The sequence below is a fragment of the Aeromicrobium sp. IC_218 genome (assembly GCF_004336805.1).
Taxonomy (GTDB): Bacteria; Actinomycetota; Actinomycetes; order Propionibacteriales; family Nocardioidaceae; genus Aeromicrobium.
The window spans coordinates 1-111512 of record NZ_SJXM01000008.1 but is presented as its reverse complement, the minus strand read 5'-3'; the positions used below and the strand labels follow the sequence as shown (position 1 = coordinate 111512).

114 protein-coding genes (1 of these 114 running past the window's edge) are annotated in these 111512 nt (G+C 73.0%); 42 read left to right on the top strand and 72 right to left on the bottom strand.

Translation table 11 applies throughout. The features are described from left to right. From E0W78_RS10980 to E0W78_RS10960, 5 genes are all read right to left on the bottom strand, one after another. Window positions 1–461, bottom strand: the start of a protein-coding gene (locus E0W78_RS10980; RefSeq protein ID WP_242686315.1) for an MFS transporter. It extends 847 nt beyond the left edge of the window; only the first 461 of its 1308 coding nucleotides appear in the window; it begins with the start codon at window positions 459–461; its stop codon lies beyond the left edge, outside the window. After that, on the bottom strand, window positions 458–871 hold the full coding sequence (locus E0W78_RS10975; protein ID WP_131403996.1) for a MarR family transcriptional regulator: 414 nt from the start codon (window positions 869–871) through the stop codon (window positions 458–460). Before E0W78_RS10975 ends, E0W78_RS10980 begins: the two co-directional genes overlap by 4 nt. 131 nt (window positions 872–1002) lie before the next feature. Then, window positions 1003–1749, bottom strand: coding sequence for a succinate dehydrogenase/fumarate reductase iron-sulfur subunit (locus E0W78_RS10970; protein WP_019143512.1), 747 nt, complete (start codon window positions 1747–1749; stop codon window positions 1003–1005). Then, the gene (locus tag E0W78_RS10965) at window positions 1746–3701 is read right to left on the bottom strand and encodes a fumarate reductase/succinate dehydrogenase flavoprotein subunit (RefSeq protein ID WP_131403995.1); all 1956 of its coding nucleotides are present in this window, start codon (window positions 3699–3701) and stop codon (window positions 1746–1748) included. Before E0W78_RS10965 ends, E0W78_RS10970 begins: the two co-directional genes overlap by 4 nt. 3 nt (window positions 3702–3704) lie before the next feature. Then, the gene (locus tag E0W78_RS10960; RefSeq protein ID WP_019143514.1) at window positions 3705–4421 is read right to left on the bottom strand and encodes a succinate dehydrogenase cytochrome b subunit; all 717 of its coding nucleotides are present in this window, start codon (window positions 4419–4421) and stop codon (window positions 3705–3707) included. 82 nt (window positions 4422–4503) lie between these two features. Between E0W78_RS10960 and E0W78_RS10955 the strand changes: the two genes are divergently transcribed. Next, complete coding sequence (locus tag E0W78_RS10955) at window positions 4504–5397, top strand: LysR substrate-binding domain-containing protein (protein ID WP_131403993.1); 894 nt, start codon at window positions 4504–4506, stop codon at window positions 5395–5397. Here E0W78_RS10955 and E0W78_RS10950 read toward each other — a convergent pair. Both E0W78_RS10950 and trpS read right to left on the bottom strand, forming a co-directional pair. Further along, the gene (locus E0W78_RS10950) at window positions 5394–5912 is read right to left on the bottom strand and encodes a 2'-5' RNA ligase family protein (RefSeq protein ID WP_131403992.1); all 519 of its coding nucleotides are present in this window, start codon (window positions 5910–5912) and stop codon (window positions 5394–5396) included. The genes E0W78_RS10955 and E0W78_RS10950 overlap by 4 nt on opposite strands. A 4-nt stretch (window positions 5913–5916) precedes the next feature. Next, window positions 5917–6939 carry a tryptophan--tRNA ligase gene (gene trpS / locus E0W78_RS10945; protein ID WP_131403991.1) on the bottom strand — a complete coding sequence of 341 codons (1023 nt, stop codon included), beginning with the start codon at window positions 6937–6939 and terminating at the stop codon, window positions 5917–5919. Between the two features lie 51 nt (window positions 6940–6990). Here trpS and galK point away from each other — a divergent pair, with 51 nt between their 5' ends. Then, complete coding sequence (galK, locus tag E0W78_RS10940) at window positions 6991–8088, top strand: galactokinase (RefSeq protein WP_165570479.1); 1098 nt, start codon at window positions 6991–6993, stop codon at window positions 8086–8088. Between the two features lie 7 nt (window positions 8089–8095). Here the strand turns inward: galK and E0W78_RS10935 are convergent, their stop codons facing one another. Next, window positions 8096–10234, bottom strand: a complete 2139-nt coding sequence (locus E0W78_RS10935; protein WP_131403989.1) for a glycosyltransferase — start codon at window positions 10232–10234, stop codon at window positions 8096–8098. A gap of 98 nt (window positions 10235–10332) precedes the next feature. On the opposite strand from E0W78_RS10935, the gene E0W78_RS10930 reads away from it, so the two are divergent. After that, complete coding sequence (locus E0W78_RS10930; RefSeq protein WP_131403988.1) at window positions 10333–11346, top strand: hypothetical protein; 1014 nt, start codon at window positions 10333–10335, stop codon at window positions 11344–11346. On the opposite strand, the gene E0W78_RS10925 is transcribed toward E0W78_RS10930, so the two are convergent. Next, window positions 11343–13172, bottom strand: coding sequence for a glycosyltransferase 61 family protein (locus E0W78_RS10925; RefSeq protein ID WP_165570478.1), 1830 nt, complete (start codon window positions 13170–13172; stop codon window positions 11343–11345). The two genes, E0W78_RS10930 and E0W78_RS10925, sit on opposite strands and share 4 nt — an antisense overlap. Before the next feature lie 123 nt (window positions 13173–13295). On the opposite strand from E0W78_RS10925, the gene E0W78_RS10920 reads away from it, so the two are divergent. The 8 genes from E0W78_RS10920 to E0W78_RS10885 all read left to right on the top strand — a co-directional run bounded on the left by E0W78_RS10920 (window position 13296) and on the right by E0W78_RS10885 (window position 21428). After that, the gene (locus E0W78_RS10920) at window positions 13296–14138 is read left to right on the top strand and encodes a prephenate dehydratase (RefSeq protein WP_131403986.1); all 843 of its coding nucleotides are present in this window, start codon (window positions 13296–13298) and stop codon (window positions 14136–14138) included. Then, complete coding sequence (locus E0W78_RS10915) at window positions 14135–15259, top strand: GNAT family N-acetyltransferase (protein WP_131403985.1); 1125 nt, start codon at window positions 14135–14137, stop codon at window positions 15257–15259. Before E0W78_RS10920 ends, E0W78_RS10915 begins: the two co-directional genes overlap by 4 nt. Window positions 15260–15288: 29 nt before the next feature. Further along, a complete protein-coding gene (locus E0W78_RS10910; protein ID WP_131403984.1) occupies window positions 15289–16791 on the top strand; it encodes an MDR family MFS transporter in 1503 nt (500 codons plus the stop codon). A gap of 9 nt (window positions 16792–16800) precedes the next feature. Then, complete coding sequence (gene purU, locus E0W78_RS10905; RefSeq protein WP_131403983.1) at window positions 16801–17652, top strand: formyltetrahydrofolate deformylase; 852 nt, start codon at window positions 16801–16803, stop codon at window positions 17650–17652. A 127-nt stretch (window positions 17653–17779) separates the two neighbouring features. Beyond that, window positions 17780–18802 (top strand): sulfate ABC transporter substrate-binding protein, encoded by a 1023-nt coding sequence (locus tag E0W78_RS10900; RefSeq protein ID WP_131403982.1) that lies wholly within the window; start codon window positions 17780–17782, stop codon window positions 18800–18802. Further along, window positions 18799–19644, top strand: coding sequence for a sulfate ABC transporter permease subunit CysT (gene cysT / locus E0W78_RS10895; protein WP_131403981.1), 846 nt, complete (start codon window positions 18799–18801; stop codon window positions 19642–19644). Before E0W78_RS10900 ends, cysT begins: the two co-directional genes overlap by 4 nt. Beyond that, entirely contained in the window at window positions 19637–20467 is an 831-nt protein-coding gene (locus E0W78_RS10890; RefSeq protein WP_131403980.1) for a sulfate ABC transporter permease subunit, read from the top strand. The genes cysT and E0W78_RS10890 overlap by 8 nt, the downstream gene beginning before the upstream one ends. After that, on the top strand, window positions 20457–21428 hold the full coding sequence (locus E0W78_RS10885; RefSeq protein WP_131403979.1) for a TOBE-like domain-containing protein: 972 nt from the start codon (window positions 20457–20459) through the stop codon (window positions 21426–21428). The genes E0W78_RS10890 and E0W78_RS10885 overlap by 11 nt, the downstream gene beginning before the upstream one ends. Before the next feature lie 97 nt (window positions 21429–21525). Here E0W78_RS10885 and E0W78_RS10880 read toward each other — a convergent pair whose 3' ends face one another. After that, window positions 21526–22170, bottom strand: a complete 645-nt coding sequence (locus tag E0W78_RS10880) for a class I SAM-dependent methyltransferase (protein WP_131403978.1) — start codon at window positions 22168–22170, stop codon at window positions 21526–21528. A 65-nt stretch (window positions 22171–22235) separates the two neighbouring features. On the opposite strand from E0W78_RS10880, the gene E0W78_RS10875 reads away from it, so the two are divergent. Further along, window positions 22236–22808, top strand: coding sequence for an XRE family transcriptional regulator (locus E0W78_RS10875; RefSeq protein ID WP_131403977.1), 573 nt, complete (start codon window positions 22236–22238; stop codon window positions 22806–22808). Between the two features lie 7 nt (window positions 22809–22815). Here E0W78_RS10875 and E0W78_RS10870 read toward each other — a convergent pair whose 3' ends face one another. Together E0W78_RS10870 and E0W78_RS10865 are read right to left on the bottom strand one after the other, a co-directional pair. Continuing rightward, complete coding sequence (locus tag E0W78_RS10870) at window positions 22816–23202, bottom strand: hypothetical protein (protein ID WP_131403976.1); 387 nt, start codon at window positions 23200–23202, stop codon at window positions 22816–22818. Window positions 23203–23276: 74 nt separating this feature from the next. Then, window positions 23277–24491 (bottom strand): MFS transporter, encoded by a 1215-nt coding sequence (locus E0W78_RS10865; protein WP_242686314.1) that lies wholly within the window; start codon window positions 24489–24491, stop codon window positions 23277–23279. Window positions 24492–24621: 130 nt separating this feature from the next. Here E0W78_RS10865 and E0W78_RS10860 point away from each other — a divergent pair, with 130 nt between their 5' ends. The 3 genes from E0W78_RS10860 (at window position 24622) to E0W78_RS10850 (ending at window position 27719) form a co-directional block, all read left to right on the top strand. Continuing rightward, the gene (locus E0W78_RS10860; protein WP_131403975.1) at window positions 24622–25098 is read left to right on the top strand and encodes a Fur family transcriptional regulator; all 477 of its coding nucleotides are present in this window, start codon (window positions 24622–24624) and stop codon (window positions 25096–25098) included. Window positions 25099–25100: 2 nt separating this feature from the next. Then, window positions 25101–26624, top strand: coding sequence for a catalase (locus tag E0W78_RS10855; protein WP_131403974.1), 1524 nt, complete (start codon window positions 25101–25103; stop codon window positions 26622–26624). A gap of 111 nt (window positions 26625–26735) precedes the next feature. Beyond that, complete coding sequence (locus E0W78_RS10850) at window positions 26736–27719, top strand: malate dehydrogenase (RefSeq protein ID WP_131403973.1); 984 nt, start codon at window positions 26736–26738, stop codon at window positions 27717–27719. Window position 27720: 1 nt separating this feature from the next. Here E0W78_RS10850 and E0W78_RS10845 read toward each other — a convergent pair whose 3' ends face one another. From E0W78_RS10845 to E0W78_RS10820, 6 genes are all read right to left on the bottom strand, one after another. Beyond that, entirely contained in the window at window positions 27721–28008 is a 288-nt protein-coding gene (locus E0W78_RS10845) for a DUF3017 domain-containing protein (RefSeq protein WP_165570477.1), read from the bottom strand. Then, entirely contained in the window at window positions 28005–28856 is an 852-nt protein-coding gene (locus E0W78_RS10840; protein WP_131403971.1) for a bifunctional methylenetetrahydrofolate dehydrogenase/methenyltetrahydrofolate cyclohydrolase, read from the bottom strand. The genes E0W78_RS10845 and E0W78_RS10840 overlap by 4 nt, the downstream gene beginning before the upstream one ends. A gap of 24 nt (window positions 28857–28880) precedes the next feature. After that, entirely contained in the window at window positions 28881–29639 is a 759-nt protein-coding gene (locus tag E0W78_RS10835) for a M14 family zinc carboxypeptidase (protein WP_131403970.1), read from the bottom strand. Window positions 29640–29672: 33 nt separating this feature from the next. Further along, entirely contained in the window at window positions 29673–31238 is a 1566-nt protein-coding gene (gene purH, locus E0W78_RS10830; protein WP_131403969.1) for a bifunctional phosphoribosylaminoimidazolecarboxamide formyltransferase/IMP cyclohydrolase, read from the bottom strand. A 149-nt stretch (window positions 31239–31387) separates the two neighbouring features. Then, the gene (purN, locus tag E0W78_RS10825; RefSeq protein WP_131403968.1) at window positions 31388–32014 is read right to left on the bottom strand and encodes a phosphoribosylglycinamide formyltransferase; all 627 of its coding nucleotides are present in this window, start codon (window positions 32012–32014) and stop codon (window positions 31388–31390) included. Beyond that, a complete protein-coding gene (locus tag E0W78_RS10820; RefSeq protein ID WP_131403967.1) occupies window positions 31920–33128 on the bottom strand; it encodes a DUF6350 family protein in 1209 nt (402 codons plus the stop codon). The genes purN and E0W78_RS10820 overlap by 95 nt, the downstream gene beginning before the upstream one ends. 67 nt (window positions 33129–33195) lie before the next feature. On the opposite strand from E0W78_RS10820, the gene E0W78_RS10815 reads away from it, so the two are divergent. Continuing rightward, window positions 33196–35013, top strand: a complete 1818-nt coding sequence (locus E0W78_RS10815) for a hypothetical protein (protein WP_131403966.1) — start codon at window positions 33196–33198, stop codon at window positions 35011–35013. Window positions 35014–35101: 88 nt separating this feature from the next. On the opposite strand, the gene sucD is transcribed toward E0W78_RS10815, so the two are convergent. Together sucD and sucC are read right to left on the bottom strand one after the other, a co-directional pair. After that, complete coding sequence (gene sucD, locus E0W78_RS10810) at window positions 35102–35998, bottom strand: succinate--CoA ligase subunit alpha (protein ID WP_131403965.1); 897 nt, start codon at window positions 35996–35998, stop codon at window positions 35102–35104. A gap of 10 nt (window positions 35999–36008) precedes the next feature. Next, complete coding sequence (gene sucC / locus E0W78_RS10805; RefSeq protein WP_131403964.1) at window positions 36009–37175, bottom strand: ADP-forming succinate--CoA ligase subunit beta; 1167 nt, start codon at window positions 37173–37175, stop codon at window positions 36009–36011. Between the two features lie 151 nt (window positions 37176–37326). On the opposite strand from sucC, the gene E0W78_RS10800 reads away from it, so the two are divergent. From E0W78_RS10800 to E0W78_RS10790, 3 genes are all read left to right on the top strand, one after another. After that, window positions 37327–38184 carry an alpha/beta fold hydrolase gene (locus E0W78_RS10800; RefSeq protein ID WP_131403963.1) on the top strand — a complete coding sequence of 286 codons (858 nt, stop codon included), beginning with the start codon at window positions 37327–37329 and terminating at the stop codon, window positions 38182–38184. Between the two features lie 154 nt (window positions 38185–38338). Further along, window positions 38339–39118, top strand: a complete 780-nt coding sequence (locus E0W78_RS10795; protein ID WP_131403962.1) for a M23 family metallopeptidase — start codon at window positions 38339–38341, stop codon at window positions 39116–39118. Between the two features lie 196 nt (window positions 39119–39314). Further along, entirely contained in the window at window positions 39315–40244 is a 930-nt protein-coding gene (locus E0W78_RS10790; protein WP_131403961.1) for a hypothetical protein, read from the top strand. Window positions 40245–40324: 80 nt separating this feature from the next. Here the strand turns inward: E0W78_RS10790 and pcrA are convergent, their stop codons facing one another. Further along, window positions 40325–42661 carry a DNA helicase PcrA gene (gene pcrA, locus E0W78_RS10785; protein ID WP_131403960.1) on the bottom strand — a complete coding sequence of 779 codons (2337 nt, stop codon included), beginning with the start codon at window positions 42659–42661 and terminating at the stop codon, window positions 40325–40327. Window positions 42662–42735: 74 nt separating this feature from the next. On the opposite strand from pcrA, the gene E0W78_RS10780 reads away from it, so the two are divergent. Continuing rightward, complete coding sequence (locus E0W78_RS10780; protein ID WP_131403959.1) at window positions 42736–43086, top strand: GntR family transcriptional regulator; 351 nt, start codon at window positions 42736–42738, stop codon at window positions 43084–43086. Then, entirely contained in the window at window positions 43083–43517 is a 435-nt protein-coding gene (locus tag E0W78_RS10775) for a GNAT family N-acetyltransferase (protein ID WP_131403958.1), read from the top strand. Before E0W78_RS10780 ends, E0W78_RS10775 begins: the two co-directional genes overlap by 4 nt. A 7-nt stretch (window positions 43518–43524) precedes the next feature. Here E0W78_RS10775 and zwf read toward each other — a convergent pair whose 3' ends face one another. After that, entirely contained in the window at window positions 43525–44961 is a 1437-nt protein-coding gene (gene zwf, locus E0W78_RS10770; protein WP_131403957.1) for a glucose-6-phosphate dehydrogenase, read from the bottom strand. A 37-nt stretch (window positions 44962–44998) separates the two neighbouring features. Further along, the gene (locus E0W78_RS10765) at window positions 44999–45610 is read right to left on the bottom strand and encodes a TetR/AcrR family transcriptional regulator (RefSeq protein WP_131403956.1); all 612 of its coding nucleotides are present in this window, start codon (window positions 45608–45610) and stop codon (window positions 44999–45001) included. 53 nt (window positions 45611–45663) lie between these two features. Here E0W78_RS10765 and E0W78_RS10760 point away from each other — a divergent pair, with 53 nt between their 5' ends. Together E0W78_RS10760 and E0W78_RS10755 are read left to right on the top strand one after the other, a co-directional pair. Next, window positions 45664–46668 carry a DUF3533 domain-containing protein gene (locus E0W78_RS10760; RefSeq protein WP_131403955.1) on the top strand — a complete coding sequence of 335 codons (1005 nt, stop codon included), beginning with the start codon at window positions 45664–45666 and terminating at the stop codon, window positions 46666–46668. Next, window positions 46655–47842 carry a DUF4185 domain-containing protein gene (locus E0W78_RS10755; protein WP_131403954.1) on the top strand — a complete coding sequence of 396 codons (1188 nt, stop codon included), beginning with the start codon at window positions 46655–46657 and terminating at the stop codon, window positions 47840–47842. Before E0W78_RS10760 ends, E0W78_RS10755 begins: the two co-directional genes overlap by 14 nt. 81 nt (window positions 47843–47923) lie before the next feature. On the opposite strand, the gene E0W78_RS10750 is transcribed toward E0W78_RS10755, so the two are convergent. Beyond that, the gene (locus tag E0W78_RS10750) at window positions 47924–48562 is read right to left on the bottom strand and encodes a response regulator transcription factor (protein ID WP_131403953.1); all 639 of its coding nucleotides are present in this window, start codon (window positions 48560–48562) and stop codon (window positions 47924–47926) included. Further along, the gene (locus tag E0W78_RS10745; RefSeq protein WP_242686313.1) at window positions 48559–49806 is read right to left on the bottom strand and encodes a PspC domain-containing protein; all 1248 of its coding nucleotides are present in this window, start codon (window positions 49804–49806) and stop codon (window positions 48559–48561) included. Before E0W78_RS10745 ends, E0W78_RS10750 begins: the two co-directional genes overlap by 4 nt. A gap of 130 nt (window positions 49807–49936) precedes the next feature. Here E0W78_RS10745 and E0W78_RS10740 point away from each other — a divergent pair, with 130 nt between their 5' ends. From E0W78_RS10740 to E0W78_RS10730, 3 genes are read left to right on the top strand one after another with little or no spacing between them, the layout of a single operon-like run. Then, window positions 49937–51211 (top strand): PspC domain-containing protein, encoded by a 1275-nt coding sequence (locus E0W78_RS10740; protein WP_165570476.1) that lies wholly within the window; start codon window positions 49937–49939, stop codon window positions 51209–51211. Beyond that, window positions 51208–51576 (top strand): hypothetical protein, encoded by a 369-nt coding sequence (locus E0W78_RS10735; RefSeq protein ID WP_131403950.1) that lies wholly within the window; start codon window positions 51208–51210, stop codon window positions 51574–51576. The genes E0W78_RS10740 and E0W78_RS10735 overlap by 4 nt, the downstream gene beginning before the upstream one ends. Continuing rightward, window positions 51548–51772, top strand: a complete 225-nt coding sequence (locus E0W78_RS10730; protein ID WP_131403949.1) for a PspC domain-containing protein — start codon at window positions 51548–51550, stop codon at window positions 51770–51772. Before E0W78_RS10735 ends, E0W78_RS10730 begins: the two co-directional genes overlap by 29 nt. Here E0W78_RS10730 and E0W78_RS10725 read toward each other — a convergent pair. Genes E0W78_RS10725 through E0W78_RS10715 form a run of 3 tightly spaced genes read right to left on the bottom strand, consistent with a single transcriptional unit; the run spans window position 51717 to window position 54696 of the window. Then, the gene (locus E0W78_RS10725; RefSeq protein ID WP_242686312.1) at window positions 51717–52793 is read right to left on the bottom strand and encodes a glycerophosphodiester phosphodiesterase; all 1077 of its coding nucleotides are present in this window, start codon (window positions 52791–52793) and stop codon (window positions 51717–51719) included. The two genes, E0W78_RS10730 and E0W78_RS10725, sit on opposite strands and share 56 nt — an antisense overlap. 4 nt (window positions 52794–52797) lie before the next feature. Further along, a complete protein-coding gene (locus E0W78_RS10720) occupies window positions 52798–54279 on the bottom strand; it encodes a gamma-glutamyltransferase (protein ID WP_131403948.1) in 1482 nt (493 codons plus the stop codon). A gap of 33 nt (window positions 54280–54312) precedes the next feature. Beyond that, window positions 54313–54696, bottom strand: a complete 384-nt coding sequence (locus E0W78_RS10715) for a YchJ family protein (protein ID WP_131403947.1) — start codon at window positions 54694–54696, stop codon at window positions 54313–54315. 94 nt (window positions 54697–54790) lie between these two features. Here E0W78_RS10715 and nhaA point away from each other — a divergent pair, with 94 nt between their 5' ends. Further along, window positions 54791–56065 (top strand): Na+/H+ antiporter NhaA, encoded by a 1275-nt coding sequence (gene nhaA / locus E0W78_RS10710; RefSeq protein WP_207392720.1) that lies wholly within the window; start codon window positions 54791–54793, stop codon window positions 56063–56065. Between the two features lie 20 nt (window positions 56066–56085). Beyond that, window positions 56086–56655, top strand: a complete 570-nt coding sequence (locus E0W78_RS10705) for a hypothetical protein (RefSeq protein ID WP_131403945.1) — start codon at window positions 56086–56088, stop codon at window positions 56653–56655. A gap of 7 nt (window positions 56656–56662) precedes the next feature. Here E0W78_RS10705 and guaA read toward each other — a convergent pair whose 3' ends face one another. After that, complete coding sequence (gene guaA, locus E0W78_RS10700; RefSeq protein WP_131403944.1) at window positions 56663–58228, bottom strand: glutamine-hydrolyzing GMP synthase; 1566 nt, start codon at window positions 58226–58228, stop codon at window positions 56663–56665. A gap of 369 nt (window positions 58229–58597) precedes the next feature. On the opposite strand from guaA, the gene E0W78_RS10695 reads away from it, so the two are divergent. Beyond that, entirely contained in the window at window positions 58598–59563 is a 966-nt protein-coding gene (locus tag E0W78_RS10695) for a type IV toxin-antitoxin system AbiEi family antitoxin domain-containing protein (RefSeq protein WP_131403943.1), read from the top strand. A gap of 88 nt (window positions 59564–59651) precedes the next feature. Here E0W78_RS10695 and E0W78_RS10690 read toward each other — a convergent pair whose 3' ends face one another. Beyond that, entirely contained in the window at window positions 59652–61352 is a 1701-nt protein-coding gene (locus E0W78_RS10690; RefSeq protein ID WP_131403942.1) for a GMC family oxidoreductase, read from the bottom strand. Window positions 61353–61470: 118 nt separating this feature from the next. Here E0W78_RS10690 and E0W78_RS10685 point away from each other — a divergent pair, with 118 nt between their 5' ends. Continuing rightward, entirely contained in the window at window positions 61471–63510 is a 2040-nt protein-coding gene (locus tag E0W78_RS10685) for a SpoIIE family protein phosphatase (RefSeq protein ID WP_165570475.1), read from the top strand. Window positions 63511–63513: 3 nt separating this feature from the next. On the opposite strand, the gene E0W78_RS10680 is transcribed toward E0W78_RS10685, so the two are convergent. Genes E0W78_RS10680 through E0W78_RS10670 form a run of 3 tightly spaced genes read right to left on the bottom strand, consistent with a single transcriptional unit; the run spans window position 63514 to window position 67087 of the window. Then, on the bottom strand, window positions 63514–65595 hold the full coding sequence (locus tag E0W78_RS10680) for a xanthine dehydrogenase family protein molybdopterin-binding subunit (protein ID WP_131403940.1): 2082 nt from the start codon (window positions 65593–65595) through the stop codon (window positions 63514–63516). Beyond that, window positions 65592–66575, bottom strand: a complete 984-nt coding sequence (locus tag E0W78_RS10675; RefSeq protein ID WP_131403939.1) for a xanthine dehydrogenase family protein subunit M — start codon at window positions 66573–66575, stop codon at window positions 65592–65594. Before E0W78_RS10675 ends, E0W78_RS10680 begins: the two co-directional genes overlap by 4 nt. After that, window positions 66572–67087 carry a 2Fe-2S iron-sulfur cluster-binding protein gene (locus tag E0W78_RS10670; protein ID WP_207392719.1) on the bottom strand — a complete coding sequence of 172 codons (516 nt, stop codon included), beginning with the start codon at window positions 67085–67087 and terminating at the stop codon, window positions 66572–66574. The genes E0W78_RS10675 and E0W78_RS10670 overlap by 4 nt, the downstream gene beginning before the upstream one ends. A gap of 91 nt (window positions 67088–67178) precedes the next feature. On the opposite strand from E0W78_RS10670, the gene E0W78_RS10665 reads away from it, so the two are divergent. Together E0W78_RS10665 and E0W78_RS10660 are read left to right on the top strand one after the other, a co-directional pair. Next, window positions 67179–67505, top strand: a complete 327-nt coding sequence (locus E0W78_RS10665; protein WP_131403937.1) for a hypothetical protein — start codon at window positions 67179–67181, stop codon at window positions 67503–67505. Continuing rightward, window positions 67502–67942 carry a GNAT family N-acetyltransferase gene (locus E0W78_RS10660; RefSeq protein WP_131403936.1) on the top strand — a complete coding sequence of 147 codons (441 nt, stop codon included), beginning with the start codon at window positions 67502–67504 and terminating at the stop codon, window positions 67940–67942. The genes E0W78_RS10665 and E0W78_RS10660 overlap by 4 nt, the downstream gene beginning before the upstream one ends. 122 nt (window positions 67943–68064) lie before the next feature. Here the strand turns inward: E0W78_RS10660 and E0W78_RS10655 are convergent, their stop codons facing one another. The 13 genes from E0W78_RS10655 to groES form a co-directional block, all read right to left on the bottom strand. Continuing rightward, window positions 68065–68838: a carbon-nitrogen hydrolase family protein gene (locus tag E0W78_RS10655; RefSeq protein ID WP_207392718.1), complete on the bottom strand. Its 774-nt coding sequence runs from the start codon at window positions 68836–68838 to the stop codon at window positions 68065–68067. Beyond that, a complete protein-coding gene (locus E0W78_RS10650) occupies window positions 68835–69314 on the bottom strand; it encodes a GNAT family N-acetyltransferase (RefSeq protein ID WP_131403934.1) in 480 nt (159 codons plus the stop codon). Before E0W78_RS10650 ends, E0W78_RS10655 begins: the two co-directional genes overlap by 4 nt. Before the next feature lie 10 nt (window positions 69315–69324). Then, the gene (locus tag E0W78_RS10645; RefSeq protein WP_131403933.1) at window positions 69325–70431 is read right to left on the bottom strand and encodes a GuaB3 family IMP dehydrogenase-related protein; all 1107 of its coding nucleotides are present in this window, start codon (window positions 70429–70431) and stop codon (window positions 69325–69327) included. 9 nt (window positions 70432–70440) lie between these two features. Next, window positions 70441–71949, bottom strand: coding sequence for an IMP dehydrogenase (guaB, locus tag E0W78_RS10640; RefSeq protein ID WP_131403932.1), 1509 nt, complete (start codon window positions 71947–71949; stop codon window positions 70441–70443). Between the two features lie 87 nt (window positions 71950–72036). Beyond that, complete coding sequence (locus E0W78_RS10635) at window positions 72037–73215, bottom strand: hypothetical protein (protein ID WP_131403931.1); 1179 nt, start codon at window positions 73213–73215, stop codon at window positions 72037–72039. A 30-nt stretch (window positions 73216–73245) separates the two neighbouring features. Beyond that, window positions 73246–74442 carry an MFS transporter gene (locus E0W78_RS10630; RefSeq protein ID WP_131403930.1) on the bottom strand — a complete coding sequence of 399 codons (1197 nt, stop codon included), beginning with the start codon at window positions 74440–74442 and terminating at the stop codon, window positions 73246–73248. Between the two features lie 91 nt (window positions 74443–74533). Beyond that, window positions 74534–75523 carry an ABC transporter substrate-binding protein gene (locus E0W78_RS10625; RefSeq protein ID WP_165570474.1) on the bottom strand — a complete coding sequence of 330 codons (990 nt, stop codon included), beginning with the start codon at window positions 75521–75523 and terminating at the stop codon, window positions 74534–74536. 59 nt (window positions 75524–75582) lie between these two features. After that, entirely contained in the window at window positions 75583–76224 is a 642-nt protein-coding gene (locus tag E0W78_RS10620) for a hypothetical protein (protein ID WP_131403928.1), read from the bottom strand. An 8-nt stretch (window positions 76225–76232) separates the two neighbouring features. Beyond that, window positions 76233–76733 (bottom strand): SigE family RNA polymerase sigma factor, encoded by a 501-nt coding sequence (locus tag E0W78_RS10615; protein WP_131404015.1) that lies wholly within the window; start codon window positions 76731–76733, stop codon window positions 76233–76235. Between the two features lie 131 nt (window positions 76734–76864). Further along, on the bottom strand, window positions 76865–78397 hold the full coding sequence (locus tag E0W78_RS10610; RefSeq protein WP_131403927.1) for a 4Fe-4S binding protein: 1533 nt from the start codon (window positions 78395–78397) through the stop codon (window positions 76865–76867). Between the two features lies 1 nt (window position 78398). After that, window positions 78399–79313 carry a diiron oxygenase gene (locus E0W78_RS10605; RefSeq protein ID WP_131403926.1) on the bottom strand — a complete coding sequence of 305 codons (915 nt, stop codon included), beginning with the start codon at window positions 79311–79313 and terminating at the stop codon, window positions 78399–78401. Between the two features lie 137 nt (window positions 79314–79450). Then, complete coding sequence (gene groL / locus E0W78_RS10600; protein ID WP_131403925.1) at window positions 79451–81049, bottom strand: chaperonin GroEL; 1599 nt, start codon at window positions 81047–81049, stop codon at window positions 79451–79453. Window positions 81050–81138: 89 nt separating this feature from the next. Beyond that, window positions 81139–81432 carry a co-chaperone GroES gene (gene groES, locus E0W78_RS10595; RefSeq protein WP_019143581.1) on the bottom strand — a complete coding sequence of 98 codons (294 nt, stop codon included), beginning with the start codon at window positions 81430–81432 and terminating at the stop codon, window positions 81139–81141. Between the two features lie 177 nt (window positions 81433–81609). On the opposite strand from groES, the gene E0W78_RS10590 reads away from it, so the two are divergent. Next, on the top strand, window positions 81610–82764 hold the full coding sequence (locus E0W78_RS10590; protein ID WP_131403924.1) for a class I SAM-dependent methyltransferase: 1155 nt from the start codon (window positions 81610–81612) through the stop codon (window positions 82762–82764). A 121-nt stretch (window positions 82765–82885) separates the two neighbouring features. Here the strand turns inward: E0W78_RS10590 and tsaD are convergent, their stop codons facing one another. From tsaD to glmS, 12 genes are all read right to left on the bottom strand, one after another. Continuing rightward, entirely contained in the window at window positions 82886–83935 is a 1050-nt protein-coding gene (tsaD, locus tag E0W78_RS10585; protein ID WP_131403923.1) for a tRNA (adenosine(37)-N6)-threonylcarbamoyltransferase complex transferase subunit TsaD, read from the bottom strand. A 113-nt stretch (window positions 83936–84048) separates the two neighbouring features. After that, entirely contained in the window at window positions 84049–84801 is a 753-nt protein-coding gene (locus E0W78_RS10580) for a lysophospholipid acyltransferase family protein (protein WP_131403922.1), read from the bottom strand. 38 nt (window positions 84802–84839) lie between these two features. After that, window positions 84840–85292, bottom strand: a complete 453-nt coding sequence (locus E0W78_RS10575) for a DUF5709 domain-containing protein (RefSeq protein ID WP_131403921.1) — start codon at window positions 85290–85292, stop codon at window positions 84840–84842. Between the two features lie 37 nt (window positions 85293–85329). Then, window positions 85330–85785: a VTT domain-containing protein gene (locus tag E0W78_RS10570; RefSeq protein ID WP_131403920.1), complete on the bottom strand. Its 456-nt coding sequence runs from the start codon at window positions 85783–85785 to the stop codon at window positions 85330–85332. A gap of 8 nt (window positions 85786–85793) precedes the next feature. Continuing rightward, a complete protein-coding gene (gene rimI, locus E0W78_RS10565) occupies window positions 85794–86240 on the bottom strand; it encodes a ribosomal protein S18-alanine N-acetyltransferase (protein WP_131403919.1) in 447 nt (148 codons plus the stop codon). 10 nt (window positions 86241–86250) lie between these two features. Next, window positions 86251–86880, bottom strand: a complete 630-nt coding sequence (gene tsaB / locus E0W78_RS10560) for a tRNA (adenosine(37)-N6)-threonylcarbamoyltransferase complex dimerization subunit type 1 TsaB (RefSeq protein ID WP_131403918.1) — start codon at window positions 86878–86880, stop codon at window positions 86251–86253. A 114-nt stretch (window positions 86881–86994) separates the two neighbouring features. Beyond that, the gene (gene tsaE / locus E0W78_RS10555) at window positions 86995–87960 is read right to left on the bottom strand and encodes a tRNA (adenosine(37)-N6)-threonylcarbamoyltransferase complex ATPase subunit type 1 TsaE (protein ID WP_131403917.1); all 966 of its coding nucleotides are present in this window, start codon (window positions 87958–87960) and stop codon (window positions 86995–86997) included. Further along, window positions 87957–88961: an alpha/beta hydrolase gene (locus E0W78_RS10550; RefSeq protein ID WP_131403916.1), complete on the bottom strand. Its 1005-nt coding sequence runs from the start codon at window positions 88959–88961 to the stop codon at window positions 87957–87959. The genes tsaE and E0W78_RS10550 overlap by 4 nt, the downstream gene beginning before the upstream one ends. Then, entirely contained in the window at window positions 88958–90100 is a 1143-nt protein-coding gene (gene alr, locus E0W78_RS10545) for an alanine racemase (protein ID WP_131403915.1), read from the bottom strand. The genes E0W78_RS10550 and alr overlap by 4 nt, the downstream gene beginning before the upstream one ends. Then, window positions 90094–91512: an NAD(P)H-hydrate epimerase gene (locus tag E0W78_RS10540; protein WP_131403914.1), complete on the bottom strand. Its 1419-nt coding sequence runs from the start codon at window positions 91510–91512 to the stop codon at window positions 90094–90096. Before E0W78_RS10540 ends, alr begins: the two co-directional genes overlap by 7 nt. Next, window positions 91506–91865, bottom strand: coding sequence for a holo-ACP synthase (locus tag E0W78_RS10535; RefSeq protein WP_131403913.1), 360 nt, complete (start codon window positions 91863–91865; stop codon window positions 91506–91508). The genes E0W78_RS10540 and E0W78_RS10535 overlap by 7 nt, the downstream gene beginning before the upstream one ends. Beyond that, the gene (gene glmS, locus E0W78_RS10530) at window positions 91862–93706 is read right to left on the bottom strand and encodes a glutamine--fructose-6-phosphate transaminase (isomerizing) (RefSeq protein ID WP_131403912.1); all 1845 of its coding nucleotides are present in this window, start codon (window positions 93704–93706) and stop codon (window positions 91862–91864) included. The genes E0W78_RS10535 and glmS overlap by 4 nt, the downstream gene beginning before the upstream one ends. A gap of 47 nt (window positions 93707–93753) precedes the next feature. On the opposite strand from glmS, the gene coaA reads away from it, so the two are divergent. After that, on the top strand, window positions 93754–94704 hold the full coding sequence (coaA, locus tag E0W78_RS10525) for a type I pantothenate kinase (protein ID WP_131403911.1): 951 nt from the start codon (window positions 93754–93756) through the stop codon (window positions 94702–94704). Between the two features lie 33 nt (window positions 94705–94737). Next, window positions 94738–95181: a hypothetical protein gene (locus E0W78_RS10520; protein WP_131403910.1), complete on the top strand. Its 444-nt coding sequence runs from the start codon at window positions 94738–94740 to the stop codon at window positions 95179–95181. Here E0W78_RS10520 and E0W78_RS10515 read toward each other — a convergent pair. The 4 genes from E0W78_RS10515 to rplM are packed head-to-tail and all read right to left on the bottom strand — an operon-like array spanning window position 95178 to window position 98496. Then, window positions 95178–96143: a GNAT family N-acetyltransferase gene (locus E0W78_RS10515; RefSeq protein WP_131403909.1), complete on the bottom strand. Its 966-nt coding sequence runs from the start codon at window positions 96141–96143 to the stop codon at window positions 95178–95180. The two genes, E0W78_RS10520 and E0W78_RS10515, sit on opposite strands and share 4 nt — an antisense overlap. Before the next feature lie 46 nt (window positions 96144–96189). Further along, on the bottom strand, window positions 96190–97536 hold the full coding sequence (gene glmM / locus E0W78_RS10510) for a phosphoglucosamine mutase (RefSeq protein ID WP_131403908.1): 1347 nt from the start codon (window positions 97534–97536) through the stop codon (window positions 96190–96192). Between the two features lie 7 nt (window positions 97537–97543). Next, window positions 97544–98032: a 30S ribosomal protein S9 gene (gene rpsI / locus E0W78_RS10505; protein ID WP_278249431.1), complete on the bottom strand. Its 489-nt coding sequence runs from the start codon at window positions 98030–98032 to the stop codon at window positions 97544–97546. Between the two features lie 20 nt (window positions 98033–98052). Beyond that, window positions 98053–98496 (bottom strand): 50S ribosomal protein L13, encoded by a 444-nt coding sequence (rplM, locus tag E0W78_RS10500; protein WP_019143602.1) that lies wholly within the window; start codon window positions 98494–98496, stop codon window positions 98053–98055. A 252-nt stretch (window positions 98497–98748) separates the two neighbouring features. On the opposite strand from rplM, the gene E0W78_RS10495 reads away from it, so the two are divergent. From E0W78_RS10495 to E0W78_RS10465, 6 genes are all read left to right on the top strand, one after another. Beyond that, a complete protein-coding gene (locus E0W78_RS10495) occupies window positions 98749–100044 on the top strand; it encodes a citrate synthase (protein ID WP_131403907.1) in 1296 nt (431 codons plus the stop codon). 86 nt (window positions 100045–100130) lie between these two features. After that, the gene (truA, locus tag E0W78_RS10490; protein ID WP_131403906.1) at window positions 100131–100928 is read left to right on the top strand and encodes a tRNA pseudouridine(38-40) synthase TruA; all 798 of its coding nucleotides are present in this window, start codon (window positions 100131–100133) and stop codon (window positions 100926–100928) included. After that, window positions 100921–101418: a GNAT family N-acetyltransferase gene (locus E0W78_RS10485; protein ID WP_131403905.1), complete on the top strand. Its 498-nt coding sequence runs from the start codon at window positions 100921–100923 to the stop codon at window positions 101416–101418. Before truA ends, E0W78_RS10485 begins: the two co-directional genes overlap by 8 nt. 1 nt (window position 101419) lies before the next feature. After that, on the top strand, window positions 101420–101884 hold the full coding sequence (locus E0W78_RS10480; RefSeq protein WP_131403904.1) for an NUDIX domain-containing protein: 465 nt from the start codon (window positions 101420–101422) through the stop codon (window positions 101882–101884). 280 nt (window positions 101885–102164) lie between these two features. After that, the gene (locus E0W78_RS10470) at window positions 102165–102920 is read left to right on the top strand and encodes an endo alpha-1,4 polygalactosaminidase (protein WP_131403903.1); all 756 of its coding nucleotides are present in this window, start codon (window positions 102165–102167) and stop codon (window positions 102918–102920) included. A gap of 31 nt (window positions 102921–102951) precedes the next feature. Then, window positions 102952–103554, top strand: coding sequence for a methyltransferase (locus E0W78_RS10465; protein ID WP_131403902.1), 603 nt, complete (start codon window positions 102952–102954; stop codon window positions 103552–103554). Between the two features lie 114 nt (window positions 103555–103668). Here the strand turns inward: E0W78_RS10465 and rplQ are convergent, their stop codons facing one another. The 10 genes from rplQ to E0W78_RS10415 all read right to left on the bottom strand — a co-directional run bounded on the left by rplQ (window position 103669) and on the right by E0W78_RS10415 (window position 110820). After that, window positions 103669–104223 carry a 50S ribosomal protein L17 gene (gene rplQ / locus E0W78_RS10460; protein ID WP_131403901.1) on the bottom strand — a complete coding sequence of 185 codons (555 nt, stop codon included), beginning with the start codon at window positions 104221–104223 and terminating at the stop codon, window positions 103669–103671. A gap of 39 nt (window positions 104224–104262) precedes the next feature. Continuing rightward, complete coding sequence (locus E0W78_RS10455) at window positions 104263–105270, bottom strand: DNA-directed RNA polymerase subunit alpha (protein ID WP_131403900.1); 1008 nt, start codon at window positions 105268–105270, stop codon at window positions 104263–104265. 55 nt (window positions 105271–105325) lie between these two features. Continuing rightward, complete coding sequence (rpsD, locus tag E0W78_RS10450) at window positions 105326–105934, bottom strand: 30S ribosomal protein S4 (protein WP_019143612.1); 609 nt, start codon at window positions 105932–105934, stop codon at window positions 105326–105328. A 20-nt stretch (window positions 105935–105954) separates the two neighbouring features. Continuing rightward, on the bottom strand, window positions 105955–106353 hold the full coding sequence (rpsK, locus tag E0W78_RS10445) for a 30S ribosomal protein S11 (protein WP_019143613.1): 399 nt from the start codon (window positions 106351–106353) through the stop codon (window positions 105955–105957). A gap of 5 nt (window positions 106354–106358) precedes the next feature. Continuing rightward, the gene (gene rpsM, locus E0W78_RS10440) at window positions 106359–106727 is read right to left on the bottom strand and encodes a 30S ribosomal protein S13 (RefSeq protein WP_131403899.1); all 369 of its coding nucleotides are present in this window, start codon (window positions 106725–106727) and stop codon (window positions 106359–106361) included. 165 nt (window positions 106728–106892) lie between these two features. Further along, a complete protein-coding gene (rpmJ, locus tag E0W78_RS10435; RefSeq protein ID WP_009199219.1) occupies window positions 106893–107006 on the bottom strand; it encodes a 50S ribosomal protein L36 in 114 nt (37 codons plus the stop codon). 33 nt (window positions 107007–107039) lie between these two features. After that, on the bottom strand, window positions 107040–107261 hold the full coding sequence (infA, locus tag E0W78_RS10430; protein WP_007078610.1) for a translation initiation factor IF-1: 222 nt from the start codon (window positions 107259–107261) through the stop codon (window positions 107040–107042). A gap of 225 nt (window positions 107262–107486) precedes the next feature. After that, the gene (locus tag E0W78_RS10425) at window positions 107487–108164 is read right to left on the bottom strand and encodes a fasciclin domain-containing protein (protein ID WP_131403898.1); all 678 of its coding nucleotides are present in this window, start codon (window positions 108162–108164) and stop codon (window positions 107487–107489) included. 50 nt (window positions 108165–108214) lie between these two features. Further along, a complete protein-coding gene (locus E0W78_RS10420; protein ID WP_131403897.1) occupies window positions 108215–109780 on the bottom strand; it encodes a molybdopterin-dependent oxidoreductase in 1566 nt (521 codons plus the stop codon). Between the two features lie 77 nt (window positions 109781–109857). Then, complete coding sequence (locus E0W78_RS10415) at window positions 109858–110820, bottom strand: WYL domain-containing protein (protein WP_131403896.1); 963 nt, start codon at window positions 110818–110820, stop codon at window positions 109858–109860. A 99-nt stretch (window positions 110821–110919) separates the two neighbouring features. Between E0W78_RS10415 and E0W78_RS10410 the strand changes: the two genes are divergently transcribed. Then, window positions 110920–111333, top strand: a complete 414-nt coding sequence (locus E0W78_RS10410; RefSeq protein ID WP_131403895.1) for a VOC family protein — start codon at window positions 110920–110922, stop codon at window positions 111331–111333. Window positions 111334–111512 lie beyond the last annotated feature (179 nt).

Genomic DNA, 111512 nt, shown 5'->3' with positions numbered 1-111512 from the left:
GCGTTGAACGAGGCCGAGTTGAGGCCGACCGCGTTGGGCAGGTCGTCGCGCGACACCATCTCGCCGACGAACGACTGACGGGCGGGCGCGTCGAAGGCGGTCGCGACGCCGAACAGGAACGCGATGACGTAGACGTGCCAGGTCTGCACGACGCCGGTGACGGCCAGGACGCCGAGGACGATGGCCGGGGCGGCCATCGCGACCTGCGTCCACATGAGCACGCGGCGCTTGGGGAACCGGTCGGCGACGACGCCGGCCAGCGGGGAGAAGAGCAGGGCGGGGAGGAGCTGGAGCCCGGTCACCAGGCCGAGGGCCGTGCCGCTGCCGGTGAGGACCAGCACCAGCCAGTCCTGGGCGACGCGCTGCATCCACGTGCCGACGTTGGAGACGATCGCCCCGGCGGCGTAGGTGCGGTAGTTGGGGACGGCCAGGGCCTTGAAGGTGGGACTCGTACGGATCACTCGCTCTCGGAAAGACGGTCGAACAGGACGGACGCCTTGCGCAGCAGGGCTCGCTCGTCGGCGGACAGGTCGCGCATGCGCCGGTCCAGCCAGGCGTCGCGCCGGGCCCGCTCCTCGGCGAGGACGTCCTCGCCCTTGTCCGAGAGCCGGACCAGGACCTGGCGGCCGTCGTCGGGGTGCGGCTCCCGCAGGATCAGCCCGTCGTCGACGAGGCAGCCGATCGTCCGCGTGACCGAGGGCGGGCTGACCCGCTCCCGGTGGGCGACCTGCGACGGGGTGCAGGGACCCATGAGGCGCACCGTCCCCAGCACCGACAACTGCGTGGCGGTCATCGCCGAGTGGCGCTCCTGCCGCAGTCGACGGTTCAGCCGGGCGACGGACGTCGCGAGCTTCTGCGCATCGGTAGGCACTTAGTTAGCATAGTTCATTACCTGTGCTAACTAAAGTCGCGGGCCGGTGCCCTTGCTCACCCGTCCGCGCACGCGACGAGGCCCCCGTCCGCCGCAGCGGTCGGGGGCCTCGTCGTGGGTGGTGCGAGCCGTCAGGCCTCGCCGCGCGAGAGCGCGCCGAGCAGGTCGCGGTTGAGCCGCGCGATGGTCGACAGCGGGATGCCCTTGGGGCAGGACGCCGTGCACTCACCGATGTTGGTGCAGCCGCCGAAGCCCTCGGCGTCGTGCTGCGCCACCATGTTGATGACGCGCGAGTCGCGCTCGGGCTGGCCCTGCGGCAGCAGGCCCAGGTGCGTCACCTTGGCGGCGGTGAACAGCATCGCCGAGCCGTTCGGGCAGGCCGCGACGCAGGCGCCGCAGGCGATGCACGTGGCGGCCGAGAACGCGTCGTCCGCGTCGTGCTTGGCGACGGGGGCCGCGTTGGCCTCCGGGGCCGAGCCGGTCGGCGCGGAGATGTAGCCGCCGGCCTGGATGATGCGGTCGAACGCGCCGCGGTCGACGACCAGGTCCTTGATGACCGGGAACGCCTTGGCGCGCCACGGCTCGATGTCGATGTGGTCGCCGTCCTTGAAGCTGCGCATGTGCAGCTGGCAGGTCGTGGTGACCTCGGGACCGTGCGCCAGGCCGTTGATCACGATGCCGCACATGCCGCAGATGCCCTCGCGGCAGTCCGAGTCGAACGCGATCGGGTCCTCGCCCTCGAACGTGAGCTGCTCGTTGAGCACGTCGAGCATCTCCAGGAAGGACATGTGCTCGCTGACGCCGTCGAGGGCGTACGTGACCATCTTGCCCTCGGCCTCGGCGTTCTTCTGGCGCCAGGCGCGAATGAAGATCCTCACTTGTAGCTCCTCGCCTTCATCTCGATGTACTCGTACGTGAGCGGCTCCTTGTGGAGGACCGGCTTGTCACCGGCGAACTCCCAGGCCGCGGCGTACGCGTACTCGTCGTCGTGTCGGAGGGCCTCGCCCTCCTCGGTCTGGCTCTCGGCGCGGAAGTGGCCGCCGCAGGACTCGGCGCGGTTGAGCGCGTCGATGCACATGAGCTCGCCGAGCTCGATGAAGTCCGCGACGCGACCCGCGCGCTCGAGGGCCTGGTTGAGCTCCTCGTTGACGCCCGTGACCTTCACGTTCGTCCAGAACTCGTTCTTCAGCTCACGGATGAGCCCGATGGCCTTGAGCAGACCCTCCTCGGTGCGCTCCATGCCGCAGTACTCCCACATGATGTGGCCGAGCTCCTTGTGGATGGAGTCGACCGAGCGCGTGCCGTTGATGCTGAGCATCGTCTGGACGCGATCCTCGACCTCGCGCAGCGCCTCGACGACGGCCGGGTGGTCGTCGCCGATGGGCTCGAACGGGCCGGCGGCCAGGTAGTCCGGCAGCGTCGACGGCAGGACGAAGTAGCCGTCCGCGAGGCCCTGCATGAGCGCCGAGGCGCCCAGGCGGTTGGCGCCCTGGTCGGAGAAGTTCGCCTCACCGGCGCAGTACAGGCCCGGGATCGTGGTCTGCAGGTCGTAGTCGACCCACAGGCCGCCCATGACGTAGTGCACGGCCGGGTAGACGCGCATGCCCGTCTCGTACGGGTCCTCGCCCGTGATGCGGGCGTACATGTCGAAGAGGTTGCCGTACTTGGCCTCGACCGTCTTGCGGCCCATGCGCTCGATCGCGTCGGCGAAGTCCAGGTACACGCCCAGGCCGCCGGGACCGACGCCGAAGCCCTCGTCGCACGCCGTCTTGGCCGCCCGCGAGGCGATGTCGCGGGGCACGAGGTTGCCGAACGCGGGGTAACGACGCTCCAGGAAGTAGTCGCGGTCCGCCTCGGGGATCTCGCGCGGGTCCTTCTCCAGGTCGGCCTTGTTCTTGGGCACCCAGATGCGTCCGTCGTTGCGCAGCGACTCCGACATCAGGGTCAGCTTCGACTGGTAGTCGCCGGAGACCGGGATGCAGGTCGGGTGGATCTGCGTGAAGCACGGGTTGCCGAAGTAGGCGCCCTTGCGGTGCGCGCGCCAGGTGGCCGTGACGTTCGAGCCCATCGCGTTGGTCGACAGGAAGAACACGTTGCCGTAGCCGCCGGTGCACAGGACGACGACGTCGGCGGTGTGCGCCTCGATCGCGCCGGTGACCATGTCGCGCGTGACGATGCCCCGGGCCTTGCCGTCGACCAGGATCACGTCGAGCATCTCGTGGCGGTCGTAGTTCTTCACCGTGCCGGCCGCGACCTGGCGCTCGAGCGCCTGGTAGGCACCGAGCAGCAGCTGCTGGCCGGTCTGTCCACGGGCGTAGAAGGTGCGCGAGACCTGGACGCCGCCGAACGAGCGGTTGTCGAGCAGGCCGCCGTACTCGCGGGCGAACGGGACGCCCTGGGCGACGCACTGGTCGATGATGTTCGCCGACACCTGCGCGAGGCGGTAGGTGTTCGACTCGCGGGCGCGGAAGTCGCCACCCTTGACCGTGTCGTAGAACAGCCGGTAGATCGAGTCGCCGTCGTTGCGGTAGTTCTTCGCGGCGTTGATGCCGCCCTGGGCGGCGATCGAGTGGGCCCGGCGCGGGCTGTCCTGGTAGCAGAACGTCTGGACGTTGTAGCCCTGCTCGCCCAGCGACGCGGCCGCCGCGGCGCCGGCCAGGCCGGTGCCCACGATGATCACGTTGAGCTTGCGGCGGTTGGCCGGGTTGACCAGCCTCGCGTTGAACTTGCGGGTGTCCCAGCGCTGCTCGATCGGGCCGCCCGGCGCCTTGGTGTCGTGGATGTCCGTCCCGAGGTCGAACAGGTCGGGGAAGGCGGAGGTGTCAGTCATGCGTCAGCTCCCGAGTCCGAAGAAGAAGATGGCGGTGGGCGGCAGCAGGAAGCCGACCACGATGACCAGGGTCAGCACCCAGGCCAGCGCGGTGAGGCGGCTGCCGCGACGGGTGTCGGCGCGGTTCTGGCCCAGGGACGTGAACGCGCTCCAGATGCCGTGCCACAGGTGGAAGCCGACGGCGAGCATCGCCACGACGTACGAGAGGTAGACCCACCAGATCTCGAAGCCGTTGACCACGCGCTCGTAGGGGCTGTCGCTGGCGCCGCCGGGGTGGATCTGGTTCCCGGTCAGGTGCAGCAGGTGGTAGACGATGAACAGCGCGATGACCAGGCCGCCCCAGCGCAGCGTGAACGTCGCGTACGAGCGCTGCACGCCGCGGCGGTTCTGCTTGGAGTGGTAGCGGGTGCCGTTCTTGTACCCGGCCGCCTTGCGGTCGCGGACCGCCAGGCGCACCGCGGAGTAGACGTGCAGGACGACCGCGGCGAGCAGCACCACTCGGACGATCCACAGCAGGCCCTCGTGCGGGAGCATCGGCTCGCCGAAGGTGCGCAGGTGGTGCGCGTACTCGTCGAACCCGTCCTGGCCGGCGAAGACCTTGAGGTTGCCGTACATGTGCAGCAACAGGTAGCCGACCATGATGAGACCGCTGACGGCCATCGTGTACTTGAGGACCACCGTCGAGCGGCGGGCGCGCTTCAGTGCAGGCAGAGTGACCACCGGCTCACGGTACGCCAGGCCCTTCGATACGCGCCAAGTTCGACTGAGGCTCACTTTCATAGCCGTTGGCTATGATGCGACGGTGCACCTGCAGCAGCTGGCCTACTTCGTCGCGGTCGCCGAGACCCGGCACTTCACCCAGGCGGCCGACCAGAGCGGCGTCTCCCAGCCCAGCCTGTCCAAGCAGATCCGCGTGCTGGAGAACTCGCTGGGCACGCCGCTGTTCGTCCGCGACCGCGGCGGGGTCGAGCTGACCAGCGCCGGCGAGGCCCTGCTCCCCCACGCCCGTCGCATCCTCATCGACGTCGAGGCGGCCCAGCGCGCCGTGCACGAGGTCGCCGGCCTGCGCCGCGGGCTCGTGCGCGTCGGCGCCACGCCGAGCCTCTGCGACGCCGCGCTCGCCGAGGGCGTCGCGCGCTTCCACCAGCGTCACCCGGGCATCGACCTCGTGGTCGAGGAGGGCGGCTCCCGGCTGCTCACCCAGGCCCTGGTGCGCGGACGCCTGGACGTGGCGCTGCTCATCGCGCCGCTGGCCGACTCCCACGACGACATCGTCACGACGTCCGTCCTGCGCGAGCGGCTGGTGCTGGCCAGCCCGGTCGACGCCGACGTGCCCGAGACGATGGACGTCGCCGACCTGCGCGACGTGCCGCTCGTGATGTTCCGCGAGGGCTACGACCTGCGCGACGTCACCCTCATGGCCTGCCGCCGGGCCGGGTTCAGCCCCCGCATCGCGCTCGAGGGCGGCGAGATGAGCGCCGTGCTGCGCTTCGTCGAGACCGGCCTGGGCCACGCGGTGGTGCCGTCGATGGTGCTGGCCAACCGCCCGCAGCTGCAGGCCACGCCGCTGACCAACCCGGTGCTGGAGCGGACCGTGGCCATCGCGCACCGCGACGTGGGCTCGATGCCGCTGGCCGCGCGGGCGTTCACCGAGGAGCTCGCCGAGCACCTCGCCGAGCTCGAGCAGCCGGTCTAGGAGTCGCCGCGCAGCGCGTACGTGCGGCGCGGCACCCAGCCGGCCGGGCCCTCGTCCAGGTAGAGCGCGAACTCGGTGACGGTGAAGTCGGCGCTGAAGTCGGCCAGGTCGGCGTAGGCCCGGTCGAGCGCCTCGTCGTCGAGGTTCTGCGCCACCGTCACGTGCGGGTGGAACGGGAACGACGGCTCGGGCGCCTCGATCTTGGCGCGGATGCGCTGGGCGAGCATCTCGGTGTAGGAGATGCCCTGGCTGACGGCGACGAACACCACCGGCGAGACCGGCCGGAACGTGCCGGTGCCCCGCAGGCGCATCGTGAACCGCGGCAGCGCGGCGGCGGCGTCCTCGAGCGCGGAGTCCAGGCAGGCGAGCCGGTCGTCGTCCACCTCGGTCGGCGGCACGAGCGTGACGTGGCTGGGGACCGTGCGGGCCATCGGGTCGCCGAACTCGGCCCGCTTGTCGCGCAGCAGCGACCCGTGGGGCTCGGGGACGGCGATCGAGACGCCGATGGTCGCCACGACGTCAGCCCCGCTTCACGAAGCCGGAGCGCTCGTAGACCAGGTCCAGCGTCGTGGACGCCACCGCGCGGGCCTTCTCCGCGCCGGCGGCCAGGATGCGGTCCAGCTCGCCGCGGTCGCCGAGCAGCTCGCGCGTCCGGTCGCCGAAGTCGCCCACGAAGTCGGCGACCAGGTCGGCGAGCGCCACCTTGAGGTGGCCGTACTGCTGGCCGGCGTACTCCTCGACGATGCTGTCGACCGGGCGGTCGGTGAGCGCGGAGTAGATGGTCAGCAGGTTCGAGACGCCCGGCTTGGCCTCCCGGTCGAAGGTGATCTCGGTGCCGGAGTCGGTGACCGCCGAGCGGATCTTCTTCGTGACCTGCTTGCGCGAGTCGTTCAGGTCGACGACGCCGGCGTGCGAGACGTTCGAGCCGCTCATCTTGGCCGTCGGGTCCTGGAGGTCGTAGATCTTCGCCGTCGCCTTGACGATGTGCGCCTCGGGGACGGTGAACGTCTCGCCGAAGCGGTGGTTGAAGCGCTGGGCCAGGTTGCGGGTCAGCTCCACGTGCTGGCGCTGGTCCTCGCCCACCGGCACCTTGTCGGCCTGGTAGACGAGGATGTCGGCCGCCATGAGGATCGGGTAGGTGAACAGCCCGACGCTGGCGGCCTCGGTGCCCTTCTTGGCGGTCTTGTCCTTGAACTGCGTCATGCGGCCGGCCTCGCCGAAGCCGGTGATGCCGTTCAGCACCCAGGCGAGCTGGGCGTGCTCGGGCACGTGGCTCTGCACGAACAGCGTGCTGCGCTCGGGGTCGACGCCGGCGGCCAGCAGCTGCGCGGCCGCCACGTACGTCCGCTCGCGCAGCAGCGCCGGGTCGTACTCCACGGTGATCGCGTGCAGGTCGGGGATGAAGTAGAAGGCGTCGAAGTCCTCCTGCAGCGCCACCCACTGCTTGAAGGCGCCGAAGTAGTTGCCCAGGTGGTAGGAGTCGGCCGTGGGCTGGGCGCCGGAGAGCGCGCGCGGACGAGCCGGGGTGGGGACCGAGGACATGTGTGCATTCTGCCAGTCGCCGCCGGGGCGCCCACCGCTAGGCTCGGCCGGGTGAACGGGGCGGAGCAGGTGCAGCAGTGGTCGGTGCCCGGGCGGGTCAACCTCGTCGGCGAGCACCTCGACTACAACGGCGGGGCCTCGCTGCCCATCGCCATCGACAAGGGCTTCACCGTCAAGGTGCGTCCCCGCCCCGACGAGACGGTCAACGTCTGGAGCGCCGGCCAGAAGGCCTCCTTCCCCGTGAGCGTGCAGCCCGGCGACGTCCAGGGCTGGGCCGCGTACGTCGCCGGCACCGTCTGGGCCGCGCGCGAGGCCGGCCACCGCGTGGGCGGCGTCGACCTCGTCCTCGACAGCGACCTGCCCTCCGGCGCCGGCCTGTCGTCGTCCGCCGCGCTGACCTGCGGCGTGGCCGTGTCGCTCGACTCGCTGGGCGACTGGCAGCAGGGCCCGACCGACCTCGCCGTCCTGGCCCGCCGCGCCGAGAACGACTACGTCGGCGCCCCGACCGGCCTCATGGACCAGCTCGCCGTCATGCACGGACGCCGGGGCCACGCCGTGCGCGTCGACACCGCGACCGAGCCGCCGTCCGTCGAGGTCGTCCCGATCGACTGGGAGTCCGCCGGCCTGGTCCTCGCGGTCATCGCCACCGGCGTCAACCACTCGCACGCCGACGGCGGCTACGCCGACCGGCACGCCGAGTCCCGCCGCGCGGCCGAGGCGCTCGGCGTCGAGCACCTGGCCCAGGTCGGTCTCGACGCGCTGGTCACCCTCGACGACGAGACCCTCAAGGCCCGCACCCGGCACGTGCTCACCGAGAACGCGCGGGTCAAGGCGTTCGTCCGGGCCTCCGCCGACGGGTCGTGGGCCCAGGCCGGCACGATCCTCACCGCCTCGCACGCCTCGCTGCGCGACGACTACCAGGTCAGCGCCGCCGAGCTCGACGTCGCGGTCGACACCGCGCTCGAGGCCGGCGCCCTCGGCGCCCGCATGACCGGTGGCGGCTTCGGCGGCAGCGCGATCGCCCTGGTCGAGCGCGACAAGGCGGCCGCCATGGCCTCGGCGGTCGAGGCGGCGTTCGAGCACATGAGCTGGAAGAAGCCCCAGGTCTTCCCGGTCTCCCCGGCCGACGGCGCCCGCCGCACCGCCTGACCCCGCGTCAGAGCGCGGCCGGCGCGAGCGCGTGGTCGCGCACGATGCTGCGCAGCACCCGCACGGCGCCGTCGACGTCACCCAGCTCCGAGCGGTAGGCCACCTCCTGCGTGCTCAGCACGCTGCCGGGCTCGACGATCGCCCAGACGTCCGACCCGCTGCCGCGGTAGTCCGACCACTTCGACGGCAGGTACGGGTTGACGTCGTAGATGCCCCGGGTCCGGGCGTCGTTGACCAGGAGGACGTCCATCTGGGTCGTGAGGTTCAGGAACTCCAGGTAGGGCACGTACGGTCGCGCGAACACCACGTCGGAGAGCCCGCGCTCGGCCATCTCGGCCTCGACCCCGGCCGGGTCGGACGTGAACACCCGCACGGCGACGTGCGACCGCTCCTCCGGCGTGAGGGCCTCCAGCGCCGCCACGACCTCGCCGAGCCCACGGGTCGCGTAGAAGACGCCGAAGTAGGCCAGGTTGACCCGGCCCGGGATGCGACCGAGGGCCGTCGGCACCCGCTCGTAGAACTCCTGCGGCAGGGTCGGGTGGGGGTGGACCTCGGCCTTCGCGGCGACGCGATCGGCGAGCGCCCGGTCCGGCAGGTAGCCGAGCATCAGCTCCTGCTGACGCGGGTTGGTGAAGTGCACCTCGTCGGCCAGCTCGTAGCCCAGCAGCTCCACGATCTCCGGGACGGTCAGGACGTCGACCTCGTCGGGCACCTGCACGCCGCGCTCGCGCAGCGCCTGGATCAGCGTCCGCGAGATGCGGCCGGGTCGCACGAGGTTGGTCCGGCACGCGCCGTTGGAGTCCCAGACCATGGGGTCGGAGAACTCGGCCACCCACCGGGTCTCCGGCCACTGCAGCTTGACCAGGGCGGCCAGCACGTGGGACCCAGGCAGCATGGCGCGGCTGTAGACCGTCCGATACGGGCCCTTCTCGGCGACCCAGCGCTCCACCACCTCCATGCCCCGCAGGCAGAACGCGTCGAGGTAGGGCCAGTGGAAGGCCGTCACGGGCGAGTGCACCTCGGCGTGACGGCCCACGACGTCGTCGACCACCATCCACGCCGTCGTGTCGACCGCCCGGATGCCCTCCAGGGCGTTGGACACGACGTCGACCATGACCCCGTGACCGAGCAGGCGCCGGCCGGCCACCGACGCGCTGGTGTCCGAGTAGGGCGCGAACGCGTAGAGGATCGCCAGGTCCTGCGCGACGTCGGCCTGGAGCAGGCGGCGGTCCACGACGTCGCCCAGTCCGCGCCGGCGCAGGTCGTGCCCGACCCGTGGGACGTCCTGCGGGTTCTGCGTCAGGTAGCGGCGGGCGTGACCGGACTGGGCCGAGACCAGCCCGGCCCGGAGCCGCTCGGCCCGGGGATCGACGGGGCGGGCCGCCGCGAGACGCTCGATGACGTCCAGTCGCTCCGTGACGGCGAAGTCGTAGGTGAGCTCGCGCCGCGACACCGAGTCCGGGCGCAGGGCCCGGAAGTACGTGGCCCCGGACTCGACCGAGCACACCGCGAGCCGGAACGGCGCGTGGGCGTAGAGCTCGTTCCAGTAGACGAGGTCCTCGCCACTGCGCAGGTCCTCGTCGAAGCGGGCCGCCCGGGCCAGCTCGACCGGCGCGAGCTTCGCGGCGACGAAGCCCACGGGCGTGGTCCGCCCCTCGAGCTCGACGACCCGGCCCTCGTGGGCCACCAGGTAGTCCTCGATGTAGTTGCGGTAGCTCGGCGCTCCGAGCCTCCCGTCCGCCGTCACCGGCACGTCGGCGACGTGCGCGATCGGCACCACCCCGGGGGCGGCGAGGCTCAGCAGCGTCTCCAGGGTGGACGGGGCCAGCCAGTCGTCGTCGTCCACGAAGGTGACGTGCTCGCCCGTGGCGGCGGCCAGCCCGAGGTTGCGAGCCCGCGAGGCTCCGGCCCGTCCGTTCTGCAGCACCCGGACGCGCAGTGCGGGCGCCTCCTCCCGCACGGCGTCGATCTCCCGTCGGGACCCGTCCAGCGGCCCGTTGAGGACGACGACGACCTCGATCTCGGCGTCGGGCAGGGTCTGCGCGGCGAGCGATCGCAGGCACCGACCCACCACCGCCTCCCCCCGGTACGAGGGCACGATCACCGAAACCCGCGGTCGCCCTGCGGTGGCCGGTCCGGTCTCCATGTCGACCCCTTCGCGGTGCTCTACGATGACTCGGGCATCGAGCCGAACGCAGTCTAGGTGAACGTGGCTGCGGCCTTCCGACCACGAGGAGAACCTCCGTGTCTCGCGCCATCCACGTGACCCTCCTGGCCGCTGATCCCGCCGCCACCGTCGGACGCCTCGGCGACGCCGCCGACGAGGTCTCGGTGGTGACCGACCCCGAGGCGCTGGTGGCCTCGCCGGAGTCCGTCCTGGTGGTGTCGGGCGCCGTCGAGGCCGGGCTCGTGCGTGCCGCGGCGGCCCTGCCCTGGCGGTCCGTCGTGCTCGACCTGGGCGCCGCGACGGACGCCGAGACCCTCGCCTCGCTGGGCCCCGCCCGTCCACTCCAGTCCCGCTGGATCGGGCACCTGCCGGTGGTCTCGCTCGAGCTGGGCGGCACCACCGACCTGGACCCCGTGGCCCTCACCGCGGTCAGCACGCTGCTGCGCGACCGTCGTTCCGAGCACGAGACGCTGCGCCGCCAGTACTTCCTGCTCGAGGCCGACCGGCGCGAGCACGTCGCCGCCGTCGACCGGCTGGAGGCCGACCGCGAGCACTGGACGTCCGAGGTGGAGCGACTCACCGAGCGGGCCCGCCGGGCTGAGCGGGGCCGCCGCAAGGCGCGTACGGAGCTGGACCGACTGCGGCGCAGCCGCGCCGTCCGCATGACCGCCCTGCTGCGCGGCCTGCGTCGTCGCGTGCCCGGCGGCACCGCCGGACTGGCCGTCGTCCTGGCCGGAGCGGCGGTCGTCGCCCTGGCCGCGGCGGCGCTGGTGACCTGGCTGGTCGCCGAGACGGGTCACGCCGGGCTCGCGGCTCTCGGCGTCCTGACGCTGGCCGGGCTCGTCGTCACGACCGCCGTCCTCGCCCGGCTCCTGTCGGCGCAGGGACGGCGCGCGCGGACGGCCGCCGAGACCGAGGCCGAGCGCGCGCGGCTCGCGTTCACCGAGCTGCGCCGCGGTCAGCGGTCGGTCCGCAAGCGGGTCATGACGCTCGACGCCACCCAGGAGGACGTCGTCCAGCGTCTGGCCCGGCTCGAGCTGGCGCTGACGAACCTCGACGTCCGGTCCGACCGCGCGGACGACCCCGCCTAGCCCTCCGGGTGGAGCCAGGCCAGGCACTCCTCGAGGCTGTCCAGGTCGACCACGAAGTCCGAGCCGATGTCGGGCGCCTGCCCGGTGCTGCGGTCGGCGGTGCCCTGCAGGCCGCGGTAGCGGCCCTGCTTGTGGCACACGAGGTCGTAGAAGTAGTCGTGCTTCATCGTCTCGGTCGCCAGTGCCAACACGGAGACCTGCTGCGGCGAGAACACCAGGTTGGTGAAGGCCGCGCCCATGTTGCCGACGATGCTGTCGGCGCCCGAGAACGCGGCGATCTGCTCCCGCAGCGTCAGCTTCTCCGGCTCGACCATCTCGTACCCGAAGTCCGCGAGTCGCGCGAGCACGGCCTCCTCGTTGAGCAGCCGCCGGCGCGAGTACCCGTTGCGCGACACGTAGAGCCGGCGGTCGGTGCCCGGCTCGACGGTGGAGGCCAGGTCCTCCAGGAAGCGGATGGCGAAGGGCGACTTGCGCACCGGGTGACGCGCGATCGTGCCGGGCACGATGATCCGCTCGAACGACAGGGCGCCCACCTCGGTGAACATCACCTGGTCCTCGCCGATCCCGGCGAGGGCGAGGGAGTCCAGGACGACCTGGCGCATCGCGTCGCTCGTCTGGACGTTGACCACGTACGTGCACGCCGCGCGGTCGACGAAGCCGTCCAGCAGACCGACCTTCGGCAGCGCGTCGACCAGCCAGTGCCCGTAGTTGCGGTCCCAGGTCTGCTTCAGCAGCACCAGGTGCCTGCCCTCCTCGGGGGCCGGGACACGGCGCCGCGGGACGTCCCGCTCGACGACCCACCGGTCCTCGCCGAAGGGCCGGTAGAGGTTGGACGACCGACGGATGTTCTGGGCGCAGTTCAGCGTCTCGGCCAGGATCTTGCGGTCCTTGGTGGCCGCCGGCCCGAACCCGTGCACGAGCACGTCGGTGAACTCCGCGGAAGCGGCCGGCTCGAACGCGACCGGGCCGGATCCGGTCAGCGAGCGGAACGCGGCGTCCACCGCCGGCGAGGCGTCCACGAGCTCGGCCGGGATGCGCTCGTACGGAGCGCCCACGTCGGTGATCCAGGGGTCGCTCGTGACGTCCGCGACGCTCGCCCGCCGGTACCAGGGCTGGCGGTGCGAGCGCTTGCGCAGGACCACCGACCGGCCGAGCATCACGGCCGAGTCGACGGTGTTCCGGAAGTAGGCCTCGAAGTCGTCCGCCGGCGGGTCGGCCCGGTCGGCGGCCACCAGCGACCGCACGAGCCCGGCGACGAAGTCGTAGGCCGTCTCGCCGTCCGGGGTGCCGTAGGTGCGTGCGTAGTCCTCGCCGAAGCTGGTGTGGATGTCCTCCACGATGAACATGCCGCCGGGTCGCACGGCCGGCCACAGGTCGCGCAGGGTGTCGATCTGGTGCTGCCAGCGGTGCGAGCCGTCGTCGACCACGACCGTCGGGCGGTACTTGGTGCCCAGCTTCTGGATGAACGCCCGGTCGCCCTGGTTGCCGACCCGCACGGTGACGCGCTCGTTCTCGAAGCGCTTGCACGCGGGGTCGAGGTCGACGCCGACGATGCGGCCCCGGGAGAAGTACTCCTCCCACATCCGCAGGGACGAGCCCTGGTGGACGCCGATCTCGATCATCGTGATCTCGCGGTCGCGCAGGTGGCCCAGCTCGCGGTCGTAGACCCGCAGGAAGTCGTGCAGCGTCGAGGACTTGTCGGTGCCCGTGCGCAGCCCGATCTCGTCCAGGGTCGGACGCTGCGGGGGCGCGTCCGGCTCACGACGGGAGCGGACGCGCGAGAGCCTCGCGCGCCAAGGACTCTGCTTCGACGGTGTCGTGGTCACCTGGCGATCCTTTCGACCCGGGTCGGTTGGTCGGAGCATAGGACACCACCGCGCCCGCGCGGGGGACGCGGGCGTCGCGCGGGGCGGGGCCGGACCCCCGCCCGTCAGTGCCACACTGAGCGGGTGAGCACCACCCGCATCGCGTACCAGGGCGAGCCCGGCGCGAACTCCCACATGGTCATCGACGAGCACTACCCCGACGCGGAGCCCGTGCCCTGCGCGTCCTTCGAGGACGTCTTCGCGGCCGTCACCGCCGGCGACGCCGACCTCGCGATGATCCCGATCGACAACTCGATCGCCGGCCGGGTGGCCGACATCCACCACTTCCTGCCGACGTCGGGCCTGCACATCGTGGCCGAGCACTTCCTGCGCATCCGGTTCGCCGTCATGGGCACGCCGGGCACGACCCTGGACTCGGTCAAGACCGTGCACAGCCACGTCCACGCGCTGGGCCAGTGCCGCAAGATCATCCGCGCGCACGGATGGACGCCGCTCATCAGCGGCGACACCGCCGGCGCCGCCCGCGAGATCGCCGAGGCCCACGACCCCAGCCGCGCGTCCATCTCGCCGCCGCTCGCCGCGCAGATCTACGGCCTGGAGGTGCTGGCCGAGGACGTCGAGGACGAGGACCACAACACGACCCGGTTCGTCGTGCTGTCGCGCGAGCCCCGCCGTGCGCCGGCCGGCGAGGGTCCCGTCGTGACCACGTTCGTGTTCAACGTCCGCAACCTGCCGGCCGCGCTCTACAAGGCGCTCGGCGGGTTCGCCACGAACGGCGTCAACATGACCAAGCTGGAGAGCTACATGGTCGACGGCCACTTCACCGCCACCCAGTTCCTCTGCGAGGTCGACGGGCACCCGGACGAGCCCGGACTGGCCCGCGCCCTCGAGGAGCTCGCGTTCTTCACGACCGACGTCGACGTGCTCGGCGTCTACCCGGCCAGCCCGTTCCGGGCCGCGCCGTGACCGAGCAGCTGCCCTGGCCGCTCTGCGTCCCCGTCCTCACCGACGGCGAGGTGACGCTGCGCGCCCACACGCCGGACGACGTGGACGACCTGCACGCGATGTCGACCGACCCCGAGACGCAGCGCTGGACGTCCGTCCCCGCCGACCAGCCGCGGGAGGGCAGCGCGGACTTCGCGCTGCGCCAGATCCCCGCGTGGTGGGCCGACGGCTCGAGCGCCGGCTTCGCCATCGAGGCGCCGGACGACGACGGACGTCCGCGGTTCGCCGGCAACGTCGACCTGCGCGGCGGGCCGGTCGCGAGCATCGGCTACGCGCTCGCGCCGTGGGCCCGCGGCCGTGGCGTCATGCGCCGGGCGGTCGACCTGGCCGTGCAGTGGGGCTTCGCCGAGCGCGGCGTGGAGGCCGTCCACTGGAGCGCCCACGTCGGCAACGAGGCGTCGCTGCGGGTCGCCCACGCGTGCGGCTTCGAGCTGGTCGGCACCTCCCCCGCCTCGCTGCACGAGCGTGGCCGAGTGTTGGACGCCTGGACGGCCGTCATCCGCTTCGGCGACGCGCCCGTCCCCCGCACGCGCTGGGCCGAGCCGATCGTGCTCGAGGGCGAGCGCGTCCGCCTGCGCCCGCTGCGCGAGGGCGACCTGTTGCGGGTCGTGCAGGCGTGCACCGATCCGCTGACCCGGCAGTGGGTCGACGGGCTGCCGGACCCGTACACCCTCGCGAACGCCGCGGACTTCCTGGCCGAGTCGGTCTGGCACGCGGCCACCGGCGAGAAGGCGACGTGGGCGATCGCCGACGCCGCCGACGACGAGCTGGCCGGGCTCGTCTCCGTGATGGGCCTGCGCGGCCTGGACCCGACGTCCGGCGAGATCGGCTACTGGGCCCACCCGGAGGGTCGCGGGCGTGGACTGCTCACCGAGGCCGTGGCGCTCGCTGTCCGGCACGCGCTCGACCCGGACGGTCTGGACCGGCGCCGGCTCACCCTGCACGCCGCGGCCGGCAACGGCCCGAGCAACGCGATCGCCGTCCGGAACGGGTTCGAGCGGGTCGGCACCGAGCGCGCGGCCGAGCGGCTCGGCGACGGCACGTACGACGACCTGCACGCGTACGACCTGCTCCGCGCATAGTCGTCGGTGGGCGCAACTACCCTGGCCCCATGACGCAGACGCGCGACAACGCCGGCACCGACCTCGCCGACGGGCACAGCCCCTGGCCGGCCCTGTGGGCCATGGTCATCGGCTTCTTCATGATCCTGGTCGACAACACCATCGTCTCGGTCGCGACGCCCGCGATCGGACGTGACCTCGACGCCGACGTCAACGCCGTCATCTGGGTGACCAGCGCCTACCTGCTGGCCTACGCGGTGCCGCTGCTCGTCACCGGACGCCTCGGCGACCGGCTCGGGCCCAAGAACGTCTACCTGACCGGCCTGGCGATCTTCACCCTCGCGTCGCTCTGGTGCGCGCTCACCGGCTCCATCGAGGGGCTCGTCGTCGCGCGCGTCGTCCAGGGCCTGGGCGCCTCGCTCATGACGCCCCAGACCATGGCCGTCATCACCCGCACGTTCCCGCCGCAGCGCCGCGGCAGCGCCATGGCGCTGTGGGGCGCGACCGCCGGCGTCGCGACCCTCGTCGGGCCGGTGCTCGGCGGCGTGCTCGTCGACGCCGCCGGCTGGGAGTGGATCTTCCTGGTGAACGTCCCGGTCGGCATCGTCGGCTTCGTGCTGGCCTGGCGGCTCGTGCCGACCCTGCCGACGCACAGCCACTCCTTCGACTGGACCGGCGTCGCGCTCAGCGCCCTGGGCATGTTCCTGCTGGTGTTCGGCATCCAGGAGGGCGAGAAGTACGACTGGGGCACGATCACCGGCGTCATCTCCGTGCCGCTGCTGATCGGCGCCGGCCTGGTCGTCCTGGCCGTCTTCGTGTGGTGGCAGTCGCGCGTCCGCACCGAGCCGCTCGTGCCGCTGGGCCTGTTCCGCGACCGCAACTTCTCGCTCTCGAACGTCGGCATCGCCGCCGTCTCGGGCGCCATCACCGCCATGTCGCTGCCGTTCATGTTCTACGCCCAGCTCGTCCGCGGGTACAGCCCCACCGAGTCGGGCCTGCTGCTCGTCCCCATGGCCGTCATGACCGCGGCCCTGGCCCCGATGGTCGGACGCCTCGTCGACCGCGTGCACCCGCGCTGGCTGGTCGCCACCGGCTTCGCCTCGTCGTCGGCCGCGATCTGGTGGCTGCTCGCCACCATCACCCCCGACCGCGCGGTCTGGCAGCTGCTGCTGCCCATGGCCCTGTTCGGCGTCGGCAACGCCTTCCTGTGGGCGCCGCTGAGCACCACGGCCACGCGCAACCTGCCGCTGAGCGCCGCGGGCGCGGGGGCCGGCGTCTACAACACCGTCCGCCAGGTCGCCGCCGCCCTGGGCAGCGCGGCGATCGCCGCCATGATCCAGGCCCGGCTCGCCGCGCACCTGGGCGACCAGGCCGGCAGCAGCGACGCGCTGCAGTCATCGGGGGCCGCGCTGCCCGCGCAGGTCGCCGGGGAGTTCGCCGACGCGATGTCCGAGGCGCTGGTGCTGCCGGCGGTCGTCCTGCTCGCCGGCCTGGTCGTCGCGATGTTCCTGGCCCGCCCCACCCACGAGGGCTACGGGCGCCGGGCCGACTAGTCTGCACCCGTGACCGCCTCGTACGTCCTGACGCTCTCCTGCCCCGACCGCCCCGGCCTCGTGCACGCGGTCTCCCGCTGGGTCGCCGAGGCGGGCGGCAACATCCTGGACAGCCAGCAGTTCACCGACACCGCGAGCGGGCAGTTCTTCCTGCGCCTGCACTTCGACTTCCCCGACGCGCGGGTCACCGACGAGCTGCGCACCTCGTTCGGCCCGGTCGCCGACGAGCACGCGATGGACTTCAGCCTGGTCGTCGCCGAGGCGCCGCTGCGCACGATCGTCATGGTCTCCAAGGACCTGCACTGCCTCAACGACCTGCTGTTCCGCCAGAGCACCGGCGGGCTCAACATCGAGATCCCGGCGATCGTGTCGAACCACCCGGACGCCGAGCGGCTGGCGCGCTCGTACGACGTCCCGTTCCACCACGTGCCGGTCACCGCCGACACGAAGGCCGCGGCCGAGGCCCGTCTGCTCGAGCTCGTGGCCGAGCTGGACGTCGACCTGGTCGTCCTGGCCCGCTACATGCAGATCCTCTCCGACGACCTGTGCCGGGCGCTCGAGGGACGCGCGATCAACATCCACCACTCGTTCCTGCCCAGCTTCAAGGGCGCGCGGCCGTACCACCAGGCCCACCAGCGCGGCGTGAAGCTGATCGGCGCCACCGCGCACTACGTCACCGCGGCGCTCGACGAGGGGCCGATCATCGACCAGGGCGTGCTGCGGGTCGACCACCGGATGGCGCCCGCCGACCTCGCCCGGGTGGGCCGCGACGTGGAGTCGCAGACCCTCTCGCGGGCCGTGCGCCTGCACAGCGAGTCGCGCGTCCTCATGGACGGGCCGCGCACCGTCGTCTTCGACTGACGTACCACGCATCCCGGTCCGTGGACGCTCGGACCAGCATGTGAGCAGGTCTCCACGGCTCGTCGGCCGCGCCTAGCGTGCTGGGGACGGCACGCGCCCGGCGTGCCCCGAGCCGAAGGCCCTGCTGATGTCCCGACACCGTCTCGCCGCTCTCGCGACCGCCCTCGTCTCCACCGTGGCGCTCGCCGCGTGCGGTGGCGGCGCCTCCGGCGGATCCGGCACCACCCTGTCGTTGGTCGGCTTCGCCGTGCCGAAGGCGGGCAACAACGCCGCCCAGGCCGCCTTCGCCCAGACCGACGAGGGCAAGGGCACCACCTGGAAGGAGTCCTACGGCGCCTCCGGCGACCAGAGCCGCGCCGTGGCCAACGGCCTGGACGCCGACTACGTCCACTTCTCGCTGACGCCCGACGTCGACCGCCTGGTCGAGGCCGGTCTCGTCGCCGACGACTGGGACTCCGGCGCGAACAAGGGCATCGTCACCGACTCGGTGGTCGTCCTGGTCGTCCGCAAGGGCAACCCCAAGAACATCCAGGGCTGGGACGACCTGGTGAAGCCCGGCGTCGGCATCGTCACCCCGAACCCCGGCTCGTCCGGATCGGCCCGCTGGAACATCCTCGGCGCCTGGCAGCACGTCATCGCGAACGGCGGCAGCGAGGCCGACGCTCAGGCGTTCCTCACCAAGCTGGTCGGCAACGTGAAGGCGCTGCCGGGCAGCGGCCGCGACGCCACCACCGCGTTCCAGGGCGGCACCGGCGACGTGCTCATCTCCTACGAGAACGAGGCCATCCTGGCGCGCCAGAACGGCGAGGAGATCGACTACGTCGTCCCGTCCGACACGCTCAAGATCGAGAACCCCGCCGCCGTCACCGAGGACGCCGACCCGAAGGCCGAGGCGTTCCTGGACTTCGTGCTGAGCCCCGAGGGCCAGGCCGAGTACGTGAAGAAGGGCTTCCGCCCGCTCGAGTCGGTCGAGGGCGTGGACGTCGGCGAGGTCGAGGGCGCCAACGACCCCAGCGACCCGTTCCCGACCCCCGAGAAGCTCTGGACGATCGACGGCGACTTCGGCGGCTGGGCGGCCGTGAACACGAAGTTCTTCGACGAGGACGCCGGCATCGTCACCACGATCCTGCAGGAGTCCGGCAACTCGTGACCACCCTCGCCCCGACGGACCCGGGAACGGCGCGCCAGCGCCGCTCCCGGGCGTCGTCGTCCCTGACCCGCGGCTCGGCGATCGGCCTGGGCCTGACGCTGACCTGGTTCAGCCTGCTCGTCCTCATCCCGCTCGCGCTGGTCGTGGTGTCCGCCGCCGAGGGCGGCTGGCAGACGTTCGCCGACACGCTGCGCAACCCGCAGACCGCCGCCGCGCTCCGCCTCACCGTCACCCAGTCGCTGATCGTCACCCTGGTGAACGTCGTCATGGGCACGCTCATCGCGTGGGTGCTGGTGCGCGACTCGTTCCCCGGCAAGGCGCTGCTCGAGGTCGTCATCGACATCCCGTTCGCGCTGCCGACGATCGTCGCCGGCCTGGTGCTGCTGAGCCTGTACGGCCCGCAGAGCCCGATCGGCGTCGACGTGGCCAACACCGAGGCGTCGGTCTTCCTGGCCCTGCTGTTCGTCACCCTGCCGTTCGTGGTGCGCACGGTGCAGCCGGTGCTCATCGAGCTCGACCGCGACGTCGAGGAGGCCGCCGCGTCGCTGGGCGCGAGCCGCTTCACGACCTTCCGCCGCGTGCTCCTGCCCGCGCTCACCCCGGCCATCACCGCCGGCGCCGCGCTGTCGTTCGCGCGCGGCATCAGCGAGTACGGCTCGCTCGTGCTGCTCTCGGGCAACCTGCCGCTGCAGACCGAGGTGGCCTCGGTGCGCATCCTGACCTACATCGAGAACGGCAACGAGGCGGCCGCCGCCGCGGTCGCGACGATCCTGCTCGTCGTGGCGCTGCTGGCCATCACCGTGCTCCAGCTGGTCTCGCGGGCGGTGGCGCGCCGTGGCTAGCCGCACCCGCGCCCCGCGCACCGCCGGCGCGTACGTCCGCCGGACGCTCGTGGCCGTCTACCTGTTCATGCTCGTCGTGTGGCCCGCGGCCCTCGTCGTCCGGCACACGTTCGACGGCGGGCTCGAGAACCTGACGACCGCGCTCAGCGACCCGGTGGTCACCGCCGCGCTGCGGCTGACCGTGGTCGTCGCGGTGTGGGCCGTCGTCATCAACACCGTCTTCGGCGTCGGCATCTCGATGCTGCTGGTGCGCCACGAGTTCCGCGGACGACGGGTCCTGTCGGCGCTCGTCGACCTGCCGCTGTCGGTGTCCCCCGTCGTGGTCGGCCTGGCCCTGCTGCTGGCCTACGGCGGCACCAACGGGGTCTTCGGTCCGACCCTCGAGGGGCTCGGCCTGCAGATCGCGTTCGCCACGCCTGGCATCGTCATGGCCACCGCGTTCGTCGCCCTGCCGCTGGTCATCCGCGAGGTCGTCCCCGTGCTCGAGGAGGTCGGCACCGAGCAGGAGCAGGCCGCCCGCAGCCTCGGCGCCGGCGGCTGGCAGACGTTCCGGCGGATCACGCTGCCGTCGATCAAGTGGGCGCTCGTGTACGGCGTCGTGCTGAGCCTGGCCCGCAGCCTGGGCGAGTTCGGCGCGGTCAAGATCATCTCGGGCAACCTCATCGGCCAGACCCAGACCGCCACGCTCGTCGTGGAGCAGAAGTACCAGGACTTCGAGCAGGGCAGCGCGTACGCGACCAGCTTCCTGCTCGCCCTCATCGCGGTGGCCGCGCTCGTCGTCGTCACCGTCCTGCGACCCAAGGAGGACCCCGATGGGGATTGAGATCACCGGCGTCTCGAAGCGGTTCGGCGACTTCGTGGCGCTGGACGACGTCTCGCTGTCGATCCCGAGCGGCCAGCTCACGGCGCTGCTCGGCCCCAGCGGCGGCGGCAAGTCGACGCTGCTGCGGATCGTCGCCGGGCTGGAGTCCAGCGACGAGGGCCAGGTCGTCATCGAGGGCCGCGACACCACGGGCGTCCCGGCGCAGAAGCGCAACGTCGGGTTCGTCTTCCAGCACTACGCGGCGTTCAAGCACATGACGGTGGCCAAGAACGTCGCCTTCGGCCTGGAGATCCGCAAGCGGCCCAAGGCCGAGGTGAAGGCCAAGGTCGACGAGCTGCTCGAGCTCGTCCACCTGACGCAGTTCGCCCACCGGCTGCCCTCGCAGCTCTCCGGCGGCCAGCGCCAGCGGATGGCCCTGGCCCGTGCGCTGGCCATCGAGCCCAGCGTCCTGCTGCTCGACGAGCCGTTCGGCGCCCTGGACGCCAAGGTGCGCAAGGAGCTGCGCGACTGGCTGCGCCGGCTGCACGACGAGGTGCACGTGACCACCGTCTTCGTGACCCACGACCAGGAGGAGGCGCTCGAGGTCGCCGACTCCCTCGTGGTCATCAACGACGGCCGCATCGAGCAGGTCGGCACCCCGGACGACCTCTACGACAAGCCGGCCAGCGACTTCGTGCTGTCGTTCCTCGGTCCGGTCACGACGCTCGGCGACCGGCTCATCCGGCCGCACGACATCGAGATCTCCCGCTACGAGCAGGCCGCCGTCGTCGACGGGCCGATCACCCGTTGGACGCGCGTGGGCTTCGAGGTGCGCCTGGAGGTCACGCCCACCGACCCGCGCCACCCCGACCCGGTGCAGGTCGTGCTGACCCGCTCGGACGCCACCGCGCTGGGGCTGCACCCCGGCGACCACGTGTGGCTGCGCCCGCAGCCCGGCGCCGACGCCGTCGTCCACGCCTGACCCCGGCCGACCGCCTCGCGCTCGCGCTGGGCGTGACGCTCTGCCCGCGACACGCCGGTGCGGAAGTACAGAACGTCACGCCCAGCGACGAGGCGGACTAGGCGCGGCGGCGGGCGAGCAGCGTGGCGTCCTCGACGTCCATCGTCCGGCCCTCACGCTCCACGGTGCGCGGGCGGTCCTCGCACACCAGCACCTCGAAGTCGTCCGGCAGCGCGGGCCGCAGGTCCTCGGCGTGCCACATCGCGCGCGCCTTCGCCGCGTCGAGGTGGGCGAACACCTCGGACGGCGCGTGGCCGACGACGAGCAGGTGGCCTCCGGGGGCGACGACGCCGGCCAGGCGACGGGTCACGTCGACCATGCCGGCCTCCGGCGGGTGCAGGAAGTGCGTCGTGACCAGGTCGAACTCGCGCCCGTCCGGCTCGAACGTGCGCGCGTCGACCTGCCACCAGTCGGTGCGGTCGGCGACGCCGGCCTGCTCGGCGTGGCGGGCGGCCCGGGCCAGCCCGTTCGCGGAGAAGTCGGCCCCCGTCACCGTCCAGCCCTGCCGGGCCAGCCAGACGACGTCGCCGCCCTCGCCGCAGCCCACGTCCAGCGCCGTGCCGGGGGCCAGGTGCTGGGCCTCGGCGACCAGCTGCGGGTTCGGCCGGCCGCTCCAGATCTCGCCGTCGCCGGCGTAGCGCTCCTCCCAGCCGGGCGCCTCGAAGTAGTCGGGCTGGGACTCCTGCTCGTGGTCGTGGCTCATGCCTCCAGCCTGCTGGCACCCTCCGCCGCTGACAAGTTTTCTTGCCGGTCCGGCAAGATGGGGGCATGGCCGACCTCGACGACGTCCTCAACGGCGTGGGCCCCCGACTGCGCGCCCTGCGGGTGGAGCGCGGCGCGACGCTCGCCGACCTGTCCGCGCGCACCGGCATCTCGGTGAGCACGCTCTCGCGCCTGGAGGCCGGCCAGCGGCGGCCGACCCTGGAGCTGCTGCTGCCGCTGGCCCAGGCGCACCGCGTGGCGCTCGACGAGCTGGTGGACGCGCCGGAGACCGGCGACCCGCGTGTCCGGGCCCGGCCGATCGTCCGGCACGGCCGCACGTTCGTCCCGCTCACCCGGCGCCCGGGCGGCGTGCAGGCGTTCAAGATCGTCGTGCCGCCGCACGACCCGGCCGAGCCGTTCGAGCCGCGGGTCCACGAGGGGTACGAGTGGATCTACGTGCTGTCGGGCCGGCTGCACCTCGTGCTGGGCGGACGCACGCTCGACCTCGTGCCCGGCGAGGTGGTCGAGTTCGACACGCGCACGCCGCACGTCATCGCCAACCGCACGGACGAGCCGCTCGAGCTGCTGGGCCTGTTCGGCCCCCAGGGCGAGCGGATGCACGTCCGCTCCGGGCGCTAGGTCCGCGTCACCGCTCGGCGCGGTACAGGGTGAGGGTGCCGTCGCGCTCGTCCATCCGCAGCGACCACGCCCGGTCCCCCGTCTCCTTCGAGCGGTACCCGCCGTGCTGCTTGACGATCGACCGGGCCCGGGCCACCTCGGCGCGCGGGACGTCGAGCCCCTCGGCGCGCAGCGCCGCCTGCAGCCCGTCGACGTCGTGGCGCTCGTCCATGCGCCCGACCAGCGACGACGACGCGACGACGAGCACACCGGCCAGGCCGAACGCGAGCCAGCGCCGCGTGAGCGGACTCGCGACGCGCGCGCCGACGGCGCAGACGACCAGAGCCAGGCCGAGCGTCACCGTCGCCAGCTCGAGCAGGGAGCCGCGGACGAGCCCGGCGTCGAGTTCGATCATCCGTCGATGATGGCGCCCCTCCCCGACCGCGTCCGGGGAACCGACGAGCGCCCCGGGGCGGTCGGAGCGCCGGCTCAGGCCGGCTGCGGGACGCCGTCGGCCTCGCGGGCCAGCGCCGTGCGCTCGACCCGGACGCCGACCAGGAAGATCGCGATGCCGCCCGCGGCCAGGGCCGCACCCACCAGCGTGGGCGCCCGGTAGCCCCATCCGGCCGCGATGACGATCGAGCCGAGCCAGGCCCCGAGGCCGTTGGCCACGTTGAGCGCGGAGTGGTTCAGCGCGGCGCCGAGCATCTCGGCGTCGCCCGCGGCGTGCATGAGCCGCACCTGCAGGCTGATCGCCACCAGCGAGCCGAACGCCGCCACCAGGAAGACGAGCAGGAAGGTCGGGACCGCCCAGGTCATGACCGGCCACAGGGCCAGCAGCAGCACGGCCATGCCGCCCATGCCCAGCAGCACGGTGCCGTTGACGCTGCGGTCGGTGAGCGGACCGGCCACCCACGTGCCGACGAGCGATCCCAGGCCGAAGGCCAGCAGGAACCACGGGATGGCGCCCTTGGACAGGTCGGTGACGTCGGTGACGATCGGGCTGATGTAGCTGTACATCGCGAACATGCCGGCGAAGCCGACCGAGCCGGCCGCGGCGGCCAGGTGCACCTGCGGACGTCGCAGGGCGCGCAGCTCGCGGCCGAGGGACGCGCTCGTGTCGGCGGGCTGGTGCGGCACGAAGACCGCGATCGACAGCGCCGCGGCGACGGCGACGCCCAGCACGAGCACGTAGGCCGACCGCCAGCCGAGCGCCTGGCCGAGCCAGGTCGAGGCGGGCACGCCGACGACCGTGGCGACCGACAGGCCCATCATCACCATGCTGATCGCGCGGGCGCGTCGTTCCGGGGCGACGAGCGAGGACGCGACGAGGGCCGCGACGCCGAAGTAGGCGCCGTGCGGCAGGCCGGCCAGGAAGCGCACGACCATCACCGGCAGGTAGCCGTCGACCACGGCAGTGAGGCCGTTGAAGACGCCGATGGCGAGGGCCAGGCCGACGACGAGCGCCTTGCGCGGCAGCCGCGCCGCGAGCGAGACGATCAGCGGGGCACCGACCACGACGCCGAAGGCGTACGCGGTGATGATGTGGCCGGCGGTCGGGATCGAGACGTCGATGCCGTCCGCGATCTCCTTCAGCAGGCCCATGGTCACGAACTCGGTGGTGCCGATGGCGAAGCCGCCCAGGGACAGCGCGAGCAGGGCGAGGCCGACGTGTCGGGTCGGAGTGGGGGCATTCGTCGTCACGACATGATCGAACCACCCGCGCGGCACCGCTGTTCCCCAGCGTGCTGGGAGTCACGTCGGCGCGGTGACGTCACCGACACGCCATCCACCGTTCTTTTAATTCCTCAAAAGAAGCGATAGCGTCTCCCCCGTGACCAGGACACCCCACACCGTCGACGAGGCGGAGCTGCGCGACGCGCTCCACCACGTCGGCCTGCGTGTCACGGCGCCCCGCCTGGCCGTGCTGACGTCGCTGGCGGGCCACCCGCACGCCGACGCCGACGCGGTCTTCCAGGACGTCCGCACCGACCTGCCCGGCACGTCCGTGCAGGCCGTGTACAACGTGCTCGGCGACCTCAGCGCCGCCGGGCTCCTGCGCCGCATCGAGCCGGCCGGCTCCCCGGCCCGCTACGAGCGGCGCGTGGACGACAACCACCACCACCTCGTGTGCCGCGGCTGCGGCGCCATCGAGGACGTCGACTGCACGGTCGGCGCGGCTCCGTGCCTCGCCCCGTCGTCGACGCACGGATTCACCATCGACGAGGCCGAGGTGACGTTCTGGGGCCTGTGCCCCACGTGCGCGTCGGCCGCCCCGACTTCCGCAACCACCCCCAAGGAGAGTGAGTGAGCATGTCCACGCCCCCCAACGCCCCCGAGGCCACCGGCAGCACCACCGCCGCCGGCGCCCCGGCCGAGAGCGACCGCAACAGCCTGAGCGTCGGCGCCAACGGCCCGCTGCTGCTGCACGACGTCCACCTGGTCGAGACCCTCGCGCACTTCAACCGTGAGCGTGTCCCGGAGCGCAACCCGCACGCCAAGGGCGCGGGCGCGTTCGGCGTCCTGGAGGTCACCGAGGACGTCTCGGCGTACACCAAGGCGGCGCTGTTCCAGCCCGGCACGACCACCGAGTCGCTGCTGCGCTTCTCGACCGTCGCCGGCGAGCAGGGCAGCCCCGACACGTGGCGAGACGTCCGCGGCTTCGCGCTGAAGTTCTACACCGAGCAGGGCAACTACGACATCGTCGGCAACAACACGCCGGTGTTCTTCCTGCGCGACCCCATGAAGTTCCCCAACTTCATCCGCAGCCAGAAGCGCCTCGCCGCCTCGGGCCTGCGCGACGCCAACATGCAGTGGGACTTCTGGACGCTCAACCCCGAGTCGGCGCACCAGGTCACCTACCTCATGGGCGAGCGCGGCCTGCCGGCCACGTGGCGCCACATGAACGGCTACGGCTCGCACACCTACCAGTGGATCAACGCCGCCGGTGAGAAGTTCTGGGTGAAGTACCACTTCCACACCAACCAGGGCATGGAGTTCATGAGCAACGAGGAGGCGGCGAAGGTGGCCGGCGACAACGCCGACTTCCACCGCCAGGACCTCTTCGACGCCATCGAGCGCGGCGAGTTCCCGAGCTGGAAGCTGTCGGTCCAGGTCATGCCGTACGCGGACGCCGCCGAGTACCGCTTCAACCCGTTCGACCTGACCAAGGTCTGGCCGCACGCGGACTACCCGCTGATCCCGGTCGGCACGCTGACGCTCAACCGCAACCCGGTGAACTTCTTCGCCGAGATCGAGCAGGCGGCGTTCTCCCCCGGCAACACGGTGCCCGGCATCGGCCTGTCGCCCGACAAGATGCTGCTGGGCCGCGCGTTCGCCTACAACGACGCGCAGCGCTACCGCATCGGCGCCAACTTCCACCAGCTGCCGGTCAACCGTCCGAAGGCCTCGGTGGAGTCGAACTCCTACCTGTTCGACGCGCAGATGACCTTCGACCACGCGGGCTCGGCCCCGGTGTACGCCCCGAACTCGTTCGGTCGCGGCTTCGCCGACGAGCAGGGCGTGGCCGAGGACGGCTGGGAGACCGACACCGAGATCGTCCGCAGCGCCTACCGCCTGCACAGCGAGGACGACGACTTCGGCCAGGCCAGCACGCTGGTGCGCGAGGTCTTCACCGACGCGCAGCGTGACCAGCTGGTCGAGACCGTCGCCGGCGCCCTGAGCGGCGTCACGGTGGACGTCGTCCGCGAGCGCGCGTTCTGGTACTGGACGAGCGTCGATCCCGAGATCGGTGCCCGCATCCAGACCGCCGTCACCCTCGGCAAGGGCGACGCCGTCGCCGCCGGCGAGGTCGACGGCATGGGCGTCCGCGTCTGACGCACCCCGCCTGACGAGGGCCCCCGACCGGCCGGTCGGGGGCCCTCGTGCGTCCGGCGGGCGGCACCGGCCGGTGCTACGTTCGAGTCCGGATCGACGATTGGAGCGAACGTGAGCCCGTCCCCTCTCAAGGTCGCGGTCACCGGTGCCGCCGGCCAGATCGGCTACAGCCTGCTGTTCCGCCTCGGATCCGGAGCGCTGCTCGGCGACCGCCCGGTCCAGCTGCGGCTGCTCGAGATCACCCCGGCCCTCAAGGCGCTCGAGGGCGTCGTCATGGAGCTGGACGACTGCGCGTTCCCGCTGCTGGACTCGGTCGAGATCGGCGACGACCCCGAGCAGGTCTTCGACGGCGTCAACCTCGCGCTGCTGGTCGGCGCCCGGCCCCGCACCAAGGGCATGGAGCGCGGTGACCTGCTGGAGGCCAACGGCGCCATCTTCACCGAGCAGGGACGCGCCCTGAACAAGGTGGCCGCCGACGACGTCCGCATCGGCGTCACCGGCAACCCGGCCAACACCAACGCGCTCATCGCCATGAGCAACGCCCCGGACATCCCGAAGGAGCGCTTCAGCGCGCTCACGCGGCTCGACCACAACCGCGCCATCGCGCAGCTGGCCCGCCGCACCGAGTCGCAGGCGGCCGACGTCACGCGCATGACGGTGTGGGGCAACCACTCCGCGACCCAGTACCCCGACCTGCACCACGCCCGCGTCGGCGACCGTCCGGCGACCGAGCTGGTCGACGACGCCTGGATCCGCGACGACTTCATCCCGACCGTCGCCCGCCGCGGCACGGCGATCATCGAGGCACGTGGGGCGTCGTCGGCGGCGTCCGCGGCGTCGGCCACGGTCGACGCGGCCCGTGACTGGCTGCTGGGCAGCCCGGAGGGCGACTGGGTCTCCATGGCCGTGGCGTCCGACGGGTCGTACGGCGTGCCGGAGGGGCTCGTCTACTCGTTCCCGGTCACCACGTCCGGCGGCGACTGGCAGATCGTCCCCGACCTGGAGATCGACGACTTCTCGCGGCAGAAGATGGACGCGACGGCCGCCGAGCTCGTCGAGGAGCGCGACGCGGTGAAGGCGCTCGGCCTGATCTGAGCTAGCCGGGCTGGCCGGGGATGTTGAAGGCCAGGAAGACCAGCGCGGCGCCCAGCACCGCCGTCCAGGTCACGTCGAACACGCGGCCGCGCACCCGCAGCATGCCGTCGTGCGACTGCGGCACCACGGCGCGCAGCAGCGACGCGAGCAGGAACGACCCGCCGATGGTCGCCACGCCCGCGCGCCAGAACCCCAGCACGGTCAGCAGCAGCCCGATCGTCACCACGACCAGCTGGCCGAGGTAGATCTGCGAGCCGCGGCTGCGCGGCAACGGGGGGAGCCGGCTCACGCGTCCTGCTGCTCCGCGGAGTCGACGACGTTCGCCAGCAGCAGCGCGCGGGTCATGGGACCGACGCCGCCCGGGTTCGGCGAGACCCAGCCCGCGACGTCCCACGCCTCAGGAGCGACGTCGCCGGCGATCTTGCCGTCGACGCGGCTGACGCCGACGTCCAGCAGGGCCGCGCCGGGCTTGACCATGTCGGCCGTGATGATGCCGGGCACGCCGGCGGCCGCGACGACGATGTCGGCGCGGCTGACCTCGGCGGCCAGGTCGACGGTGCCGGTGTGGCACAGCGTGACGGTGGCGTTCTCGCTGCGGCGGGTGAGCAGCAGGCCCATCGGACGTCCGACGGTGATGCCGCGGCCCACCACGACCACGTGCTGGCCGGCGATCGGCACGTCGTGGCGGCGCAGCAGCTCGATGATGCCGCGCGGGGTGCACGGGAGCGGGGCGGGCTTGCCGAGCACGAGCCAGCCGAGGTTGGTCGGATGCAGGCCGTCGGCGTCCTTGGCCGGGTCGATGCGCCCGATGACCGCGTTCTCGTCCAGGCCGCGCGGCAGCGGCAGCTGGACGATGTAGCCGGTGCACGCCGGGTCGGCGTTGAGCTGGTCGACCGCGGCTTCGACCTCGGCCTGGGTGGCCGTGGCCGGCAGGTCGATGCGGATGGACTCGATGCCGACCTCGGCGCAGTCCTTGTGCTTGCCGTTGACGTACCAGCGGCTGCCCGGGTCGTCACCGACCAGGATCGTGCCGAGCCCGGGCACGACGCCGCGGGCGCGCAGCGCGTCCACGCGCGCGCGCAGCTCGTCCTTGATCGCCGCCGCTGCGGCCTTGCCGTCGAGGATCTTCGCCGTCACGCGGGCCAGTCTCTCACCCGCGGCTCAGCGGACGCGGGCCGCCGTCATGATCGCGCGGCTGGCCTTCTTGCCGGCCCAGGCCGTGGACGGCTTGGAGCGGTACTCGATCGTCGTGGCCGTGCCGTGCTTGCCGTAGTAGTGGTTGTACCAGCCGGTGAGCGTGGGCGAGACCTTGTTCGACGGCCCGACCGGGAGCGCCTTGAGCTTGAGCCCGAGCTCCGTGGCCAGCCGCCGGTGCCAGGCGCGGTCCTTGGAGCTCTTGCCGATCACGCCGTAGGGCTGGTGGATCGAGGCGATGTAGTCGGGCTTGACCCGCTTGAGGAAGCGCATCATCACCTTGGTCTCGCGCTCGCTGCCGCGGGCCTTGCCGCCCCACGTGCGCGTGCCCTTGCCCTTGCGCGTCCAGCCGTTCGTCGGCCAGTTGCGGTTGAGGTCGACGCCGCGCGCGTTCGTGCGCGTGCCCTTGCGGGCGCCGTCGGGGTTCATGGTCGGCACGATCCACATGGCCGTGCCGGCCTTCGGCTTGCGGTGCTTGACCAGGTAGCGGGCCGTCGTGCGTCCGGCCGTCTCGTTGCCGTGCATCTGGCCCAGCACCAGCAGCACGTGCGTGGCGTCCGGGTCGCCCCGGAAGTACGCCTTGATCGCCCGTCCCTGGGAGGACGTGCCGATGACCTCCGAGCGCGCCACGTAGCGGGGCTCGTCGGCGGCCGACGCCGGGGCGGCGACGAGGGACGAGGCGACGGTGGCGGCCATGGCGACGAGCGCCGACCCGAGAATGCGCATGCGCGCACCCTAACCCGGGTCGGCGCCGTCGTCTCAGTGGAAGAAGTGCCGCGTGCCGGTGAGGTACATGGTGACGCCGGCGGCGTTCGCGGCCGCGATCGTCTCCTCGTCACGCACCGAGCCGCCGGGCTGGACGATCGCCCGCACGCCGGCCTCGAGCAGCACCTGCGGCCCGTCGGCGAAGGGGAAGAACGCGTCGGACGCCGCGACCGAGCCGCGGGCGCGCTCGACGCCGGCCCGATCGACGGCCAGGTGGCACGAGTCGACCCGGTTGACCTGGCCCATGCCGATGCCCACCGAGGCCCCGTCCTTGGCCAGCAGGATCGCGTTCGACTTCACCGAGCGCACCGCGGTCCAGGCGAAGGCCAGGTCGGCGAGCAGCGCCTCGTCGGCCGGCTCGCCGGCGGCCAGCGTCCACGTGGACGGGTCGTCGCCGGGGGCGTCCACGCGGTCGCGCACCTGCACGAGCAGGCCGCCGCTGACCTGGCGGAACTCGGTCGTCACCTGGGCGTCCTCGTCGGGGCAGACCAGGATGCGGATGTTCTTCTTGCCCTGCAGCACCTCCACGGCGCCGTCCTCGTAGCCCGGGGCGACGATGACCTCGGTGAAGACCTCGGCGACCTGCTCGGCCATCTCGACGCTGACCGGGCGGTTGACCGCGATGACGCCGCCGAACGCCGAGACCGGGTCGCAGGCGTGGGCGCGGCGGTGGGCCTCGGCGACGTCCGCGCCGACGGCGATGCCGCACGGGTTGGCGTGCTTGATGATGGCCGCGGCCGGCTCGTCGAAGTCGTACGCGGCCCGGCGGGCGGCGTCGGTGTCGACGTAGTTGTTGTAGCTCATCTCCTTGCCGTGCAGCTGCTCGGCGGAGGCCAGGCCGCCGCTGCCGTCGGTGTAGAGCGCGGCCTGCTGGTGCGGGTTCTCGCCGTAGCGCAGCACCGCGGACTTGTCCCAGGTGTCGGCGGCGAACTCCGGCCAGCCGTCCTCGGGGGCGTCGTAGACGCTGGCGAACCACGACGACACGGCCGCGTCGTAGGCGGCGGTGTGGGCGAAGGCCTGGCCGGCGAGGCGGCGGCGCTGCTCAAAGCTGAAGCCGCCGGCGTCCAACGCCTCGGCGACCTGACCGTAGGCCGACGGCGAGACGACGACCGCGACGCTGGGGTGGTTCTTCGCGGCGGCGCGCACCATCGAGGGGCCGCCGATGTCGATCTGCTCGACGACGGCGTCCGGCTCGGCGCCCGACGCGACGGTCTCGCGGAACGGGTAGAGGTTGACGACGACGAGGTCGAACGGCTCGACGCCGAGGTCGGCCAGCTGCTGCTGGTGCGACTCGAGGCGGAGGTCGGCCAGGATGCCGGCGTGGACGCGCGGGTGCAGCGTCTTGACCCGGCCGTCGAGGCACTCGGGGAAGCCGGTGAGCTCCTCGACCGGGGTCACCGGCACGCCGGCGTCCTCGATCGTGCGGGCGGTGGAGCCGGTCGAGACGATCTGGACGCCCGCGGCGTGCAGCGCCTGGGCCAACTCGGGCAGGCCGGTCTTGTCGTAGACCGAGACGAGGGCCCGGCGGATCGGGCGGAGGGACGTGGGGGTGGCGTTCATGCGGTCTCCTGGTACGCGACGACGGATCGAGCTCGTACCCCGGCACCCAGGCGGACCATGCCGTTGATGGGGTGGCGGCCGCTCCCTGGTGGTTCAACCCACCTGCGCCAGTCGCGACCTGGGCCGAGCATACCGACCGGCCCGGGAGGTCAGCCGAGCCGCACCCGGCGTCCGTCGACGGTGAAGCCGTGCCGGGCCAGCAGGCCCACGTGCTCGACCAGCATCGCGCGCTCGGCGACCTTGATCCGCTCGTGCAGGGAGGCCTCGTCGTCCTCGTCGAGCACCGGGACGGCCGTCTGCGCGACGATCACGCCGGTGTCGACGCCTGCGTCGACGACGAACAGCGTCGCGCCGGTGACCTTGACGCCGTACTCGAGCGCGTCGCGCGGTCCGTGGGTGCCGGGGAACGACGGCGAGAGCGCCGGGTGCGTGTTGAGCGTCCGGCCGCCGAAGCGCTCGAGGAACGCGGGGCCGACCAGCTTCATGAAGCCGGCCAGGACGACGAGGTCGGGCTCGTACGCGGCGACCTGCTCGGCCAGCGTGGCGTCCCAGGTGGCGCGGTCGGGCTGGTCCTTGAGCGGCAGCACGAAGGTCGGCACCCCGTGGCGATCGGCGCGGCGGAGCCCCTCGACGTCGGGCCGGTCGGACCCGACGGCCACGACCTGCGCGCCGTAGGCGGGGTCAGCGGTCGCGTCGAGCAGGGCCTGCAGGTTCGTCCCGGACCCGGAGACGAGGACGACGAGACGGGCGGTCCTCGGGGGCGTCGTGTCCGGCACGGACGCCACGATAGTGCGTCAGAGCCTGTCCCAGGGCGCCGCCCAGCGCCAGCACCGGCACGGCCACGAGGAGCGGCGTCCAGGTCGGCGGCCCGACCTCGGCCAGGCGCTGCGCCCCGGCGCCGCCGCCACTGATCGCCACGAGCACGCCGGCGGACGCTCCGGCCAGCGCGCCCGCCGCGGCACCCAGGCCGACCCGCTCGGGCAGACCCAGGCCGTCGGGCACCTCCAGGCGCCAGCCCGCCCAGGCCCCGGCGAGCAGCGGCACGAGGCCGAGCAGCACCGTCCAGCCGGGCAGCTCCCCGGGCGACGGCAGCGCGGCGAGCGTGGGCAGGGCCGGGACGGCGCCGAGGTGGACGCCGGTCAGGTCGACGGAGGTCTCGGTGCCGAGCGCGAAGCCCGGGCCGACCATCGCCGACAGCGTCCAGAGCACGAGGTTGGGGACGGCCGCGACGCTCACCGCGGCGAGGCCGACGGCGCCGGTGCCGGTGGGGGCCAGGCCGGCCCACAGGTCGGCGGCGCGAGGCAGGTGCACGGCCAGCAGGACGACGTAGAGGACGGCGGCGGCGAGCAGCAGGGACGCCAGCCCGGCCGTGGCCGCCCGGACGACCGCCCGCACCGCCGCGTTCTCGGTGGGCCACCAGCGGACGCGGTGGCGGGGGTGGACGCTGATGCCCGCCCAAGCGCCGATCGCGGCGACGACGAAGGCGGCGAACGTGCCGCGGACCAGCCCGATGCTCACGTCGTCCCCGCCGGTGCCGGCGAGGGCCGCGGCCAGAGCGGCGACGACGCCGTAGGCGCCTGCCGTGCCGGCGAGCAGCACGCCCGGCTCCGGCACGTCGCGGCGCGTGGCGACGGCGGTCGGGACGGCCACCAGGGCCACCGCCGCGAGCATCCCGCCGAGGGGCAGCACGGTGATCGCGACGCCGTCCACGGTGATGCCGGAGCCGTGGGCGACGAGCCAGGCCCGGGTCGCGACCCGCAGCGCGTCCAGGTCGGGGCTCGCGCCGGCCAGCACCACGGCGGCCAGGCAGAGCAGCACGCCTGCGAGGGCGGTGGCGACGCCGGTGAGGATCGCGGACCGCAGGGTCACGGGTGCCGTCGTCGCGCTCATCCCTCCCAGCCTGCCTGTAAAGTGGCCCCGCTCCTCGCAGAAACGCCGATCCCCCGGAGGCTGATCCATGACTCGCGTCGACGAGTTCAACAGCTTCTACGCGGCGACCGCGGAACAGACGCTGCGCGTCATGTACGCCTCCACCGGCGATCGGCAGGTCGCGCTGGAGAGCACCGTGAGCGCCTACCGCCACGCGTGGCGCGACTGGTCCAAGGTCCGTGGAAGCGACCCGCTCGGCTACGTGCGCGGCGAGGCCTGGCGGTCCGTCGGCCTCAGCCGAGGCACGCACCCGCTGCGCAAGCGGCACGAGGACGACAGCGACACCGCCCTGCTGGACGCGCTGCTCGACCTGCCCGTCGACGAGCGCCGCCTCGTCGTGCTCATGACGCTCGGCGACATCGACCTCGACGACGCCGCCCGCGAGGTCGGCGTCACCGCCGAGGAGGGCATCGAGGGCGCCACGAACGCGCTCGCCGCGCTCGAGCAGGCCCTCGGCCAGGGCATCGAGCAGCTCGAGACCCGCCTGCAGGCGCTGGGCAGCGTCACGTCCGGCCTCGAGCTGCCCGAGGCGCGCACCCTGCGCACGCGCGCGCGGCGCAGCGAGCGGCGCAACGCCGTCGCGCTCGTCGCGGTGGCCGTCCTCGCGGTCGTCCTCGGCGGCTTCGTGGCCACCGACGGCGACGCGATGGCCCGCAACGACGCCGTCCCGCAGCGCGAGAAGCTCAGCGCCGAGTCCCCGATGGAGACGCTGGACGCCCGCGAGGTCGACGAGGACGACCTGCTGACGTCCGAGCAGGTCTCGCGGCTCAACCCGGCGGCCACGTGGTCCATCACCGGCACCGACACGAACCCGGACAACCGCGAGCCGTACTCGACCTGCCCGATCGACCGGTTCGCCAACCCCGACCCCGAGCGGGTCTTCGTGCGCACCTACACGACCGGCGGCGAGTCCGGCGAGCGCGTCGCCGAGGCCATCGAGGTCTCGCGCAGCCGCAAGGCCGCGACCGCCGCGTACCGCACCCTCGTGTCCTGGTACGCCGACTGCACCCACCCGCGCGTGCAGCTGCTCGACTCGTACACCGTCGACCGTCCGTTCGGCGACTTCACCATCCTGCGCCTGCGCAGCTACCGCGACCCCGAGAAGACGTTCACCGTCGGCCTGAGCAGCTCGGGCACCGTGACCAGCGTCGTCGTGCACGAGGTGCTAGGCGCGAAGGCCCCGGCGATCGAGACGTTCGCCCAGACGCTCAACGACGCCGTGCTGCGCGTCTGTATCGACAGCGGCGGCACCTGCACCACCGACCTGCAGGTCCAGCGCACCGTGCCCCCGGCGACGTCCACCGCCCCGGCGTTCCTCGGCATCGTCGACCTGCCGCCGGTCGGCACGGTCGACAAGGTGTGGGCCGGCACGCCCCCGACCGTCTCCAAGGACGACCCGGCCGCGACCCCGTGCGAGCTCCGCAAGAGCTCGCGCAAGTCCGGCAAGGTCGTCGGGTCCCGCGTCTTCCTCATCCCCGAGGCCAAGGACCAGCTCCCGGCCCAGTTCGCGGTGTCGCAGACCCTGGTGCGCCTGCCCGACGAGAAGTCGGCCCGTCGTCTGGTCGACGACTCCGAGGACCTCATGAACGAGTGCGCGAGCGACAACCTGGCCGCGACGATCTCGCAGGCCGGCAAGGCCCGCGCCGGTGACCAGCGCCAGCGCACCTGGCGCATGGTCTTCGAGGTCAGCAAGAAGCAGACGGTGCAGTACCGCACCGGCCTGGTGCAGCGCGGCCGGTACGTCTCGCAGGTGACGCTCACGTCCTCGCGCGACGTCGACATCCCGCGTCCGGTGTTCGAGGCGCTCATCGAGCGCGCCGGGCAGCGGCTCGTCCACGCCGACTGAGCCGGACGTCCCCCCGCAACGCGTCCGCCCCTCCGGGGACGACGAAGGGCCCCACCGCCGAGGCGGTGGGGCCCTTCGCATCAGTGCGTCAGAGCGACTGCAGGATCTCGCGCATCAGGGCGGCGGTCTCGGACGGCGTCTTGCCGACCTTCACGCCGGCGGCCTCGAGGGCCTCCTTCTTGCCCTGGGCCGTGCCCGCACCGTCGGACACGATGGCGCCGGCGTGGCCCATCGTCTTGCCCTCGGGAGCGGTGAAGCCCGCGACGTAGCCGACGACCGGCTTGGTGACGTGCGCCTGGATGTAGGCCGCGGCCTTCTCCTCCGCGTCGCCACCGATCTCGCCGATCATGACGATCGCCTTGGTCTCGGGGTCGTTCTCGAACGCCTCGAGCGCGTCGATGTGCGTCGTGCCGATGATCGGGTCGCCGCCGATGCCGATGGCGGTCGAGAAGCCGAACTCACGCAGCTCGAACATCATCTGGTAGGTCAGCGTGCCCGACTTCGACACCAGGCCGATCGGGCCCTTGCCGGCGATGTTGGCCGGGGTGATGCCGGCCAGCGCCTCGCCCGGCGTGATGATGCCGGGGCAGTTCGGACCGATGATGCGGGTCTTCTTGCCCTGCGCGTAGGCCCAGAACTCCGCGGAGTCCTGCACCGGCACGCCCTCGGTGATGATGACCAGCAGACCGATCTCGGCGTCGATCGCCTCGATGACGGCGTCCTTGGTGAACGCCGGCGGGACGAAGGCGACCGACACGTCGGCGCCGGTCTTCTCGATGGCCTCGGAGACCGAGCCGAAGACGGGCAGCTCGACCTCGTTGCCCGAGGCGTCGGTGTGGGTGACGGTCGTGCCGGCCTTGCGGGCGTTGACGCCGCCCACGATGTTCGTGCCGGCCGCGAGCATGCGGGCGGTGTGCTTGGAGCCCTCGCCGCCGGTGATGCCCTGGACGATGACCTTGGAGTCCTTGGTCAGGAAGATCGACATGTCAGCCCCTTCAGCCGTTCGCCAGCTCGGCGGCCTTGTCGGCCGCACCGTCCATGGTGTCCACCTGCGTCACGAGCGGGTGGTTCAGCTCGTTGAGGATCGCGCGACCCTCGTCGACGTTGTTGCCGTCCAGACGGACGACCAGCGGCTTGGACGCCTCGTCACCGAGCAGCTCGAGGGCGCCCTTGATGCCGTTGGCGACCGCGTCGCAGGAGGTGATGCCACCGAAGACGTTGACGAAGACGCTCTTCACCTGGGGGTCGCCCAGGATGACGTCCAGGCCGTTGGCCATGACCTCGGCCGACGCGCCGCCGCCGATGTCCAGGAAGTTGGCCGGCTTGACGTTGCCGTGCTTCTCGCCGGCGTACGCCACGACGTCCAGGGTGCTCATGACCAGGCCGGCGCCGTTGCCGATGATGCCGACTTCGCCGTCCAGCTTGACGTAGTTGAGCCCCTTCGCCTTGGCCTTGGCCTCGAGCGGGTCCGCCTCCTCGTGGATGACGAAGTCCTCGTGCTCGTGGTGACGCACCTCGGACGCGTTGTCGTCCAGCGACACCTTGCCGTCCAGCGCCTCCAGCTTGTCGCCCTCCAGGCGCGCGAGCGGGTTCACCTCGACGAGCGTGGCGTCCTCCTCGACGAAGACCTTCCACAGCGCCTGGATCATCGTGACGGCCTGGTCGGCCAGCTCGGCCGGGAACTTCGCGTCGGCGACGATCTCGCGCGCCTTGGCCTCGTCGACGCCGGTGCCGGCGTCGATCGGGATCTGGCGGACGGCCTCGGGGTTGGTCTTCGCGACCTCCTCGATCTCGACACCGCCCTCGACGCTCGCGATGCACAGGTAGCTGCGGTTCGAACGGTCCAGCAGGAAGGAGAAGTAGTACTCCTCGACCGGCGGCGTGGCCGGCGTGACCAGGACACGGTTGACCGTGAGGCCCTTGATCTCCATGCCCAGGATGTTCGACGCGTGCTCGTAGGCCTCGTCGGCGGTCTTGGCGAGCTTGACGCCGCCCGCCTTGCCGCGGCCTCCGGCCTTGACCTGCGCCTTGATGACGGTGACGCCACCCAGCTGCTCGGCGGCAGCCTTGGCCTCGTCCGCCGACGTCACGACGACGCCGAGGGTCGTGGCCACGCCATGCTTCGCGAAGAGCTCCTTCGCCTGGTACTCCATCAAATCCACGGTGATGTCCGTCCTTTGGTCGAAACGCCCAGGTGGCTGACCCGACGGCCAGAAATGGGCCTCCGCGACTGTAACGCCTGGATGTCGGGGGACGCGCGTCAGGTGGGTCACAGACGGGCGGACGCCCCGCGGCCGTGCCAGGGTGGAGCGCATGGCTGACGGCTCGAGCCGGGTGCGTTCCGGCGACGTGGTGCTGGACGTGCGGGTGCGTGGCGCCGGTCCGGCGGTGGTGCTGGTGCACGGATTCCCCGACACCCAGGACGTGTGGTCGGCGGTGGCCGAGCGCCTCGTCGCGGACTTCACCGTCGTCACCTACGACGTCCGCGGGGCGGGCCGCTCGACCGCTCCCCCGCGTCACGACGGGTACCGCCGCGAGCGGCTGGTCGACGACCTCGTCGCCGTGCTCGACGCGACCGTGCCGGACGAGCCGGTGCACCTGGTCGGGCACGACTGGGGCTCGGTGCAGCTGTGGGAGGCGGTGCTCTCCGAGGCCGACGACCCGCGCCTGCGCGGCCGGCTGGCCTCGTTCACCTCGATCAGCGGGCCGCCGCTGGACCTGCTCGGGCACTACCTCCGGCACAACCTGCGCCGCCGCCGGCTCGGTCGCGTCCTGGACCAGGCCCGCCGCTCCTGGTACGTCGGCGCCTTCCAGGTGCCGCTGGTGCCCGAGCTCGTCCTGTCGGCCGGGCCCGGGCTCGCCCGCACCGCGATCGAGCGGCTCGAGGACGTCCGTTTCGGGCCGACGTTCGTCACCGACGTGCGGCACGGCATCAACCTGTACCGGCAGAACGTGGGGCTGCCCTCGCGCGGGCTGCGGCGCACGTCCGTCCCGGTGCGGCTCGTCGTGCCGCTGCGCGACCGCTACCTGTCCCCCGCGCTGTACGAGGACCTGCCGGCCATGGTCGAGCGACTGTCCCGCGTGGACGTCGACGCGAGCCACTGGGTGGTCCGGCACGAGGCCGACACCGTCGCCCGCACGGTCGCCGAGCACGTCCGCGCGCACACCTGAGCCTTTTCGGTCGGTTGTGAGTCTTTCCACACGCAGACCGGGATTCCCGCGGGCGGCGCGGCCCGTCGGCATCCGATGGTTGAAAGTGGTTTCGGTTTGACCGCTCCGTCGGCTAAGGTCGGTCCGGTCCTGCTGGCCCCCGAAAGGTTCCTGAGTGAGCTCCCCTGCCCCGAAGCGCCGCCTCGACGTCCGTGAGAACGACCGTCGCAGCACCGGCCCCGGCAAGCGTGCCGCGCGACCCCAGCGCAGCACCTGGCAGAAGTTCCTCCCGTCCCCCGCGATGGCCGGCGCGCTCGCGCTGATCACCGCCGGCGTCGGCTCGGTGGCCTACTCCTCGCAGACCGACTCCCCGTTCCCGCAGAACGACTACGCGGCCATCTCGGCGACGTACGCGAACGACACCGACTCCAGCGTCGACGTCAGCCGCAGCGCCGACCGCCGGGTCTCGGCCGAGCAGGCCGCCGCCCAGGTCGCGCAGCAGCAGAGCCAGATCCGTGAGGCCGTCCAGGCCCGCGCCGACGACCTCGCGCTCAACCGCTGGGTCCTGCCGGTCACCGGCTACCGCATCACCGCCCGCTTCGGCCAGTCCAGCGGCCTGTGGTCCAGCGGCCGTCACACCGGCCTGGACTTCGCCGGCCCGTCGGGCTCGACGATCGTCTCGGTCGCCGCGGGCACCGTGAAGTCGTCCGGCTACGCCGGCGCGTACGGCAACAAGACCGAGATCGTGCTCGAGGACGGCACCGAGATCTGGTACTGCCACCAGAGCCGCGTCGTCGTCAGCCCCGGCGACCAGGTCGCGGCCGGTGACGTGATCGGCTACACCGGCTCCACCGGCAACGTGACCGGCCCCCACCTGCACCTCGAGGTGCACCCCGGTGGCGGCGGCGCCGTCGACCCGTTCGCCGCGCTCCAGGAGCACGACGTCAACCCGTAGGTCACCGACTTCTTCCCGAGGCCCCGAGCATCTGCTCGGGGCCTCGTCGTCTCCCCGGGCACGCCGCGAAATGTGACCTTCTCGACGTCGGACGACGTCCGCTCCGCGCCGAACCGACACACATCGCGCCAGCACGTCCACAGGGCGGGCCGAACGGTCTGTCGCCGAGCCGGCCGGACGACCGACAGTGGCGCCCATGACCGTCCTGGACCCCCGCTCGCAGCCCGCCCTCCGAGGAGTCTTCACCGCCGAGGTCGCGCTCCGTGCCGGGGTGACCCGACGCATGCTGGACGGGCGACGGTTCGCCCGCGTGGCTCGTGGCGTCTGGCGGCTGTCGTCGACGCCGGTCACGCCCGAGCTCACCGTCGCCGCCGTCCTCCTGGCGACGTCGGCGGACGCCGCGCTGAGCCACACCACCGCGCTGTCCTGGCTGCTCGACGAACGTCCGTCCACGCCGGTCCACCTGTCGGTGCACGAACGCGCACAGACCCGGCTCGACGACGTCGTCCTGCACCGCCGTCGGCACCCGACCGCGCCGCTCGCCGTGCGCGGCGTCCCCTGCCTGGGACCGGAGCGCACGTTCGTCGACTGCGCGACGGTGCTGGGGCTCCGCCGGCTGGTCCGGGCTGGCGACGCGCTCGTCCGGGCCGGGCTGACCAGTCCGGCCCGGCTGGTCGACTACGCGGACGCGCACCACCTGGACGGGGTGGTGCGCGCGCGGGAGGCCGCTCGCCTCGTCCGCCCTCGGGTCGACTCCGTGCGCGAGACGGACGTCCGTCTGCTGCTCGTCACCGCGGGCCTGCCTGAGCCCGAGACCAACGTGGACGTGGAGGACGAGCACGGACGGTGGGTGGCGCGTGGCGACCTGGTGCTGGCGGCCTGGCGCGTCGTCGTCGAGCACGACGGGTGGGTCCACGAGCGCGACGCGGCGCAGCGACAGAAGGACCATCTGCGCCGCGAACGCATCCAGGCAGCGGGTTGGACGCTGGTCGTGGTCACCGTGGAGGACTTCGAACGTCCGGCCACGATCGTCTGGCGGGTGCACACGGCCCTCGTGGCTCGCGGCTACCGAGGCCCGTGGCCGTCGTTCGGCTCGCTCTGGTCACGCGTCCGCCGAGGTGTGTGACGTTCTCGACGTCCGATCGCGACCGACCCCGTCCGATTCGACACACTTCGCGGCGGAGCGGGGCTGGGGTGCGGGGCAGGCTAGAGCTTCTGGACGGGGGCGTAGCGGAGCAGCAGGCGCTTGACGCCCTGGGAGCCGAAGTCGACGGTGGCGACGGTCTTCTCGGCCGCGCCCTCGACCGCGACGACGCTGCCCATGCCGAAGCTGTCGTGCGTGACCCGGTCGCCCGGCGACAGCGACACGATCGGGCCGGCCGCCTTCTTCTTCTGCCGGGCCGCGACCGTGGACGTGCGGAAGGACGCCGCGGGCTGCGACGGGGTCCACTGCGTCGGCGCCGAGCCGGTGCGCCGCCAGTCGACCAGGTTCTCGGGCACCTCGTCGAGGAAGCGCGAGGCCGGGTTGTACGACGGCGCGCCCCAGGCCGAGCGGACCGTCGCGCGGGTCAGGTAGAGCCGCTGCCGGGCGCGGGTGATGCCCACGTACGCCAGGCGGCGCTCCTCCTCGAGCTCGGTGTTGTCGCCCAGCGAGCGCATGTGCGGGAAGACGCCGTCCTCCATGCCGGTGAGGAAGACGACCGGGAACTCCAGCCCCTTGGCCGTGTGCAGCGTCATGAGCGTGACGACGCCCTCGCCGGACTCGGGCAGCTGGTCGGCGTCGGCCACGAGCGCCACCTGCTCCAGGAACGCCGGCAGCGAGCCGGGCGTCAGGTCGGCCTCGCGGTCGGCGGCGGCCACCCCCTCCGCGTCGTCGTCGGACGTGTCGTCGCCTAGCGTCGCGGCGCCCACGACGAACTCGCGCGCGACGGCCACGAGCTCGGCCAGGTTCTCGACCCGGGTCTCGTCCTGCGGATCGGTGCTGCTCTCGAGCGTCGACAGGTAGCCCGAGCGGGTGAGCGCGGCCTCGAGCACCTCGTCGGCCGGGGTGCCGTCGGCGGCCATGACCCGCAGCCCCTCGAGCACCTCGGCGAACTGGCGGATGGCGTTGACCGAGCGGGTGGCCAGGTCGGGCACCTCGTCGACGCGCTGCATGGCGTCCCAGAAGCTGGTGCCCTCGCGCGCGGCGAACCGCTCGAGCGCCGCCTCGGCCCGGTCGCCGATGCCGCGCTTCGGCTCGTTCAGCACGCGACGCAGCGAGACGGTGTCGCGCGGGTTCACCAGGACGCGGACGTACGCCAGCGCGTCCTTGACCTCCTTGCGCTCGTAGAAGCGCACGCCGCCGACGACGCGGTAGGGCAGGCCGACGCGGATGAACACCTCCTCGAACACGCGCGACTGGGCGTTGGTGCGGTAGAACACCGCGACGTCCTGCGGACCGGCCAGCTTCTCGTCGGTGAGCCGGTCGATCTCATCGGCGACGAACTGGGCCTCGTCGCGCTCGTCGTCGCCGACGTAGCCGACGATCCTCTCGCCATCGCCCTCGGCCGACCACAGCTTCTTGTCCTTGCGGCCGTCGTTGCGGCTGATGACCGCGTTGGCCGCCGACAGGATGGTCTGGGTCGAGCGGTAGTTCTGCTCCAGCAGCACGGTGTCGGCGTTCGGGAAGTCCTGCTCGAACTCCATGATGTTGCGGATGTCGGCCCCGCGGAACGCGTAGATCGACTGGTCGGAGTCGCCGACGACCATGAGGTCGGACTGCTCGTCGCACAGCTCGCGGATGAGCTGGTACTGCGCGTGGTTGGTGTCCTGATACTCGTCGACCAGCACGTGCCGGAAGCGCCGGCGGTACGACTCGCGGACGTCGGGCCAGGCCTGGAACAGGTGGACCGTGTTCATGATCAGGTCGTCGAAGTCCATGGCGTTGGCCGCCTGGAGCCGCTGCTGGTACAGCGCGTACGCCTCGGCGTACGTCTCCTCGGTCGGCGTGGTGGCCCGGCTGCGCGCGCTCTCGTGGTCGACCAGCTCGTTCTTGAGGTTCGAGACGTGGTTGAGCACCGCGCGCGGGTTGACCTTCTTGGGGTCGAGCTCCATGTCGCGGCACACCAGGGTCATGAGCCGGCGGGCGTCGGCGGCGTCGTAGATGGTGAACGAGGACGTGTAGCCGAACTTCGTGGCCTCGCGGCGCAGGATGCGCACGCACGCGGAGTGGAAGGTCGAGACCCACATCATCCGGGCCTTGCCGCCGACCAGGTCGGCGACGCGCTCGCGCATCTCGGCGGCCGCCTTGTTGGTGAACGTGATGGCCAGGATCGAGCCCGGGTGTGCGCCGCGGGCGGCGATGAGCCACGCGATGCGCCGGGTCAGCACCCGGGTCTTGCCCGACCCGGCGCCGGCCACCACGAGCAGCGGCCCGCCCACGTGGCCGACGGCCGCCGCCTGGGCGTCGTTCAGACCGTCGAGCAGGGTCTCGGAACGGGCGCGACGCGGCTCGGCGGCGTCGGCGCGAGGGGTCTGCTGGGGCACGGGGAACGGCAGGGTCATGGCGTCCCCAGCCTACGGGCCCGTGCCGACAGCCCGCGTCCGGTGCGCTCCCCCGCACCTGCGACGATCGGTCGATGATCCAGGTCGACGTCCACGACTCCGAGCCGCCGTTCGAGCAGGTGCGCCGCCAGGTGGCCGCGCAGGCCGCGGACGGCACGCTGGCCGCCGGTCACCGGCTGCCGACCGTCCGGGCCCTCGCGGAGGAGCTGGGCCTGGCCGCCAACACCGTCGCCAAGGCGTACAAGGCGCTGGAGGCCGACGGCGTCATCGAGACGCACGGCCGCAAGGGGACGTTCGTCGCCGCCCCCGGCCTGGGCGACGCGGACGCCACCGCCGCCGCCCGCGAGTACGCGGCCGGCCAGCGCCGGCGCGGGCTCTCGCGCGAGGAGGCGCTCCGCCTGGTCGAGCAGGAGTGGTCGCGATGACGTCCGTGCGCCCGGCCGGCGAGGCCGACTTCGACGCGCTCACCGACGTCTGGCAGCGCGCGGTCACCACGACCCACACGTTCCTCACCGCCGACGACGTCGCCGCGATGCGTCCGCACGTGCGCGACGGCCTGCTGCCCTCGATGGACGTGTGGGCGGTCGCGGACGACGACGGCACCCCGGTGGCCTTCGTCGGCGCCCACGACGACCACGTCCGGCTGCTCTACGTCGACCCGTCCTGGCACGGACGGGGCCTGGGCACGCGCCTGCTCGACGTCGCCCAGGGCGACCGCGGCTCGCTGCGCGTCACGGTCTACGCCCGCAACGCCGCCGGCCTGGCGTTCTACCGCTCGCGCGGCTTCGTCGAGACCGGACGCGGGTCCGACGACCTGGGCGCCGGTCCGCTCGAGACGGTCGACCTGCAGCGCTGACGCCCGCCTAGGACGCGTGGTCGTCCGGAGCCCGCCACGTGCGCTCGAACGGCAGCCGCCACGCGCGAGGGGCGATGAGCTGGTGGATGGAGTTCGGTCCCCACGAGCCCTGCTGGTAGGGCCGCACCGGGGGCATGTCGTCGAGCAGCGGCTGCGAGACCTCCCACAGCCGCTCGATCCCGTCGGCGGTCGTGAACAGCGTCCGCTCGCCGCGCATCGCGTCGTGGATGAGCCGCTCGTACGCCTCGAGCACGGCTCCAGCCCGGTCGGTCTCCTGGATCGCGAACTGCATCGAGAGCTTGTCCAGCTTCATGCCCGGCCCGGGACGCTTGCCGTAGAACGACAGCGACAGCCTGGACGCGTCGGCCAGGTCGAAGGTCAGGTGGTCGGGGCCCTGCAGGCCGACCCCCGAGCCCGCCGGGAACATCGACTTCGGCGGCTCGCGGAAGGCGATCGAGATGATCCGCGCGCCCTCGGCCAGCTTCTTGCCGGTGCGCAGGTAGAACGGCACGCCGGCCCAGCGCCAGTTGTCGATCTCGGCCTTGAGCGCCACGAAGGTCTCGGTGTCGGAGTCGGGGTCGACGCCCGGCTCGTCGCGGTAGCCCTGGTACTGGCCGCGGACGACCTGGTCGGGCCGCAGCGGCAGCATCGAGCGGAAGACCTTGTTCTTCTCCTCGCTGATCGCCTCGGAGTCGAGCGCGGTGGGCGGCTCCATGGCCATGAACGCCAGGATCTGGAACAGGTGCGTCACCACCATGTCGCGGAAGGCGCCGGTGCCCTCGTAGAACCCCGAGCGTCCCTCGAGCCCGAGCGTCTCGGGCACGTCGATCTGGACGTGCTCGATGAAGGTGCGGTTCCAGATCGGCTCGAACAGGCCGTTCGCGAACCGGAAGGCCAGGATGTTGAGCGCCGCCTCCTTGCCCAGGAAGTGGTCGATGCGGAAGATCTGCTCCTCGTCGAAGACCTGGTGCAGCTCGGCGTTGAGCCGCTTCGCGCTCTCCAGGTCGGTGCCGAAGGGCTTCTCCATGATCACGCGCGAGCGCTCCACGAGCCCGGCGGCGTCGAGGGTGTGGACGACGTCGAGCGCGGCCTTGGGCGGGACGCTGAGGTAGTGCAGCCGGCGCGGCGAGCCGCCCAGCTCGGCCTCGAGCTCGGCGGCCACGGCGGCCAGGCGGTCGGGTCCGTCGGCGGTGTTGACGTAGCGCAGCCGGCGCACGAAGTCGGCCCACGAGTCGTCGGTGACGTCGCGGCTGCTGTGCTCGCGACACGCCTTCTGGGCGAGGGCGCGGAAGCCCTCGTCGTCCAGGTCGTCCAGCGAGGCGCCGATGATGCGGACGTCCCCGACCAGGCCGGACCGGACGAGGTGCAGCATGCCCGGCAGCAGCTTGCGCCGGGCCAGGTCGCCGGTGGCTCCGAAGAGCACGATGAGGTGGGGCTCGTTCACCCGTCCAGGCTAGGGCCGCGAGGGCGCCGGGGCCGGTTCAGCCACGCGGGCGGGTGCTCGCCGCGACCACCCGGGTCATGAGCCGGACGGTGGGGGCGTCGTCGTGGTGCAGCAGGCGGTCGTCGGCCGTGCCGAGGTAGGCCGCGACGAGGTCGCGCGTGAGCACGTCCACCCCGTCGGGGGCGGTCAGCCCGGCCGCCTCGAGCGCCTGGGTGACGGCCGGGACGAGCGCGTCGACCAGCGCGGCCCGCTCGGCCCGCTGGACGTCGGCCAGGGCGGGGTCGCGCAGCGCGGCGAGCGACAGCTCCGCGCTGAGGACGTGCCAGGCCCGGTCGACCGGCAGCCGCTCGAGCACCACCGCGATGACGTCGGCCGGGGACGGGGTGCGGTCGCCGGCGGTCATCGTGCCCACCGCGTCGCGCACGGTCTCGATGGCCAGGGTGGCCCGGCGGTCGTGCACGGCGACCAGGAGCTCGTCCAGCGACGCGAAGTTGGAGTAGAACGCCCCGCGGGTGAACCCCGCGCGCTCGCAGACCTGCTCGATCGAGGTGCCGTGCATGCCGCGGGCGACGAACAGCTCCTCGGCCGCCTCGACCAGGCGGGCCCGGGTCTGTGAGCGGCGCCTCGTCGCTGGGGGTGTGCTGTCCACGTCGTTGAGGATACACTCTGTATCGAATACGAATCGTATCGAAAGAGGAAGCCGTGTCCCAGCCGTCCACGCTCGCGTCCCTGCGCCGTCCCGCCCTGCTGCTGGTCGGGGTGCTGCTGGTGCAGCTCGCGTTCATCGCCAGCTACGTCGGCGCCTTCCACTCCCCCGACCCGCAGGACGTGCCGGTCGCCGTCGTCGCGCCGGCCGGCGCCTCGTCGGGCACCGCGCGCGACACCGCCCGCAGCCTGGACGCCCTGGAGGGCCACCCGCTCGACGCCAGTGTCGTCGCCGACGAGGCCACCGCGCGCGACCGGCTGCACGACCGCGAGGTCGCCGGCGTCCTGCTGCTCGGCCGGGACGGCGACGAGCTGCTCGTGGCCAGCGCCGACGGCGCCGCCCAGTCGCAGGCGGTCGAGACCGTCGTCGGCCAGGTGTCCGAGGCCCGCCAGCGCGAGCTCACCACGACCGACGTCATCCCGGCCGGCGACGGGGACGCCCGCGGGCTCAGCGCCTTCTACCTGGCGGTCGGCTGGGTCGTCGGCGGCTACCTCGCGGCGTCCGTGCTCGGCATCACCGCCGGCACGCGCCTGCCGAGCCTGCGCCGCGCCGGGGTCCGCATCGCCGGCATGGTCGGGTACTCGCTGCTGTCCGGCATCGGCGGCGCGTGGGTGGCGGGCCCGTGGCTGGGCGCGCTCGACCACGGGTTCTGGTCGCTGGCCGCCTTCGGCTCGCTGCTCGTGCTCGCCGTCGGCGTGGCGACCCTCGCCCTGGAGACCTGGCTCGGGCTGGTCGGCATCGCCGCCGCGATCGTCCTGTTCGTCGTGCTCGGCAACCCGAGCGCCGGCGGCGCGTATCCCGCGTCGCTGCTGCCGCCCTTCTTCGGCATGATCGGGCCGTGGCTGCCACCGGGAGCAGGGACCAGCGCGATCCGCGGCATCGTCTACTTCGACGGTGCCGGGGTGGGGCACTCGGTGCTCGTCCTCGGCCTGTGGTTGGTGGCCGGGCTGGCGCTCGTGCTCGCCGGCACGTGGGCCGGACGCGCCCGTGACGACGCCTGACGTCAGCGCCCACCCGCTCGTCCGCCGCCACCCCTGGTGGACGGCGGGCGTCCTCGGTCTCGTCGTCGTGCTGGTCCTCGTGCTCGTCTGGCGGCCGTGGCAGGGCGACGACCGGCCCCGGCTCAACACCACGACCTGCCAGCCGTTCGAGCAGCCGACGACGCTCGCGGGCCTCAACGACGTCACCGAGGGATACCGCTCGCAGCAGGGCTTCCGCGGCGGCGACGTCGGCGCGAGCGTCCCGCTCCAGGACGGCCGCGCCCTGTACGTCTTCGGCGACACGTTGCGCGGCCCCGACTACCCGGGCGAGCGCTTCGTCCGCAACTCCATGCTCGTGTTCGGCCCCAGGTGCGCGGGCCTCGTCGAGCACCCCGACCGCGGTGCGCTGATCCCCGACCGCGACGACGGCGTCGGCTACTGGCCGATGTCGGTCGCCGCGGTGCCGCGCGAGGGCTACGACCTGGTCGGCGTGATGGCCCAGCGCGTCCGGTCCACCGGGGGCGCGCAGAGCCAGGACTTCGAGAACCTGGGCCCCGCCGTCGCCGTCTTCCGGGTCGACCGCGGCGGCACCCCGCAGCTGCAGGCGGTCACCGACCTCGGCCCCGACCGGGCCGACCGCACGCGTCCGACCTGGGGCGCCGCGGCGGCCGTCGTCGGCGACCGGGTCTACCTGTACGGGACGGCCAACCCCGAGGACCCGCTGGTCTTCGGCTGGTCGCTGTCGGTCGCGCGCACCCGGCTGGCCGACATCGCCGACCCCGACCGCTGGGAGTACTGGGACGGGCAGGAGTGGGGCGACGACCCCGACGCGGCGGCCGCGCTCATCGATCCCGTCGGTGGCGTCTCGCAGACGCTGTCGGTCTTCCGCTCCGGCGACACGTGGTACGCGTTGAGCAAGCAGGACGAGTTCCTGGGCGACAAGCTCATGGTCTGGACGGCGCCGTCGCCGCGCGGACCGTTCACCGCGCAGCCGGCGCTGGCCTCCATCCCGTCGAAGGCGGACGGCTCGCTGCTGCAGTACATGCCGCTCGCGCACCCCGACCTGCTGCCGCAGCCGGGGACGATGGTGGTCTCGGTCAGCCGCAACACCACGAAGGTGGGCCTGGTCGACCAGGACCCGACGCTGTACCGGCCGCGCTTCCTCCGCGTCCGGCTCCCCGACCCCGCGCGCTGAGCCGGCCCGCAGCCCGAGCCCGTCGAAGGGGGCTTCGACGGGCTCAGCCAGCGGGACGGGCTCAGCCAGCGGGGCCCACGCTCAGATCAGGCGGCGCTCGTTCGCCCAGCGGGTGAGCTCGTGGCGGCTCGAGAGCTGCAGCTTGCGCAGCACGCTCGAGACGTGGGTCTCGACCGTCTTCACCGAGATGAACAGCTCCTTGGCCACCTCCTTGTAGGCGTAGCCGCGGGCGATCAGGCGCATCACCTCGCGCTCGCGCTCGGTGAGCCGGTCCAGGTCCTCGTCGACCTGGGCGACCTCGATGGTGCCGGCGAAGGCGTCCAGCACGAAGCCGGCCAGGCGGGGGCTGAACACGGCGTCGCCGGACGCCACGCGCCGGATGGCGTCGACCAGCTCGGGCCCGGAGATGTTCTTGGTGACGTAGCCCCGGGCGCCGGCCCGGATGATGCCGATGACGTCCTCGGCCGCGTCGCTCACCGACAGCGCGAGGAACTTGACCTCGAGGTGGCGCGGGTGGACGCGGCGGATGACCTCGAGCCCCCCACCTCCGGGCATGTGGACGTCCAGCAGCACCACGTCGGGCAGGGTGCGGATGATCGCCTCGACGGCGGAGTCGACGTCCTCGGCCTCGGCGACCACCTCGACGTCGTGGTCCACCTCCGCCCGCACGCCGGTGCGGAACATCGCGTGGTCGTCGACGATCGCGACGCGCAGGCTCATGACGGGTCCCCTTCCTCGGACCGGTGCAGCGGCAGGCACAGCCGCACCTCGGTGCCCTCGCCGGGGGCGGAGCGGACGTCCGCCGTGCCCCCATGACGTTCCATCCTGCCGCGGATCGAGCCGCGCAGACCCATCCGGTCGGCGGCGACGGCCTCGGGGTCGAACCCGACGCCGCGGTCGCGCACGAAGACCTCGGCCGCCTTGCCCGTCACCTCGAGGTAGACGTCGACCCGGTCGACCTGCGCGTGCTTGGCCGCGTTGACCATGGCCTCGCGCGCGGCCCGCACCAGCGCGGCCACGTCGGCGTCGGCCGGGGCGTCGCCGACGGTGATGACGTCGACCCGCACGTGGTGGGCGGTCTCGACCTCGGCCGCGGCCGCGCGGACGCCGGCGGCGAGCGAGACGCCGTGCTCGGCCTGCTCGCCGTAGAGCCACGAGCGCAGCTCGCGCTCCTGCTGGCGGGCCAGGGTCGCGACGGCGGCCGGGTCGGACGCGTTCTTCTGCAGCAGCGCGAGGGTCTGCAGCACCGAGTCGTGCAGGTGGGCGGCGACGTCGGCCCGCTCCTGGGTGCGGACGCGCTCGCGTCGCTCGCTGGCCAGGTCCGACGACAGCCGGGCGATCCACGGGCCGAGCACCAGGCCCAGGCCGGCCAGCGCGATGAGCGTGGCCGCGGCGACGTCGAGCAGCGACCCGAGGCCGCCCTCGTTGAGCAGGAAGACGCCGGCGACGACCACGAGCAGCAGGCCGACGGCCGTGCGCAGGATGGCGGCGGGGCCGCGGTCGCGCCACAGCGTCCGGTCCTGGGAGGACTCGTCGAGCTGGCGCCAGACCACGACGACGCCCGCGCCGGCGAGCAGGATCGGCGCCAGGTAGCGGGGCTCCACGCCGCCGCGGGCATGCGCCAGGATGATGAGGACGCCCAGGCCCACCGCGCACAGGGCCAGGGTCTGCACGACCTCGCGCACCGGGCGTCCGCGGGTCCCGGCGGAGCGGTCGCCACGGCGGGTCGCCGCCGCGAGACCCGGTGGCAGGTCCTTCTCGCGCACGGGCAGGAACCACCACAGCAGCAGGTAGGCCAGGACGCCGGCACCGTGGAACCAGGTGGCCACGACGAAGCCCGCGCGCACCCACACGACCGGCACGCCGAGATGCTCGGCCAGCCCGGCCGCGACGCCGCCGAGCAGGCGTCCGTCGGCCGGCCGGAAGGCCCTCCGGTACGCGGGTGGGGCGTCGTGGATCGTCACGCCCCGAGCATCACACGCAGGCGCGGGCGGACGCCACGGGGTGGGCCCCCGACGACCCCGGAGCACCCCCGGGACGGTTCCAGGGTCGTGCCCGATGTCCGGACGCCCGCGCCCGGCCAGGATGGGGACCATGACCGACACGACTCCCCCGCCGCAGCAGCCGGCGCCCGACGCGGGCTTCGACCCCGGGCGCCTGCGCACGATCGCCGACATGCGGCGCAGCAGCGACGACCGCATGATCGCCGGCGCCTGCGCCGGCGTGGCCCGCCACCTGGGCATCGACCCCGTCGTCGTCCGCGTCGCCGTGGCGGTGCTGACGATCCTCGGCGGCGCGGGACTCATCCTCTACGTCGCGGCATGGGTGTTCGTCCCCTCCGACGACGCCGAGCGCAGCGTCGCGGCCGACTGGTTCAACCTGGACCGCAACGAGCCCCAGGTGCGCGCGATCGCGCTGACCGTGGCCGCCGTCGTGGCCGCGCTGTCGGCGCTCGGCGACGTCGCCTGGGACGGCTGGGTCAACAACGGCGGCTGGCCGGTCCTGCCCGTCCTGGTCGTCGTGCTCGTGCTGCTGGCCGTCCGGTCGCGACGCCAGGACCGTCGCGCCGCCGCCGGCTGGACGCCTCCTCCGGGCACTCCCGGCGCCCCCGTCCCTCCGCCGGGCACGCCCGGCACCGCGTACGGCCCCGGCCCGGCCGCGTTCGCCGAGGGCACCGCGTACGGCCCCGGCGCCCCGGTGCCGCCTCCCGGTGCGCCCACCGCGACCTACCCGCCCGTGCCGCCGCGTCCACCGGCGCCGCCGCGCGAGCGCCGCTCCAAGGCCCTGCCCGTCCTCGCACTGTCGATGAGCGCCATCGCGCTGGCCGTCACCTACCTCGCCGGCGCGGACGACTGGACGACCTACGTCGCCGTCGCGCTCGCCGTCGTCACCGTCGCCCTGCTCGTCGGCACGGTCGCCGGCCACGCGGGACCGCTCGTCCCGCTCGGCGTGCTCCTCGCGCTGCTGCTGGTGGCCGGGACGGTCGCCCCCGACGGACGCTGGGGCATGCAGGAGAGCCGCCCCGTCCTCGCCGCCGGCGTCGACGCCGAGTACGAGCACGGCATGGGGGCGTTCGAGCTCGACCTCAGCCAGGTCCGCGACCCGCAGGCCCTGCTCGGCCGCACCGTCAGCGTCGACACCGGTTTCGGCGAGACCCGCGTCGTCGTGCCGGCCGGGCTGCCCGTCCGGGTCGAGGCCTCGATCCGGGCCGGACAGCTGGACGTCCTGCAGCGCTCCGCCGACGGCACCGACGTCGACCTCGTGGTCGACACCCGCCAGGAGGCGGTGCCCGTCGGCACCCCCGGCGGACCCGTCCTCACCCTCGACGTCGAGCACGACCTCGGCCGCATCCTCGTGGAGACCCGATGACCCCGCACCCGCCCCGCTGGGGCACCTTCACCGTCGCGCTCGTCCTGGCGCTGGTCCTGCTGGGCTGGGCCCGGTGGGAGCACGACGTGCTCGACTCCCAGGACGCCGGCCTCGCCGTCGCGATCGTCCTGATCGCCCTGGGCTGCCTCGGCATCGTCGCGACCGCCTGGCGCTCGTGGCCGGGCCGCGGCGAGGCCCCGGTCGCCCCGCAGCCCGACGAGGACGTCCCGGTCACCACTGCTGCCCAGGTCGTCCCCGTGGAGCCCACCGGGGTGGGCGGCCGGGACGACCACGAGCCCACCCGCACGTTCCCCACGCCCCCCGAAGGAGGCACCGATGAGCAAGAAGCTCACCCGAAGCCGTGACGACAAGTGGCTGGCCGGCGTCTGCGGCGGCCTGGCCGAGTACACCGGCCTGGACGCCAACCTGGTCCGCCTGGTCGTGGCCGTGACCACGGTGCTCGGCGCCGGGTCCGTCGCGATCGCCTACCTGGTGGCCTGGGTGATCATGCCCAAGCCGGCGCCGCCCACGCCGGGCTACGGCTACCCTCCCGCTCGGTAGCGCGCCAGACCTGCCGGGCGCGCACCGCCGTGGGCGTGAAGTCCGAGAAGACCCCGTCGACCCCGGCGTCGAAGAACCGCAGGTACTCGGCCACCGCGTCGCCGTGGGCCGCCTTGTCGCGGCCCAGGCGGTGGTCGCGCGGCAGGAAGTTGTTCTCGTCGCGCATCGTCCACACGTGCACGAGCAGGCCGGCCGCGTGGGCCCGGGCCACCAGCCCGGTCTCCTGCGTGAGCCGCTGCTTGGCGTCGCGGGCGATCACCTGGGACTTGTTCGGGCCGATGCCGTCGGCGTACTCGCCGATGCGGGCCAGCTGGTCGGCGGACTCCAGGTCCGCGTAGCTGCGCGGGTCGCCGGCGGCCACGAGGTCGTACGGAGCGCCCTGACGGTCCATCAGCTGCACCAGCGGCACCGGGGTGCGTCCGCGCAGGGAGCGCAGGTTGGCCGTCTCCATCGACTGCACCACGACGTGGCAGCCGGGCACGTTCACGCCGCGCCGCTCCAGCACCTCGATCAGCAGGTCGTCCAGGTCCAGGCCCAGCCGCGCGAAGTAGGTGGGGTGCTTGGTCTCGACGTAGACGCCGATCGGACGTCCGAGCGAGACGGTGGCCTGCTCGGCGACGTCCAGCACCTCGTCGAAGGTCAGGATCTGCTGCTGGCCGGCCAGCGACACGTTCTGCGGGCGCAGGTGCGGCAGCCGCTCGCGGACGGTCAGCGTCCTGAGCTCGGCGAGCGTGAAGTCCTCGGTGAACCAGCCCGACATCGGCACGCCGTCCACCCACTTCGTGGTGCGCCGGGCGGCGAACTCGGGGTGGGCCGCCACGTCGGTGGAGATGCTGATCTCGTTCTCGTGCCGCACGACCAGGTGGCCGTCGCGGGTGGCGACGACGTCGGGCTCGATGAAGTCGCAGCCCTCGGCGATCGCCAGCTCGTAGGACGGGCGGGTGTGCTCGAGCCGGAAGCCGGGGATGCCGCGGTGCGCGATGACGACGGGGGCCGCTCCCAGGGAGTCGCGGGTGCTCACCCCTCTAGTAGACACGCTCCACCACGCGCACGGCACCTTCTCGGCGCGGGTCGGCGGCGGCGTTCATCGACCCGTCACCGGCTCGTTGGGCGGCGATCACCCCGCCGAAGTACATCGACGCGAAGCCCTCGTGCTTGACGTCCTCCTCCGGACGACCGGCCCGGTGGACGTGCACGCGCGGGTGGCCGATGGCGGCGGGCAGGTCGAGACCGCCGTTGGCGAACCCGGCCAGCACCTGGACGATCGCGGTGGTGATGCGGTCGGCACCGGGCGAGCCGATGGCCAGCACGCCGCCGTCGGAGTGCCGCCCCACGGTGGGCGCCATGTTCGACAGCAGCCGGGTGCCGGGCTCCAGGCCGTGCAGACCACGGGGGTTGAGCTCCTGCTCGCCCAGGCAGTTGTTCAGCCAGATGCCGGTGCCGCGGGCCATCATCCCCGAGCCGTAGCCGGACGAGACGGTCAGCGAGCAGGCGCCGCCCTCGTCGTCCACCGCCGAGAACTGGGCGGTGGAGCCGGACTCGAGCAGCGCCGTGCCCTCGGCGTCCACCTGGGCCAGGTACGCGCGGGCGGCCTCGGCGAGGTCGGGCGCGTGCTCCAGGACGTCCAGGCGGTGGCCGAGCACCGCGCGCTGCACGCGGACGATGTGCTCGACGTCGTCCGGCGTCCAGGCGGCGTGCGGACGTCCGTCGAGCAGCGCCAGCATCGCCGCGACGCAGACGCCGCCGACCGACGGCGGCGGGTTGGTCGCCAGCACCCAGTCGCCCACCCGCGTGCGCAGCGCCTCGCGGACGACCGGGCGGTACGCGGCGAGGTCGTCGACGGTGAGCAGGCCGCCGCGCTCCAGCACGTCCGCGCTGATCGCGCGGCCGGTGTCGCCGGTGGTGAGCTCGTCCGGACCGTTCGCCGCGACCCGCTCGAGCACGGCGGCGAGGTCGGGCAGCCGGACGTCGTCGGCCACGAGCCCGCCGCCCGTGCCGGCCAGCAGCGCGGCACTCGTCTCGTCCCAGCCGTAGACGTCGTGCTGGACGTGCTCGAGGTAGAAGCGGGACGCGGCGCCGAGCCGGAACCCGCGCCGGGCGACGTCCACGGCGGGGGCGACGAGCTCGGCCCACGGCACGCGGCCCCAGCGGGCGTGCGCCTCGCCGAACGCGGCCAGCGCGCCGTGCGTGGCCACCGAGCCGGCGCCCACGGTGATGGTGACCCCACCGCCGTAGTCGGTCGTGACGTCCCAGGTGCCGGTGCCGCGCCGGTCGGTGCCCCGGCCGGGCATGTCCATCCAGCCGTCCACGGTGACCGCGGGCGAGCCGTCGGGCGGCTGGACGGTCAGGAACGCGCCGGCGCTCGGGGAGACCAGGCCGACCTCGTTGACCATGGCGACGAGGGCGGCGGCGATGGCGGCGTCGACGGACGAGCCGCCGGCGCGGGCGACCTGCTCGCCGGCGTCGGCCGCGGCCGCGTTGGGGGCGCCGAGCGCGAGGACGGGCATGGGCTCATTCGACCACGCGCGGCGCCTCGCGGCTCAGGACACCTCGCCGTCCAGGTAGAACCAGCGCCCGCCACGCCGCTCGAACCGGCTGACCTCGTGCATCGCGCCGGGGCCGTCCGGCGAGACGTAGGACGCGGTGAACTCGACGGTGCCGGTGGTGTCGTCCGGGGCGCCCGCAGCCGCCTGGACGACCAGGCCGGTCCAGCGCAGGGCCGGGTCCGGCGCGACGTCGGCCGGACGCGTCCGCGGGTGCCAGGTCGCGAGCAGGTGGTCCTCCAGGCCCAGCGCGAACGCCGAGTAGCGCGAGCGCATCAGCTCCTCGGGCGTCGCGGCCAGGCGGGTGCGAGCGTGCACCGGCCCGCAGCAGGACGCGTACGAGCGGCCGGACCCGCACGGGCAGAGGTCGTCGGGATCCACCCGCGCAGGCTATCGGCGACTCGGTAGGCTGGACCCAGGTGAGCCGGGAAGTCTGGTCGGCATCGTGTCGTCGACCCCCGAAGAAGGAGCCCTCGTGGCCCGCACCCGTCTGTTCCCCCGCGGCAGCTGGACCGAGGCGTCCCGCCTCGCCGACGTCCTGCGCACCGAGACCGTCGGTGGGTTCCTGCTCATCGGCGCCGGCCTGCTCGGCCTGGTCTGCGCGAACGTCCTCGGCGGCGCCTACACCGAGCTGCGCGACACCGTCGTCGGCCCGCACGCCCTGCACCTGGACCTGAGCCTGGGCACCTGGGCCGCCGACGGGCTGCTCGCCGTGTTCTTCTTCGTGGCCGGCCTGGAGCTCAAGCGCGAGTTCGTCGCCGGCGACCTGCGCGACCCGGGCCGCGCGGTGCTCCCCGTCGTCGCGGCCATGGGCGGCATGGTCGTGCCGGCGCTCGTGTTCGTGGCGCTCAACTGGGGCGGGGCCACGGAGGGCTGGGCGATCCCGACGGCGACCGACATCGCCTTCGCGCTCGCGATCCTGGCCGTCGTCGGCAGCCACCTCCCCACCGCCCTGCGCACGTTCCTGCTGACGCTCGCCGTCGTGGACGACCTGCTCGCCATCTGCGTCATCGCGGTGTTCTACACGTCCGAGCTGCACCTGCAGTGGCTGGCGCTGGCGCTCGTCCCGCTCGCGGCCTACGGCGTCCTCGTGCAGAAGCGCGTCCGGAACCTGTGGCTGCTGCTGCCGCTCGGTGCGCTGACCTGGGCGCTCGTCCACGCGTCCGGCGTCCACGCGACCGTCGCCGGCGTGCTGCTGGCCTTCACCGTGCCGGTGCTGCGCCGCGACGGCGGCGACGGGCCGGGCATGGCCGAGCACCTGGAGCACCTCGCGCGTCCATTCTCGTCCGGGTTCGCGGTGCCGGTGTTCGCCTTCTTCGCCGCCGGCGTGGCCGTCGGGTCGCCCTCGGACGCCGCGGACGCGCTCACCTCGCCGGTCGCGCTCGGCGTGATGCTCGGCCTGCTGGTGGGAAAGACCGTCGGCATCACCCTGACCACCTGGCTGCTGGCGACGTTCACCCGGGCCAAGCTCGGCGACGGCCTGGCCTGGATCGACGTCGTGGGGCTGGCCATGCTCGGCGGCATCGGCTTCACGGTCTCGCTGCTCATCGGCGAGCTGGCCTACGGGCAGGGCACGCTCCTCGGCGAGGAGGCGAAGCTCGGCGTCCTGGCCGGCACCCTGCTGTCGGTGATCGGTGCGACGCTCGTGCTGCGGGTCCGTGACAAGCACTACGCGCGCATCATGGCCGAGGAGTCCCGCGACGACGACGCCGACGGCATCCCGGACGTCTACCAGCGCGGCGAGGACTGACCGCTGCCAGACTGGCGCGCATGAAGAAGACGCGTCGCCGGGTCCTGGACCGCCTCGAACGTGCCCAGCGGCGCGGACGTCCCGTCCGCCTCGAGCGCGACCGCGTCCACGACGGGAACGTCGACGGCATCGTCCTGGCCGTCACCCGCCGGTGGGTCGCCGTCGAGTGCCTCGACGACGGGCTGTTCCCGGACGGCATCGTGTTCGTCCGGCCGAAGCACGTGACACGGGTGCGCAAGGACGGACGCTGGCGATACGTCCAGCGTGTCCTCGCCGGCGTCGGCCACCAGCCGCGGCACGTTGCCCTGCCTCAGGACGCGCGGACGCGCGACGTCCTGGAGATCGCGAGCGCGACCAGCCCGATGATCGCGTTCCACCTCGAGCACGAGAAGGACGCTCCGATGATGGTCGGGCACGTCTTCGCACTCGGCGAGGACGAACTCGAGCTCCGGTTCATCGATTCCGAGGGCGCGTGGGAGCACCCCGAGGTGCGCGTGTTCGGCTACGGGGAGGTCACGCGGATCGACGTCGGGAGCCGCTACGTCGAGGCCCTCGCGACCTACGGCGACCCGGCGCCCGAGGACGCCTAGGCCGCGCTCACTCCCACTCGATGGTTCCCGGCGGCTTGCTGGTCACGTCGAGCACGACGCGGTTGACCTCGTCGACCTCGTTGGTGATGCGCGTGGAGATCGCCTCCAGCACCTCGTAGGGCAGGCGGCTCCAGTCGGCCGTCATCGCGTCCTCGCTGGAGACCGGGCGCAGCACGACCGGGTGGCCGTAGGTGCGGCCGTCACCCTGGACGCCGACCGAGCGGACGTCCGCGAGCAGCACGACCGGGAACTGCCAGATCTCGCCGTCGAGGCCGGCCTTCGTCGTCTCCTCGCGGACGATCGCGTCGGCCTCGCGCAGGATGCGCAGGCGCTCGGCGTCGACCGCGCCGACGATGCGGATGGCCAGTCCGGGACCGGGGAACGGGTGGCGGCCGACGATCGCCTCGGGGATGCCGAGCTGACGGCCGACCTCGCGCACCTCGTCCTTGAACAGCGTGCGCAGCGGCTCGATGAGGCTGAACTGCAGGTCGTCCGGCAGGCCGCCGACGTTGTGGTGGCTCTTGATGTTGGCCGCGCCCTCGCCCCCGCCGGACTCCACGACGTCCGGGTAGAGCGTTCCCTGGACGAGGAACTTCACCGGGGCGCCGGGCGTGGCGAGCACCTCGCGCTCGGCCTGCTCGAAGACGCGGATGAACTCGCGGCCGATGATCTTGCGCTTCTGCTCGGGGTCGCTGACGCCGTCGAGGAAGCCGAGGAACTGGTCGGCGGCGTCGACGACCTTGAGGTCGACGCCGGTAGCGGCGACGTAGTCCTTCTCGACCTGCTCGGCCTCACCCTTGCGCAGCAGGCCGTGGTCGACGAAGACGGCGGTGAGCTGGTCGCCGATCGCCCGCTGCACGAGCGCGGTGGAGACGGCCGAGTCGACGCCGCCGGACAGCGCCGAGATGACCCGCGCGTCGCCGACCTGCTCGCGGATGAGCGCGACCTGCTCCTCGACGATGTTGGCGCTCGTCCAGGTCTGGCGGCAGCCGGCGATGTCGACCAGGAAGTGCTCGAGGATCTTCTGGCCGTGCTCGGAGTGCATGACCTCGGGGTGCCACTGGACGCCGGCGATCTTGCGGCCCAGGTGCTCGAACGCGGCGACCGTGGCGCGCGGCGAGCGGGCGTTGACGGTGAAGCCCTCGGGCGCGGCGACGACCTCGTCACCGTGCGACATCCACGACGTCAGCGCGGTGGGCACGGCGCCGAGCAGGACGCCGGGCTCGATGACCTCGACCGGCGTGCGTCCGAACTCGCGCTGGCCGCTGTGCGCGACGGTGCCGCCGAGCGCCTGAGCCATCGCCTGGAAGCCGTAGCAGATGCCGAACGCCGGGACGCTGCCGTCGACCAGGCGCGCGTCCAGCTGCGGGGCGCCGGGCTCGTAGACCGACGACGGTCCGCCGGACAGGATGATCGCCGCGGGCTTCTTGGCGAGCATGTCGTCGGCGGACATGGTGTGCGGGACGATCTCGGAATACACGTTCGCCTCGCGCACGCGGCGCGCGATGAGCTGGGCGTACTGGGCACCGAAGTCGACGACGAGGACGAGGTCGTGGTCTGTCTGCGCGGTCACCGGGGCAGTCTATCGGGGCCGAACTTCTCGGTCGGCGGCCGTAACCGCGCCGCGAGGCCGGTCGTTGGACGGGGTGATCTGACAACCTCTCCCTCCCGTTGGATCAGGCACCCGGCTCAGCCCGGATGCCCTGCAGAGCCCGGTCCGAGACCTCCCTCCCGGCCGGGCTCTGCTGCGTGGTGAGGGGTGGGTTGAGGTGGTCGGTTTACCTGGTTGACCAGGTAAACCGACAGAAGCCCGGCAAACGTTCCTGGTTCCTGACGGCTTTGCTGGCGGACGTCCATCCCCAGCCGAGTCGTTTCTACCTCCCGCCCACAGGACGCCGCACGCTCCGCCGTTGCCCTCGGGCGAGATGCCACCGTGCAGCGCATGGAGGACCTTCTCGCACTCGCTGCGCGCCAGGGTGGCTACGTCCTGAGGCGACAAGCGCTCGCTCTCGGCTGGCTCGACTCGTCGCTGCGCGCTGGCATCCGTCATGGCCTGCTTGTGCGTCCCCGTCACGGCACGTATGTACCCGCCCAGGTGTGGCGATCGGCGTCAGCCACCGGGCGGCTCCTGATCGTGTCGCGCGCGACGTTGCACCGGCTGGGAGAAGGGTTCGTGCTGTCCCATTCCTCAGCCGCAGCCGTCCACGGGCTCGACCTGCACGGCGTGGACCTCGGACGCGTCCACGTGACGTCCCGGGGACGACGTTCCGGTCGCATCGAGGCTGGCGTGGTCCAGCACGCGGGACCGCTCGACGACGGTGAGGTCGTGCTGGTCGGTGGTGTCCCTGTCGTGCCGGTGTCCCGGGCTGTGGTCGAGACGGCCTGTCTCGCCGGCGTCGAGGGAGCCATGGTCGTCGCGTCGAGCGCGTTGCACCACGGGTCGACGACCGATGACGACCTCGCTGCTCGCGCTCGGCGGCACGGCCAGCTCCGCGGCATTCGCGGCGCGCGCCTCGGTCTGAGCCTGTCGGACGCCGGGTGTCACAGCGCGGGTGAGGCGCGCAGCCTGTTCCTCTGCTGGGAGCAAGGACTGCCTCGACCCGTCTGTCAGGTCCCGATCCACGACGCCGACGGGCTGGCCGGCATCGTGGACGCGGGCTGGCTCGAATGGCGCCACGTCGGAGAGTTCGACGGCCTCGTGAAGTACGGCCGCCAGAACCCGTGGTCTTCCGACCCGGTCGCGATGCTCGTGGCCGAGAAGGCCCGCGAGGACCGGATCAGGGAGACCGGGCTGGGCATGACGCGATGGACCTGGCACGACCTCGATCCGGACGTCCGTGCTCGGACGGCGGCACGCATCCGGCACGGGCTGGAGCGCTCGCGACGCTGGTACTCCACTCCGGCGTAGAAGCCAGGTAAGCCGACAGGTACCAGGCAAGTTTTCCTGGCGTTCGTCGGTTTACCTGGTCTACCAGGTAAACCGACGACCCAACCCCCTACGACACGTCGACGATGGGGAGCCTCAGGGCGGCGGGCGCGTCCACGGGGACGACGGGGTTCTTCGGGGTCACGGGCGCCACGCGGCGGTACGGCTCCCCGAGCGGGGGGCGGGTGTCGGGCTCGCCGCGGTTGGGCCACAGGGCCAGGGCCCGCTCGGCCTGGGCGGTGATGGTCAGCGACGGGTTCACCCCCAGGTTCGCGGTGACCGTCGAGCCGTCCACGACGTGCAGGCCGGGGTGGCCGTAGAGCCGCTGGTACGGGTCGACGACACCGGTCTCGGGCGAGTCGCCGATCGTGCAGCCACCCATGAAGTGCGCGGTCATCGGGACGTCGAACGGCTCGCCGATCGTGCCGCCCGCGGTGCCGCCCATGTGGTGCGCCATCCGCTGCACGGCCTCGTGCCCCTCGGCGATGAACGACGGGTTCGGCGCGCCGTGGCCCTGCTTGGACGTCAGCCGCCGCCGGCCCAGGAGCCCCCGCTTCGTGTACGTGGTGATCGAGTTGTCGTGCGTCTGCATGACCAGCGCGATGATCGTGCGCTCGCTCCAGTGCTTGAAGTCGTACAGCCGCCGGATGTTGCGCCGCTGGCTCCACAGCTCGCGCAGCCACACCCGCCACCGCGCGACCGGGCCGCTGCCGTCGGTCAGGACGGTCTGCAGCAGCGACATCGCGTTCGAGCCGCGGCCGTACCGCACCGGCTCGACGTGCGTGTGCGCGTCGGGGTGGATGGACGACGTGATCGCGACGCCCTCGGTGTAGTCGACGTCGGCCTCGTGGGCGATCGCCCCGAGCAGCGCCTCGGAGTTGGTGCGGGTCAGCATGCCCAGGCGCGGCGACACGTGCGGCAGCCGGCCGTCGTCCTTCATCCGGTGCAGCAGGCGCTGGGTGCCGAGGCTGGACGCGGCCAGGACGACCTGCTCGGCGGTGATCCGCCGCTCCCCCGCCCACGGACGTCCGGTGCGCTTGGTGACGATCTCGTAGCCGCCGCCGGCCAGCGGGGTCACCGACGTCACCGTGGTCATGGCGTGCACCTGGGCGCCGGCCTGCTCGGCCAGGAACAGGTAGTTCTTCACCAGCGTGTTCTTGGCGTTGTGCCGGCAGCCGGTCATGCACTCGCCGCAGTGCAGGCAGGCGTTGCGCTGCGGCCCGACGCCACCGAAGTAGGGGTCGTCCACGGACGTGCCGGGGTCGCCGAACGTCACGCCGACCGGCGCGAAGTGGAAGCTGTCGGCCACGCCCATGTCCTGCGCGACCTTCTGCATCACGACGTCGGCCGGGGACGTGCGCGGGTAGACCGAGACGCCGAGCATCCGCTTGGCCTGGTCGTAGTACGGGGCCAGCTCCTCGCGCCAATCGGTGATGTGGCCCCAGGCCGGGTCGCGGTAGAAGGCGTCCAGCGGCTCGTAGAGCGTGTTCGCGTAGACCAGCGAGCCGCCGCCCACCCCGGCGCCGGACAGGATGAGGACGTCGCGGAGCCGGTCGATGCGCTGGATGCCGAAGCAGCCGACGGCCGGCGCCCACAGGAAGTCGCGCAGGCTCCACGAGCTCTTCGCGAAGTCCTCGTCGCGGAACCGGCGGCCGGCCTCCAGGACCGCCACCGAGTACCCCTTCTCGACCAGGCGCAGCGCCGCGACGCTGCCGCCGAATCCCGAACCGATGACGACCACGTCGTGGTCGAAGCTGTGCGTGCCGCTCATGCGTCCATCATGACATCGACGGTGTCACATGGCCTGGGTGACCGTCAGGCGGACGGTAGGACACAATGAGCGCGCACGGGCCGTTGCCCGTCCTCATCCCCTGGGAAGCAGGTGGCAGGTGGTCGACGACAGTGCGGTGGTGGGCTCCCCCGCCGACGTCCGCCGCCGGGTCGACCGGATGGCGGTGGAGTCGGCCGGCATCGGCACCTTCGACTGGGAGCTGGCCACCGGCCGCCTCACCTGGGACGACACGCTGCGCGAGATCTTCCGCTTCGGCGACGTCGCGGAGGCGACCATCGAGGCGTTCTACGCCCTCGTCCACCCCGAGGACCGCGACCACCTGGCCCGCGCGGTCGAGGTGGCGGTCGAGACGCTCGCCCCGTTCGAGGCCGAGTACCGCGTCGACGTGCCCGGGCGGGGCGTCCGCTGGATCTCCGCCCGCGGGCAGGTCGCGCTCAGCCCGGACGGCAGCCCGGCGCACTTCCTCGGCGCGGCGCTGGACTTCACCGAGCGCCAGCAGGAGCGCGCCCAGCTCAGCCGGATGCTCGAGACGCTGCCGACCGCGTTCTTCTCGCTGGACGACGAGTGGCGCTTCACCTACGTCAACCTCGAGGCCGAACGGGTGCTGGGCCGCCGCCGCGAGGAGCTGCTGGGCGGGGTCGTCTGGGACCTGTTCCCCGCCGCCGTCGACTCGCCGTTCGAGCAGCACTACCGCCGAGCGGTCGAGACCGGCGAGCCGGTCAGCTTCGACGCGTACTACCCCGCACCGCTGGACGCCTGGTACGACGTCCGCGCCAGCCCCTCGCCCGGCACGCTCGCCGTCTACTTCCTGGACGTGACCACGCGCCGCCGGGCCGAGGCGGACGTGCTGGAGGCAGCCCGCCGCGCCGAGCTCCTGGCCGACGTCACCGCCGCGCTCAACGGCACCCTGGACGGCGAGGAGGCCGTGGCGCTGCTGGCCCGGCTGACCGTCCCGGTGCTCGCCGACTGGTCGATCGTCACCGTCGTGGACGACGTGCCGTCCGACCACCGCGGGTGGCGGCGCCACCTGCGTGACGTCGGCACCTGGCACCACGACCCGCAGGTGCGCGAGCGGCTGCAGCGCTACGCCGCGCTGCGCATCCCGGCCCTGGACGAGCGTTCGCCGCTGGCCCGCGCCTACCTGCTCGAGCAGAGCCAGCTCATCCCGGCCGACGCGACCGAGCACGTGCAGCGCCACCTCGCTCCCGGCGAGGCGCACGACCTGCTCGACACGCTCGGCGCGGACTCGATGGCCTTCCTGCCGCTCGTGGCCCGCGACCGCGTCGTCGGCATGCTCACCCTTGCCAACGGCCCCGGACGCGAGCCGCTGCAGGGGTCGGCGCTGCAGATCGCCGAGGAGATCGCGGCCCACGCCGCGGTCGCGCTGGAGAACTCGCGCCTCTACCGCGAGCAGCGCGGCCTGGCCGAGGAGCTGCAGCGCTCGCTGCTCACGGCCCCGCCCCGGGCCGACGCGCTCGACGTCGCGGTGCGGTACGTGCCGGCCGCGCGCGTCGCGCAGGTCGGCGGCGACTGGTACGACGGCTTCCGCCAGGACGACGACACGCTGACGCTGGTCATCGGCGACGTGGTCGGCCACGACATCCAGGCCGCCGCGGCGATGGGCAAGGTGCGCACCCTCGTGCGCGCCATGGGCGCCGACGGCGTCGACGGTCCGGCCGACGTCCTGCGCCGCACCGACCGGGTCATGCAGAAGCTCGGCCTCACCACGACGGCGACGGTGGTCGTGGCCCGGCTCGAGGACGCCGAGGACGGCGACCTGCTGCTGCGCTGGTCGAACGCCGGGCACCCGCCACCGCTCGTGGTCACGTCCGACGGCCAGGTGGACGTGCTCGGGGAGGCCCATCCGGACGTCCTGCTGGGCATCGACGCCGACACCCGCCGCACCGAGCACACGACGCCGGTCGCGCCGGGCAGCACGCTGGTCATGTACACCGACGGGCTCGTCGAGCGCCGCGGCCAGGACATCGACGAGGGCATCGCCCTGCTGGCCCAGGTGCTGGGCGAGCACCAGCACCTGTCGGTCGACGCCCTGGCGAACCTGCTGCTGACCGAGCTGATACCCAGCGCCAACGACGACGACGTCGCGCTCATGGTCGTCCGCCACACGGGCGTCTGAGGCTCAGCCCGGCAGCCGGTCCAGCAGCTTGTCGGGCTGGATCGGCAGGCTGCGCACCCGCACGCCGGTGGCGTGCCACACCGCGTTGGCCACCGCGGCGGCGGCACCGACGATGCCGATCTCGCCGATGCCCTTGGAGCGCAGCGGGCCGAGCTCGCCGTCGTCCTCGGGCAGCCACTCGATCGTGAGGTCGCCGACGTCGGCGTTGGCCGCCACGTGGTAGGTCGCGAGGTCGTGGTTGGCCCAGCCGCCGAAGCGCTCGTCGAGCAGCCCCTCCTCGTGCAGCGCCATCGACAGGCCCATCGTCATGCCGCCCAGGAGCTGCGAGCGGGCGGTGCGCGGGTTGAGGATGCGGCCGGCGGCGAACACCCCGACCCAGCGGGGCACGACGACCTCGCCGGTGCGGACGTCGACCCGCGCCTCGACCATCTGCGCGCCGTACGCGAACCGGGCCAGCGACGCGCGGCCCTTCAGGTCCTCGGCGGTGTCGACGACGACCTCGAGCCCCTCGTCGGGGACGCGCTCGGTCGCCATCCGCGAGCGCAGCGCGCGGCACGCCTTGGCCACGGCCCAGCCCCAGGACGCCGAGCCGGACGAGCCGCCGGCCACCGCGCCGTGCGGCAGGTCGCTGTCGGCGATGTGCAGGTCGACCTGCTCGGGCTCCACCTTCAGCTCCTCGGCAGCGGCCTGCAGCATGACGGTGCGGGCGCCGGTGCCGATGTCGGTGGCGTTGACGCCGACCCGGAAGGTGCCGTCGGGCAGCGCCGTCGCGCGGGCCCCGGAGGGGGCGGCCATCGCCGGGTACGAGCTGGACGCCACGCCGGTGCCGACCAGCCAGTGGCCGTCGCGGCGCACGCCGGGTCGCGGGTCGCGGCCGGCCCAGCCGAACAGCTCGGCGGCCCGGTCGTGGCACGCCATCAGCTGGCGGCTCGAGTACGGCGCGCCGGTCTCGGGGTCGACCTCGGGCTCGTTGCGCCGGCGCAGCTCGACCGGGTCGATCCCGGCGGTGTGCGCGAGCTCGTCCAGGGCCGACTCGATCGCGTACGCACCCGGGCACTCCCCCGGGGCGCGCATCCAGCTCGGCGTGTGCACGTCCAGCTGCGTGACCCGGTGGGTCGTCAGCGCCGTGCGCGAGTCGTACATGTGCCGGACGTACTCGGCGGTCTGCTCGGTGAACTCCTCCAGCCGGGACGTCTGGGAGAACGCCTCGTGCGAGATCGCCTGCAGCCGGCCGTCGGCGTCGGCTCCGAGGCGGACCCGCGAGATCGTCGGGGTGCGGTAGCCGGCCAGGCCGAACATCATCTGCCGGGTCCAGGCCAGTGCCACCGGCCGGCCGGTGACCTTCGCCGCCATCGCGGCCAGCACCGGGTTGGCCTTCGGCGTGCCCTTGGAGCCGAACCCGCCGCCCACGTGCTCCGCGGTGACACGGACCTGCGGCTCGTCCAGGCCGAACAGCGTCGCCATGGTCTGGGCGGTGGGCGTCGTGCCCTGCGTGGAGTCGACCATGCGCAGCGCGCCGTCCTCCCACCACGCGACGGTGGCGTGCGGCTCCATCGGGTTGTTGAACAGCGCCGGGGTCTCGTACACCGCCTCCACGACGTGCGAGGACGAGGCGAGCCCCTCCTCGACGTCGCCCCGGGCGCTGTCGGTGTCGGCGCCGGCGTTGGCCTGCTCCGGCGCGTACAGCCCGGGGTGGTCGATCGCGAGGGCGACGTCGTGCGGCTCGGTCTCGTACCGGACGTCGAGGGTCGAGGCGACCTCGCGCGCCACCTCCAGCGTCTCGGCCACGACCAGCGCGACGACCTGGCCGCGGTAGGCGACGTGGTCGTCCTGCAGCACCTGCAGCTCGTCGTCGTCGGCGTCCTCGAGGCGGGGCGCGTTGCGCCAGGTCAGCACCTCCACGACGCCCGGGGTCGCGAGCGCGGCCTCGGTGTCGATCCCGGTGACGCGTCCGCGGGCCACCGTGGCCCGGACGGCCCAGGCGTGCAGCGCGTCGTCGGGACGCTTCTCGACGCCGTAGCGGGCGACGCCGGTGACCTTGTCCCGTCCGTCGACCCGCACGTGGTCGTGGCCCAGCACCATCATGCCCGTCCTCCCGCCAGCTCGTGGAGCGTGGCGACCGACAGCCGCCGGGCGAGCTCCACCTTGAACGCGTTCTGGTCCGTCGGCCGCGCGGCGGCGAGCTCGGCCCGCACCGCGTCGTCGAACACCGAGCCGGACGCCGCTCGGCCGCGGATCGCGTCCTCGGCCACCGTCGCCCGCCAGGGCTTGTGCGCCACCGAGCCCAGCACCAGGCGGACGTCGGCGACCACCCCGTCCTCCACGGTCAGGGCGGCGGCCACGGTCACCAGGCCGAACGCGAACGAGCGGCGGTCGCGGGCCTTGCGGTAGGTCGAGCGTCCGGCGAGCGGGGTCAGCGGCACCTCGACCGCGGTGACCAGCGCGCCGGCGGGGAGGTTCGTGTCGCGGTGCGGCTCGTCGCCGGGCAGCCGGTGGAAGTCGACGGCCGGGATGCTCAGGTCGCCCTCCGCGGTGCGGACGTGCACGACCGCCTCCAGCGCGACGAGCGCGACCGACATGTCGCCCGGGTGGGTGGCGATGCAGTGCTCGGAGTGGCCCAGCACCGCGAGGTCGCGCGAGAGCCCGTCGACGGCGGGGCAGCCGGTGCCGGGCTCGCGCTTGTTGCACGGCTTGGTGGGGTCCATGAAGTACACGCAGCGGGTGCGCTGGAGCAGGTTGCCGCCGGTGCTGGCCCGGTTGCGCAGCTGTCCGGACGCCGCGGCGAGCAGGGCCCGCGACAGGGCAGGCAGCCGCTCGCGCACGACCGGGTGCGCGGCCAGGTCGCTGTTGCGGACCCCGGCGCCGATCCACAGCGACCCGTCGCGCTCGACGACCTCGGTGGAGCCGAGCCGGTCGACGTCCACGACCCGCTCGGGCCGGGCGACGCCGAGCCGCATGAGGTCGACCAGGTTGGTGCCGCCGGCGAGCGCGGACGTGCCGGGCTCGGCCAGCAGGGCGAGCGCCTCGTCCTCGGTGTCCGGGCGGACGTAGTCGAAGGCCCTCATCGCGCCGCCTCCTGCACCGCGGTGACGATGTGCGCGTATGCCCCGCACCGGCACAGGTTGCCGCTCATGCGCTCGCGCACCTCCTCGGCCGACGGCTCCACCTCGCCGGTCAGGTCGTCGGTGACGTGGCTCGGCCAGCCCTGCGCGAGCTCGTCCAGCGCCCCGACGGCCGAGCAGATCTGGCCGGGCGTGCAGTAGCCGCACTGGAACGCGTCGTGGTCGAGGAAGGCCTGCTGCACCGGGTGCAGGTCGTCGCCGTCGGCGAGCCCCTCCACCGTGGTGACCTCGCGTCCGTCGAGGGTGACGGCCAGGGTCAGGCAGGCGTTGGTGCGACGGCCGTCGACGAGCACGGTGCAGGCACCGCACTGGCCGTGGTCGCAGCCCTTCTTCGTCCCGGTCAGCCGCAGCCGCTCGCGCAGCAGGTCGAGCAGGGACGTGCGGTTGTCGACCGTCAGCGCGTGACGGGTGCCGTTCACGGTGAGGTCGAACGCGGAGGCGGGAGGCTGGGTCACCCTCGCGACGCTACGGGCGGGTCCGGCGCCCCGCACGACGAGCGGAGCGGCGCCGCGCTAGGGTCCGGGCAACCGAGAGCAGGGGGAAAGCATGGGATCGTCCGCCACCACCACGATCGACCTGGCCGTCACGCCGGACCGGGCCGTCGCCGCCGTGCAGCGCGTCGTCGCCGACAACCGGTTCACGCCGGGCGAGCCGAGCCCGGACGGACACGTGGTCGCCTTCCGCACCCGCAAGACCATGCTGAGCTGGGAGCTCGACGCCGTCGCGACGGTGACCGAGGCCGGCGCCGGCTCGCGGGTCGAGCTCACCGTCGACACCGCGCCGGGGCGGCCCAAGGCGCTGCTGGACGGGAAGAAGAACCGGAAGTCGGTCGAGAAGCTCGCCGCCCAGGTCGAGGCGGCCGCGACCGCGTGAGCAGCGTGCAGGTCCGGGCCGCACGGCCGGACGACCAGGATCAGTGGGGCGCGCTCTACACCGCGTACGGCGCGTTCTACGAGCAGGACACCGTCGACCTGGCCCTCGTCTGGGGCTGGATCCTGGACCCCGGCCACGAGGTCGAGGCGCTCGTCGCCGAGCGCGACGGCGAGCTGGTCGGCCTGGCCCACGTGCGTCCCTTCGCGCGTCCGCTCGCCGGCTCGGTCGGCGGCTGGCTGGACGACCTGTTCGTCGACCCGGCCGCCCGGGGCACCGGCGTGGCCGACGCCCTGCTCGACGGCGTCCGGACCCGCGCCGGCGAGCGCGGCTGGTCGGTCGTCCGCTGGATCACCGCCGACGACAACCACCGCGCACAGGCCGTCTACGACCGCGTGGCGGCTCGGACGGCGTGGGTCACCTACGACCTGACCCCCTGACGGCTGCCTCCGCTCCCCGAGCCGAGCTTCCGCTCCCCGAGCCGTCCCCGTTCCCCGAGCCTGTCGAGGGGACTCCTCTCGGCCGGCTCGAGGAACGGCTACGGCTCGAGGAACGGTTCCGGTCAGGCGGACCGGTGCACGACGCCGCCGAGGTCGCGGACGTCGGCCAGCATCGGGTGCGCCGCCCGTGTCGACTCGACGACTCGGCGGTCGAGCTCGGCCACGACCACGGCCTCCTCGCCCGCCGGGCCGGAGACGATCGTGCGGCCCTCGGGGTCGTGCACCGCGGCGCCGCCGTTGAACTCCGCGTCGCCGCAGCGTCCGACGAGCCCTGCGGTGAGCACGTACATGCCGTTGTCGAGCGCCCGCGAGCGGTAGTACAGGTCGCGGCGGTGCTCGCTGCCGGCGAAGAACGCCATGGCGTTGACGTAGAGCGCCGCGCCGGCCTGCGCGGCGGCGCGGGCGTGCTCGGGGAACGACCCGTCGTAGCAGACGCTGAGCCCCACCGGCCAGCCGTCGACGTCCAGCACCACGCCGTGGTCGCCGGGCACGAAGTGGGGCACCTCGCCCTCGACCAGGTGCTGCTTGTCGTAGACGCGGCGCACGCCCCTGCCGAAGGACAGCAGGCTCAGCCGCACGCCCTCGGCGGTCGGCACCGCCGCGCCGGCGAGCACGAGCACGCCGGCCGCGGTGGCCGCGTGGTCGAGGGGCGCGAGCACCGGGTCGTCCACCTCGACGACGGGCGGCGGCATGACGTAGCCGGTCAGGAAGAGCTCCGGCAGGACGAGCAGACGGGCGTCCTGCGCCGCGGCCTGCTCGACGGCCCGCACGGCGGACGCCACGTTGGCGGCCACGTCACCCGCGACCGAGACGAGCTGGGCCGCGGCGACCCTCACAGCGGCTTCTCGAAGCAGAGCGAGTAGGACACGTCCTGGTAGGGCCAGTAGACGTCGATCGGGGTGTAGCCGTGGCGCTCGTAGAAGTGCAGCGCGGCCACCTGCCGGTCGCCGGTGTGGATGACGACGCGCGGCGCACCCGTCTCCCGGGCGGCCTGCTCGACGTCGGCCAGCAGCGCGTCGGCGATGCCGGCCCCTCGGTGGCCCTCACGGACGAACATCCGCTTGAGCTCCAGCTCGCCGTCCATCGGCCCGTCCATGCGGCGCAGGCAGACGTGGCCGACCGGCTCGTCGCCCAGGTACGCCACGACGGTGTGCAGGATGCTCGCCGGGTCCATGCCCTCGGACCCGGACCGGTTCGCCGACGCCGGGTGGTCGGCGTACAGCGCGTTGCCGAACGCGTACTGCTCCGCGCGGAGCAGCACCGCGTCCGGGTGCTCGTAGTCGACGTGCTCGACCCGGACGTGCTCGCTCATGGCCGGCACCTCAGGCGACGACGACCTCGACCCGCTGGAACTCCTTGAGCTCCGTGTAGCCGGTCGTGGCCATGGCGCGACGCAGCGCGCCCATGAGGTTCATGGTGCCGTCGGGGACGGACGAGGGGCCGAAGAGCACCGACTCCAGCGGGCCGACGGTGCCGATCTCGACCCGCTCGCCGCGCGGCAGGTCCGAGTGCCAGGCCTCGGCGCCCCAGTGGAAGCCACGGCCCGGGGCCTCGGTGGCCCGCGCGAACGGCGAGCCGATCATGACCGCGTCGGCGCCGCAGGCGATCGCCTTGGCGATGTCGCCGCTGCGGCCGATCGAGCCGTCGGCGATGACGTGGACGTAGCGGCCGCCGGACTCGTCGAGATAGTCGCGGCGGGCCGCGGCGACGTCGGCCAGCGCGGTGGCCATCGGCACCGCGACGCCCAGCACCGAGCGCGTGGTGTGTGCCGCCCCGCCGCCGAAGCCGACCAGGACGCCGGCGGCGCCGGTGCGCATGAGGTGCAGCGCCGCCTGGTGCGTGGCGCAGCCGCCCACGATCACCGGGACGTCCAGCTCGTAGATGAACTGCTTGAGGTTGAGCGGCTCGCTGCGGCCCGAGACGTGCTCGGCCGAGACCGTCGTGCCACGGATGACGAACAGGTCGACGCCCGCGGCGACGACGACGTCGGCGAACTCCTTGGTGCGCTGCGGCGACAGGGCGCCCGCGACCGTGACGCCGGCCTCGCGCACCTGGCGCAGGCGCTCGGTGATCAGCTCGGGCTTGATCGGCTCGGTGTAGATCTCCTGCAGCCGGCGCGTGGCGGTGACCGGGTCGGCCGACGCGATCTCCTCGAGCAGCTTCTCGGGGTTCTCGTACCGGGTCCACAGGCCCTCGAGGTCGAGGACGCCCAGACCGCCGTGGCGGCCCAGCTCGATCGCGGTGGCCGGGCTCATGACCGAGTCCATCGGCGCGGCGAGCACCGGCAGGTCGAAGCGGTAGGCGTCGATCTGCCAGGCCGTCGACACGTCCTGCGGGTCGCGGGTGCGACGGCTCGGGACGATCGCGATGTCGTCCAGGGAGTACGCGTGGCGGCTGCGCTTGGCGGCGCCGATCTCGATGTCAGCCATGCTGCGACCCTATCGGCTGTAGTTGGGAGCCTCGACGGTCATCTGGATGTCGTGCGGGTGGCTCTCCTTGAGCCCGGCCGCCGTGATCCGGACGAACCGGCCGCGCTCCTTGAGCTCGGGCAGCGTGCGCGACCCGACGTAGAACATCGACTGGTGCAGGCCGCCGACGAGCTGGTGGGCCACCGCGCTGAGCGGGCCGCGGTACGCGACCTGGCCCTCGATGCCCTCGGGGACGATCTTGTCGTCGCTCACGACGTCGGCCTGGAAGTAGCGGTCCTTGGAGTAGGACTTCTTGCCGCGCGAGCTCATGGCGGCGATCGAGCCCATGCCGCGGTAGCTCTTGAACTGCTTGCCGTTGACGAAGATCAGCTCGCCGGGGCTCTCCTCGCAGCCGGCCAGCAGCGAGCCGACCATGACGGTGTCGGCGCCGGCGACCAGCGCCTTGGCGATGTCGCCGGAGTGCTGCAGGCCGCCGTCGGCGATGACCGGGACGCCGGCCGGCTCGCAGGCCAGGGACGCCTCGTAGACCGCCGAGACCTGCGGGACGCCGACGCCGGCGACCACGCGCGTGGTGCAGATCGAGCCGGGCCCGACGCCGACCTTGACCGCGTCGACGCCCGCGTCGACGAGCGCCTGGGCGCCCGCCCGCGTGGCGACGTTGCCGCCGATGACCTGGACGCCGTCGAAGGCGGAGTCGGCCTTGAGCTTGCGGATCATGTCGAGCAGCAGCGCGGCGTGGCCGTGCGCGGTGTCGACGACGAGGACGTCCACGCCCGCCTCGCGCAGGGCGTTCGCCCGCTCGTAGGAGTCGCCGAAGTAGCCGACGGCCGCGCCGACCAGCAGGCGGCCCTGGGCGTCCTTGCTGGCGTTGGGGTACTGCTCGGACTTCACGAAGTCCTTGACCGTGATGAGGCCGGCCAGGCGTCCCTCGTCGTCGACGATCGGCAGGCGCTCGCGCTTGTGCTGGCGCAGCAGGGCCGAGGCGTCCTCGCGGCTGATGCCGACGGGGCCGGTGATGAGCGGCATCGGCGTCATGATCTCGCCGACGGTGCGGGTGGCCCACTCCGCGACGGGGACGAAGCGCAGGTCGCGGTTGGTGATGATGCCGAGCAGGTGGTCCTCGGCGTCCACGACGGGCAGGCCCGACACGCGGTACTCGCCGCAGCGCTGGTCGAGCTGCTCGAGCGTGGCGTCGGGGCCGATCGTGACCGGGTTGGGGACCATGCCGGTCTGGGTGCGCTTCACGAGCTCGACCTGGTAGGCCTGGTCCTCGATCGACAGGTTGCGGTGCAGGACGCCCATGCCGCCCTCGCGCGCCATGGCGATGGCCATGCGCGCCTCGGTGACGGTGTCCATGGCGGCGGACAGCAGCGGCACGCGCAGGCTGATCTCGCGCGTCAGGCGCGCCGTGGTGTCGACCTCGCTCGGGATCACGTCGGTCTCGCCCGGCAGCAGCAGGACGTCGTCGTAGGTGAGCCCGAGGCTCTGGAACTTCTCCGGGATGCCAGCCTCGCTCATGCACCAAGTCTACGGGCCCCGTCGAGGGGCCTCACCGGGGTCGGGACGTGGGCTCGGGCACGTCCCGCGACGGCTCGGCGCCGGGCCTCAACCGCGTCCGGTGAGGGTGAGGCCGCGGCCCTGTGCGTCGGCGGCGAAGAACGCCGAGCCGTAGTCGCCGTCGATCGTGAGCGTCAGCCGCACCGGTCCCGTCGCCTGGGCGAACGTCGCGCTGTGGACGTCGTCGTCGGAGTCGCGCCCGACGCGGACGGTGCCGTCGCCGTCCTCGTCGTCCGGCAGGTCGGCCGCGGCCCGGGCCTGCTCCAGGAGGGGTCCGATCGCGCCCCAGTCCACGTCGTCGAGCCCGAACTGCTCCTTCGGCGTCGACGGCTGGATGGTGTCGGGACCGTCGTGCTGCACCGTGCCGCGCCGGTAGAGCCAGCGGTCCGTCGGCGTGCGTCCCGGCTCCACCGGGGCCTCGATGACGAGGAGGTCCTCCATGACGGTCACTCCGCTGACCGTGCGGTGCCCGACCTCCTCGGCGACGGCGTCCAGTGCCGGCCCCAGGACGTCGGACTGGCGCAGGTCGGCGTGCCAGCGCCCGTCGGGCAGCGCGTCGATCGTCTGCTGCAGGCCCGTGCGGTACGGCAGGACGACCAGGGCGGCGGCCACCGCGGCGACCACGACGTAGAGCACGAGGCGGAGCGGACGTCCGCGGCGCCCCATGCCCAGGAGCGGGCCGCGCCGGCGTCCGTCCTTGACGACGGTGTGCGAGTCGGGCTGTCGGTCCGGCACGGCCGCGCCGCGGGACGGGACGACGACGGTGCGCCAGGCCGCGGACGCGGGATCGTCCTCGGTGAACGCCAGTTCGGGGCCGTCCTCGGTCAGCAGGGCCACGACGTGGGTGCGCCCGGGTTGGAATTGCGGCACCTCCACGACCGGCACGACGAGCCGAGCGGTCGTCGTGAACGCGGGACCGGACCGCGGGGCGACGGTGAGGTCGATCTCGCACAACGGCTGGTCGTTGACCTGCGTGCCGGTCTGCCGCAGCGCGTCGACCCGCGCCACCGCGAGGCGTCCGGCCGCGCGGGCGGCCTCGACCTCCTCCGGCGACGCGACCGCGAGCCCGCGCAGTCCGCGCCCGACGGCCACCAGGACGCCGCTGAGGACGGCGACCGTGAGTCCCACCGGGATCGCCCATCCCGCAGCGCCGGGAGGCCCGACCACGAGCACGACCGCACCGCCGAGGACGATGCCGAGACCGACGAAGAACAGGAGGCGCAGCACGGCGGCGAGCCTAGCGACGCCTCGTCGGGCTCAGCGCACCCGCTCGGCCCGCACCACGACGGCGACGCACCCGGCGGTGGCCAGGACCGTGGCGCCGACGGCGGCGGCGACCGCGGGCCAGCCGCCGTCGCTCCAGGCCAGGCCGACGACGGCACCGAGGACGCTCGACCCGGCGTAGTACGACGTGACGTACGCGCCGCTCGCCCGGCCGCCCAGCGGGCCGGCGACGAGCGGGAGCCAGCCGCTGGCCACGGCGTGCGCGGCGAAGAAGCCCGCGGTCAGCAGCACCAGGCCGCCCACCACGGGCGCGAGGTGGTCGGGCAGCGTGAGGGCCAGGCCGGCGGCCATGACCGCGAGCGACAGCGCCATCGTCCGCGGACGTCCGAACCGGTCGGCGGCGGCGCCGGCCAGGGCGGACGAGACCGTGCCGGCCAGGTAGGCCAGGAACACCAGGCCGACCACGGCGCTCGACAGCTCGAACGGCGGCTCCACCAGCCGGTAGGTCAGGTAGTTGTAGACGGCCACGAAGCCGCCCATGAGCAGGAACGGCACCGCGACGAGCGCGAGCACCTGGGGACGCAGCCAGGCCCGCACGCCCGGGTGCGGACGCGGGCCGGTCTCGTCCTCGCCGTGGACGCTCGGCGGAAGCAGCAGCACGAACGCGACCGTCGCGGCCAGCGCGCAGACGCCGAGCGCCGCGTCCGCCACCCGCCACGAGCCGAGGTCGGCGACCGCCGCGGTGACGAGCCGTCCGCCGACGCCGCCGAGCGAGTTGCCGGCCACGTACAACCCCATGGCCCGGCCGAGGCCGTCCGGGTGCACCTCGGCGCCGACGTGGCCCATCGCGACGCCCACGACTCCGGCCAGCAGCAGGCCGAGCAGGACGCGCAGGGCCAGCAGCCCGCCGAAGGTCGGCATGGTCGTGCTGAGCAGCTGGACGGCCACCGCCGCGAGCATCGTCGCGCGCATGACGCGGGCCCGGCCGAGCCGGGCCGCGACCGAGGTGGCCACGACGACGGCGACGGCCAGCGCCCCGGTGGCGCCGGAGACGGTGAGCGCCGCCGCGGCGGGCGAGACGTCGAAGGCGGCGCCGATCCGCGGAAGCAGCGGCTGGGTGCTGTAGAGCATCCCGAACGCCGCGACGCCGGCCATGAGCATGGCCACGTTGAGCCGCCGGTAGCCCGGGGTCCCGGGGCGGTGCCCGGGGTGCGGCGCGGCGTGACTCACGCCGCGAGCCTACGAACGTCCGCCCGGACGAACGACACCGCACCGGGCCGCCGGGTGGCGGCACCGGTGCGGTGCGTCGGGATCGTGCGGGTCAGGAGTACTGCTGCAGGCCCTCCGCCAGGCGCTCGAAGATGTCGGCGTAGGCGTCGTAGCTCGGCGGCGCGACCGACGTCCACGGCACGTAGGCCTGGTTCTTGGCCGCGTTCAGCGTCTGGAAGACCGGCTGGTCCTTGAACAGCTGCAGACCGGACTCGCCGACGCGGTCGTCGTAGAGGAACACGTCGGCCGGGTACTTGTCGGCCTGCTCCCAGCTCAGCGGCTCGAAGTAGCCCTGCTCGTCCGGGTCGGGCTGGACGATCGGCAGGCCGAGCTCGTCCTTCCAGTACTTGAGGTCGGCGTTCGCCTCGGGGCTGGAGACGTAGTAGATGTCGGCCGACGGCGAGCCGGCGACGATCTGCTTCTTCTCCGCCGTCATCGTCGTGCCGAGCTGCTTCAGCCGTTCGGCGGCGGCATCGAACTCGTCGTGCGCCTCGGTGACATCGTCGTCCTTGAGGTCCGCACCGAGCTTCTTGGCGGCCTTCTCGGTCGAGTCGAGCAGCTCGGGCAGGGTCTTGCCGTCGAAGCTCACCGCGAGGATCGGGGTGCCGAGCTTCTCGACCTTCTCCTTGGCGGCGTCGTTGACGTACCAGAGGTCGGGCTCGAGGTAGGTGCTCGTCACGACGAGGTCGGGCTTGAGCTCGGCGAGCTTCTCCAGGTCCAGGTCGCCGTACTCGCCGCCGCCGGTGACGTCGGTCAGGCCCTCGGTGTCCAGGCCCTCGGCCTGCGGGTCGGGGCTGCCGTCGGGGAGGGTGGCCGGACCGAAGTAGCCGACGATCTTGTCCTCGTCGACGCCCAGGTCGCTGAGCGCGGCGCCCATCGAGCTCTGCACGACGATGCGCTCGGGCGCCTGGTCGAGCGAGATCTTCGTGCCGAGGTCGTCGGTGTAGTTCCAGGAGCCGGACGAGTCGTCGGAGTCGGAGCCGCAGGCGCCGAGGACGAGCATCGCGGCAGCGGCGGCCGCGACGGGACGGATGATCTTCATGCGCACAGCGTAAGGCATGCCTAACCTAAAGCGTCCGCCCGTCCCGGCGGCCGGGACGATCAGCCGACGCCCGGCTCGGCCGTGTCGCCCACGCGGACGCTGCCGAGGAAGTCCAGCATCGCGTCCTCGTCCCAGCCGGCGCCGTCGGGGAACTGGATCCGCACGACGCCCTCGCGCTCGCCGGGCAGCGTCGGCGTGGCCATCGTCGTGTAGCCGCCGCCGGACGTGATCCAGAAGGTGCGTCCGTCGCGCTCGACCTCGCGCCCATCCAGCGGGTTGGCGTCGAGCATGACCACGAGCTTGCCGCGGAAGTCGTCCGGGTCGGCGGAGGTCGAGCCGTCGTCGGGAACGATCGTCACCGCGGTGGGCGTCCGTCCGCCGACGCCCCAGCCCCGAGGGGTCAGGCCGAACGCGTAGGGCTCGGCCTCGAGCGTGGCCGCCACCAGGGCGACCTGGGCGTCCACCGGGCTGCTCGCGACCGTGTCGCTGGGCAGCCGCTGCGTGGCCGGGCGGTCGAGCGCCACGCCCACGGCTGCGACGCCGACGAGGGCGAGGGCCCCGAGGCCGGCGGCCCGGCGGCGGCGGGTGCGGCGCACGAGCGCGGCGCGACCGCGGCGAAGGTCGGGAGCAGGGTCGACGGGACGTCCGTCGGGGCGTCCGTCGCCGGCGGCGCGGTCGAGGGTGGTTCGCAGGTCGAGCACGGGTCCTCCTAGAGCGTGGTGGGGTCGGGGGTGAGTGCGGCGCGCAGGTGCGCCAGCGCCTTGGCGGTCTGCGACTTCACCGTCCCGGTGGAGCAGTCCAGGACGCGAGCCGTCTCGGCGACGTCCAGGTCGAGCCAGTGCCGCAGGACGACGACGGCCCGTTGGCGCGGTGCCAGGTCGCGCAGCGCGGCATGGACCGCGTCGCGCTCCTCCGGCGCGAGCCCGGTCGCGGCCGCTCGGTCGGGCAGCCCGTCCGCCGACCGCTCCCACCGCCGGTGGGCCCGGCGGGTCTCGTCGACGAAGACGTGGGTCAGCGTGGTGCGGGCGTAGCCGAGCCGGTTGTCGGCGCGGCGCACCCGTGGCCAGGCCAGGTACAGCCGCGTGAGCGTGGTCTGCACGAGGTCCTCGGCCGAGGACGCATCCCCGGCGGTCAGCAGCGTGGCCATCCGGACGAGGTCGGGGCGGTGGTCGTGGGTGAAGCCGACGAACTCGGCGTCGCGGTCGGTCATGCGCACGGGCGGCCTCCTTTCACCCCTCTGACGGGGACGGGCACCCGAACGGTTGCCCCGGGCCGGCAACATCCTGGCCGCGGACGCGCCGAGGGGCCCTCCGCCACGCGGAGGACCCCTCGGGCCGGGCGTCAGGCCAGCAGCGCCAGGCGCCGTCGCCCGCCGGGCTCGACGCGCGAGCGCAACGCACGGTCGAAGGCCCGGACGTCCGCCACCGGCTCGGGCAGGAGCCCGGCGCGGGCGTCGCCCAGCAGGGTGGCCACGGTCTCCTGGGCACACGCGCGGTTGGCGCCGATGCCGCCGCGGGCACCGCGCTTGGCCCAGCCGACGACGTAGGCCCCCGGCACGGGCTCTCCGGTGACCGGGTCGACCACCCGGCCGCCCTCGTGCGGCACCACGCCGGACGCCTCGTCGAACGGCAGGCCCGGCACCGGCACGCCCCGGCGTCCGGTCGAGCGGACGAGCAGGGAGGCGGGCAGCGAGACCGGCGCCGCGGCACCGCTGGTCGAGACCACCCGCACGGCCTCGACGGCGGTGTCGCCCTCGACCGCCTCGACGGCCCGGTCGAAGGCCAGCACGAGCCGGCGTCCGGGTGGAGGCTGGGCCGACCAGTCGAGGTCGGCGACCGGCAGCTCGCGCAGCTGGGCGGCCACGGTGCCGCGTGGGGCGGCGTCGATCTCGGCCTGGACGGCGGCGTCGCGGGCCACGGCCACCTCGATGCCCGCGGGCATCCGCAGCAGCTCCGGCCGGGTGAACGCGGCGGTGGCCGGGCCCCGCCGGCCCAGCACCACGACCTCGCGGACGTCGGCGGCGGCGAGCGCCCGCCGGACGCCCTCGGGCGCCTGGGTGCCCTCGAGCAGCGCCGGGCCGCCGAGCAGCACGCGCGCCACGTCCAGGGCCACGTTGCCCGTGCCGACCACGACGGCGCGGCCGTCGCGGGGCAGGACGGCGGCCACGTCGACCTCGGGGTCGCCGTTGTACCAGCCGACGACCTGCGGCGCGCCGTGCACGCCGTCGAGGTGCTCCCCCGGCACGCCGAGCAGGCGCTCGGCCGGGGCGCCGGTGCCGTAGACGACGGCGTCGTGGTGGCGCAGCAGCTCCTGGTGGTCGACGTCGCGGCCGACCTCGACGCCCTGGTGCAGCCGCAGCCGCGGGTGGCGCCACGTCCAGGCGAACAGGTCGGCGAGCCGCTTGGTGTCGAGGTGGTCCGGCGCGACGCCGGTGCGCACCAGGCCGCCGGGCTGCGCGGCGCGGTCGAGCACGGTCACGCGGGCGTCGGTGGTGGTGAGCAGCGTGCGGGCCGTGTACCCCGCCGCCGGGCCAGTGCCCACGACCGCGATGCTCAGCGGACGGTCGGTGGCCGGGGCCACCTCGTCCAGGTGCAGCAGCGTCGCGGCCGGCTGCGGGACGCGTCCCTCGTAGTGCTCGGCGTTGAGCCGGGCGAAGACCTGCTCGTCGGCGCGCAGGACGTCGACGGGCTTGACCGCCGACACCGGGCAGGCATCGGCGCAGGCCCCGCAGTCGATGCAGGCCTCCGGGTCCACGTAGAGCATCTCGGTGGTGCCGAATCCCGGCTCGCCGGGCGTCGGGTGGATGCAGTCGACCGGGCAGACCGAGACGCAGGAGGCGTCGGCGCAGCAGCCGGCGGTGATCGCGTAGGCCATGTCAGAGCATGTGGACGGCGCGGTAGTGGCGCATCGCGGGTCGGGTGAGCAGGCCGGCGTCGGACAGGAAGTCCATGAGGTGCACGCAGCTCATCCGCATGAGGTTGTGGTGGTGCGTGTTGGCGCGTGCCTGGGCGAGCGCCTCCTCGCGGTCGAGCCCGGCGGCCTCGTAGACACCCGGGTTCACCATGCTCGAGACGATGAAGCGCGCCGACCCGGCGATGACCTCGGCGGCCACCTGGCGGCGGAACCGTCCGGACTCGCGCAGGTGCTCGCGGATCTCGTGGCGGGCGAACTTCATGTGCCGCGCCTCCTCGACCACGTGGATCTTGGACGTCGTGCGGACGACCGGCAGGACGTCCTCGCCGCGCATCCAGTCGCGCTGCATGACGTCGAGGATCTCCTCGGCGACCAGGATGCAGCCGTAGGCGATCTCGCCCGTGGCGACGGTCTTGAGCCCGCGCGCGAGCTCGACGACGTAGCGCGGCGGGCTGTAGTGCGGGACGTCCATGAGCGTGCACGCCCGGGCGAACATCAGCGAGTGACGGCACTCGTCGGCGATCTCGGTGAGCGCGAACTGGAACTCGCTGTCGGCGTACCGGGCGCGGTACTGGTCGCGCAGGATGAGCTGCTGGAGCATCATCTCGAACCAGATGCCGGTGCTCATGATCGAGCCGACCTCGTGCCGGGTCAGGGTGACGCGCTGCTCGTGGCTCATGCGCTCCCACAGCGGCGTGCCGTAGAGCGTGCTCCACTGCGGGTTGAGCCCGTGCAGCGCCGGGTCGAGCGGGGCGTCCCAGTCGACCTCGGTCTGCGGGTCGTAGGAGATGGTGCGCGAGGAGGCGAGCAGGCGACTCATCTCGGCCTCGGTGTCGCGGTCCAGCGTGGTGCGGAACTGCTCGGCGGTGAGCGTCATGCCGCGCCTCCGTTCATGTGACATTACCGATGTAACATGTGCAATGTCACCGTAAGCCCGCGACGGGTCAGGACGCAACCCCGGAACGACGACGGCCCGCCCCCTCGCGGGGACGGGCCGTCGTGACGTGCGGTCGGTCAGTGGTTGTGACCGGCGTGCTCGTCCTCGTCGGCGGGCTTGTCGACGACCAGGGTCTCGGTCGTCAGCAGCATCGCCGTGATGGACGCGGCGTTCGCGAGCGCCGAGCGGGTGACCTTGACCGGGTCCAGGACGCCCTGGGCGACCAGGTCGCCGTACTCGCCGGTGGCGGCGTTGTAGCCCTCACCGGTCTCGCGCACCTTGGAGACCACGACCTCGCCGGAGACGCCGCCGTTGCGGGCGATCCACTCCAGCGGGGCGTCGGCGCCGACGCGGACGATGCGCACGCCCACGGCCTCGTCGCCGGTCAGTCCCAGGTCGTCCTCGAGCACCGAGACGGCCTGGACGAGGGCCGAGCCGCCGCCGGCGACGATGCCCTCCTCGATGGCCGCGCGGGTCGCCGAGACGGCGTCCTCGATGCGGTGCTTCTTCTCCTTGACCTCGACCTCGGTGGCCGCGCCGACCTGGATGACGCACACGCCACCGGCCAGCTTCGCGAGACGCTCCTGGAGCTTCTCGCGGTCCCACTCGGAGTCGGTCGAGGCGATCTCGGCCTTGATCTGCTCCACGCGGCCGGCGACCTCGTCGGCCGCACCGGCGCCGTCGACGATCGTCGTGGCGTCCTTGGTGACGACCACGCGACGCGCGGTGCCGAGCACCTCGAGGCCGACCTGGTCGAGCTTGAGGCCCAGCTCGGGGCTGACGACCTCGGCACCGGTCAGGATCGCGATGTCCTGCAGGATCGCCTTGCGACGGTCGCCGAAGGCCGGGGCCTTGACCGCGACCGACTGGAACGTGCCGCGGATCTTGTTCACGACCAGGGTCGACAGCGCCTCGCCCTCGACGTCCTCGGCGATGATGAACAGCGTCTTGCCGGCCTGGACGACCTTCTCCAGCAGGGGCAGCAGCTCCTGGACCGACGAGATCTTGCCCTGGTTCACGAGGATGTAGGGGTCGTCGATGACGGCCTCCATGCGCTCGGTGTCCGTGACCATGTACGGCGACAGGTAGCCCTTGTCGAACTGCATGCCCTCGGTGAACTCGAGCTCGGTGCCCATCGTGTTGGACTCCTCGACGGTGATGACACCGTCCTTGCCCACCTTGTCGAAGGCCTCGGCGATGAGCGCACCGATGTGGCCGTCGCGCGAGGAGATGGTGGCGACGCTCGTCATGTCGGCGACGTCGTCGACCGGCTTGGCGACCGACAGCAGCTGCTCGGAGACGGCCTTGACCGCCGCCTCGATGCCGCGCTTGAGGCCGACCGGGTTGGCGCCGGCGGCGACGGCGCGCAGGCCGGTGTGGATCATCGCCTGGGCCAGCACGGTCGCGGTGGTCGTGCCGTCACCGGCGACGTCGTTCGTCTTGGTGGCGACCTCCTTGGCGAGCTGCGCGCCGAGGTTCTCGAACGGGTCGTCCAGCTCGACCTCACGGGCGACGGTCACGCCGTCGTTCGTGATGGTGGGGGCGCCCCACTTCTTGTCGAGGACGACGTAACGGCCCTTGGGGCCGAGGGTGACCTTGACGGTGTCGGCGAGCTTGTCGACGCCGCGCTCGAGCGAGCGGCGGGCCGCCTCGTCGAACTCCAGGATCTTGGGCATGGACTGCTTCCTTCTGGCTGGGGGTGGGTGAACCACGCGACCCCGGCCGGACGCGCGCACGAGGGCGCGTCCGGGCCGGGGCTACGGGATCAGGAGACGACGGCGAGGATGTCGCGCGCGGAGAGGATGAGGAACTCCTCGCCGCCGTACTTGACCTCGGTTCCGCCGTACTTGCTGAAGATGACCTTGTCACCGACCTGGACGTCGACGGGGATGCGCTCGTCGCCGTCCTCGTTGAACCGACCGGGGCCGACGGCGACGATCTCGCCCTCCTGCGGCTTCTCCTTGGCGGTGTCGGGGATGACGAGACCGGACGCGGTGGTCTGCTCGGCCTCGAGCGCCTTGACGACGACTCGGTCCTCGAGCGGCTTGATGCTGACCATGGGGTCGACCTTCCCTTTCAGGAATGAACTTGACGGACAGGGGTGCGTGAGCGCCGTCGCGGGGGTCGCGCACGCGGTTAGCAGTCTCGCGGGGCGAGTGCCAAGCCTGAACATAGCATGGCCTGGCACTCGCCCCAAGGGAGTGCTAACCGTCGTCCGACCCGCGAGAATCGCCCCATGGACCTGCCCACGTTCGAGCGCCTGCTGACCCCCGAGGGCCAGGAGCTGCTGGCCGAGGTCCATGCCCGCGCCGGCGTCGAGAGCGACCTGGCGCTCGGCACCCGGCTGCGTCGTTCGCACCCGGTCGAGCTCGTCGCCGCCGCCGTCACCCAGAACCACCTGCGCGGGCTGGCCCGGCGCAAGCTCGGCGACGCCGCGGCCTCCCTGTACTTCACCCACGACGCCCTGGAGCAGGCCACGCGCGCGTCCGTCGCCGACCACCGGGCCCGGCGGCTGGCCGCGTCTGGCGTCACCGCCGTGACCGACCTGGGCTGCGGCGTCGGCGGCGACCTCGTGGCGTTCGCCCGCGCCGGGCTCCGCGTCCGCGGGATCGAGCTCGACCCCGTCCGGGCGGCGATCGCCCGGGCGAACCTGGACGCGCTCGGGCTCGACGGCACCGTCGACGTCGCCGACGCGACGCAGGTGGACGTCCCCGCGGACGAGGCCGTCTTCCTCGACCCGGCCCGGCGCGACGGGCGGGGTCGCGTCTTCGACCCCGAGCGGATGACGCCGCCGTGGGACGTGGTCACCGACCGGCTGCGCGGCCTGGCCGTGGTCAAGACGATGCCCGGCATCGGGCACGACGTCGTCCCTGACGGGGTCGAGGCCGAGTGGGTCAGCGACGGCGGCTCGCTCGTCGAGGCCTGCCTGTGGGGCGTCCCGCTCGCGTCGGTCGAGCGGCGCGCCACCGTGCTGCCGGCCGGCGGCGAGCTGGTCGCCCGCGGCGAGACCCCCGTCGTGGGCGCGGTCGGCGGCTTCCTGCACGAGCCCGACGACGCCGTCATCCGCGCCGGGCTCGTCGCCGAGCTGGCCGCCGACCTGGGTGGACGCCTCGTCGACCCGCACATCGCCTACGTCACCACCGACGACGAGGTCACCACTCCCCTGGCCGCCTCGTTCCGCGTCGTCCGGGAGCTGCCGTTCCGCGAGAAGCCGCTCAAGGCCGCGCTGCAGGACCTGGACGTCGGCACGCTCACGATCAAGAAGCGCGGCGTGGACGTCGTGCCCGAGCAGCTGGTGAAGCGGCTGAAGCTGCGCGGACGCGTGACGGCGACCGTCGTCATGACCCGCGTCGACGGCGAGGGCACCGCCCTGCTCGTCGAGCGCCTCTGACCCGTCCCTCACCCGAGCCCGGCGCTGCCGCGATGTGTGACGCGCCGGACGCCCGCCGCCGCCCGACCCCGTCCGAAGCGACACACTTCGCGCCGGAGGGGACGCGCGGTGAGCCTCGGGGCTAGGCGGCGAGGACCTGGTTGACCGGCATGCTCGAGTCGACCGCCAGGTCGAGGCGCGACGGCTCCAGCCCGCGCCGGACGACCTCGCTGCCGAGCGCGGCGATCATCGCGCCGTTGTCGGTGCACAGCACCGGCGGCGGCACGCGCAGCTCGACGCCGGCCTTCTTGGCCCGCTCCTCGGCGTACTCGCGCAGCCGGCGGTTCGCCGCCACGCCACCGCCGAGGACCAGCCGCTTCACGCCGTGCTCGACGCAGGCGTCGATCGTCTTGGCGGTCAGCACGTCGCACACCGCGTCCTGGAAGGACGCCGCGACGTCGGCCACCGCGAACGAGCGACCCATGCGCTCCTCGTGCTGGACGTGACGCACGACGGCGCTCTTGAGCCCGGAGAACGAGAAGTCGAAGCGATGCTTCTCCATGTCGCGACCGGTCGTCAGTCCGCGCGGGAACGAGATCGCCTTCGGGTCGCCCTCGCGCGCGGCGCGGTCGATGTGTGGGCCACCCGGGTAGGGCAGGCCCAGCACGCGGGCCACCTTGTCGAAGGCCTCTCCGGCGGCGTCGTCGATCGTCTCGCCGAGCAGCTGCACGTCGGTGACGATGTCGTCGACGAGCAGCAGGGACGTGTGGCCGCCGCTCACGAGCAGGGCGGCGGTGCGCTCGTCGTAGCGGCCGTGCTCGAGCTGGTCGACGGCGACGTGCCCGACCAGGTGGTTCACGCCGTACAGCGGCTTGTCGTAGGCCAGGGCGAGCGCCTTCGCGGCGGCGACACCGACCAGCAGCGCGCCGGTGAGCCCGGGGCCGCAGGTGACGGCGATGGCGTCGACGTCCTTCACGTGGACGCCGGAGTCGCGGTAGGCCTGCTCCAGCGTCGGGACCATCGCCTCCAGGTGCGCCCGGCTGGCGACCTCGGGGACGACGCCGCCGAAGCGGACGTGCTCCTCCATGCTCGAGGAGACCGCGTTGGACAGCAGCTCCGTGCCACGCACGATGCCGACGCCGGTCTCGTCGCAGGAGGACTCGATGCCGAGGACGAGCGGTTCGCTCGTCACGAGCGAACCCCCGTCGAGAAGGGCACACGGTACGGACGTCCGCCCGTGGCGATCCGGACGGTTCGCTCGCTTCGCTCTCTCACTGCTCCATCATCCCAAACGCCGCCAGCCGGTCAGGACGCGGACTTGCGGGCGGCACGGGCCGCGCGCTCCTCCTCGTCCAGCCGGGCCGCCTCCTCGGGCGTCGGCGCCAGCCCGCCGTAACGGGCCGGCGCCCACCACTGGCCCTCGGGCGCGACCGGGTACTCGGTGATCGCCTTGTCCAGCAGCGCGCTCATCGCCTCGCGCAGCCGCTGGGTGTCGGCCACCGGGTCCTCGCCCGTGACGTCCAGCGGCGCGCCGACGTGCAGCGCGATCGTCTTGCCGCGGCCCCAGATGTCGCTCGGGTGCCCCTTGGTCTTGAGCAGCTGCGTGCCCCAGGTGACCATCGGGATCAGCGGGACGCCCGCCTCGGCGGCCATGCGCACCGCACCCGTCTTGAGCTCCTTGATCTCGAAGGAGCGGCTGATCGTGGCCTCCGGGAAGATGCCGACGATCTCGCCCGAGCGCGCGAGCTCGACCGCCTCGCGGTACGACGCCTCGCCGTTCTCGCGGTCGACGCTCACGTGGTGCAGCGAGCGCATGATCGGCCCCGACACCTTGTGGTCGAACGCCTCCTTCTTGGCCATGAACCGCACCAGCCGCTTGCTGGGGTGGGCGGCCAGGCCGTCGAAGACGAAGTCGACGTACCCGATGTGGTTGGCGGCCAGGATCGCGCCGCCCTCGCGCGGGACGTGCTCGGTGCCGGACGTCTGGAACCGCATCCCCAGCACCTTGAACAGGGTCTTGGCCGTCACGATGATCGGCGGGTAGGTGACGTCGCGCATGTGCCGAGCGTAGTGCACACGTGTGCACTACCAGCGGGTCAGATGGACTCGGGGTCCTCGTTCTCGTCGATGACGTGCATGGCGGCCTCCTCGGCGCCCGCGGCACCGGCGTCGATGCCCACGTCGTCGCCGACCAGGTCCTTCTCCTCGTCCAGGCCGATGCCGCCGTCGGGGTCCACCAGACGTCCGGCGCGCGCGCCGCCGACCTCGCCGTCGTCGAGGTCCTCGGTCTCGGTCTCGGCGTACGGGTCCGGCTCGGGCTCCTCCTGGGCGATGCGCTGGTCGAGCGACTCGCCCTGCAGCTGCTCGTCGGCGGTGGTGCCGAAGCCCTCGCCGGCCGACCACTTCTCCGGCGCCGTGTAGCCCTCGTCCAGCACGTCGTCGACCCCGCGGTCGTTGAGCGTGTCGTACGGCTGCATCTGGTCCTGCGCCTCGGACTTCTCGTACGTGATCTGGTCGTCGGTGTTGTCGGGGGGAGGGATCTCGCTCATGCCCCCACCTTGGCACGCCCGGCGCGAGACGCAATCGCTACCGGCGGCGTCCCGAGCGTCCGGACACGACGACCAGGGCGACGATCACCAGGGCTGTGACGACCACCACCGCGAGGGATCCCGGACGTCCTTCGCTGAGCTCCACGACGGCGTAGAACGCGGCGAAGCCGACGGTGCTCCAGACGGTCGCCCAGATGGCGGCGCCGGGCACGAGGCCGAGCAGGTAGCGCGGCACGGGCATGCGAGCCAGGCCGGCCGCGGCGTTGACCGCCGACTGCGCGCCGACGGTCAGGAAGCTCAGCGCGACCACCGGCGGACCCCAGCGGTGCACCCGGTCGACGGCGCGCCGTGCCCGCTCCCCCGGCTGCCAGCGGCGGACGACGCCGGCGGCCACGAGGCGTCCGAGGGCGTAGGTCGCGCCCGCCCGCAGCAGCACGATCGCGAACAGCACCAGCCACGCCCACAGGAACGGCCAGCTGCGGATCTCGTCCATCACCCCGTTCACCACGCGGCCCCCGGGGCCAGCGCACGCTCCATCACCAGGGCGTCGGCCCCGGACGCGTAGTAGCGCCGGCGCGTGGCGATGGTGGCGAACCCGGCCCGCTCGTACAGGCGGCGGGCCGGCTCGTTGGTGGCGGCGACCTCGAGCAGCATGCGCTCGGCCTCCTGCGCCCGGGCCGCCGTCAGCAGCGCGTCGAGCAGGGCGCGGCCGAGGCCGTGCCCCTGGCTCCGCGGGTGCGTCGCGATGCGGTGCAGGTCGGCCACGTCGGCGACGACGCCGATCGTGCCGTAGGCCCGCACGCCGTCCTCGTCGTGGACCAGCACCGCGCGCGACGGCGACGCCAGCTCGTCGGCGACCAGCCCGGCGCTCCAGGCCTCGGCGCCGAAGCAGGCCTGCTCGAGCGCGACGACGGCGTCCAGGTCGTCGGCGGTGGCCGGACGGATCACGGGCGCTCGATCATGCGCGCTTGGTGGAGACCTGCGGAGTCGCGTCCGGGCGGCGCAGGTAGAGCGGCTCCAGCGGCAGCTCCTGGGCCTCGCCGCGGGCCACCAGTCCGGCGAGCGCGGCCGCCGACGGGTCGTCCACCCCCGGGACGTGGGCCAGGACGTCGGCGTAGAGCCGTCCGCCCCGGCCGTGGACCGGCAGGCCCGGGAACCGGGCCGCCAGGTCGGCGGGCTTGCTGACCTCGGGGCCCTCGACGCGGCGGCCGTCGACGTAGCGGGCCCAGTAGACCTCCTTGCGCCGCGCGTCCGTGGCGACCAGCAGCTCGCCGTCGCCGGCCTCGGCGGCCAGGACGTCGAGGGTGCAGACGCCGTGCGGAGCCAGGCCGAGCGACCCGGACAGGGTCAGGGCGGTGACGACGCCGACGCGCAGCCCGGTGAACGGGCCGGGACCGACGCCGACGGCGACGTCGGTGAGGTCGTCCATGGTGGCGCCGGCCTGCGCGAGCGCGTCGCGGATGGCGGGAGCGAGCAGCTCGCCGTGGGCCATCGCGCCCTCGCCGCGGGCCTCGCCGACCACCCGCTCGCCGTCGTGGACGGCCACGGTGATGGCGGGGGTCGCGGTGTCGAGGGCCAGGATCAGCACGCCCCGAGCCTACCGACCGCCGCCCGGGTCCCCGCCCTCGCGCTGAGCGTGACGTTGTGCACCCCCGCACCCGCGTGTCGCGTGCACGACGTCACGCCCAGCGCGGAGGGGAGGTCAGGCCAGGAGGGTGGAGCGCAGCGGGACGCCGACCCAGCGCGGGCCGTGCGGCCGCACCGTGATGACGCGGGTGTCGTCGCCGCCCTCGTGCTCGACCGCCGTGCCCAGCGGGTCGTCCTCGCGCGGGAGCCGGCGCTCGAGCCGGACCTCGAGCCAGCTCTCGGCCAGGTGCTCGGCCAGGCCCTCGCCCCACTCCACGACCGTGACGGCGTCCTCGACGCTGGTGTCGAGGTCGAGGTCGTCCAGCTCGAGCGCGCCGCCGAGCCGGTAGGCGTCGACGTGGACGAGCGCCGGGCCGCCGACCAGCGACGGGTGGTTGCGGGCGATGACGAAGGTGGGCGACGTGATCGGGCCGCGGACGCCGAGCGCCTCGCCCAGCCCCTGGGTGAACGTCGTCTTGCCCGCGCCCAGGCCGCCGGTCATGACCAGCACGTCCCCGGCCTGCAGCAGCCCGGCGAGCGTGCCCGCGAACCGCTGGGTGGACTCCGCGTCGGGCAGCTCGCGCGACAGCCAGAGCGTCTTCCCCAGCACGAGCAGCGGACCCTCCTGGCCCACCGTCTCGTAGCGGCGCTGGCGCCAGAAGCGCACCGTCGCCGGCAGCTCCTCGCGCACGTGGATCCAGACGCCGTCCTTGCCGCGCTCCTCGGCGGTGTCCTCCGCGACGCCGACCAGGGCGGACGCGATGCCGCGCGCCTGCACCTCGGGGTCGACGCTGACCCGGCGCAGGCCGAGCAGGCCCGGACGCGTCTCGTCGTAGAGCAGCGCTCCGACCGGACGCCCGCGGCGCAGCGCGAGCAGCCCGCCGGACGTCTCGATGGTCGCCCGCACCGCCTCGGCGGTCTCCTGCGGAGCGCTCGAGGGCGGGTCAAGCACCGGTCGCGCCCCGAACGAGCGGCGGATGACGTCGGCCATGGCCTCGGCGTGCTCGGGGCGCGCCTCGACGACGTCCAGCGCGCCGGTCATGCGCGTCCCTCCTCGATCACGTGGTCGACGACGGTCTCGATGGCCTCGGTCACCCGCTCGTGCTCCTCGAACATGATCATGTGGCCCGCCCCGTCGACGAGCTCGAGTCGTGCGCCGGGGATCTCCTCGGCGAGCCGCCGCGCGTGCCGCGGCGGGGTCAGCAGGTCGTCGGTGCCGCACACGACGACGGTCTCCGCGGTGCCCAGCGCCGGCAGCGCGTCGTACAGGTCGAGCTCGCCGAACGCCGGGTAGAAGTCGAGCATCACGTGGGTGCGGGCCCGGCCGATCATCTGGTCGGCCATGTCGGCGTACTTCTCGTCGGCCTCCGGGCCGACCGCCCAGCGCCGCGTCACCGAGTAGCTGTTGAACCGGCGGGCCCAGTCCACCGCCGGCGTCGTGGCCCGCAGCAGCGGACGCAGCTGGCGCAGGACGGGGCTGGTGCGCAGCAGGTCGCCGGCGCTCGTGCCGACGAGCACGACGCCCTTGACCCGCTCCTTGACCAGCACCGGGTCGTCGGCGGCCAGCTGCATGATCGTCATGCCGCCCATGGAGTGGCCCACGAGCACGAGCGGCCCGGTGGGCGCGACCTCGTCGATGACCCGCGCCAGGTCGTCGGCCAGGTCGTCCAGCGTCGAGCGGGACGCCTTGGCGCGTCCGGAGGCGCCGTGCGACCGCAGGTCGACCAGCACCAGCCGGGCGCGTCCGCGCAGCGCGAGGCGCTGGTAGTGCCAGGTGTCCAGGTCGCAGGTCCAGCCGTGCACCATGACCACGGTCGGGACGTTGGCGCCGGCGTCGTCGGCCTCGTCGACCTCCACGTGCAGCCGGACGCCGTCGCGGGCCGTGACCCAGCGCGACTCGCCGTGCACGGAGCCGAACGGGACGTCCTCGACCAGGCGCAGGTGGCGCCGCGCGCTGACCCGCTCGCTGAACAGGGTCGCCGCCGCGCCGGCCGCGACGAACGCGACGCCGCTGCCGACGAGCGCCTTGGTACGGCCCCTCACGCCTCGGCTCCCCGGTAGGTGCGCACGATGCGACCGCCCAAACGGGTCACGACCTCGTACGAGATCGTGCCGGCGTCGCGGGCCCAGTCGTCGGCCGTCGGCTCGCCGTCGTCGCCGGGGCCCCAGAGCACGATGGCGTCGCCGCGCCGGGCCGTGCCGTCGCCGAGGTCGACGACCAGCTGGTCCATGCAGACCTTGCCCACGAGCGGCACACGGACGCCACGGTGCAGCAGGGTCGCGCGGTTGCTCACCGACCGCATGATGCCCTCGGCGTACCCGATCGGCACCAGGCCCAGGGTCGTGTCGTGCTCGGCCGTCCACGTCCAGCCGTACGAGACGGACGTGCCCGCGGGGACCCGCTTCACCTGGGCGAGCCGGGCGCGCAACGTCATGACCGGGCGCAGCAGGACGTCGTGCTGCAGCGCCGGGTCGGGCGAGTACCCGTAGGACGCGATGCCCGCCCGCACCAGGTCGAGGTGGACGCTGGGGCGGGTCAGGATGGCCCCGGAGTTGGCCAGGTGGCGCAGCCCGGGCTCGAGCCCGGCGGACTCCATCTGGGCCACGGCCTCGGCGAACGCCTGCTCCTGCAGGTCGTTGGCGGGGTGGTCGGGCTCCTCGGACGCCGCCAGGTGCGACCAGACGCCGGTGACGTGCACGCGTCCGGCGTCCTGCGCGGCGCGGGCCGCCTCCAGCAGGCGGAACCACTCCTCGCCGTGGGCACCGTTGCGCGAGAGGCCGGTGTCGACCTTGAGCTGCACGCGGGGACGCAGCCCGACGGCGGTGCCGGCGGTCAGGATCTCCTCGAGCTGGGCGACCGAGCTGGCCGTGACCTCGACGCCGGCCGACACGGCGGCCGCGAAGTCACCGCCCGGGGCGCTGAGCCAGCACAGCACGCGCCCGGTGTCGCCACGGTGCCGCAGCGCGAGCGCCTCGTCGATCGTCGCGACGCCGAGCCACGTGGCCCCGGCCTGGCGGGCGGCGGGTGCGAGGGCGGCCACGCCGTGACCGTAGGCGTCGGCCTTGACGACGGCCATGAGCTCGGCACCGGGCGCCGCGGCGGCGAGCGCCTCCAGGTTCGCCCGGTAGGCGCCGAGGTCGACGACCGCCTCGGCCTGCGGGAGCTGAGCATGGTTCACCATCGCTGGACCTCCTCCAGGGTGCCGCCGAGGAACCCGGCGACGACGGACGGCAGGGCGGCGGCGACCGCGGACGCGGTGACCGGGCCGCCGGGGTTGGCGTGCACGGCCGCGGCGCCGTGCAGGAAGGCCGCGAGCGAGCCCGCGTCGTGCGGGTCGAGCCCGGACGCGACCAGCGACCCGGCGAACCCGGCCAGCACGTCGCCCGCGCCGGCCGTGCCCAGCCACGGGGTGCCGCTGAGGTTGACCCAGGTCGGACGTCCCGGGGTCGCGACGAGCGTCCGCCGCCCCTTGAGCAGCACGGTGGCCCGCCAGCGCTCGGCCGCCTGCGTGGCGTGACGCAGCGGCGCGGCCTCGACGGCGTCGCGGTCGGTGCCGAGCAGGGCGGCGAGCTCGCCGGCGTGCGGCGTCAGGAGCGCGGGGCGCCCGACCGGCGCGGGCACGTGGGCGAGGGCGTCGGCGTCGGCGACCAGGGCCGGCTCGTGCTCGTCGGCGAGCGCCTCGGCGACGCGCTGCGCCGCCTCGTCGCCACCGCCCGGCCCGACCACCCAGGCCTGGACGTGGCCGGCGCCCGAGACGACCTCGGGGGCGCGCTCGACCACGCGGGCGGCCAGCTCGGGCTCGCCGACGAAGCGCACCATGCCGGCGGTGCCGGCCTGCGCGCCGGCGACGGCCAGGTGCGCGGCCCCGGCGTAGCGGGCCGAGCCGGCGGCCACGCCGACGACGCCGCGCGTGTACTTGTGGGTGACGGGCGCGCGGAACAGGGCGTCCCCGAGCAGCGCGCCGTCGGTGACGTCGAGCGCCTCCACGGCCGGTTCGCCCAGGTGCGGGTCGAGCCCGATGTCGACGAGGCGCAGCTCGCCCGCGGCGTCCGCGGCCGGTCCGGCCAGCAGCGCGACCTTGAGCGTGCCGAACGTGACGGTGACGTCGGCGCGCACGTGCGGGCCGGGCGTCTCGCCGGTGTCGACCTCGACGCCGGACGGCACGTCGACGGCGTACGTGCGCGGACGCTCGGCGTCGATCCAGGCCGCCCACTCGGCGGCGCGTCCGCGCAGCCCGCCGCGGGCACCGATGCCGAGCATCCCGTCCAGCACGTACCGGTGGCCGCGCGGGCCGTCGACGACCTCGGCGCCGGCGGCGCGGGCCGCGGCCAGGCCGCCCTCGTGCACGCGGTCGGGGTCGAGCAGGGCCAGGTCGACCCGCAGGCCGCGCTCGCGCAGGTGCGCCGCCGCGTAGAGGGCGTCACCGCCGTTGTTGCCCGGCCCCACGAGCACCAGCACGAGGGCACCGGCCGGGACGTCGTGCAGGGCGTCGGCCAGGCCGCGGGCGGCCCGGGCCATGAGCACGTCACCGTCGGCGGCGACCGCCCGCTCCTCGGCGGCACGCACCGCGGCGACGGCGTGCGCGGTCAGCACTCGGCCACCACGAACGCGGTCGCCACGTCGCCGTCGTGGGCCAGCGACAGGTGCAGGGCGCTCAGACCGAGCTCCTCGACGCGCTCGGCGGCGGGGCCGGACGTGGACAGGTGCGGGGCCCCGGCGTCGTCGGTGCGGACCTGGACGTCGTGCCACGACAGGCCGGCCGGCGCGCGGAGCGCCTTGACCAGCGCCTCCTTGGCCGCGAAGCGGGCCGCGAGCGACTCCACCCGCAGCCCGGCGGAGAGCTCGTCGGGGGTGAACAGGCGCGCCTCGAGCGTCGGCGTGCGCTCCAGCGAGGCGGCGAACCGGGGCACGTCCACGACGTCCACGCCGATGCCCCAGACGGTCATTCGACCGTGACCGACTTGGCCAGGTTGCGCGGCTGGTCGACGTCGTAGCCGAGCTGGACGGCCAGCTCGCAGGCGAAGATCTGCAGCGGCACGGTGGCCACCAGCGGCTGCAGCAGCGTCGGCACCTTCGGCAGGCGGATGAGCGTGTCGGCGTAGCGCTCGACGTCGGTGTCGCCGTCCTCGGCCAGCACGATCGTGCGGGCGCCGCGGGCGCGGATCTCCTGGATGTTGCTGATCACCTTGTCGCGCAGCTGGTCACGTCCGTGCGGCGGCACGACGACGAAGACCGGCAGGCCCTCCTCGACGAGCGCGATCGGGCCGTGCTTGAGCTCGCCGGCGGCGAAGCCCTCGGCGTGGACGTACGCCAGCTCCTTGAGCTTGAGCGCACCCTCCAGCGCCACCGGGTAGCCGACGTGGCGGCCCAGGAACAGGAACGAGCGCTTGCCGACGAGGTCGGCGGCCAGGTCGCGCACCTGCTGACCCTCGTCGAGCATCCGCTGGATGCCTGCGGGGAGCTTCTCCAGCTCGGCGATGATCTGGGCGATCTCGTCGCCGAACTTCACGCCGCGCACCTGGGCCAGGTACAGGCCGAGCAGGTAGCAGGCCACGACCTGGGACAGGAAGCCCTTGGTCGACGCGACCGCGACCTCGGGGCCGGCGTGCGTGTAGATGACCGCGTCGGACTCGCGCGGGATGGTCGAGCCGTTGGTGTTGCAGACGCTCAGCACCCGCGCGCGCTGCTGGCGGGCGTAGCGGATGGCCATGAGCGTGTCCATCGTCTCGCCGGACTGGCTGATCGCCACGACCAGCGTCGAGCGGTCGATGATCGGGTCGCGGTAGCGGAACTCGCTGGCCAGCTCGACCTCGCAGGGGATGCGGGTCCAGTGCTCGATCGCGTATTTGGCGACGAGGCCCGCGTAGGACGCCGTGCCGCACGCGATGATGATGATCTTGTCGATCTCGCGCAGCTCGTCGTCAGACAGGCGCACCTCGTCGAGCTGCAGCGTGCCGTCGCTGGAGTGGCGTCCGAGCAGGGTGTCGGCCACGGCCTGCGGCTGCTCGGCGATCTCCTTGAGCATGTACCAGTCGAAGCCGCCCTTCTCGGCCGCCGAGACGTCCCAGTCGACGTGGTACGCCTTCGTCTGCGCCGGGGAGCCGTCGAAGCCGGTGACCTCGAAGCCGTCCTTGGTGATCGTGACGACCTGGTCCTGGCCGAGCTCGACCGCCTCGCGCGTGTGGTCGATGAACGCCGCGACGTCGGAGCCGAGGAACATCTCGCCCTCGCCCACGCCGACGACCAGCGGGGAGTTGCGCCGGGCGCCGACGACGACGTCCGGCTGCTGGGCGTCGGTGATGACGAGCGTGAACGCGCCCTCGAGCCGGCGGCAGACCGCGCGGACGGCCTCGGGCAGCTCCGGGGTCACCTTCAGCTCGTCGTGCAGCAGGTGCGCGACGGTCTCGGTGTCGGTCTCGGAGACCAGCTCGTGGCCGGCCGCCTCCAGCTCGGCGCGCAGCTCGGCGAAGTTCTCGATGATGCCGTTGTGCACGACCGCGACCCGGCCCTCGCTGTCCAGGTGGGGGTGCGCGTTGAGGTCGTTCGGCGCGCCGTGCGTGGCCCAGCGGGTGTGGCCGATGCCGGTCGACGACGCGGGCAGCGGGGACTGCTCCAGGACGGCGCCCAGGTTGGCGAGCTTGCCGGCCTTCTTGGCCGACGCGATGCGACCCTCGTGGGTCACGGCGACTCCTCCGGAGTCGTAGCCGCGGTACTCCAGCCGCTTCAGGCCGCCCATCAGCACGTCGATGGCCTGGCGATGACCCACGTATCCCACGATTCCGCACATGGGCACCAGGGTACCGAGTGCGCCGCGTGCCGACCGACATGGACAGAATGGGCGCCATGAGTCGCGAGGAGTCCCCCTACGTCGAGCTCGAGCGAGCGGCCTGGGCCGAGCTGGCCGGCGACCGTCCGCAGCCGCTGAGCGCGGACGAGATCGAGCGTGTCCGGGGCCTGGGCGACGAGCTGGACCTGGAGGAGGTGCGGCAGGTCTACCTGCCCGTCACCGAGCTCATCGGCATCCGCGTGCGCGCCGCCGCGGCCCTGCACCGCGCGACCCAGCGCTTCCTGGGCCAGCCCCAGCCGCGCCGCACGCCGTACGTCATCGGCATCGCCGGCTCGGTGGCCGTCGGCAAGAGCACCACCGCCCGGCTCCTGCGCGAGCTGCTGCGCCACGGGCCCGAGGAGCCGAAGGTCGAGCTCGTCACCACGGACGGCTTCCTGCACCCCAACGCCGAGCTCGAGCGCCGCGGGCTGCTCCAGCGCAAGGGGTTCCCGGAGTCCTACGACCAGCGGGCGCTGCTGCGCTTCGTCATGGCGGTGAAGTCCGGCGCCTCCCACGTGACGGCGCCGGTGTACGACCACCTCACCTACGACCGCACCGACGAGGTCGTGGAGATCGAGTCGCCCGACATCGTCATCGTCGAGGGCCTCAACGTCCTGGCGCCGGCCCGCACCCGGGGCGACGGCAGCCCGGGCCTGGCGATCAGCGACTTCTTCGACTTCTCCGTCTACGTGGACGCGTCGGTGGCCGACATCCAGCGCTGGTACGTCGAGCGGTTCCTCACGCTGCGCAAGACCGCCTTCGCCGACCCGGCCTCGTACTTCCACCGCTACGCGGACTTCACCGAGGAGCAGGCGCTGAGCCGCGCCAACGAGCTGTGGGACACGATCAACGGCCCGAACCTGCGCGAGAACATCGCCACCACGCGGGGACGCGCGACGCTGGTGCTGCGCAAGGACCAGAACCACGCCGTGAAGTGGGTCCGCTTCCGCAAGATGTGACCGCGGCCGGCCTGCGCCCCCTAGGGTCGCGGCATGCCCCGTGACGACCGCCCGCTGCCCGTCCCGTGGGCGACGCACGCGCTGATGGCCGTCGCCGCACCCGTCGTGACGCTCGTGCGCCCGGTGCACGCCCACGGCCTCACCGAGGGTGTGCGGGACCCGGCTCCACCTCTCGTCGGTCCGGCCCTGCTGCTGCTCGGCGTCGCCCTCGCGGTCGGCCTGGCGATGCTGGAGGTCTGGGCGCTGCGCGTCCTGGTCTCGCGCTGGACGGCGCGCGCGGTCGTGGTGCTGACGACCTGGCTGCTCGCGGGGGTCGGCAGCCTGCCGGTGACGTTCCGGCTCGCCGTCTCCTCCCCCGTGGGTCATGCCGAGCTGCGCGCCGCGCTCGTCAGCACCGGGCTCCTGCTGGCCGTCCACCTGCTGGCCGTGCTGGGCGTCGACCGGTTCGTCGCCCGCGAGGCGGAGCGCGCCCGCTAGAGCCGGCGCAGGACCTCCTCGCACCACGCCGTCTGCACGAAGCCGAGCCGCTCGTTGACCCGGATCATGTGCGCGTTGCTGGCCGCGTTGTAGGTCGTGACGCGCCGGCGGCCCTCGAGCAGGTCGGCCGCCGCCTGCATGGTGCGGACCTTGAGCGCCAGGCCGAGCCCGTGGCCGCGGTGCTCGGGCAGCACCAGGGTGTCCCACTGGAAGACCTCGTCGTCGGAGGGGAACACCAGCTGCGTGTGTCCGGCGAGCCGGCCGGAGGCCCGGTGCCGCGCGACCGTCACCTGGGCCTCGCGGTCCTGGCGCGCCCACTGCTCCTCGTCGTGCCGCACCCGGGTCGCGTCCCAGAACTCGCCCTCGAGCCCGGCCTCGCCCGACGGCACCTCCTGCATCATGAGGTGACGCAGCGTCGCGTACTCGTCGACCAGGTCGGCCGGGCAGGGGCCGCGCCACGTGCGCAGCTCGTAGTCGGGGTCCAGGACGAGCTCGGGCACGGTCGCCGGGAGCGGCAGCTCGCGGATGGCGTCCAGCAGGTCGGCCTCGAACCCGTGCCGGCGGGCGAACCGGCGGGCGGGCTCGCCGTCCTCGCCGACGCCCCAGGTGATCTCGCCCAGCAGGCGACTGCGGCCCTGGGCGCGGACCTGCTCGACGAGGTCGTCGAGCAGGCGGCTGCCGTGGCCCTCGCGCCGGCGCGGCGGGCTGGTGACGACCTCGACGTAGGCGAACTCGCGGTTGTCACGCAGCGGCAGCTCCGCGCACGCGGCGGCCACGGCGATGCCGTCCGCGTCACGCGCCAGCAGCGCGACGGCGTCGCGGTACGGGTCCGGGGTGAGGTTCACCCGCTGCTCGGCGTAGGAGTAGGGCTGGTCGAACGGACGCTCGTGACCGCTGCGGTACACGGCGTACCACTCGTCGTAGACCGGGCCCGCGGGATCCACCCGCTCGATCGTCGTCACCGTCGCAGGGTAAGCGCGCCCGGGGTCGCCGCCCGGGCGGCGAAGGTCACAGCGCCAGCTGCGCCTTCACCACCGACGCGAGGTGCTCGGCGACCTCGGTCGCCTCGTCCTGCGTGGGCGCCTCGACCATGACGCGCACCAGCGGCTCGGTGCCCGACTGGCGCAGCAGCACGCGGCCGGTGCCGTCGAGCCGGGCCGTCGCGGCGGCGACCTCGCCCTGCAGGACGGGGTCGGAGTCGGCCCGCGCCTTGTCGACACCGCCGACGTTGACCAGCACCTGGGGCAGGCGGGTCATGACGCCGGCCAGCTCGGCCAGGGTCTGGCCGGACTCGACCATGCGCGCGGCCACCTGCACGGCGGTCAGCACGCCGTCGCCGGTCGTGGCGTAGCGGCTCATGATGACGTGGCCGGACTGCTCGCCGCCGATCGTGAACCCGCCGGCGCGCATCGCTTCCAGCACGTAGCGGTCGCCCACGGCCGTCTGGACGACGGTCAGGCCCGCGGCCTGGAGCGCCTGGACGAAGCCGAGGTTGCTCATGACGGTCGCGACGACGGTGTTCTCGTGCAGCGTGCCGGCGTCGTGCGCGGCGAGCGCCAGGATCGCCAGGATCTGGTCGCCGTCGACCACGCGACCCTCGGCGTCGACGGCCAGGCAGCGGTCGGCGTCGCCGTCGAACGCGAAGCCGGCGTCGGCCCCGTGCTCGACGACCGCCCGCTGCAGGTGCTCCAGGTGGGTGGAGCCGGCGTCGCGGTTGATGTTGAGGCCGTCGGGCTCGGCGTGGATGGCCACGACCTCGGCGCCCAGCTCGGCGAACACGTCCGGGCCGACCTCGTGGGCGGCGCCGTGGGCGCAGTCCAGGACGACCTTGAGGCCGTCGAGCCGCGCGGGGCTGGAGTCGGCCAGGTGCTTGGCGTAGGTGCGCACGCCGACGGTGCTGTCGCCGACGCGGCCGACGCCCTCACCGACCGGACGGTCCCACGGCTCCTGCAGGCGCGCCTCGATGGCCAGCTCGATGTCGTCGTCGAGCTTGAGCCCGCCGCGGGCCAGGAACTTGATGCCGTTGTCGGGCATCGGGTTGTGGCTGGCGGAGATCATGACGCCCATGTCGGCGTCCAGCTCGTTGGTCAGGAACGCCGCACCGGGCGTCGGGACGACCCCGAGCCGGTGCACGTCGACCCCCGCAGACGCCAAGCCCGCGACCACCGCGGCCTCGAGGAACTCCCCCGAGGCTCGGGTGTCGCGGGCGACGACGGCCGTCGGACGCTGGTCGGCGAAGGCACCGACCTCGCCCAGCACGTGGGCGGCGGCGACGGACAGGTCGAGGGCGAGCTCCGCGGTCAGGTCGCGGTTCGCGAGCCCGCGAACCCCGTCCGTGCCGAAGATACGGCCCATCGACCGATCAGCGCTTGCTGTACTGAGGCGCCTTGCGGGCCTTCTTGAGACCAGCCTTCTTGCGCTCCTTGACGCGCGCGTCGCGCGTCAGCAGGCCGGCCTTCTTCAGGGTGGCGCGGTTCGCCTCGAGGTCGACGGCGTTGAGCGCACGGGCCACGCCGAGACGCAGGGCGCCGGCCTGACCGGTCATGCCACCACCGGTGACACGGGCGATGACGTCGAACTGGCCGTCCAGGCCGGTCTCGACGAACGCCTCCTTGGCGATCTGCTGGTGCAGCTTGTTGGGGAGGTACTCCTCCAGCGGCTTGCCGTTGACCGTCCAGGTGCCGGAGCCCGGGACGATGCGGACGCGCGCGATGGCCTGCTTGCGGCGGCCGGTGGCACCCGCGGGGGCGATGGTCGAGGTACGGCCCGACTCGGTCGCCGCGCCGGCGCTCTCGGAGGTGTACGCGACGCCGTCGGCGGTCGGCGTGAAGTCTTCGGTGGTCTCAGCCACGATGATGTGCCTTTTCTCTCTTACTGGGAGATCGACGAGATCTCGAACGGCTGGGGCTGCTGAGCGGCGTGCGGGTGCTCCGGTCCGGCGTACACCTTCAGCTTGCTCATCTGGGCGCGGCTGAGCCGGTTCTTGGGGAGCATGCCCCAGACCGCCTTCTCGATCGCCTTGCGGGCGTCCTTCTCGAGCAGGTCGCCGATGGCGATCGACTTGAGTCCACCCGGGTAGCCGCTGTGGCGGTAGGCGAGCTTGTCGGTGCGCTTGTTGCCCGACAGGGCCACCTTCTCGGCGTTGACGATGATGACGAAGTCGCCACCGTCCACGTGGGGCGCGAAGGTCGCCTTGTGCTTGCCACGCAGGAGCGTCGCGGCCTGGACGGCCAGACGGCCGAGGACGACGTCCTCGGCATCGATCACGTGCCACTGACGGGAGATGTCAGCGGGCTTCGGGCTGTACGTACGCACGGCGGGACCTTCTCGCTGTTCAGGGTTGCATTCGGTAAGTCGTTCCGGTGCCGAGCGCGTTGAAGCAACGCAAAGGCACAACGACGTCCTAGAATAACGGGCCGCTGCACGGAAGGTCAAAACGGCCCCCGTCGACGTCCTCCGGACGCCCCTCGCAGCCCCGAGAACGCGGCCGACACGGAGCCGCACTAGGTTAGGGACCGTGCCCGCGCCACCCGCGAGGCCCTGATTCCCCGTCACAGGAGACCCATCGTGACCGAGCAGAACACGCTGACCGTCCGCGACAACCGCACGGGCGAGGAGTACGAGATCCCCATCACCGACGGGACGGTCCGTGCGACCGACCTCGGCCAGATCGGTCGCGCCGAGGGCACCCCCGGCCTGGCGGTCTACGATCCCGGCTTCACCAACACCGCCTCCACCCGCAGCGCCGTCACCTACATCGACGGCGACAAGGGCATCCTGGAGTACCGCGGCTACCCCATCGAGCAGCTGGCCGAGAAGTCCACGTACCTCGAGGTCGCGTACCTGCTCATCCACGGCGAGCTGCCCACCAAGGAGCAGCACGAGCAGTGGGTGCACGACATCACGTTCCACACCTTCGTGCACGAGAACCTCAAGAGCTTCATGCAGGGCTTCCGCTACGACGCCCACCCCATGAGCATGCTGATGAGCTCGGTGAGCGCGCTGTCGTCGTTCTACCCCGAGGCCAGCCGGATCAAGGACCCCGAGGTCCGCCACGAGCAGATCGTCCGGCTCATCGCCAAGATGCCGACCCTCGGCGCCTGGTCGTTCCGCCACGCGCAGGGCAAGCCGTACGTCTACCCCGACAACGACCTCTCGTACCCCGAGAACTTCCTGTCGATGCTGTTCAAGATGAGCGAGCAGAAGTACGACCCGGACCCGCGCCTGGCCAAGGCCCTGGACGTCCTGTTCATCCTGCACGCCGACCACGAGCAGAACTGCTCGACCAACGCCGTCCGCTCGGTGGGCTCCAGCCAGGTCGACCCGTACTCGTCGGTGACCGCCGGCATCGCCGCCCTCTACGGCCCGCTGCACGGCGGCGCCAACGAGGCCGTGCTGCGGATGCTCAAGCGCATCGGCACGAAGGAGAACATCCCGGCGTTCATCGAGGGCGTCAAGAACGGCGACGAGAAGCTCATGGGCTTCGGTCACCGCGTCTACAAGAACTACGACCCGCGCGCCACGATCATCAAGAAGGCCTGCGACGACGTGTTCGAGGTCACCGGCGTCAACCCGCTGCTGGAGATCGCCCAGGAGCTGGAGCGGATCGCGCTGGAGGACGACTACTTCGTCAGCCGCAAGCTCTACCCGAACGTCGACTTCTACTCGGGCCTCATCTACGAGGCGCTGCAGTTCCCGCCGGAGATGTTCACGGTCCTGTTCGCCATCCCGCGCACGTCCGGCTGGCTGGCCCAGTGGCTGGAGCTGGTGGACGACAAGGAGCAGAAGATCGCCCGCCCGAAGCAGATCTACACGGGCGACCGTCAGCTGACGTACGTCCCGCAGTCCGAGCGCTGGGCCTGACCCCGCGCCCCGAGGGCCCCGCGACCAACCCGGTCGCGGGGCCCTCGTGCGTCCCGGCCGTCGACGCCCTGGGCTAGCGTTCGGCTGTGCGACTCCGCCTCGACCTGTCCTACGACGGCACCGACTTCCACGGCTGGGCCCAGCAGCCCGGCCTGCGGACGGTGCAGGGCGTCGTCCAGGAGGCGATGGCGCTGGTGCTGCGGCTGCCGGAGGAGCCGCAGCTGGTCTGCGCCGGGCGCACCGACACCGGCGTCCACGCCCGCGGGCAGGTGGTCCACGTCGACCTCGACGCCGACCCCGAGGTGCTGGGCCGCCGGCTGCGCCGCGTCCTGCCCGGCGACGTGCAGGTGCGCGGGTGCCGTCCGGCCCCCGAGGGGTTCGACGCCCGCTTCTCGGCGCTGGAGCGGCGCTACGTGTACCGGATCTGCGACGCCCCCGCCGGGCCCGACCCGCTCGTGCGGTCGCACGTCGTGGGCTGGCGGCGTCCGCTCGACGTCGAGGCGATGGCCGGCGCGGCCGCCGAGCTGCTCGGCGAGCACGACTTCGCGGCGTTCTGCAAGCGGCGCGAGGGCGCCACGACGATCCGCACGCTGCTCGAGCTGCGCCCCGTGCGGGTCGGGGACGTCGTGGAGACCACCGTCCGGGCCGACGCCTTCTGCCACTCGATGGTGCGTGCGCTCATGGGCGCCCTGGTCGTCGCCGGCGAGGGCCGCCAGGAGGCCGGGTGGGCCGGCACCGTGCTGGCCGGCCGCCAGCGCGACCCGCACGTGCGGGTCATGCCGGCGCTCGGGCTGACGCTCGAGGAGGTCGTCTACCCCGACGACGCCGGACTGGCCGAGCGGGCGCGTCAGTCGAGACGTCGCCGCGACGAGGACGGTGACTGACGTGCTGAGCCTGGTCGACCTGCCCGTGCCCGCCCTGCGCTGCCTGGCCGACGGGGACCTGCCCGGTGCCGAGCGCGTGGTCGGCCTGGACGTGCCCGCCGAGCTGCTGCGCGAGTTCGTGCCGTGGTCGATCTTCGTCGACCGCCGCGCCCAGCCCGGCTCGGAGGGCTGGACCATCCAGCTCGTCGTCGAGGACGGCGTCGTCGTGGGTCACGGCGGGTTCCACGAGCCGCCCGGTCCCGACGGCGTCGTCGAGCTCGGCTACACCGTCGTGCCGTCCGCCCGCGGGCGGGGCGTCGCGACCGCGGTGGTCGGGCTGCTGCTCGAGCGCGCCCGGGCCGCGGACGGCGTCCGCGTCGTGCGGGGATGCACCAACCCGGTCAACCACGCCTCCCAGGCGGTGCTGCGTCACCACGGGTTCGTCCTGGTCGACGAGGCGATGGACGAGGTCGACGGGCTCGAGCTCGTCCACGAGCTGCGGGTCGACTGAGGTGCCCGTCCTGAGCGCCGGCCTGGTGCTGCACCGGCGGACGTCCGGCGGCGTGGAGCTGCTCGTCGCGCACATGGGCGGCCCGTTCTGGGCGCGCAAGGACGAGGGTGCCTGGTCCTTCCCCAAGGGCGTCGTCGAGCCTGGCGAGGAGCCGCTGGACGCCGCGCGGCGCGAGCTCACCGAGGAGCTGGGCGTCCCGGCGCCCGAGGGACCGTTCGTGCCGCTCGGCGAGGTGCGCCAGTCCGGCAAGACGGTCGTCGCCTGGGCGGTCGAGGCCGACCTCGACCCGGACGACGTCGTGCCGGGCACCTTCGAGATGGAGTGGCCGCCGCGCTCGGGACGCACCCAGGCGTTTCCCGAGGTCGACCGCGTCGCCTGGGTCGGCCCGGAGGACGCCCTCCGGCTGCTCGTCAAGGCCCAGCGCGGGTTCGTCCCCCGGGTCCTGGACGCCGTGGGAGCCGGCTGAGACGCTGGGCCATGGCCACCTGGGACGACGTCGTGCGGACGGCCCTCGCCCTCCCCGGCGTCATCGAGTCCACGTCGTACGGCACGCCGTCGCTCAAGGTCGGCACGACCCGGCGTTCTTCACCCTCCCCCACTACGACCGGTCCGCGTACGTGCTGGTCGACCTGACGCTCGTCGACGACGCCGAGCTGGCCGAGCTCGTCGAGCAGGCCTGGACGCTGAAGGCGCCGGCCCGCTTGCGCCGCGAGCACGAGCACGACTGACCCGTGGGACGATGAGCCGTGCACTCGATCGTCGCCGCCCTCGTCCTCACCCTCGGCGTCACCGCCTTCCCCGGCGCCGGCTCGGTGGCCGACTACCAGCTCGGCGGGGCCTACCGGCCGTCCGACGAGGTCGACGTCGTGGTGCGCGACCGTACCGATCGGCCCGAGCCGGGCACCTACTCGGTCTGCTACGTCAACGCCTTCCAGACCCAGCCCGGGAGCCTGCGCTGGTGGCGCAAGAAGCACCCCGAGCTGCTCCTGCGCGACGGCCGCGGCAGGCTCGTGCGCGACGCCGACTGGCCCGACGAGGTCTTCCTCGACTTCAGCACCAAGCGCAAGCGCGTCGCGCTCGCGCGGGTGGTCAACCGGTGGATCACCAGCTGCGACCGCCGGGGCTTCCAGGCCGTCGAGCCGGACAACCTCGACGCGTGGACCCGCTCCGGCGGCCTGCTGACCAAGCGTCAGACGGTCGGCTACGCCAAGCGGCTGACCCGCCACGCGCACCGTCGCGGGCTGGCCATCGCGCAGAAGAACACCGCCGAGCTGCTCGGCCGCCGTGTCGGGTTCGACTTCGCCGTCGTCGAGCAGTGCCAGCAGTACCGCGAGTGCGACGCGTTCGTGAAGCGGTACGGCTCGCGGGTCATCGAGGTGGAGTACCGCCGCTCGGCGTTCCGCGCCGCCTGCCGCGCCCGCGCCGGGCAGCACCCGATCCAGCTGCGCGACCTCGACGTCGTGCCGCGCGGGTCGCGCGGGTACGTCTTCGAGCACTGCTGAGCCTCCGGCAGCCGCCTGGCAGGATGACCCGGTGACCGAGCACTACTTCGACGCCCAGCCCTCCGGCCCGGAGCGGCGCACGCCGGTCACGGTGCGCCTGCACGGGCGCGAGGTCACGCTCAGCACCGCGGCGGGCGTCTTCTCGCGCGAGGGCCTGGACAAGGCCACCGACGTCCTGCTCAAGCACGTCGCGCCGCCGACGACCGGCACGGTGCTCGACCTCGGCTGCGGCTGGGGGCCGATCGCCTGTGCGCTCGCCCTCGCCGGGGCCGAGACGTGGGCGGTGGACGTCAACGAGCGGGCCCTCGCGCTGACCCGCGACAACGCCGCCTCGCTCGGCACGACGGTGCGGGCCTGCCTGCCCGACGACGTGCCCGACGACGTCCGGTTCGACCAGATCTGGTCCAACCCGCCCATCCGCGTCGGCAAGCAGGCCCTGCACGAGCTGCTGCTGCGCTGGCTGCCCCGGCTGCGTCCCGGCGGCACCGCCCACCTCGTCGTCGGCAAGAACCTGGGCTCGGACTCGCTGCAGCGCTGGCTCGTCGAGCAGGGCTGGCCGACCGAGCGGCTGGTCAGCGAGAAGGGCTTCCGGGTGCTGGTCGTCACCGCCCCGGAGTCCCCCGCCACGCGCTGAGCCGCCGTCTGCGGCTCCCGCGGGCCCCGGACGTCTTCCTGGCCACCCGACACCCTGCGCACGCACGAGGGGCCCGCCACCGCGATGCGGTGACGGGCCCCTCGGGGTGACGCCCTACTTGGCCTCGTCGGCCTCGGTCGTGGCGTCCGCGTTCTCGGCCGCCTCGGGGGCGTCCGCGATCGCGGCGTCGGTGTCGACCTCGGAGGTGTCGAGGTCGTTGGCCTCGGCACGCTCCTCGTCGACCGCCGGCTCGGCCGGGGCCGCGGCGACGGGCGCCTCGGTGGCCTTCGTGGTGGTCGCCTTCGGCGTGAAGTCCGCCTCGACGATCTCGATCACGGCCATGGGCGCGTTGTCGCCCTTGCGCGGACCGATCTTCGTGATGCGGGTGTAGCCGCCCGGACGCTCGGCCATGGCCGGTCCGATCTCGGCGAACAGCGTGTGCAGCACGCTCTTGTCACGGATGACCTTCACGACCTGGCGGCGGTTGGCCACCGTGTCGTTCTTGGCCTTCGTGATGAGCTGCTCGGCGTAGGGACGCAGACGGCGGGCCTTGGCCTCGGTCGTCGTGATCTTGCCGTGCTCGAACAGGCTCTGCGCGAGGTTGGCCAGGATCAGCCGCTGGTGCGCCGGGCTGCCGCCGAGGCGGGGACCCTTGGTGGGGGTGGGCATCGAATATCTCCAGGAATCGTCAGGTCAGGGGCGAGCAGCTCAGTACTGCTCGTCCTCGGCGTAGCTCGCGTCGTCGTCGAACGACTCGAGGTTCGCCGGGTCGAAGCCGACCGGGCTGTCCTTGAGACCGAGGCCCATCGCGGCCAGCTTGGCCTTGACCTCGTCGATCGACTTCTGACCGAAGTTGCGGATGTCGAGCAGGTCCTGCTCGCTGCGCGTGATGAGCTCACCCACGGTGTGGATGCCCTCGCGCTTGAGGCAGTTGTACGAGCGGACCGTGAAGTTCAGGTCCTCGACCGGCAGCGCCAGGTCGGCCGCGAGCTGCTCGTCCACCGGCGACGGGCCGATGTCGATGCCCTCGGCCTCGACGTTGAGCTCCCGGGCCAGGCCGAAGAGCTCGACCAGGGTCGACCCAGCCGACGCGATCGCGTCGCGCGGCAGGATCGAGCGCTTGGTCTCGACGTCGATGACGAGCTTGTCGAAGTCCGTGCGCTGCTCGACACGGGTCGCCTCGACCTTGTAGGTCACCTTCAGCACGGGGCTGTAGATGGAGTCGATCGGCATGCGGCCGATCTCCTCGTCGCCGGTCTTGTTCTGCACGGCCGAGACGTAGCCACGGCCACGCTCGACGACCAGCTCGATCTCCAGCTTCGACGAGTCGTTCAGCGTGGCGATGTGCAGGTCGGGGTTGTGGATCTCGACGCCGGCCGGCGGCTGGATGTCGGCACCGGTGACCTCACCGGAGCCCTCCTTGCGCAGGTACATCACGACGGGCTCGTCGTTCTCCGAGGAGACGACCAGGCGCTTGATGTTGAGGATCAGCTCGGTGACGTCCTCGGTGACACCGGGGACGGTCGAGAACTCGTGCAGGACGCCGTCGATCTTGATCGACGTGACGGCCGCACCCGGGATCGACGACAGCAGCGTGCGACGCAGCGAGTTGCCGAGGGTGTAGCCGAAACCGGGCTCGAGAGGCTCGATGACGAACCGCGAACGGTAGTCGTCGACGACCTCTTCGGTCAGGACGGGGCGCTGGGCGATCAGCATGGGAACTTCCTTTCCGGGTCCACCGACATATGAGGACCCGGCTCGTGGGAAAAGATCAGATCTTCGAGTAGAACTCGACGATCAGCTGCTCCTGGATCGGGACGACGATCTGCTCGCGGACGGGCTTCTCGTGCACCAGGATGCGGCCGCGCGTCGGCGACACCGTCAGCCACGCGGGGACCGACTCGTTGTCGTGCGTCTCGCGGGCCACGATGAACGGCGTGGTCTCGAGCGACTTCGGCTTCACGTCGATGATGTCGTGCTTCGACACCTGGAACGACGGGATGTTCGTCTTCACGCCGTTGACCAGGAAGTGACCGTGGGTCACCAGCTGGCGGGCGTGACGACGGGTGCGGGCCAGGCCGGCACGGTAGACGACGTTGTCCAGGCGGGTCTCGAGGAGGGCCAGGAGGTTGTCGCCGGTCTTGCCGGGCTTGCGGTGCGCCGTCTCGTAGTACTTGCGGAACTGCTTCTCGAGAACGCCGTACGTGTAGCGCGCCTTCTGCTTCTCCTGCAGCTGGGTGCGGTACTCGCTCTCCTTGATGCGCGCGCGGCCGTGCTGGCCGGGCGGGTAGGGGCGACGCTCGAACGCGGCGTCACCACCGACGAGGTCGACGCCGAGTCGACGCGACTTCTTGGTCAGAGGACCGGTGTAACGGGCCATGGTTCAGGAACTCCTTGGGATCAGACGCGGCGGCGCTTGGGCGGCCGGCATCCGTTGTGCGGGCTGGGGGTCACGTCGGAGATGGTGCCGACCTCGAGGCCAGCGCCACCGAGCGAGCGGATCGCGGTCTCGCGACCCGAGCCGGGGCCCTTCACGAAGACGTCGACCTTCTTCATCCCGTGCTCCATCGCCTGGCGGGCAGCGGCCTCGGCGGCCATGCCCGCGGCGAACGGAGTGGACTTGCGCGAGCCCTTGAAGCCGACGGTTCCGCCGGAGGCCCAGGCGATGACCGCACCCGAGGGGTCGGTGATCGTCACGTGCGTGTTGTTGAACGTGCTCTTGATGTGGGCCTCGCCCTGAGCGACGTTCTTCTTCTCCTTGCGGCGCACCTTCTTGGCGCCAGACGTCTTAGGAGGCATCTAGATCACTTCTTCTTTCCGGCGACGGTCTTCTTCGGACCCTTGCGCGTGCGCGCGTTGGTCTTGGTGCGCTGTCCGCGGACCGGCAGGCCGACGCGGTGGCGGCGGCCCTGGTAGGAGCCGATCTCCATCTTGCGACGGATGTCCGCGGTGACCTCGCGACGCAGGTCACCCTCGACCTGGTAGTTCGCGTCGATGTGGTCACGCAGCGCGACGAGGTCGTCGTCGGTGAGCTCGTGGACGCGCTTGGACGGGTCGATGCCCGTCGCCGCGAGGGTCTCGGTCGCACGCGTGCGGCCGATCCCGAAGATGTACGTGAGTGCGATCTCGATGCGCTTCTCGCGCGGGAGATCCACACCTTGGAGGCGTGCCATGGAGGCGTTTCCCTTCGTTGCGGCAGAGGTGTCGGCACCTGGTGCGCCCCGACTGCCTCCAGGAGACGTGGCTCCTGAGCCGGGCCCCGGCCTCTGCGCCGGGGGTGACGCCGCGCGCTGCGCGACGAGCATCCAGATGTTCAGTACTGCTGGTGAAGAAGCTGCTTAGCCCTGACGCTGCTTGTGGCGCGGGTTCTCGCAGATCACCATGACGCGGCCGTGGCGACGAATCACCTTGCACTTGTCACAGATCTTCTTCACGCTCGGCTTGACCTTCATCGAGCTCTCTCTTCGAAGACTGAACGTGAGTGTTTACTTGTAGCGGTAGACGATGCGTCCGCGGCTGAGGTCGTACGGGGACAGCTCCACGACCACACGGTCCTCGGGGAGGATGCGGATGTAGTGCTGCCGCATCTTGCCGCTGATGTGCGCAAGGACCTTGTGCCCGTTGGCGAGCTCGACGCGGAACATCGCGTTGGGCAGCGCCTCGACCACAGCGCCTTCCATCTCGATGACGCCTTCTTTTTTCGCCATGACCTCTTCTTCGGTTGCCGGTTGCTACCTGCCGGCCCCGCCCGCGCGTCACCCCTCCGCTGACGCGGAGCCCGAGGGCATGGGGTGGCGTGCCTGCAAAGGCCGACAGGTCAGTGTAGTCAGGAACGCCGCCCCGATCCAAATCAGGTCGGCGGGCCGGCGGACCCGGGCGCACGCGCGAGCCGGCCCCGTCCGGGAGGGGACGGGGCCGGCTCGCGCTCGGGCTCACATGGGGGGCATGAGCACCGAGTCGATCAGGTAGACGGTGGCGTTCTGCGTCTGCACGCCACCGCAGATCACCTTGGCGCCGTCCGAGCCGACGGTCAGGTCGTCGCCCGAGCCCTCGACCGTGACCTCGGCGCCGTTGGCCGTCTTGTGGGTGCCGGCGACGTCCGCGGGAGCCATGCGGCCCGGGACGACGTGGTAGGTCAGGATCGACTCGAGCGTCTTGGCGCCCTCGGGCGTCTTCAGCGTCTCGAGCGTCTTGGCGTCGATCTTGGCGAACGCGTCGTCGACCGGCGCGAACACGGTGAACTCGCCGCCGTTGAGGGTGTCGACCAGGTTCACGTCGGGATTCAGCTGGCCGCTGACCGCCGCGGTGAGGGTCTTGAGCAGCGGGTTGTTGCTGGCCGCGGTCGTGACCGGGTCCATGGCCATGCCCTCGACGGAGCCGGCGCCGTCCGGCACCTGCTCGGCGTAGTCGGCACAACCCGCGCCGACCAGGTCGGAGGCCGGGACCATGCCCTCGGACTCGGTCATCTCCTCCGACGGCGTGGCCGACGAGGACGAGCTGCTCGACGAGGAGTCGGTGTCGTCCGATCCGCAGGCCGCGGTGAGCAGACCCAGCGAGCTGACCAGGGCGACCCCGGCGACGACGTTCTTGAGGCGGGTGGTGGTGCGCATGATGCGTTCCTCTCGTGGTGACTTGGCTGGTTCGTGCTTCCCCGGGTCGTTCACTCCACGGTGAACCGGACGCTGTGCCGGCCGGTGGAGCCGTTCGGGCGGGGAGGGACCCGATCGGAGGTCTGGGTGTTGCCGTCCGCGTCGGTGGTGCGGACGGAGATCGTGTGCGCGCCGGGCGTGGCGTCGGACCACCGCCAGCTCCACTGGCGCCAGGTGTCGACGGTGTCCTGCGGCGCGAGCCGGGCGCGTTCCCACGGGCCGTCGTCGACGCTCACCTCGACGGTGGCGATGCCGACGCCCTGGGCCCAGGCGACGCCGCCGGCGACGACGCGGTCGCGGGGCACCTGCTCGAAGGCCCGCGGCACGTCGATGCGGGAGGAGAGCTTGATCGGCGCCTGCTCGTCCCACTCGCGCTCGGTCCAGTAGGCGGTGAAGTCGGCGAAGCGGGTGACCTCGATGTCGACCAGCCACTTGGTCGCCGACACGTAGCCGTACAGGCCCGGGACGACCATGCGGGCCGGGAAGCCGTGCTCCAGCGGGAGCGGCTCGCCGTTCATCGCGACGGCCACGAGGGCGTCCCGGCCGTCGGTGACGGCCTCGAGCGGGGTGCCGATGACCATGCCGTCGGCGCTGGTGGACTTCAGCGCGTCGGCGCCGGCCTTCACGCCGGCCTGCTCGAGCAGGTCCGCCAGCGGCACGCCGATCCAGGTGGCGTTGCCGACGTACGGGCCGCCGACCTCGTTGGAGACGCAGGTCAGGGTGATCCGGCGCTCGACCAGGCGCTGCGACAGCAGGTCGGCGAAGTCCAGGTCGAGCTCGTTGTCCACGGCGCCGTGGATGCGCAGCCGCCAGGTGTCGGCGGGGACGTCGGGCACGGTCAGCGCGGTGTCGACGCGGTAGAAGTCGCGGTTGGGGGTCAGGTAGGGGCTGATGCCGTCGACCGGGTCGAGCCCGGACGGGAGCGGCCCGGCGGCGTCGGCCGGCTTCGGGATCTTGATGCCGGCCCGCGACGCGGCGGCCCGGGCTCCCCCGGCCACCCGGGTGATGACGCCGCCGACGACGCCGACCGCGGCGGTTCCCAGCACGGTCAGCACGAAGGCGCGGCGGTCGAAGCCGGCGCGCACGTCGTCGCCGTCGCGGGACGCCGGCACGCGGACGGCCTCGGCCAGCGGGGCGGTGCGGCGCAGCAGCAGGTCGAGCGAGACGACGGCCACCACCAGCGTGGCGATCGGCGCCAGGAGCGTGAGGGCCCGCGACGCCGCGGTCGTGCCGTCGGTGAGGGTGGCCGCGAGCGCCAGCAGCCCGACCACCACGACGATGCCGAGGGCGACCCGGCGGTGACGCAGGCCGATCACGCCGGCGACGGCCGCGATGAGCGCCAGGACGACGGCGGCGCCGGCCAGCAGCACGGTCTTGTCGTTCTCGCCGAACGTGCGGATCGCGTAGTCCTTGAGCGGTCCGGGCGTGCGCTCGATGACGGCGTTGCCGACCGCCACCAGCGGCGAGGGGCCGTTGGTCAGCGCGGCGACACCGGTGCCGGCCAGCACACCGGCGCCGGCCGCGAGCACCCCGAGGGCGGCGGCGACGGCGGAGAGCCGGACGGTCGTGATGTTCATGCCCCTGATTCGGGGCCGTCCCGGCGGTGGATGGGTCGGATCGGAAAAAAACTTCTGCAGAACCTGCGCAGCCTCGCTCAGACGCGCGCGGCGCGGGACAACCGGTCGGCCAGCGCGGCACAGGCGGACCGCAGCTCGTCCGGTCCCACGACCTCGACCTCGGCGTCGAAGCGACCGAGGGAGGCGGCCAGCGCCGTCCACGACCAGGAGCCGGCCAGGACGCGACAGCGGTCCGAACCCAGGGGCTCGACCAGCCCGTCGCCCACGAACGGCGCGACCCGCGCCACGGGCAGGTGCACCACGACCTCGCCGCGGCACGGCCAGGCGTCCGGTCCGTCGCTGCCCTTGAACCGGGCCGACACGAACGCGGCCACGTCACCGCCCGGCACCTCCCGCGGCACGAAGCGGGGGCCGTCGGGGGTCCGCAGGCGCACGCGGTCGAGCCGGAACGTGCGCCAGTCGTCCCGGTCGAGGTCCCAGCCGACCAGGTACCAGCGGCCGCCGCGGGCCACCAGGTGGTGGGGCTCGACCCGGCGGGCGGGGCCGGCCACGGGCTCGGCCCCGGGCGCCCGGTGGTCCATCCGCAGCGAGACGCGGTCGCGGACCGCGGCGGCCACCCGGTCCAGGAGCTCGGCGGGCACCGGGTCGGCCGGTCCGACCGCGGTGGTCGCCGCCTCCAGCGCGTCCGCACGCCGGCGCAGGGGCTCGGGCAGGACGTGGCGCAGCGTCGCGAGCGCGCGCTCGGCGGCGTCACGGACCTCGGCCCCGGTCGTCGCGGCGGCGCCGAGGGCCACGGCGAGCGCGACCGCCTGCTCGTCGTCCAGCAGCAGCGGGGGGAGCTGCGACCCGGCCTCGAGCCGGTAGCCGCCGTCGAGGCCCCGGGTCGACCGGACCCGGTAGCCCATCTCGCGCAGCCGCTCGACGTCGCGGCGGACCGTCCGGGGGCTCACGTCGAGCCGCTGGGCGAGCAGCGGCCCCGGCCAGTCGCGCCGGGCCTGCAGCAGCGACAGGAGCGCGAGCAGGCGGGCCGAGGTCGACATGGGTCCATCCTGGGCCATGAGCGGACAGTTCCTGACCGCAAGGGACGGGACGGTGACCTCGAGCGGCCGGCCGGTCGCTCGCCGCCCCGAAGGAGAACCATGTCCGTCACCGTCGTCCCCCACCTCAACCTGCGCGGGCAGGCCCGTGCCGCGCTCGAGCACTACCGCGTCGCGTTCGGCGGCGACCTGGCCGTCACCACCTACTCCGACGCGGGGGCCGTCGAGGACCCCGCCGAGGCCGACCACGTCATGTGGGGCCAGGTCGTCGCCCCGAACGGCTTCACCGTCATGGCGTTCGACGTGCCGGCGTCGCGGCCGTGGTCGCCGGGCCAGGACCCCTTCTTCGTGTCGGTGCGCGGCACGGACGTCGCCGAGCTGACCGCGTGCTGGGAGCGGCTCGCCGAGGGCGCCACGGTCCGCCAGCCGCTCGGCCCGGCGCCGTGGGCCGCCGCCTACGGCATGCTCACCGACCGGTTCGGCGTCACCTGGGTGCTGGACGTGCTCGCCGCCTGAGGCGGCGGCCGGGACGGCGCCCCGCGCGTCGTCCCGGCTCGCCTTGTCCGGCCGCGCGAGGAGCAACACACTGGTGCCACCCATCCACGGCGGGCTCGGCACCGAACTCCGCACGAGACCACTCGAACGACCGGAGCCCCCATGCCATCCCCCGATCCCGGACCCCGCCCCCTGCGGGC

What these genes read in the sequence shown, in the direction of transcription:
- E0W78_RS10965 (WP_131403995.1), bottom strand. Translation starts at nt 3,701, where the DNA reads ATGACTGACACCTCCGCCTTCCCCGACCTGTTCGACCTCGGGACGGAC.
- trpS (WP_131403991.1), bottom strand. Translation starts at nt 6,939, where the DNA reads ATGTCCTCGGTCCCCACCCCGGCTCGTCCGCGCGCGCTCTCCGGCGCC.
- E0W78_RS10935 (WP_131403989.1), bottom strand. Translation starts at nt 10,234, where the DNA reads ATGGAGACCGGACCGGCCACCGCAGGGCGACCGCGGGTTTCGGTGATC.
- E0W78_RS10910 (WP_131403984.1), top strand. Translation starts at nt 15,289, where the DNA reads ATGACGCAGACGCGCGACAACGCCGGCACCGACCTCGCCGACGGGCAC.
- E0W78_RS10900 (WP_131403982.1), top strand. Translation starts at nt 17,780, where the DNA reads ATGTCCCGACACCGTCTCGCCGCTCTCGCGACCGCCCTCGTCTCCACC.
- E0W78_RS10885 (WP_131403979.1), top strand. Translation starts at nt 20,457, where the DNA reads ATGGGGATTGAGATCACCGGCGTCTCGAAGCGGTTCGGCGACTTCGTG.
- E0W78_RS10880 (WP_131403978.1), bottom strand. Translation starts at nt 22,170, where the DNA reads ATGAGCCACGACCACGAGCAGGAGTCCCAGCCCGACTACTTCGAGGCG.
- E0W78_RS10875 (WP_131403977.1), top strand. Translation starts at nt 22,236, where the DNA reads ATGGCCGACCTCGACGACGTCCTCAACGGCGTGGGCCCCCGACTGCGC.
- E0W78_RS10870 (WP_131403976.1), bottom strand. Translation starts at nt 23,202, where the DNA reads ATGATCGAACTCGACGCCGGGCTCGTCCGCGGCTCCCTGCTCGAGCTG.
- E0W78_RS10855 (WP_131403974.1), top strand. Translation starts at nt 25,101, where the DNA reads ATGTCCACGCCCCCCAACGCCCCCGAGGCCACCGGCAGCACCACCGCC.
- E0W78_RS10835 (WP_131403970.1), bottom strand. Translation starts at nt 29,639, where the DNA reads ATGCGCATTCTCGGGTCGGCGCTCGTCGCCATGGCCGCCACCGTCGCC.
- purH (WP_131403969.1), bottom strand. Translation starts at nt 31,238, where the DNA reads ATGAACGCCACCCCCACGTCCCTCCGCCCGATCCGCCGGGCCCTCGTC.
- E0W78_RS10820 (WP_131403967.1), bottom strand. Translation starts at nt 33,128, where the DNA reads ATGAGCGCGACGACGGCACCCGTGACCCTGCGGTCCGCGATCCTCACC.
- E0W78_RS10815 (WP_131403966.1), top strand. Translation starts at nt 33,196, where the DNA reads ATGACTCGCGTCGACGAGTTCAACAGCTTCTACGCGGCGACCGCGGAA.
- sucD (WP_131403965.1), bottom strand. Translation starts at nt 35,998, where the DNA reads ATGTCGATCTTCCTGACCAAGGACTCCAAGGTCATCGTCCAGGGCATC.
- E0W78_RS10800 (WP_131403963.1), top strand. Translation starts at nt 37,327, where the DNA reads ATGGCTGACGGCTCGAGCCGGGTGCGTTCCGGCGACGTGGTGCTGGAC.
- E0W78_RS10790 (WP_131403961.1), top strand. Translation starts at nt 39,315, where the DNA reads ATGACCGTCCTGGACCCCCGCTCGCAGCCCGCCCTCCGAGGAGTCTTC.
- pcrA (WP_131403960.1), bottom strand. Translation starts at nt 42,661, where the DNA reads ATGACCCTGCCGTTCCCCGTGCCCCAGCAGACCCCTCGCGCCGACGCC.
- E0W78_RS10780 (WP_131403959.1), top strand. Translation starts at nt 42,736, where the DNA reads ATGATCCAGGTCGACGTCCACGACTCCGAGCCGCCGTTCGAGCAGGTG.
- E0W78_RS10775 (WP_131403958.1), top strand. Translation starts at nt 43,083, where the DNA reads ATGACGTCCGTGCGCCCGGCCGGCGAGGCCGACTTCGACGCGCTCACC.
- E0W78_RS10750 (WP_131403953.1), bottom strand. Translation starts at nt 48,562, where the DNA reads ATGAGCCTGCGCGTCGCGATCGTCGACGACCACGCGATGTTCCGCACC.
- E0W78_RS10740 (WP_165570476.1), top strand. Translation starts at nt 49,937, where the DNA reads ATGACCGACACGACTCCCCCGCCGCAGCAGCCGGCGCCCGACGCGGGC.
- E0W78_RS10735 (WP_131403950.1), top strand. Translation starts at nt 51,208, where the DNA reads ATGACCCCGCACCCGCCCCGCTGGGGCACCTTCACCGTCGCGCTCGTC.
- E0W78_RS10730 (WP_131403949.1), top strand. Translation starts at nt 51,548, where the DNA reads ATGAGCAAGAAGCTCACCCGAAGCCGTGACGACAAGTGGCTGGCCGGC.
- E0W78_RS10720 (WP_131403948.1), bottom strand. Translation starts at nt 54,279, where the DNA reads ATGCCCGTCCTCGCGCTCGGCGCCCCCAACGCGGCCGCGGCCGACGCC.
- E0W78_RS10705 (WP_131403945.1), top strand. Translation starts at nt 56,086, where the DNA reads ATGAAGAAGACGCGTCGCCGGGTCCTGGACCGCCTCGAACGTGCCCAG.
- E0W78_RS10695 (WP_131403943.1), top strand. Translation starts at nt 58,598, where the DNA reads ATGGAGGACCTTCTCGCACTCGCTGCGCGCCAGGGTGGCTACGTCCTG.
- E0W78_RS10690 (WP_131403942.1), bottom strand. Translation starts at nt 61,352, where the DNA reads ATGAGCGGCACGCACAGCTTCGACCACGACGTGGTCGTCATCGGTTCG.
- E0W78_RS10680 (WP_131403940.1), bottom strand. Translation starts at nt 65,595, where the DNA reads ATGATGGTGCTGGGCCACGACCACGTGCGGGTCGACGGACGGGACAAG.
- E0W78_RS10675 (WP_131403939.1), bottom strand. Translation starts at nt 66,575, where the DNA reads ATGAGGGCCTTCGACTACGTCCGCCCGGACACCGAGGACGAGGCGCTC.
- E0W78_RS10665 (WP_131403937.1), top strand. Translation starts at nt 67,179, where the DNA reads ATGGGATCGTCCGCCACCACCACGATCGACCTGGCCGTCACGCCGGAC.
- E0W78_RS10650 (WP_131403934.1), bottom strand. Translation starts at nt 69,314, where the DNA reads ATGAGCGAGCACGTCCGGGTCGAGCACGTCGACTACGAGCACCCGGAC.
- E0W78_RS10645 (WP_131403933.1), bottom strand. Translation starts at nt 70,431, where the DNA reads ATGGCTGACATCGAGATCGGCGCCGCCAAGCGCAGCCGCCACGCGTAC.
- guaB (WP_131403932.1), bottom strand. Translation starts at nt 71,949, where the DNA reads ATGAGCGAGGCTGGCATCCCGGAGAAGTTCCAGAGCCTCGGGCTCACC.
- E0W78_RS10625 (WP_165570474.1), bottom strand. Translation starts at nt 75,523, where the DNA reads ATGAAGATCATCCGTCCCGTCGCGGCCGCCGCTGCCGCGATGCTCGTC.
- E0W78_RS10615 (WP_131404015.1), bottom strand. Translation starts at nt 76,733, where the DNA reads ATGACCGACCGCGACGCCGAGTTCGTCGGCTTCACCCACGACCACCGC.
- E0W78_RS10610 (WP_131403927.1), bottom strand. Translation starts at nt 78,397, where the DNA reads ATGGCCTACGCGATCACCGCCGGCTGCTGCGCCGACGCCTCCTGCGTC.
- E0W78_RS10605 (WP_131403926.1), bottom strand. Translation starts at nt 79,313, where the DNA reads ATGACGCTCACCGCCGAGCAGTTCCGCACCACGCTGGACCGCGACACC.
- groL (WP_131403925.1), bottom strand. Translation starts at nt 81,049, where the DNA reads ATGCCCAAGATCCTGGAGTTCGACGAGGCGGCCCGCCGCTCGCTCGAG.
- groES (WP_019143581.1), bottom strand. Translation starts at nt 81,432, where the DNA reads ATGGTCAGCATCAAGCCGCTCGAGGACCGAGTCGTCGTCAAGGCGCTC.
- E0W78_RS10590 (WP_131403924.1), top strand. Translation starts at nt 81,610, where the DNA reads ATGGACCTGCCCACGTTCGAGCGCCTGCTGACCCCCGAGGGCCAGGAG.
- E0W78_RS10580 (WP_131403922.1), bottom strand. Translation starts at nt 84,801, where the DNA reads ATGCGCGACGTCACCTACCCGCCGATCATCGTGACGGCCAAGACCCTG.
- E0W78_RS10575 (WP_131403921.1), bottom strand. Translation starts at nt 85,292, where the DNA reads ATGAGCGAGATCCCTCCCCCCGACAACACCGACGACCAGATCACGTAC.
- E0W78_RS10570 (WP_131403920.1), bottom strand. Translation starts at nt 85,785, where the DNA reads ATGGACGAGATCCGCAGCTGGCCGTTCCTGTGGGCGTGGCTGGTGCTG.
- tsaE (WP_131403917.1), bottom strand. Translation starts at nt 87,960, where the DNA reads ATGACCGGCGCGCTGGACGTCGTCGAGGCGCGCCCCGAGCACGCCGAG.
- alr (WP_131403915.1), bottom strand. Translation starts at nt 90,100, where the DNA reads ATGGTGAACCATGCTCAGCTCCCGCAGGCCGAGGCGGTCGTCGACCTC.
- E0W78_RS10535 (WP_131403913.1), bottom strand. Translation starts at nt 91,865, where the DNA reads ATGACCGTCTGGGGCATCGGCGTGGACGTCGTGGACGTGCCCCGGTTC.
- glmS (WP_131403912.1), bottom strand. Translation starts at nt 93,706, where the DNA reads ATGTGCGGAATCGTGGGATACGTGGGTCATCGCCAGGCCATCGACGTG.
- coaA (WP_131403911.1), top strand. Translation starts at nt 93,754, where the DNA reads ATGGGCGCCATGAGTCGCGAGGAGTCCCCCTACGTCGAGCTCGAGCGA.
- E0W78_RS10520 (WP_131403910.1), top strand. Translation starts at nt 94,738, where the DNA reads ATGCCCCGTGACGACCGCCCGCTGCCCGTCCCGTGGGCGACGCACGCG.
- glmM (WP_131403908.1), bottom strand. Translation starts at nt 97,536, where the DNA reads ATGGGCCGTATCTTCGGCACGGACGGGGTTCGCGGGCTCGCGAACCGC.
- rplQ (WP_131403901.1), bottom strand. Translation starts at nt 104,223, where the DNA reads ATGCCCACCCCCACCAAGGGTCCCCGCCTCGGCGGCAGCCCGGCGCAC.
- E0W78_RS10455 (WP_131403900.1), bottom strand. Translation starts at nt 105,270, where the DNA reads ATGCTGATCGCCCAGCGCCCCGTCCTGACCGAAGAGGTCGTCGACGAC.
- rpsD (WP_019143612.1), bottom strand. Translation starts at nt 105,934, where the DNA reads ATGGCCCGTTACACCGGTCCTCTGACCAAGAAGTCGCGTCGACTCGGC.
- rpsK (WP_019143613.1), bottom strand. Translation starts at nt 106,353, where the DNA reads ATGCCTCCTAAGACGTCTGGCGCCAAGAAGGTGCGCCGCAAGGAGAAG.
- rpsM (WP_131403899.1), bottom strand. Translation starts at nt 106,727, where the DNA reads ATGGCACGCCTCCAAGGTGTGGATCTCCCGCGCGAGAAGCGCATCGAG.
- rpmJ (WP_009199219.1), bottom strand. Translation starts at nt 107,006, where the DNA reads ATGAAGGTCAAGCCGAGCGTGAAGAAGATCTGTGACAAGTGCAAGGTG.
- infA (WP_007078610.1), bottom strand. Translation starts at nt 107,261, where the DNA reads ATGGCGAAAAAAGAAGGCGTCATCGAGATGGAAGGCGCTGTGGTCGAG.
- E0W78_RS10425 (WP_131403898.1), bottom strand. Translation starts at nt 108,164, where the DNA reads ATGCGCACCACCACCCGCCTCAAGAACGTCGTCGCCGGGGTCGCCCTG.
- E0W78_RS10420 (WP_131403897.1), bottom strand. Translation starts at nt 109,780, where the DNA reads ATGAACATCACGACCGTCCGGCTCTCCGCCGTCGCCGCCGCCCTCGGG.
- E0W78_RS10415 (WP_131403896.1), bottom strand. Translation starts at nt 110,820, where the DNA reads ATGTCGACCTCGGCCCGCCTGCTCGCGCTCCTGTCGCTGCTGCAGGCC.
- E0W78_RS10410 (WP_131403895.1), top strand. Translation starts at nt 110,920, where the DNA reads ATGTCCGTCACCGTCGTCCCCCACCTCAACCTGCGCGGGCAGGCCCGT.